The organism is Micromonospora sp. NBC_00362, from assembly GCF_026342155.1.
Classification (GTDB): domain Bacteria; phylum Actinomycetota; class Actinomycetes; order Mycobacteriales; family Micromonosporaceae; genus Micromonospora; species Micromonospora hortensis.
In genome coordinates this window covers 1-115343 of record NZ_JAPENH010000001.1, presented here as the reverse complement: position 1 = coordinate 115343, position 115343 = coordinate 1, and the positions used below count along the sequence as shown (strand labels likewise).

Sequence of the window (115343 nt, the reverse complement as noted above, 5' to 3'; positions counted from 1 at the left end):
ACAACGACTACGTCGACGCACACACGTTGGGTTTCGAGGAGCTGTGCCGGATCGTCGACGGCTACCCGCCGTCGCGGGTCGCCGACATCTGCGACGTGCCGGCCGCCGACGTGGAGCGCGCGGCCGAACTGCTCGGCACCTCGCAGCGGTTGCTGTCGACGGTGTTGCAGGGCTTCTACCAGTCGAACCAGGCCACCGCCGCCGCCTGCGCCGTCAACAACCTGCACCTGGTCCGCGGCATGATCGGCCGGCCGGGCGCCGGGATCTACCAGATGAACGGTCAGCCCACCGCCCAGAACAACCGGGAGACCGGCGCCGACGGCGACCTGCCCGGCCTGCGCAACTGGGACAACGAGCGGCACGTCGAGGAGCTGGCCCGGCTATGGAACGTGGACGTGGACACCATTCCGCACTGGGCGCCGCCGACGCACGCCATGCAGATCTTCCGGTACGCCGAGCAGGGCTCGATCAAACTGCTCTGGATCTCCGCCACCAACCCGGCCGTCTCGCTGCCGGAGCTGCACCGGATCCGGCAGATCCTGACCCGGCCGGAGCTGTTCGTGGTGGTCCAGGACCTCTTCCTCACCGAGACCGCCGAGCTGGCCGACGTCGTTCTGCCCGCCGCCACCTGGGGCGAGAAGACCGGCACGTTCACCAGCGTCGACCGGACCGTGCACATCTCCGACAAGGCCGTCGACCCGCCCGGGGAGGCCCGCTCGGACCTGGACATCTTCCTCGACTACGCCCGCCGGATGGACTTCCGCGACCGCGACGGCCAGCCGCTGATCGAATGGAGCGGGCCGGAGGAGGTGTTCGAGGCGTGGAAGGAGTGCTCCCGGGGTCGGCCGTGCGACTACACCGGCATCACCTACGAGAAGCTGCGCGGCGGCTCGGGCATCCAGTGGCCCTGCACCGACGAGCACCCCGACGGTACTGAGCGTCTCTACACCGACGGACGGTTCCACACCGACCCCGACTACTGCGAGACGTACGGTCACGACCTGGCCACCGGCGCGGAGTTCACCGAGGCGGAATACCAGGCCAAGGAGCCGGACGGGCGAGCGTTCCTGCACACCGTCGACTACCAACCCTCACCTGAGGTGCCCGACGACGAGCATCCGCTGCTCCTCACCACCGGCCGCACCGTCTACCAGTTCCACACCCGCACCAAGACCGGCCGCGCCCCGCAACTCAACCAGGCGGCACCGGACGTGTGGGTGGAACTCAACCCCGCCGACGCGGCCCGGTTCGGCATCGTCGAAGGCGACCTGGTCGGCGTCTCCTCGGCCCGCGGCGCCATCCAGGCCCGCGCCCGGCTCTGCGGCATCCGGCCCGGCGTGGTCTTCCTGCCGTTCCACTACGGCTACTTCGACCAGGACCCCGCCGACCGCACCCCGCGGGCGGCGAACGAGCTGACCATCACCGCCTGGGACCCGGTGTCCAAGCAGCCCCTCTTCAAGGTCGCCGCCGTCGCGGTGACGAAACTCGCCGACGGGCGGGGCGTACCCTCGCCGGCGCCGACCGTCGGCGGCAGCGCACCACCGGCGGACGCTGACGTGCCGCCCACAGTTGGTGGGCCGGCGGCCGAGGCCACCAGCGGGAAGGAGTGAGCCGTGCATCTCGCCCACTACCTCGGTCTCCTGCACCGCGCGCAGGTCAATCTCGCCGACGCGTTCCGGCAGGTCGCCGAGGCGCACGCCGAGGAACCCGACATCGAGCACCTCTGCCAGCAGCAGGCGAAGCGCTGCGACGCGCACGCCGAACAGCTGCACCCGTTCGTGGTCCGCTACTCCGAGGACGCCCCCGACGAACCCGACCGGTTGCACTCGCAACTGTTCACCGGCACCCGCACCGGCGGCATCGGCCTCCTGCGGGACCTCCAGGACCTCTACCTGATGGCCGCCGAGTGCGACATCACCTGGACCGTCGTCGGCCAGGCCGCCTACGGCGCCCGCGACAAGGACTTGCTCACGGTAGTGCAGCGCTGCGAGGGAGAAACGGCGATCCAGCTCAAGTGGCTGCGTACCCGGATGAAGGCCGCCGCGCCCCAGGCGCTCGTCGTCGCCGACTGACGGCACCCGGTTCCGACCCCCTCGTCGAGGCCACCGGGCTGCCGACGACCCGCGGGCGGGTCACCGTCGACGAGTACCTGACGGTGCCCGGCCACCCGGAGATCCTGGCCTGCGGCGACGCCGCCGCCGTACCCGACCCGGCCCGACCCGGCGAGATCACCCCGATGACCGCCCAACCGCGCCCGCACCGCCGCCGACTGGCTCTTCGCCGCGATCGGATCCCGGCCGAGCCTGCAACTCGGCCTGGTGCCCGACGCCGCCGTTCCCCTGGACACCGCGGCCCCGGAACTCGCGCGCCGCTGACCTGTCCCCGGTGGCCGGTGCGGGCCGGTTGACAGGTATGGAACGCGAGCCGCCCCGCCGCCGAGAGGCGGCGGGGCGGGCCAACTGGCGCCTCGTCGGGTCACTCGCCGCCGGCGGCTCTGTCACTGTCGGCCTCGGCGTCCGCCGCGCCGGTCGGGGTGCCGTCGCCGTCGCGGGTGGCGTGGGACAGGTCCACGTCGGCACCGGTCCGGGCGGCGTCCACCTTCGCGTCGTCCGCGCCGACGATCTCCCCGGCGGGACCGGCGCCCGCGCCCTCGTCGTCGATCAGCCGTCCGGCGTCGGCCAGTCCGACCGGTACGTACCTGGGATCGGTCATCTCGTCCTCCTCGGGGGTTTCTGCTCGCCCCCTACCGCTACCCCCAGGTGGTTTCCACACACCCCGGCCCGCTACTCCTCCGGGACGCGCGGGCCGACCTCTCCCCGCCTCAGGTGCTCCGCGTTGCGGTCGGCCTCGCTGTCGGCGTGTGCGGCCCCGGAGCCGGGATCCGTCGTCCGACGCCCCTCGGCGTCCTGATACACAGCGCCGGTCTCGAGGGCTCTCTCCTGCTGACTCTGCTCGGGCGTAGTCATGGATTCCCCCTACCCTCCGGGTTCACCAGCAAACGGTCCCGCCGGTGCTGCCGTCGCGCTGCTCTTGCGCACGGTGGGCCGACGTATCGGGTACCGCACCAACGGTCTGCTACCGCTGTGGGCGGCGTGCGTTCTCGACCATCGCCGAGGCGACGTCGCGGACCTTGCGGTTGCTGTCCTGCGACATTTTGCTCAGGATGGCGAAGGCCTGCTCGGGGGTGCAACGACGCTCGCCCATGATGATGCCCTTGGCCTGTTCGATGACGGCGCGGTTCTCCATCGCCTTCTGCATGTGCCCGGCCAGGGTGGCCTGGGTTTCGTACAGGTGGGCGTTGGCCAGGCCGACGGCGGCGAACCCGGCGAACGTCTGAGCGATAGCGATCGCGTCGTCGTCGAAGGCGTTCGACGTGGTGGCGTAGATGTTCAGCGCACCGGTCACCTGCTCGTGCACGGGCAGCCCGACCGACAGGGAGCTGTGCGCGCCGGCCTGGGCCCAGCCGGGCCACCGCTGCTCGCTGCCGGTGTCCGGCACCATCAGGCTGGAGGTGCTCTCAGCGGCCTGCAGGCACGGGCCGTAGCCACGTTCGTACTGCTTCTCGTCCAGGGCACGGGCGAGCTCGCCGGTGAACGCGGCGGTCTGCGGCTTGTTGCCGTGCAGCAGGGTGACACTGACCTCACTGGCCCCCGGGATCGTGCGCTTGGCCAGCTGCGCGATTCTGTCCAGCAGGGCGTCGAGGTCAACGTCCGCGAGTCGAATCCGGCCGAGCTCGGCGAACGCCTCGTGCGGGTCCATGGGTTCGACGTGCGTCATCAAAGCGTCCTTAACGAGGGCGCGTGTCACCACCAGCCGCCTGGGGTGGGGTGGAGTGCGCGGATCGCTGCAGGACTCCGCAGGCGGAGTCCGGGATCCGCGCCGCTTCTTGACGCTGGTCTCGACGACGCCCATCGAAGGCGCCGTGCCACAGGTCTCCAGCCTACCCGTACCGGAACGTCGGGCGGGCATCCACGTCCTGCGGTGGCGGCGTGCCGCCCCTCGCGACGATCGGCGGCGGTTCCCGAAGGCGCGTACGCTCGGGGTCTGTAGTCGACGCCTCCAACCGTCGACCGAACCATCGTCAAGCAGCGGCGTAGGTCTAGGACCCCTCCGGAGCGGGGGCTGCAGCGACCTACGCACGCCGGCCCCGCCGAGGGCGCCGGTGAGGTGCCCTTTCCACACCCCGGCGTGTACCGGCGGCCTCGCCCTGACCCTCGACGAGTCGCAGTACGCGCTGGGCGAAGGCCCGTGCCTGCAGGCCGCACGTGCCACCACGATCGAGTCCGTCAGCGACATGGCAACCGAGAGCCGGTGGCCGGGTTGGACCGTCGGCGCGCTGGGGGCAGGAGTCCGCAGCTCCCTGTCCATCGGGTTGCCGGCCCGCGCCACGGGCGGCGGGGCGCTCAACCTCTACGCCACCGACCCCCACGTCTTCGACGCCGCCACCGTGGCGGTGGCGCAGGTCTTCGCCAGCTACGCCACTCTCGCCATGGCCAACGACCATCTCAACGACGCCCAGGTGACCCTCTCGCAACACGTGAGCGCCGCCCTGGACAGTGAAGCCGTCATCGAACAGGCCAAGGGGATCATCATGGGCGAGCGGCGCTGCACCCCCGAGCAGGCCTTCGCCGGCCTGACCACGATGGCGCGCGACACCAACCGAACCGTCCGCGAGGTTGCCCACGCCATTGTGGAGCACACCGCCGAAACGGCCGGACAGTAGCCAACGGCGGCTCGCCCGCGCTTAATTGTCCCGGTTAGGGGAAAAATTGGCGACGATGCCACAGCCGCTGCAGCGGCGGGCATCCCGCGGCCGCCGGTCGAGAAGCCGGCCGGCGGCCACATGCGGGTGCGGCCCCGCTCCTGGCCTCACGCGACGCAGAACTCGTTTCCCTCGGGGTCGAGCATGACGACGTGCCCGAGGACGTCGCCGTACCGCTCCTCGCGGACCACAGTCGCGCCGGCGGCAACCAGTTCGGGCACCTTCTGCCGGATCAACCGGGCCCGCTCGGCCATGTCCCCGGAACCTGGGCCGGCCACCCGGATGTCGATGTGCACACGGTTCTTGGCGGATTTGCCCTCGGGGACCTTGAGGAAGCTGATGGCGGGACCCCTGCCGTCCGGGTCGACGATGGAGGCGTTGTCAGGCTCGTCGAACCCGGCCTCCTTCACATAGCCGAGGGCCAACGCCCAGAAGGCGGCGATCCGCTGGGGATCGTCGGCGTCGCATCCCAGGGTCCAGAGAGTGGCCACCGCGCCAACGTACGTCAGCTATGAGGCCCTGTCACCGACCCGGCTGACGCCCGGAGCGCTGGGGCCTTGGGTACGGCGGTGGTGGCTCAGTGGCCGCGGAACGCCTCCTCCAACCACCATGAACCGCGCGCGGCGCTGACCTTGGCGTCGATCACCAGCGGCCGGGTACGGGGACCAGCGAGCCACCGGCGTACCGGTTCGAGATCGTCGACGGTCCGGACGGTCAGCCCGTCGCAGCCGTAACCGCTGGCGATCGCGGCCAGGTCGGTCTCGGGGAAGGTGACGGTCTCCAACGGGTGCCCGTCCGGGCCGAAGTGGTGCACCTCGGCCCCGTAGGCCGCGTCGTCGTAGATCACCACGAGCAGGGGTAGCGCCAGCCGGACGGCGGTGACCAGTTCGGTAGCGGACATGACGAAGCCACCGTCGCCGACCGCGGCGACGGTGAGCCGGTCCGGGCGGGCGACCGCCGCGCCGAGCGCACTGGCCAGACCGAGCCCGACCGACTGGAACGCCTGGGTGAAGCAGAATCCGGCGACGTCCGGCACGTCGAGCCACATCGACGGGTAGCCCATGAAGTTGCCGGAGTCGACCACCACCGTCCGGTCGGCCGGCAGCAGGTCGTCCAGGGCGGTCGAGAGCGTCCTCGGGTCGATCGTCGCCGGGGCTCCGCCGCCCTCGTCCTGGTAGGGAACCGTCCGCCACCGGCAGTGGTCACGGATCCGTCGGGCCAGTTCCGGCGTACGCCATCCGCCGGTGGTGGCGTCCCCGGCCCCGGTGGAGCCGACGCTCAGCCGAGCGAGCAGCGCCTCGGCGACCGCCGTCACCTCGCCGGCAACCGTCAGGTCGACCGGACGGTGCACTCCGAACGCGGCCGGGTCGTGGTCCACCTGGACGACGACGGCGGAGGGCGGGATCAGTTCGCCGTGCCGGGTCGTCCACATGTTCAGCGTGCTGCCCCACGCGACGACCAGGTCCGCCGCGCCGATCAGCTCGGCGGTGAGCGGGGTGGCGAAGCCACCGGCCACGTCGAGGTTCCACGGGTTCCCGGCGAACAGTCCCCTCGCGGCGGCCGAGACCGCGAGCAGCGCGCCGCACGCGTCGGCGAGCCGGGTCAGCGGCTCCCGGGCCGACCGAGCGCCCCGACCGGCGATGAAGACCGGTCGGCGGGCGGCGTGAAGCGCGGCCAGCAACGGCTCGACCTGCGGGGCGGTGACCGGGGTCGGCGCGACCGTAGGGACCGGGCCGGACCACGGTTCGGTCACGGCTTGCTGCACCTCCAACGGGAGACCCAGCACCACTGTCGCGCCCCGGGCGGCGGCCCGGTACGCCCGGCCCGTGTCCTCGGCCGCGTGCGTTGCGCGTACCCGGTGGAAGTCAGCCCCGACCGCGGCGGCGAGCGCCGGTAGGTCGATGAAGAAGTTCGACAGCGGCGCTGTCGCCTCCGGGGCCAGGACCACCATCGGGGTACGGCTCTTCGCGGCCTCGGTGAGGCCGGTCAGCGCGTTGGTGACGCCTGGGCCCTGGTGCACCGAGAGCAGTCCGACCGTCCCGGCGGTGCGGGCGTACCCGTCGGCCATGCTGGCCGCGCCGCCCTCGTGGGCCGCCGCCACAAACCGGGCGCCGGCCGCGACGAGCGCGTTCGTGACATGGAAGTTGCCACTGCCGACCACCCCGAAGACGTGCCGTGCGCCGTGTGCGTACAGGACCCGCCCGACCACCTCGGCTACCCGCATCGGTGGCCCGGCCTACCGTTCGACGAGAGCGAGGACCCGACACGGGCTGCCGGAGCCGGAGACGATCGGCAGTGGCCCGGCGATCACCACCGCGCCGGTCGCCGGCAACTGCGCCAGGTTACGGAGCTGGGTCAGGCCGTACTTGTCCTGGCCGAGCAGGTACGAGTGGCACGGGAACGGCGGGTCGAACGAGTGCGCGGCCCCAGCGTCGGTCCCGACCGTCTCCACCCCGACGCCCTGGATCGGTGACTCCTCGGCCAGCCAGCGGGCGCACTCCACCGAGATGCCCGGGGTGCGCCCGGCGTTGGCGTACCGCTCCGGGTCGTCGCCGTACGCGTCCCAGCCGGTGCGGTAAAGCAGCCAGCCACCGGTGGGCAGGGCGCCGTGTTGCGCCTCCCAGGCCTTGACGTGGTGGACCTCCAGCAGGAAGTCCGGGTCGTCGGCGGCATCGGCGGCGTGGTCGATCACCACCGCCGGGGCGATCAGCTGACTCACCGGGACCTGCGACACGTCCGCGCCCTGTTGACCGGTGACCCAGTGCACCGGGGCGTCGAAGTGGGTGCCGGTGTGCTCGCCGGTGGAGAAGTTGTTCCAGTACCAGGCCGGGCCCCGGTCGTCGTACCGGCTGATCTCGCTGAGCTGAAACGGCCAGGTCTGGCCGAACTGCTCGGGCAGACCGAGGATCGGGGTCTGGTCCGAGAGCGGAGCGGTGAGGTCGACAACCTGGATCCGGCCGCTGGAGAGAGCGGCGACAAACTCCTGGAGCACCGTCATGCGGCGACGGTACACCCGCACATGCCTCCGAATTGGACCGTGGAATTGTCATCCGAGAGTGCTGCGGGTGCGTGCCGCGATGCGGATGGTGGTGCCTGCGGGTCCGCTGTCGACAAGGAGGTAGTCAGCCATGTTCCCGACCACCCAGAGGCCCATTCCTCCGGTGTCGGACAGCGGCGGTCGCTCGGCGCACGGGACGTAGCGAGCGGCGCGGAAGCCCCGTCCCTGGTCAGTGACTTCACAGGTGAGCTGACCGTTCAGGAGCAGGCGTAGGTCACCTTCGCCGCCCCCGTGCCGAATCACGTTGATCATCAGTTCGTTGACCGCGATGACCCAGTTCTCGATCTCGTCGTGGTCGAGGCCGCACCGGCGACTGACGGCCTCGACCTCGTGTCGGACGCGGTTGAGGTCGGCGAGGGTGAACGACGTCGAGAGCAGGGGCTTACCGACGGTGGGAGTGTGGTGGTCGAGCGGCGGGTTCGCCACTGCTTCCCCTCCCTGTCGGACGTGGAGCCGGTGACCTTACCGGTGGCACGAGGGAGGATAGCTCTCCGGAACGGGCTCACCAGTCGGGCACTGCGTCGATGTGACATCGGAAGGTACCCCGCATCGACGGCACGACACTGTTGATCTCGCTCCTGACGTGCCATCGGCGGCGTGCCGGCGTCTAGGCTGCCTGGGTGGCTGACGCCGAGGTGGTGACGAATGAGGAGCGGCTGCGACGCATCGAGGCGATCACCGATGCCGCCCTGTCGGGGCTGAACGTCGCCGACCTGCTCGACGAGCTCCTCGAACGGGTCCGGGATCTGCTCAAGGTCGATACCGCCACCATCCTCCTGCTGGACGACCACACCGGCGAGCTCGTCGCGACCGCGGCCAAGGGCCTGGAGGAGGAGGTACGCCGCGGGTTCCGCATCCGGGTCGGACGCGGCTTCGCCGGGCGGGTGGCGGCGACACGCGCGCCGGTCACGATCCATGACGTCACACCCGACGACGTGGTCAATCCGATCCTGCTCGCCACTGGCATACGTGCCCTGCTGGGTGTGCCCATGCTCGCCAACGGCAACCTCGTCGGCGTACTACACGTCGGCTCCCTGGCCCTGCGGCGCTTCGGCTCCGAAGACGTGAAACTGTTGCAGCTCGTCGCCGATCGTGCCAGCCTCGCAGGTCAGGCCCGAGCGCAGGTCCTCGACCGGCAGGCAGCGCTGGCCCTGCAACACAGCCTGCTACCGGGCCGGCTACCCGACATTCCCGGCCTGGACCTGGCCGCCCGGTACGTGCCCGGCCATGACCTGGGCATCGGCGGCGACTGGTACGACGTGTTCACGTTGCCCTCGGGCTGGCTGGGCGCCGTCATCGGAGATGTCTCCGGCCACGGGCTGCCATCCGCCGTTGTCATGGGACGCATCCGCAGCGCGCTACGCGCCTATGCCCTCGATTCCGACGATCCCGCCGTGGCGCTGACCTCTCTCGACCGCAAGATCCACCACTTCGAGGCGGGCACCCTCACCACCGCCGTCTACGCCCTGATCGCGCCCGACCGGGCAACGGTGCACCTCTCCTCCGCAGGCCATCTGCCACCGCTGCTGGCTGTACCCGGTCATCCCACCCAGCTCGTCAGCCTGACGGTGGACCGGCCACTCGGCGTGGGCCGACCATCCACCAGTCGCCGCACCACAGTTCTGGACCTACCGCCGGGAGCGACGCTCGTCTTCTACACCGACGGACTGGTGGAACGCCGCAGCGAACTGATCGACACCGGCATCGAGCGCCTCGCCGACGCCGTGCGGTCCGGGCCCGCCGAGGCGTTGTGCGACCACATCATGGTCACCACCGCGGAGGAGCACCCCAACGACGACATCGCCCTGCTCGTCATCCGCCGCCAACCATCATCGGACTAGATGTGCTGTCCAGGGAGGTTGGTTGAGGCCTCTCCGGGTGTCGGCGATCCGGCGTCGTGGACGGCGGAGCGACAAAGGTTATAGTTGCCGTCGAACAAGTTCTACCTTCAGCAGCGAGGGACCATGACTGCCGCTTCCGCGGGAGGTACCTCGTGCACCCTTTCTCACCCGGTCAATGTCCGACTGAGCAATGCCTCCTGCGGGTCGACGTACACATCGAGACCTCGACGCGGGCCCGAGTCACCGCCGTCGGTGAGCTGGACGGCTGCGTTACCGATCACTTCGAACAGGTTGTGCAGGGCATCCTTCGCGAGCACGACATTAGAGACATAGAGGTGGACTTCGCCGGCGTGAGGTTCATCGACTCTGCCGGCATCAGGTGCCTGCTCACCTGCCAAGAACACGCCTACGAGACAGGATGCCGGCTGCGTCTGAGCAACCTGACTCCGACCGTGCACAGGGTCTTGGCCATCACCGGGCTACTGGGTGTCCTCGGCGTGCCCGACCGCTTGTCCCCGCCGTCTCGATCCGAAGCATGAGGGACACAGAGGGGGCGTTCACCGGGGCGTGCGCTGGGCCAGTTGGCCCGTCGCCGTCAGGGAGCTTGCGACGTCGACGAGTTTCCGGTTGGTGTTCTGACTGGCCCGCGCCAGGACAGCGAATGCCTGATCGGCGGTCAGCTTGTGACGCTCCATCAGGATGCCCTTCGCCTGCCCGATGACGTCCCGCACCGAGATCGCCTGATTCAGCTGTTCGAGATGCTGCGCGCCGGACATCGCCACCGCGGCGTGCGCGGCGAACAGCAGCCCCACGTGCGCCGAGTCGTCATCGAAGGCGTGCGTGCGCGACGAGTACAGGTTCAGCGCGCCGAGGTTGTCCTCCTGCACGTACAGCTGGAACGACAACATGCTCGACACGCCCAGCTCGGCGGCGCGCCGGGTGAACCGGGGCCACCGCTCCTCGACCGTCATGTCCGGCACGTGCACGGTCTGCTGCTCGTACACCGCGCTCAGGCACGGGCCCTCACCGACTTCGTACTGCACCCGATCCACCGCGTACGCCAGGTCGGCGGTGCCGGCCCGAGTGTGGACCTCCCGGCGGTGTTCCACCACGGACAGGGCGGCGTAATCCGCGCCCGGCACCGTGCCCACCGCTGCGCCGGCACTCGCCTGCAGGGTCGCTTCCACGCTGTCCTCGTGCTGCAACGTCCGAGCCAGGTCACTCAGCTTCGCCGCGAGATCGTCCACCGCTACGGGCCGTGGCTCGTCGGTGCCCGCATCGCTGTCACTGCCAGCCATCCCGCTGCTCCCTCACCTAGGCGGGCGGCCCCGGACGGGATTTCCTTACCGGCCGGGCCTGACCGGGGCACTTGTCGCGAACCGCGCCCCAGCTTGCCCAGGCCATGACGTCAAGACCACCGTCACGGAGCCGGCAACGCCGCCAGCGATAATCCACGCTAGCTGGTCACCCGCACCTTGCTGCGCGGATTGCGGATTGCAGCGAAACCCGGCTCGTTAATGGTTGTCCCGACGCAGATGTCAGGAAACCCGTCCGGCGGCTCCTGCGGATCCCTCGGCTCAGCCGGCTACTCGGACGATGCGTAAGCCGCCCCCGTCGGGGCACTGGACCATCGACTGCCGAAGGAGATTTTCTATGAGGAAGCCGCCGTACTCACCGCCGGGATCCCGCCGGGAAGTAACTGGCTGGCTCGCGGACGCGCTGGTCAGCCTCGCCGAAACCCCGAGTGACGCCTCGTTGATCGATGATCTGTTGCAGCGGATCGTGCGGCTGACCGCTGACCTCGTGGCTCCGGTGAGCTATGCGTCGGTCACCCGGACGCGCGACGGCGCGCCGACGACGGTCGCCATAAGCAGCGAGATCGCGTTCGCTGTCGACCGCGCCCAGTACGCCGACCGGGCCGGGCCGTGCCTGGACGCGCTCGACGCCGGTGTGCCCGTCGCCGTGCCGGACATCGCGGCAACCATGACCTGGCCCGGGTTCCGCGAGGCGGCGCTGAACCTGGGCCTGCGGGCATCGCTGTCCATCCCCCTGTTCGCCGGTGCCGGTGTGACAGTCGCCGCGCTCAACCTCTACGGCCATGACGCCGACGCGATGGCCCCGCTGACCGACCGGGTCTGGACGGTGTACGACCCGGAGCGCACCCGCACCGGAGCCTCGGACCCACCGTCGGCGGACCCGGGCACCGAGGAACTCGTCAGCGGACTCATCGAGGCCTTCGCCGTGCGTGCCGTGATCCAGCAGGCCCTCGGCATGATCATGCACCAGCGGCGCAGCACGGCCGAGGAGGCCTACCTGATCCTGCGGGTGAAGGCGGCCGAAACCGGCAGATCACTCATCGAGACCGCAACCTCCACGAGACACCACGATGACAGGCCCATACCCGAAACCTAGGACGACGGGCCAGCTGCCGAGGTCACGCCCTCGCCGTTTCGGGACGGCGAGGGCGCCGTCGGCCCAGCGCGGCCGGATCCACCGACCGCCGCAGGGCACCGGCCCGCACCTCACGGGATGGCGGTGAGCTGCATCCTCAGCTTGGCCAGCGCGCGGGTCAGCAGCCGGGACACGTGCATCTGTGACACCCCGATCTGCTCGGCGATGCCCTGCTGGGTCAGGTTGCCGTGAAAGCGCAGTGCGACGACCCTCCGTTCCCGGTCGTCAAGGACCGCCAGCGCCGACGTGAGAGCCACCCTGAGCTCGGCGAGGGCAAGTTCGTTGTCGTCGCCGCCGAGAGTGTCGCCCAGTTCCCTGGACGTGGTGCCATCGCCGAACGGGGTGGACAGTGAGACCGCGTTGTAGGCGCGGGCGCCTTCCAGCCCTTCGAGGATCTCCTCCTCGGTGAGGTCGAGATGTCGGGCGATGTCGGCGACGGTCGGTGAGCGGCCCAGCAACTGGGTGAGGCTGTTGTTGGCCTCGCCGATGGCCATCCGCCGCTCCTGCAGCCGCCGGGGAACACGGACGTCCCAGGTGCGGTCGCGGAAGTGGCGCTTGATCTCCCCCACGATGGTGGGGACCGCGTAGCTGACGAATTCGATCCCACGAGAAGGGTCGAACCTGTCGATCGCGTTGATCAATCCCAGTGCTGCCGTCTGGCTCAGGTCCTCGTTCGGCTCGCCACGGCCGTTGTAGCGCCGGGCGAGGTGATGGGCCAACGGAAGCCAGGCCTCGATGGCCCGGGCGCGGGCGGCGGGCCTGGACGGATGGCCAGTCGGCAGCGCGACCATCACGGCGAGGAGGTGGCTGGCCGGCGACTCGGGCGTGGTGCTGCGGTCAGCCAGGCTGTTCGTCGGTGCGGGCCGGCCTGTCGACGTGATGGTCATGGGTTCCTCCGCTGTCCGGTGTGGGCGTCGTCGCGAACCCCGTGCGGGGAGGTCGCGTCGTGCTCAGACCGGGGCGGGTCGCCAGCCGTCGGCAAACCTGCGTCAATGGACATCAGGTGGGCCTTCACGGCCGCTGCGGTCGCTGGCTCGTCGGGTCACGTGCGGACCTCCCGAGACTCGGGATGGTGTCGGGCACGTGGCTTGACCCAGAGGAAAGCCTAGAACGGTGGGCGAACTTCTGCCACCGGTCAGCAGCTGCGATGGGTGTCGCTCCGGTACCGGCAGGGCTGACTCACCGCTCAACCCAGCTCCGGTTTGCCGGCAAGAGGCAGGGGTACCAATTTCGTGGCGCTTCGGCCGGGCGCTGGGCGGCAAGCGGGTCGACCGCGTACACCACCCTCTCGATCCGGTCCTCGTCGCCGCCCCTGGGCGCTGGCCGCGGGCTCGCCTAGCTGGCCCTCCGCCGAGTCGCCGGCCGCACAAGGATCTAGGTCGACCCCTGCGGTAGAGCCGCGTCGAGGTCGGGTGGGCGTCGACCAGTGTGATTCGGCGGTGGCGGAACCGTCCACTGTTGAACGTGCTCGGTCGTCGGCGGCCGACATGGCACGATGGCCGTGTCCTGCGCCGCCGGTGGCCGGGCACGACACTGATGGAGTCGGGATGTCAGAGCTGGCCGGCCCGCCGGTGCCAGGGTTGGCGAAACTGTGGACGCACGACCCGGTCACCGCCGGCCCCTATCGCCTGGTCGGGCGGTTGGGCGCGGGTGGGCAGGGGGTCGTCTATCTCGGCGAGGACGACGCCGGTGACCGGGTCGCGGTCAAGATGGTCAACGTCGATCTGAGTGATCCACGGGCGCGGTCGCAGTTCGTCAAGGAGATCGCCGCCGCCCGCCGGGTCGCTCCGTTCTGCACCGCACAGGTGCTCTTCGCGGAGGTGGACGGCGAGCGGCCGTACGTGGTCAGTGAGTTCATCGAGGGCCTGACCCTGCACCGGCACGTCCGCGAGCGTGGTCCGGTGACGGGTAACGCCCTGCACCGGCTCGCGGTCGGCACCGTCACGGCGCTCGCGGCGATCCACAGTGCCGGGGTGGTGCACTGCGATCTGAAGCCGGACAACGTGGTGCTGGGCGAGGACGGTCCTCGGGTGATCGACTTCGGTATCGCCCGGGCGTTGGGCAACACGGAGACGGCGTCGAGCCGGGTCATGGGGACCACCGCGTACATGGCGCCGGAGCGGTTCCGCAACGACCCGATCGGTCCACCCTGCGACGTCTTCGCCTGGGCGGCCACTGTCGCCTTCGCCGCCGGTGGTCGGCCGCCTTTCGGCAACGACTCGCTCTTCGCCGTGATGCACCGGGTGCTGAACGATCCGCCCGACCTACCGGCGATGCCTCCCGTTCTGGACGAGCTGATCCGGGAGTGCCTGGCCAAGGATCCGGCGGACCGGCCGGCCGCCGAGCGGGTGTTGGTGCGCCTACTTCGGCAGGACGGCAGGGTCACCGAGCCGCTACGTCGGGAGAGCCTGCTCGAGGTCGGCAACGAGACGGCGGGCGCGCCGACTCCCGACCAACCGCTCCCCCAGCTCACGCCGACGGCACCGCAACCGGGCGCGACGCAGCCGCAGGTGCCGGCCCGGCCGACGGTTCCGACCCAGGCCCGACGGGCTGAGCCGGCGCACCTGCCGGTGCAGACCCAGCCGGCACACCTGCCGGCGACGGAGCCGGCGACGGAGCCGGGCGTTGGTGCTGGAGGCGGCGGCGGGTTGCGGCGGTTGCGTCGTGAGGCCCTTGACGCCTGGGGCATCTCGACAGCGCTCTTCCTCGCTTCGGTTGGCGCCGCCGCCGGCTACGTGGCGTCGAGCGCTGTCGGCCCGGCCGCCGCTGTCGGTGCTGTCGCCTTCGTCGTGGTCTACCTGGTTCGACTGCTGGTCGCGACGGCCCTCGGGAGGCGGTCCGACCGCTGGTGACCGGCACGCCGGGGGCGGGGTCGCCGACTGGCGCCGCATCGATAGGTTGACTGCCACCAGCCGCCCGCCGAGGAGGACGTCCCGATGGCCCCATCCGCTACGCGTACGCGGCAGTGGTTGCCGTACACCGCCGCCGTCACCGCCGGGCTGGTGGTCATCGCCGGGGCGTTCGTGTTCGTTCGACAGCGCGAAGCGGGCAACGACTGCGCGACCATCCTCCAGGTCAATTCCTCGACGGAGAAGGCGGCTCTGCTGGTCGACCTGGCCGAGCGATACAACGTGAGCGAGCGGTCGATCAAGGACGGTGGCTGCGCCCAGGTGCACGTCAGCGCGTTGAACTCGGGCAAGGCCACCGAGGCGCTGGCCACCGACTGGGCAAACACCGGCCTGCCGCAACCACAGGTCTGGCTGCCGACGTCGAGCCTGTGGACCGGCCAGCTCCGGCTGCTCGACGAAGCCGCCGGGCGGGAGTTGCAGACTCCGGACGACTACCCGTCGATCGCCAACAGCCCGTTGGTGATCGCCATGCCACAGCCGAAGGCCGAGCTGGTAGGCAAGCGGGGGGCGCTGGGCTGGGGTGAGATCCTGGGCCTGTCCGGGCGGGACGGGTGGGCGGACTTCGGCAAGCCGGAGTGGGGTCGGTTCACCTTCGGCAAGGACAACCCGAACCTGTCCACCTCCGGGCTGGCGGCGACCATCGCCACCTACTACGCGGCAGTGCGACGGGCCAATGACCTGACCGAGTCCGACCTGGCCGACCCGGCGGTGACCCAGTTCGTCCGCCGGATCGAGGCCAACGTGTCGCACTACAGCGACGATTCGGTGGACCTGCTGCGCAGCCTCGCCGAGGCGGACCTGACCGGCGGCGCGGGCAGCACCGAGGACATGAGTGCCATCGTTCTGCAGGAGGAGTTGGTGGACCTCTACAACACGGGCGCGCTGAGCCCTCGGCAGGAAGGGCAGGAGCGGGGCCGCCGGCCGAACGTCCCGCTGGTCGCCGTCCATCCCAAGGAGGGCACGTTCAACCTCGACCACCCCTTCGTGGTGCTGCCCTCCGCCGACAATCGGCAGCGCGCGGCAGCGGCCGACTTCCGGACGTTCCTGACCGAGGACGCCCAGCAGGAGAGCTTCGCCCGCCTCGGTTTCCGGGACCACGAGCGTCGCGCCTCGGCGGAGCTGCTCGCCAGTGTCGGCGCCGAGCCCACCGGCGGGCTGAACTACTTCGAGCCACCAGAACCGCAGGTGGTCAGCGCGATGCTGGACGGCTGGCGCACGCTCCGCAAGAAGGCCAACATCCTGATCACCCTGGACACCTCGGGGTCCATGCTGGCGAAGGTCGGCACCCGTACCCGTTTCCAGGTGGCCGCGACGGCAGCGAGCAAGGGCCTCGCGCTACTCAACACCGAGGACCGGGTGGGTCTCTGGTCGTTCTCCTCGGAGACGCAGCAGCGGCCGAAGAGCCCCTACCGGGAGGAGGTTCCGCTCGGCGGGTTCGACCAGAAGCGGATCAACAGCAAGATCGCCGGCCTGCAGGTCGCTGGCGATACCGCGCTCTACGCGACGATCCGGGCCGCACACCGAGAACTGCTCGACCGGTACGACCCGCAGCGGATCAACGCGATCGTGGTGCTGACCGACGGCAAGAACGAGTACAGCAAGGACAACGACCTGGCCCGGTTGCTCGCCGAGGTCGCCCTGGACCCGCGGCGTCCGGTAAAGGTGTTCTGCATCGCCCTCGACCGGGAGTCGGACTTCGCCACCCTGGACCGGATCGCCAAGGCGTCGTCGGGCAAGGCCTACGACGCCACCGACCCCGCCAAGATCGACGAGGCGTTCGTGAAGCTGGTCAGCAGCTTCTGACACTTCCCGCTGGGACAACCAGACCGGTGGGGGCCAGGCGCTCGGCCCGCCCCCCACCGGCTCTGCCGTCAGACGAGTCGGCGGCGGACCCACCAGAGGGAGAACAGGGACAGCACGGCGGTCAACGCGATCAGCACGCCGAACTCCCGCCATTGCAGGCCCCAGAACTTCGAGGCGGGCACGTAGCTCACCTTCAGGCTGAGGTTCTGCTCGCCCAGCCACCTCTGGCACGCCTCGCGCCCGCCGAGCGCCCTCGGTCCGCACCGGGTCATGTCGGCCGGACCGGTGAACTCCGCTCCGGTCGAGGTGATCGTGGTGCTCGACACGACCCAGTCACCCCTACGGTCGGGCTCGACGTGGACAGTCATCTGCCCAGTGTCGGAGCTCATCGAGATCCCGAAGTCGCCGTCGAACGTCAGAGGGGTGACCGTGGTGATCGGCTGGGCCAGCCAGGGGCGCACCACGAACGGCGCGGCGATCTGGAGGCTGACCACCACCAGCAGGGTCACCGCCATCGCGCCCAGGGTCCGCCGCAGCAGCAGCCCGGTGGCGACACCCACCACGAAGGCCAGCGTCGCGTAGCCAACCGGGACGATCCCCCGGGCTGCGAACACCAGCGGGTTCATCCGGTCCGCCGAGGCCCCGTCGATCGGCTGCGCCCACTCGGTCAGCACCAGGCTGAGCAGGCCGGCACCGAGCGCGGCGGCACCGACGCCGATCGCCAGTTTGACCAGCAGCCAACGCCCGCGGCTGACGGATTGGCTGAAGACCATGCGGTACGTGCCGGACTCCAACTCCCGGGCCACCAGCGGCGCGCCCCAGAAGATGCCCACCAGGGCAGGCAGCAGGTAGAGGGCCCCGATGGCGGCGATGTGGAACTCACTCGCCCATCCCGGTTGCAGCGCCTGGAGGAACGCCTCGCCGGCGGCACGGCAGGCGTCGCCCTGGCAGCCGGTGTATCCGGTCTGCGTGGCCAGCTCGGTCACCTCCGACCAGGTCAGCGCCAGAGCGCCCAGGAGCGCCAGCAACAGGGTGCCGGTGGCCAGGGCCGGGGTGCGGAACTGCCGCCAGGTCATCCAGATCATCGCTGCCCCTCCAGAACCCGACCCGTACCGTCGTTGGTGGCGCCGCTCATGTACGCCAGCACGATGTCCTCCAGGTCCAGCCGGTCGACCTGCCAGGACGGGTCGACGATCGGCGCGGTGCTGCGCACCACCAGTGTCGACTGCACCTCGGTGTGACTCTGCTCGACCAGGGCTCGCCCGGCGCCCAACTCGGCGGTGTCGCGCCGCCGCCCGACCAGGCGGTGGTGGGTGGCGAGCAGGTCGTCCACGTCGCCGGCCACCCGCACCCGGGAGGCGACAAGCACGATCAGGTGGTCGCAGACCCGTTCCAGGTCGGCGACCAGGTGCGAGGACATCACGATGCTCATGCCCTGCTCGGCGGTCAGCTCCATCAGCCCCTGCAGGAAATTGCGCCGGGCGAGCGGGTCGAGGGCCGCCACCGGCTCGTCGAGCAGCAGGAGATTGGGCCGCTTCGCCGCGGCGACGGTCAGGGCCAGTTGGGCGCGCTGGCCGCCGGAGAGCTTGCCCGCCTTCTGTTTCGGGTCCAGGCCGACCTGGGCGATGCGCCGCTCGGCGAGCGCGGCGTCCCAGGACGGGTTGAGGTGCGCGCCCATCCGCAGGTGGTCGGCGACGGTCAGGCCGGCGTAGACCGGGGTGTCCTGCGCGACGAACCCGACCTGCGGCGACCCGCTGACCGGCCGCGCGCCGAGCACCTCGATCCGCCCCGCGGTCGGATCGAGCAGCCCACAGGCCAGTTGCAGCAGCGTGGACTTACCGGCGCCGTTCGGCCCGACCAGGCCCACGACGTGGCCGGCCGGGATGTCCAGAGTGCAGTCCTTCAGTGCGGAGCGCCGCCCGTACCGCTTGGTCAGGCCGTCCGCGATCAGGGCGCTAGTCATCCTCGGGCCTCCGAAAATGCCCGAAAGCTGCTGAGGAAGAGCGCCTCGATGCTCTCGTCGTCCAGGCCCGCCTCCCGTGCCTCGGTCAGCCAGCGGGCCAGGCCCTGCCGCAGCGGCTCGTGCTTGCTCAGCGAGTCGCCGACCAGCGTGCGGGTGACGAACGTGCCCAGCCCGGGCCGGGCCGTGACCAGGCCCTCGTACTCCAACTCGCGGTACGCCTTGGACACCGTGTTCGGGTTGATGGCGACCCGGGCCACCACCTCCTTGACGGTGGGCAGCTTGTCGCCCTCATTCAGGACCCCGAGCCGGAGCGCGTGCCGTACCTGTCGGATGAGCTGCATGTACGGCGCTACTCCGGACCGCGCGTCCAGGTGAAACTCGATCACCTCGCCACCCCATTCTACTAGTTGCCTAGTAGAATAGGGCCATGGAGGAGCTGTCCGCTACCTCGTTGCGATGGGTCCCACCAACGTGGCTACAGGCCCAGGCCCCGCAGGGTCGGTACGGTCTGACCCACCCAGGCGAGGTCGGTGTCCTCGCGAGCACCCTGGGTGCGTTGTGTGCCGGCCAGGAACCACAGGAAATAGGTGGTGTAGCCGGGTGCGCTGACCACTGTGTGGTACCCCTCGGGCATCATCTGCATCACATGGTCACGGATGGTGACGTTCTCCTCGTACCCGTCGTCGGTGTAGACCCGGCTGATGCCGAACCCGTTCGCCGGGCTGACGCGGTAGTAGTACATCTCCTCGTGTGCTGCCTCGGCGGGCAGGTCGTCGACCTTGTGCCGGTGCGGCGGGTAGGTGCTCCAGTTGCCCGAGGGTGTGTAGGTCTCGCCGACGATGAGCCGGCGGGCTGGCAGCTCCGGCTGGGAGATCTCGGTGAGGATCTGGTGGTAGGTACGGCCGAAGTTGGCCGCTCCCCAGCGGCCGCCCACGACCTGCTCCGGCGCGATGACATAGGGGTCTGTGGCCAGTTCGCTGGGTGCGCTGGGTAGGGCTATCTCCACGGCGGTGACCGCCTCGACGGTCACCGAGGCGCCGGCCGGGATGTAGACCGAGTGCGGCTTGCCGGAGAAGACGTCCGGACGCTTGCCGACCTGCGGGAAGTGGTGGCCGGCGACGGTGAAGCTGGCCGTGCCACCGAGGATGACGGCCAGGATCTCCCGGTCACCGGACTCGCCCGTCCAGGATTCGCCGGCCGACAGCCGCAGCAGTGTGAAGTCCAACAGCCGGCAGGGATTGAAGGGCAACGTGTTCCGGCCGTCGACGGCGGGAATGGAACAGTGGTAGCGGTAGTCCATGATCACCTTTCGGAATGCGGGGCGGAGCGGGTCGGTGCGCGGTGGTCACCAAGGGCTGGTCCAGCCGGGAATCGTGGCGCGGGTGAGGGCTTCCAGGTAGAAGTAGTCGCCCCACAGGGTTCCCTCGTCGACGCCGACGCTCTTGGGTTTGTCGTAGACGCCGTGCAGGATCAGCGCGTTCGAGGCCGGGTGGCCGCCGGTGGAGTAGTGGCCGATGAGCGAGCGCAGGATCTCGGCGGCGGCTTTCCGGTACCGGTCGGCGCTGGCCGTGTCGTCGGTGAGGCCGTCCGCCAGTTCGATCAGGCCGCAGACGGCGATGGCCGCGGCCGAGCTGTCCCGCTCCTGGCCGCTGCCGTCGCCGAACTCCAGATCCCAGTACGCGACGTGGTCGTCAGGCAGGTGAGCGAGGAAGCGGTCGGCGCAGGTCCTCGCGGCCGCGAGCAGCGCGGGGTCGCCGATGTGCCGGTGGTTGAGGCTGAACCCGTAGATGCCCCATGCCTGCCCACGTGCCCAGCAGGAGTGGTCGGAGTGGCCCTGCTCGGTCTCGCCGCGTAGCGGCGCGCCGCTGGCCGGGTCCCAGTAGAAGGTGTGGAAGGTGGTGCCGTCCGGACGCAGGATGTGCTGGCGCAGCTGAGCGGTGTGCCGGCGGGCCGCGGCGGCGTAGCGGTCGTCGCCGGTGCTCTGGCTGGCCCAGAAGAGCAGCGGCGTGTTCATGAGGCTGTCGATGATCGTGCGCCCGCGTTGCCGGGGGTCGTTCAGGTCGCCCCAGGCCTGGATGATTCCGGCCGGTTCGAGGACGCGCGTCATCAGGTGGTCGGCGGCGGCGAGGGCCGCGTCTCGGGCCTGTGGATCGCCGGTACGGCGGGCCGGGGTGACGCAGGCGAGGGTGTAGAGGAACCCGAGGTCGTGGGTGTCCAGGTCGATGCCGTGGGTCATCCGGGCCGCGAAGCTGTCCACGTGGGAGAGCGCCGCCCGCAGGTGGCGCTCGTCGCCGGTCAGGTCGTGTGCCAGCCAGAGCATGCCGGGCCAGAAGCTCGTGGTCCAGCCGACGTTGGCGCCCTCGGGCTGGCCTGCGCTCGGTGGCCGGAGCGGGTAGCGGTTGGCGTCGGTGGTGTCCGCGGGGTACCGGTCGCCGAAGGTGGCGATGTTCGAGTCGACGGTACGTATCGCGGCGGCCACCGCGGCCGCCGTGGCTGCTGCGTCGGAGTTGGGACGGACGTCGGTCGCCGTCATGGATGCTGGTCTCCCTCGTGGGTCCGGTCCGGTGCCGGGCAGGTGTGTCGTCGGTGGGTCGGCTCGGTGGCCGGAACCTGGTGCTCAGGTGGTCTGGGGTGCGGTCGTCGGTGGGTCGAGGGCGGCGCGCAGTGTGAAGCTGCTGTTGGCCCAGACGACGTAGAGCAGTGGCGCGGCGGCGAGGCCGAGCGCGATCGCGGGGCGGGCCGCCAGGATCTGGGCGAGCAGCACGAGGACGAGCAGTGACACTGCGGTGAGGTACCAGCGGCGCACCGCCAGGTACACGCAGGCGCGGGCCACCTCACGCAACCGCGCGGTGGGTCGGTCGGCGAGGGTCACCAGCCCGAGCAGCGTGGTCGCGACGGTGAGGACGATCAGGGTCGCGAGGACCGGCAGGGCGAGTGCCCCGACCCGGTGGCCCCACGCGGCGCGGGCGTCGACGGCGAGCACGACCAGGGCAGCCATGGCCGCCGCCGTCCAGAGCATCGCCGGCCGGGCGGTGGCTCGCCAGGCGCGGCAGTAGGTGCGCAGCACGCCGCCGGTGTCGCCGGCCGAGTAGGCGGACATGACAGCGAAGGCCGCACAGAGCCCTGGCGCGCAGAGCGGAGCGGTCAGCGCGTACAGAGGCCAGGACCGCGCCGCGTCGGTGGTGAACGCGAGCGTCACCAGTGGCAGGCAACCGAGCACCAGCAGCAGGTTGGTGGCGAGCGCGATGTAGAACCCGTCGAAGACGGCGGTGATGGTGTGGTGGCGCGAACGCATGGGCCTCAACCCTTCAGTCCGGTCGAGGCGACGCCCTCGATGAAGTAGCGCTGGCCGAGCAGGAAGATGACAGCGACGGGCAGCACTGACAGCACCGAGCCCGTCATGATCAGCGCGTACTCGGCGTTGTACTGGGAGATGAAGGTGTTCAGCCCCAACTGGATGGTGCGCAGCTCCGGACTGCGCAGGTAGACGAGCGGGCCGAGGTAGTCGTTCCAGGTGGTCGTGAACATCAGCAGGGCCAGACTGGCAAGCGCCGGCCGGGACAACGGCAGGATGATCCGTCGGTAGATGCCGTACTCGCTGAGCCCGTCGACCCGCGCCGCTTCGCTGAGCTCCTCGGGGATCGTCTCGTAGAACTGCTTCATCAGGAATACGCCGATCGCGCCGAACGCCTGTATCGCGACGATCGACCACAGCGTGTTCGACAGGTGCAGCTTCGACATGAGAATGAACTGCGGGATCATGTACGACTGCCAGGGCACCGCGATCGTCCCGACGTACGCCAGGAAGAGCAGGTTGCGGCCGGGGAAGCGGACGCGGGCGAAGCCGTAGGCCGCGAAGCTGCCGGTGAACACCTGCAGGAAGGTGACGATCACCGACAACAGCAGGGTGTTCCACAGCCACGTCGTCATGTCCGAGCGCTGCCAGATGTCGACGTAGTTCCGCCACACCACGGGATCGGGGAGCCACGTGATCGGGATGGTGAAGACGTCATTGTTGGTCTTCAACGACGCCACCACCATCCAGAAGAACGGCAGCAGCAGCCCGGCCGCCGCGAGCACGAGAGCGGCGTACCCGAGGAGCCGCCCGCCCAGGGAGCGGACCGGTCGGCGGGGCGCGCGGCGATTGCCGGGCGCGGCGACGGCCGGGGCGGGCAGGGAGAGGTCGGTAGCGGTCATCAGCTGTTCCTCCGCTTGTTGACCATGAACTGGATGACCGTGATGCCGAAGCAGATGGCGAACAGGACGACGGAGACCGCCGAGGCGTAGCCGAACTGGTTCTCCTCGAAGCCCTTCTGGTAGATGTACTGCGAGAGCACGAGTGTCGACTGGCCCGGTCCGCCGCCGGTCATCACGAGGATGAGGTCGAAGACCTTGAAGCTCTCGATGGTGAGCAGCACCGTGACGAAGAAGGTCGTGGTTCGTAACCCGGGGAGGGTCACGTGCACGAACCGCTGCCACGGTGAGGCGCCGTCGGTCTCGGCCGCCTCGTAGAGCTGGGCCGGGATGGTCTGCAGGCCGGCCAGGAACAGCAGCATGTAGTAGCCCATGTAGCGCCAGGTGCCGACGATGATGACCGCCGGCATCGACCAGGTCGCCGACGCGGTCCAGCCCGGCGGATCGTCCACGCCGACGGCACCGAGAAGAGCGTTGATCGGGCCGTACTCCGGGCTGAACAGCTGGTTCCAGACGACCGCGATCGCCACGATCGAGGTGATGTAGGGGAAGAAGGCGATGGTACGGAAGAACCGCACGCCGCGCAGTTTGCGGTTGAGCAGCAGCGCCAGCCCGAGTGCTGCCACGAGGGTCAGCGGGATGTGGAAGACGGCGTAGTAGACGGTGTTGCGCAGTGCGGTCCAGAAGCTCGAGTCGTCCCACATCCGCCGGAAGTTGGCGGTGCCGGTCCACTCGGCCACCCCGAAGACGTTCCAGTTCGTGAAGGCCACGTAGAACAGCACGACGACGGGTACCAGGGTGAGCGCGGCGAAGCCGATGAAGTTGGGAAGGATGAACGACCAGCCGGCGACCGTGTTGCGCGACACCAGCCGCCGGTTTCTGGGTCTCGTGCGCGGCAAGGTTGCCATAGGGAGTCTCCGGAAGCGTTCGGCCTGGGGGCGGGACCGGCGTGCGGCGCGGGCGCGCCGGGCCCGCCATCGGCTCACTGGTTGAGGACTTCGTTCTTGGCGCGGTCCCGCGCCTTGCTCAGCTCCGCGTCGACGCCCTTGCTGTCGGAGAGGATCGCCGAGTGCGTCTCGTTGAGGAGGTTCTGCAGGCCGGCGGTGTGCTTCGACACGGGGTTCTCCGGCTTGATGGTGTGCTTGGAGTAGGCGAACTTCGACAGGTCGTCCTGCGGTACGCCGTTCAGCCCGAACAGCGACGCGGCGACCGCGTCGGTGACCTGGGCCGGGGTGATGCCGATCCCGGCCAGCGCCTTGCCGGCCTCCGGGCCGGCCGCGTACTTCAGGAAGTCCTTGGCCGCGGCGGTCTTGGACTTGCTGATCTTCGGGTTGATCCCCAGGCCGGTCGGGTCACCGAAGGTGACAGGTGTGGCGGACGTGCCGGTGGTGGACTTGTCGAACTGCGGCGCCGGGGCGATCCCCCACTGGAACGTGTCGGCGTCACCGCTCTGTCGCTGGTTGAGCAGCGTGGCCACGTACCAGGTGCCCATCAGCAGCATCGCCGACTGCTGCTTGCCGAACTGCGCCTGGTAGGTGAGCTTGTTGGTCTTCGCGGTGCCGAAGCTCGGCTGCGCGCCGGCCGCCTGCAGGTCGAGTGACCGCTCGTAGTACGGCTTCAGATAGCCGAAGTCCCCGGAGAGCAGGTCCGCGTTGGGGGTCTGGGCGAGCGCGAATCCCTGCACTGTCGACTGGAAGGTGTGCTGGTACGCGCCGGTCGCGTTCGAACCGGCCCCCTTCAGCCCGGTGTGCAGTCGCTTCGTCGCGTCGGTGTAGTCGTCCCAGGTCCAGCTGCCGTCCGGCGGCGCCACCTTCGCCTTCGCGAACAGGTCCTTGTTGTAGAACAGCACCCACGAGTCCTGCCGGTACGGCACCGCGTACGCCTTGCCATCGACCTGGTACGACGCGAGCGCCGGGCTCGAGCCGAGACCGGAGGTGGCGTCGGAGACGTCAAGCAGCTGACCACCGCTCTGGTACGTGTAGAAGTTCTTGAGGTTCTTCATGACGTAGACGTCCGGGGCGGTGCCGGCGGCCAGGTCCGTGATCATCTGGGTGTCGTAGTCGTTGCCTGGGGCGTACTCCTTGAGCTCCACAGTCACGTTCGGGTGGGTCGCCTTGAAGCCGTCGGCGAGCGTCTTGAACTCCGGCGTGGACGACAGGCTCCAGCCGGCCAGGCTGATCGTCACCGGGGCGTTGGGGTCGACTGGCTCGTCTCCGCCGCCGCAACCGGCGAGAACAAGCGTCAGGGCCGTCGCAGCGCTGATGACGGCCGGTATCGCACGCTTCATCCCTTTCTCCTTCAGGTCAAGGGGCCCGGACGGGCCCGCACTGCTACCAGGACGCCTGGGTGGGCCTGGCATGCTCGGTGTCCAGACGTGTCGCCGTGCTGATCCCGTCGGGCCAGTCGACCGCCAGGTGAAGGCCGTCGGCGTCCTCGTCGACCGCGACCTGGCATGCCTGCTCGGCCGTGGCCACCGGCACCCTGGACAACTCGGTGAAGGTGGCGGCCCACGCGCCCGGCCGGACGGGGTGGTCCAGCCAGGGCACGACCAGCCCGCCGGCCAGGGGCCCGCCGTGCGCAACGGCGGTCACGCCGGCCGTTCCGCCGCCGTGCAGGCTTTCGAGCCGGCTGGTCAGGTCGGCCCCGGTCACGACCGCCACACCGCCGCCGGCGGTGGCCGTCGCATTCCCGGCGATGGCCCAACCGCCGATCCGTAGCCTGAGCGCAGCCGCCTCGACGCCGTCGGCGAGGCCGTCGACACGGGTCAGACGTAGTTCCCAGGGGCCGCGGACCAGCGAGTAGACAGTGAGGTGCCCGGCCGGTCGGGACCTGCCCACCCGGCCGCCGCCGTGATCGCGCTGACCGGGATCCGGGTCGACCCAGTGGGCGAGGGCACGTGACCCGGCCACGCCCACGCCGTCGCTGCCGACGCGAACGGTCAGCAGGCGCATGCCGGCGCGGTGGGTGACCCGGCCCGCGTCGTCGACGAGAGTGACGGACTGGTCGAGCGGACCGTCCCAGCCGCTGTCGTCGAGGACCGGGGTGGTGGCGGTGGAGTAGCCCAGTCGGGCGTAGAGCGGGGAATCTGAGACGGTGGCACCCTCGACGGCGTGGTCGGTGCCGTGGTTGACGACGCGGACGATGCCGTCGGCACGGGTGCCAGAGATCAGCCAGCCTGGCGCGTGTATCGCCCGCACCGCGTCCCGCTCCTCGACCGGCAACGGCTCCTCGGGAGCCGTCCAGATCGGATGGTCGGCGGGTAGCGCGATGCCAAGCAGGCCCTTGCTGGCCCAGTACGGCGAGCCCGGCCCGGAGTACGACTGCGCGAGTCGCGGCCACGGCCCGTGCCAGCCGAGGGTGAGCAGGCCTCGTTGATCCAGGGCGCCGTTGGCCACGAAGTGACGCACGATGCGGGTGGCCGCACCGCGCAACCGGCCGAGGCTGACCGATGGCACACCGGCGATGGCGCCAACCCAGAACGGCGCCGCCGCGGCGAAGCGGTAGGTCAGGCTCCGCCCCTGAATCAACGGTGATCCGTCCGCGCCCACGAGCGCGACCGCGTCGCCCAGAAAGCGGTCGAGGCCGGCCAGGTCCCGCTCGCGGCGCTGCTCGGCCAGGTCAGCGGCGCCGGCCATCCGCGCCCACAGCGTCGGGTAGAGGTGCAGGGCCCAGCCCACGTAGTGGTCGTAGGCGCGGTCCGGCCCGTCGGACATCCAGCCGTCCCGGCGGGCGAAGCCGTCGTGCGAGCGCAGGTCCTCGGCCATCTCGTCGAGCGAGTGCGGCCCGCCCACCGAACGCAGAAACGTCTGTACGACCAGCCGGAACCAGACCCAGTTGATCCGTGGGTACGTGTCGTCGCCAACTGCCGGGCGCAGGTAGTCCACCACCCGCTGGCGCACCACGGATGGCAGTCGATCCCAGATCCACGGGCGGGTCATGTCCAGGACCAGTGCGATGGACGCGGCCTCCACCTTGGCCTGGGGGTGCTCGTCCAAGCGCACCCAACGGTCCGCGGAGCTTGGGTCGGTGCCGGCGGTGATGCCTGCCGCGTACCGGTCCACGAGCTCGTCCACGCCCACCCCTCGGGCACCCGCGATGCGGAACCCGGCCAGCAGGAAGGTGCGGGCGAAACCCTCCAGTCCGTCGACGGCCCGCCCGTAGCCGCCCTCCGGCCCGGGGAAGGTGACGAGGGCGTGCCCGGGAGACGCGAACGGTCGGGCGGCGGCGAGGATCCGGTCGGCGAGGGCCAACCAGTCATCGCGGCTCCAGGTCGCGGCGGTAGCGACATCCGAGTCCGTCGCCGGTGCCACCCGGCCGGTCGTCCTGAACGTCATCCGTGGTCCTGTCGCATCGATCCGTCTCCGTCGACTGTGGCGAGCGGGGCGTTGCCCATGAATGTGACGTGCAGGCATCCGCAGGGTTTCCGAAGTAAAACGCTCACAAAGGAGCAAGTCAATGCCGTTCCCAAACCGATGTGAACACACTCGATCAAGAAGGGGCACAACACCGCCGTGACGCGCCAAGTGCTCTGATACGCTCACAATCGTTCATAGCCGCTCCACTGCCGAAGGAGTCATGACCGACCCGGCGGAGCACGACTCCTATGCTCATCGTCGGATGGGGGAGATCAGCCGATCCGGCTCGCGATCGACGCCACCGCGTTCGGCCGGGCCGGCGAGGTCGTCCGCACCCTGCAAGAGTTTCCGCCGCACGAAGCGTTCCTCGGAGGTCCCCCATGACCAAGGACAGCCCCGTCGTCGCCACGGCGGAGGCCCCCCGAGGGCCGCTTCAGGTCGCCCGCCGCCAGCAACTGTTGGCAGCCCTGCAACGCGACGGCTCGATGCGCATCTCTGACCTGTCCCATGTGCTGGGTGCCGCGCCGGTCACCATCCGGCGCGACATCGCGGAACTCGCCGCCGAAGGGTTGGTTCGCCGGGTCCACGGTGGGGTCGCCCTGATCCTGCCGGACGACGTCCCGGCAGCCGACGAGCCACCCGCCGCTGGTCGGGACCCGCTGGTCGGGCGGGCCCTCGGCATGCTCGTGCCCTCCTTGGACTACTACTGGCCGGACGTGGCGCGCGGCGTCGAGGGGGCCGCCCGCGAGCTGGACATGCGTGTGGTTCTGCGCGGCTCCTCCTACGACAGTGAGGACGACCAGCCGCAACTGGCCCGCATGGTGGGGCGGATGGGCGTCGACGCGCTGATCATCGCGCCGAGCATGGACACACCGACCGCCGAGCGCACCGTCGAGTGGCTCGACCAGGTCGGCGTTCCGGTCGTCCTGCTGGAACGCACCGCCACGGTAGGCAGCCACCACGCTGTCATGGAGTCGGTGGTCACCGACCACGCGCTCGGTGCGGCCATGGCGGTACGCCACCTCACCTCGCTCGGACACCGCAAGGTCGGCCTGGTGCTCGACGCCAACAGCCCCACCAGCCAGCACGTACGGCGCGGCTGGCTCGACGCCACCTCCGAGTGCGGCCTCGACTCGGACGCGACGGTCGTGGCTGTGGTGCCCGACGCGCGGTCGCCCGAGCGGGACAGCGTGCTCAACGGCATCCTTGACCAGTGCCAGGCGACCGGGACGACGGCGCTGCTGGTGCACGCCGACGCCGAGGCGATCGCGCTGGTGCAGCACTGCGAGGAACGGCACCTGTCCGTACCCGGCGACCTTTCCATAGTGGCGTACGACGACGAGGTCGCCGGGCTCTTCAGCCCGCCGCTGACAGCGGTCCGACCGCCGCGACGCTCGATCGGACGAGCCGCCGTGCGTCTCGTCGCCGACCGGCTCGCCGACCCCGACCGCCCCACCCACCGGGTCGTCATCAGCCCGTCGCTGCGGATCCGGGAGTCGACCGCGCCGCCACCCGCGTAGGCGGCCTTTCCCGTTCCGGGACGTTCGCCGATCAGGGACCAGCCGGGCGGCGGCCGCCGACCTCCAGGTCAGACGTAGTGCTGCCGCCATCCTGCCGGCGAGCGCGCATCCAGCGGATGCGGCTACGTGAGCGCGTCGCTACCATGGGTCAGCAACCCAGAGGGAAGGGGTCGTGCCCGCGTGCGAAGTCCCGTCAGCGGAACCGCGTCGGCGTCTGCGCCGGACCGGTCCGCGCCGCTTGCGGCCGGCCGGTTGCGCATGCTCGCCCGGCGGTTGGCGCTGATCGCGGCCGCCGTCGGGGCCGGTTTCGTCGTGGCCACCCTGTTTCAGGGGCCGGCCGCCGCCGACGGGATGCGTAGCGGGTCCGGCGACGAGCCCCATCGCAGGATCGGCGGTCTGGTCGGGTCGGTCGCGCGGCTGACTGTCGCCGAGCGCCCCAACCAGGACCGTCAACGGGCCCCGGCCGCCGACGACCGCCGCCAGGACAGGCCCCGTGCCCCGCTGGCAGTACCCACCGACTCGGTGGCCGCCCCCCGCGAGGATCCCCCCTCGACGGAGCCCCGACGGTCGGCGGGTGCGTCGAGGCTCGGCGCACCCGTCTCAGCCGGCACGCCGGAGCGCGAAAGACTCCGACCGGCCTCCGTGACCCGCGCCGCTCATCGTTCGGCTCACCGGGTGGACCTGTCGCGGCCGGCCGCCGATCCGCCGCGACGGCCGACCACCGCCACCCCCGATCCGTCGGCGGTGCGGACGGCGCCCGGTCCGCCCGTGGTCGGCTTGGTCACCGCTCCCCTGCCGTACGTCGTCGACATCGTGCGCACGGTGCCGATCAGGCCCGTCGTCATGGCGCTCCTCCGTGTCGTCGATGCCGTTCTACCGCCGGTTCCCGGCCCGGTGATCGTTCCGGCGGCGACACCCGCACTGCCCGTTCCCCCGGTGCTCGGGCCAGCCGCCCCGCCGGTGACCCAGCCGGCTCCCGTACTGACAGCTCCGACGTCACCGGTGGTTCCGGCAGTGGCATCCGTACGCGCCACGGCGCCGCCGACCCCGGCCGCGCCACCGCCGAATTCCGCCGACGGCCCCGCGCGTGCCGCGGCCCCGACGGGGCACCTCGCCGCACGCCCGGTACCGGTGGCCGCGAGGGGTGTGTTTCCTGGCCAGCCCGTCGCACCCACCGACCAGGACGCCGTTCGTGTCGACAATGGACCGACTCCCGGGTCAGGGCTGGTCCGACCGCTGGACCGGCAGTCGCACCTCGGCGCCGGGCCACGCTGCGATCTCGTGCCACCTCTGGTCGAGAGCCGAACCCCGTCCGCGATCGCCCGCCCAGGCTGAGGCGGGTCGACCGACCCCGGTGGCTGGCCCGAGCGGCCAGCCTGTTCACCCGCTGGTCGGTCGATCAGTGCCCGCGCCCGTCCGCCGCGACGGTGCCGCGGGCCGATGCCCACCCGTCTGTAGCGCACGATCGCCCTGACCAACCCGTGGATGTTCCGGGATCGGTGGCCGTCGTGACGCGTACCGGAGATCGGAGAAAACGTGGTGATCCACGTTGTCGTCGCCGAGGACATGGGTTTGCTGCGCGGGGCGCTCTGCGCCGCGCTGTCACGCGAGGAGGACATGGAGGTGGTCGCCGACGTCGAGGGTGTCGGTGAGCTGTTGACTGTGGTCCGGCGGTGCCGACCGCAGGTGGTGGTGCTGGCACTGACACCGGAGCTGCCCGACCCGGTGGCGGTGGTCGCCCGGATCGACGACGAGGCGCCGCACGCCGCCGTGCTGGCGATGAGCCCTCGGTGGAGCCCGGCACTGGTGGAGGCGGCGCTGGCAGCCGGCGCGCGCGGCCTTCTCGGGAAGGACAGCTCGCTGGCCGAGTTGGTGCGGGCGATCCGCGCGCTCGCGGCCGGGGAGCGGGCGATCGACCCGGCTGCGGCGATCGCGGTGCTGAGCCCTCCGGAGACGCCGTTGACGCCTCGGGAGATGGACGTGCTGCGGATGGCGGCCGAGGGCCTACCCCTGAAGGAGATCGCCGTACGCCTCTACCTGGCACACGGGACGGTGCGCAATCACCTGTCGGTGATTCTGCGCAAGACCGGGGCCCGCAACCGACTGGAGGCGGTGTCGCGCGCGCGGCGTAACGGCTGGCTGTGACAGTTCGGGGGCGGGTCCGGAGTTTCCGGGCCCGCCCCGTCGCCGTGCGGCCCCACCGGTTGCGTGTTTGAATGTTGACGTTGTGTGATCGCCATCGCAGTGCGGGAAGGTTCATCGTGATCCGTACCCTGCTCGCCTTGGACGGTGCCCTGGTCCTGGGCGCGCTGTCGTTGGTCCTCGCCGCCGAGGACGACATCCGTGTCGTGGCGGAGGTGGATTGCGGCGACGCGGTCTCCGCTGCCGTCCGCGCCCAACGCCCCGACGTGGTGGTGGCCGACCTCGACTTCGTCGAGGGAGTCGATCCCGACCGTCTCGACCGGTGTCCCGTCCTGGTGTTGGCCCACCCACGTCGGGCCCGGCGGCTGCGAGGCATGTTGTGCCCGACGAGGGCTGTCGGCATCCTGCGCAGTGACGCCGCGCCCCAACGGGTCATCGACGGGATCCGGCGGCTCGCCCGCCGGGAGCCCGTGCTCGACGCGGATCTCGTCGTCGCGGCGCTGCGCTCGGACGGCCCACTGACCAGCCGTGAGACGGAGGTGTTGCGGCTGACGGCCGCGGGCGCGCCGGTCGCGGAGGTGGCGGTGTCGCTCGGGCTCACCCGTGGGACCGTCCGCAACCATCTCGGTCGGATCGCCCGCAAGGTCGGCGCGCGTACCCGGGTGGAGGCAGTGCGGATGGCCGGCGAGGCGGGCTGGATCTGACCGGATGCGCGGGGTTCAGCCCTGCCGCGCCGGCGCCGCCGGGGACGGCACCGCCGAGTCGTCCCAGCAGCCGACGAGCACCCCGTAGGTGGCCGAGCGGGCCATCAACTGGTCGTGCGTCCCCACCACGGGCTCGTCGCCGTCGAGGACCAGCACCCGTCCGGCCCGCAGCGCGGAACTGATCCGGTGCGCGATCACCACGAGGGTGCCGGGCCGCCGGGCGAAGGCCGTCTCGACCGTCGCTTCCAACACCGGGTCCAGGTGGCAGGTCGCCTCGTCGAGGACCACCAGCGGAGCGGGCGCCAGCCAGGCCCGGACCGCCGCGATGAGCTGCCGCTCGCCGGCGGAGAGCAGGGCCGGTGCGACAGGCGCCCCCAGGCCACCCAGGCGGGTCGCCAGGGGACGCGCGCCGAGCGCGTCGAGGGCGCCCTCCAGCGTGTGATCGTCGGCGTCCGGCCGGAGGTAGCGGAGGTTGTCGGCGAGGCTGGCGGTGAAGACGTACGCCTCCTGGGGGACCAGCACTCGCATCCGGGCGAGAACGGCCGGCTCGATCTCGGCGACCCTCGTGCCGGCCAGGTGGACGGTGCCTGCCTGCGGGGGCACCACACCAGCCATCAGGGCGGCCAGTGTGGATTTGCCCGCACCGCTCGGGCCCACCACGGCGAGATGGTCCCGGTCGGCCAGTGTCAGCGAGAAGTTCCGCAGGACGGGCCGGGCGCGCGGGCCGTACCCGAAGGTCACTCCCCGGACCTCGAGGGCTGGCGGGCGACCGGCAGGACCGACGGGTGGTCCGGGGCGGGGCATCCGGGCGGCGAGGGCCGGTGGGCGCTGGTCGTCGGAGCCCGGATAGGCGCGCAGGATGTTCTCCAGGGTGACGGCGTAGCGGAGCCCGCCGCCGCCGAGGCCCTGCACCAGTGTGTGCAGGGCGGGTTGCAGCCCGGTGGAGACGTAGATCAGCGCGCCCAGCACCGCGCCGGCCGTGAGACCACGCTCGACCAACCACGGGGCGGTCACCATCAGCAGCAGCAGTGGCAGCCAGCCGCCGATACCGAGGCTGAGGCTGCGGATCGCCGCCATCCGGGCGAGCATACGTTCGGCGGCCGCCTGCGCCGACACCCAGCCGGCCACCTCCTCCGACACGCGGGTCTGGGCGCCGCAGGCCAGCACGTCGCGATGACCGGCCAGCGCTGTCGCCGCCGACTGGCCGAGCTGCTCACCGGCCCGGACGTAGGCGCGCTGGTGCGTGACCATCGCCGGCAGCGCGGCGAGGAACACGACCAGGCCGGCGACCAGCGGAGCGACCGCCAGCGCCGCCACCACCGGCGCGAGGGCGAGCAGGCCGAGCACTGCCGCGCCAGCGGAGAAGAGGAAACCGCGGGTCACCATCAGCAGACCGGCGAAGGTGTCGCGGACGATCTCCATCTGATGGGTCAACCGGGTAACGGCGGCGCTGTCCGGACGGCCACCCGCCCTGGTGGCGTCACGTAGCGCGCCCCGGATCACCTGGGCGGCCACCTCGTCGCGGAACGGCTCGACCACGGCGCCGAGGCTCCGGTACGTCCGACCGGTGGCCGCCGCGCCGACCAGTACGGCCACGGCGAGGACCCCCAACCAGGCCAGGCCGTTGAGCAGACGTCCGGCCAGGAAGCCCTCGTCGACGGCGCGGGCGACCAGGTAGCCGGCGAGCAGCGCGGGCAGCGACTCGACGAGCGACCAACCGCCGAGCCCGGCGAGTTCTCGCCGCCGGGCCCGCAGCGCCCGCCAGGTCACCCGGCGTACGCCGGGACCGTTCACGACCCACCGCCGGCCGGCTGGAAGACGGCACGGTAGTCCGGGTCGGCCCATAGTTGCCGGTGCGGTGCCAGGTCGCGCAGCCGACCGCCGTCCAGCCAGGCGACGAGGTCGGCCGCCGCGGCCGCCGCGGTCCGGTGGGTGACCACCAGTCGGGTACGCCCCCCGGCGCGCCCGAGAACCGCCTCGGTGATCCGGTGTTCGGTAGCGGTGTCGAGGCTGGACGTCGCGTCGTCCAGGATGAGCAGCCGTTCGGCGGCGAACGCGCGGGCCAGGCCGAGACGTTGGGTCTCGCCCCCGGACAGCGGTGTGTCCACCAGCGGGGTGCGGTAACCGCCGGGCAGACGCTCGATCACGTCGGCGACCGCCGCCATCCGGGCCGCCCGCAGAACCGCCGGTGTGGCTGGGCTCCGATCGGCCGGCGGCGCCGCCGAGTCGACCGGCAGCGCCAAGCCGATCGCGTCGTGGACTGTCGCGCCGATCAGCACCGGCCGGTCGAAGGCGTAGCCGACGGCCCGGCGCAGCGCCGTCGGGTCGAGGTCCCGCAGCGGCACCCCGTCCAGTCGCACCTCGCCGCCGTCGGGGTCGTACAGCCGTCCCGCCACGGCCGCCAGGGTCGACTTGCCGGCACCGGACGCTCCGACGACGGCCACTGTCGCGCCGGCCGGCACGTCCAGGTCGACGCCGTCCAGGATGGGCCGGCCGTCGTCGGCGTGCACGCACACCCCGCGCAGTCGCAGGGCGCCGCCGCCGGGTGGAAGGGACCGGTCGCCCGCCGACGTGGCGGGCTGCGTCAGCAGCTCGGCGACCCGGTGTGCTCCCGCGCGGCTGCGGACCAGGTGGTTCAGTGTGGCGAGCACCGCGCCGAGCCCGGCGCCGATGGCCGCGTACCGGACCGCGGCGACCAGTTCACCCGGCGTGAGCCAGCCTGCGGTCAGGGCGTACCCGCCGACCGCGACGACGCTCAGGTTCAGCAGCGGCGCCACGGCCGAGGTGCGCGCACTCGCCCGGGCCAGCAGTCCCCAGGTGCGCCGGCCGTGCCGGTCCAGCTCCGGTAGGGCCGCCAGCACCCGGGCCTCCTCGCGGCGGGTGGTGCCGGCGGCGGCGATGGTCCGGGCGCCGGTCAGCGACTCCAGCAATCGGCCGGCGATGGCGCCGAGCACCCGTTGGTACGCGGCGGTCGCTGTCGAGGCGTCGGCCACGAAGGCGCGCATGAGGACGGCGAGCAGGCCGAGACCGGCGAGCAGCGTAACCCCGAGGACCGGTTCCATGATGGTGAGCGCGACGACGCTGCCGAGCGGCGGAAGCACCGCCACGATGGCCAGGACCACGGCATTGCCGGCCTGTCCCGCGTCGGCGGCCTGGCCGACCAGCCGGCCGACGAGGTCACCGACCGGATGCCGGCGGGTGGCGCGGACGTCCAGGGCGAACAGGTGACGCAGTAGCCGCCGACGCAGCCCGGCGGTGGCACGCGCCGCGCCGAACCCACTGGCCAGGTCCGTCAGGGTGTCGACGCCGATGAGAACGACGACCAGGGTGCCGGCGGACACCGCCCACCAGCCGGAGCCGCCGGCGAGGGCGGCGTCGACGGCGCGGCCCAGGGCCGCGGGGAGCAACAGTTCGGCGGCCGCGCCGAGCAGCGCGACCGCCGCAAGTCCGGCGGTCCAGCCGCCGCCCGCCAGGACCGTCTGCCGCAGCAGCCTGTCCCCCACGGCGAACGTCGGCATCGGTCCTCCCGTTGGTACGCGGGTGCCCTGGGTGGGCACGTCTACCCACCCAGGGCCCCACGTGTGATGGATCAGTTGCAGGTCGTGACGGAGAGCGAGCTGTCGCCGCAGAGCAGCAGGCTCGCCCGGCTGCCGCCACCGGTGCGGTCGGCCGGAGCCATCTCCAGGCCCTGGAGGTCCAGAAGTGCCATGTCGTTCACCTCCCTTCCTTCCGTTCGCCGATCAGGTCGCCCCCGCTGTCGCGGGGGAGTCTGTTCGCGCCCGGCAGGGGCGCGAGGAAGGGCAGCGCCGGCGGCTGGTCGTGCTCCGCGCTGGCCAGCGCGTACAGCACGCCGGCGGTGCCGGTGCCGAAGTCCATGGAGAGCCGCAGCAACTGCTCACCGGGGAAGGCGGTCCCCTCCCGGTACGGCAGCGCGTGCCAGGCCAGCCGATCCACCTGCGCGCGGAGTTCACGACGGTCGGCGTCGTCGGTCGAGGCGGCGAGGTAGGCGATGATGCCGGCCCGGCCGGCGAAGAGCCCGGACTGTGCGTAGAACGGTGACCGGGCGGCACGGCGTACCCCCGCGCTCGCCTCGGCGAACCGGTCGTCGGCCCGGTGGCGCAGGTACTCATCGAGGACCAGCCCGATCCCGACACTGCCGTGCGCCAGGTAGGGCATGGTGCGCCAGCCCTCATTGACCTCCAGCGCACCGTCCGGGCGTAGCACACACCGGCGCAGATCCTGGCGCAGCGCCGTGGCGGCGTGCCCCAGCAGCTCGTCGTCGCCGCTGAGCTCGTAGAGCCGCACCAGCATCAGCGCCGGTCCGGTCCGGCCGCGCAACAGCCCTGCGTACGGGTTACGTCCGCCGCTGACGTCCGGGCCCGGGTCGTCGGCCAACTGGCCGATCACCCGCTCGGCGGCCCGCCACGCGGCGTCGCGCAACGACACCTCCCCGGTACGCGCGGCCATCTCGGCCAGGTTGAGCGCGATCCCGGACAGTCCGCTGGCCAGGCTGTGGTCGAGCCCGTCCAGAGGTTCCCGCAGGCAGATGTCGAGAACGTCCAGCGCGTCCTGCCGGCGTCCGAGGTGGACGAGCGCGTACGCGACGCCGTGCAGCCCGTCGTAGAAGCCGCAGCGAGTGCCGGACGGGGGCGCTGTCGCCCGCCGCACCAACCAGTCTTCGTGCTCGGGCCACCGTCCGGCACCGCTCCTGTCGAGCGCGTACAGCACTCCCGCCGCCCCGTGGGCGAGGTTGAGGCCGCCGCTGCGGAACTGCTCGATGTCACCGGGGAAGAGCCGGTCGTCGCGCTCGGGGGTGGCGCTGGCCACGATCGCCGTCGTCAGCCGGTCCCGCATGGTGCGCCAGTCGTCGGCGTCGAGATCCCCTCGCGGTTCGGCGGTGAGGCGCGGCTCACCGGTGATTTCCTCGACCGCCGGGTCGAGGAAGGACCTCGGCACCGGGAAGTTCGCGGCGATGATGTCGGCCAGGTGGGTCACCTTCGCCGGGGCGAGCCGGACCAGCTGGGTCAGTGGCAGGAACAGCGCCAACCGCAGGCACGCCAGGGCGTACCGGTCGACAGCCGGCCCGCTGCGGTCCCTCGGTGCCGCGAAGCCCTGGTTACGCAGCCCGGGTCGGCGGTGCCCGGCGATCGGGGCGGCCACCTCGAAGTCGACAAGGGCCACCCGGTCGTCCGGCCGGATCATGATGTTGAACAGGTGCAGGTCCCCGTAGACCAGGCCGCGCTCGTGGATCGCCGCTACGACGGCTTCGACCTGCTCGTAGGTCTGGCGGGCCCACCGGGTGTACGCCGCCCGATCGCCGTCGGTCGCGTCGGCGTCGATCAGCGGGTACCTGTCGACAAGCACCTTGTTCAGCGGTCGGCCCTCGATGAACTCCAGCGCGAGGAACCGGTGCTCGCCGAGGGCGAACTCGTCGTGCACCCGAGGCACCTGGGGCAGGTCGGCGAGTTGCCGCAGGGCCTGCGCCTCGCGGGCCAGCCGGGCGACGGCGTCGGTGCCGTCGGCGTCCAGGCCGGCGTGCGGTCGGGCCTCCTTCAGCACCACAGCGGTGTCGGTACGCAGGTCCCTGCCCACGTACAGGCCGCCGCCGTTCGAGAAGTGGATCACCCGCTCGATCCGGTACGGCACCTGGTCCGTGCTGGTGCCGCTGCGGGCGGCCAGGTGCGGGCCGAGGAAGTCGGGCACTGTGACCCAGGACGGTACGTGAAAGACGGGCTCCCGCCGGTCCGGCACCAACGTGCCGGAGTCGTCCTCGATCGCCGGCACCACCTGGCCGTCGGGCGAGTGGCAGTAGCGGGCGGCGAAACCGCCGTAGCGCACGTGCACCGGGCCGGCGCCGTAGCGGAGGTCACTGAGGATGTACGGCCCGGTCTCGCCGGTGAGCAGTTCGTCGAGTTCCTTGCAGGCCAGCTCCAGCTCCGCGTCGTCGCACGGATAGACGGTGATGAACTTGCCGCTGGCGGCCCGGGCGGCGTACTTGGAATTGCGCAGCAGCAGCGTGCGCGGCCCGCGCAGGAACTTGAAGGACAGGCCACGGGGGACGCAGTAGTTCCAGACCGCGTCCAGCACCCGTTCGGCGTTCGCCAGACCCGCCGACACATGAATCTTCCAGCCCTGCTGCGGCAGCGAGCCGCCGTCGGGCGCGTAGATCAGCCAGTCGTCGAGCGGCTCGCGGCGCCAGCCGTTCGGCGTCGGCCGTTCGGCGGCCGGGAAGACGGGCTGTGCGACGGCGCTGCCGAGCGAGTCGTAGAACAGCGGATCCGCGGCGCAGTAGCTGTCGTAGCGTTCGTCCACCGTCTCGCCGCCCCTCGAACTCGGCCGGCTGGTGTTCCGGCGTTGAATCGAGTCTCATCGACGGGACGAGTGGGCTCCAGTGCGCTTAGTCACGACGTTCGATGCGGGCTGCACAGGTACTCATGACATTAGTCAGGTCCGCGCGCCGTAGACGGCGGCGCCCATGGGCTTGTCGACGTCGAGGTCCGTTACCGCGGCGACCCGGGCGATCATCATGTACTGCCCGATCACCATCAGGAGTTCGACCACCTCGCGCGGGGAGAGCAGCCCGGTGAGTGCGGCGGTGGTGTCGTCGGGCGGGCGGACGTCGCGGACGACCTCGGTGGTGAAACGCAGGACGATCCGCTGGTCTGCGGTGAAACAGTCGTCCCCGATCTCGTTGCGCCCGAGCGCGTGGATCATCTCGTCCGTGGCGCCGGCGGAGCGGGCGATGGGCTCGTGCTGAGCCCACTCGTATGTGACGTCGCTCAACTGGGCGACTCGCAGGATCGCGATCTCGCGGAGCAGTGGGTCGAGGGCAAGGTCCTTGAGCAGCGTGCCGCCCCAGCGCATCCAGTCCGGAAACGCGGTCTCGGCGTGGGCCATGACGCGGAAGAAGCTCAGGGGACGCGCGGCCTGCAAAGCGTCGCGGACCGGTGGCGGGGCCTCGGCCGGGTTCACATATGGCAGGCGACTCATGGTTCCCCTTAGAAGCGGCAAATCGGGTGTCACGGACCATATCCGATCCTGGTTGCGCTCGCGGCGGATCCCGTTCGGGGAGACCGGCGGCGGTGTGCCGATGAGCATTCGTGCGCGACGAAGGCGCGGGTGACCTGGGCAAATCCACGCTGATGCTCGTCGATGTTGCCAGAGCCGGCCCAGACGTGTTGGAATGGCTGATATCGCCGCAGCGCGGGGGCAACCGCGCTGGGAACGGCCAGCACGGGAGCATCGCAGCGCCGGCAGCGCGCCGCCTTGGCGGGCGCTCGCCTGGCGGATCGCCGGGCCATCTCTACGACGGCGGGGCACCTTGCCGGGCAATCATCCTCGCCCGCCGTCGGTAACCCCCGGCACGTGTCCCCCAACGGCTGACGCGCTCGACGCCCGACCCGACGGGGAGCGTCCGATTCGGCCTGCCAGCACCAGCACCGGCGACGAGGTGAGAAGCAATCATGATTTCCCGAGAGAACTTCGCGGGTTGGTACCGAAACCGCTTCGTGTGGGTGGCGGTGATCCTGCTGGTGGTATCGGCCGGCGCGGTCGTACTGGTCAACCGGGCCGATTCGGAGGCGAAGCCGGCGGATCTGCAGTCGCAGATCATCGCCCGGATGCGTACCACGCTCGAACAGGCGGACCCGGGGCAGCACAACCACGCCGGACACGGCGCCCAGCAGGCGGCCACCACGGAGAAGCCGGCGGTGATCTGCGGGGTCCGCGTCTACGGCTACGAGCCGACCGAGGCCGCCGCGCTCGCCGACGTGCAGACGGTCTACGGCTTCCACCTCTGCGGGGTCGCCGAACAGAAGCGCCCCTGGGATGTGGCTGTCAAACTGGCCGGCCCCGTGATCATGGACATGTCCACCCAGCCTCCGGGCATCCAGGTGGTCGAGGCGACCGCCGAGGTCATGTTCACCGACCGGGTGCGGCAGATGCTCCCGCCCAAGTACGCGGATCTGGCGCTCAAGGAGGCGCTGTCCGAGTCGGAGATGGCCGACCAGCGCCGCCGATACGACGCCGCAGCCGGCCTGTGACCGCGCCAGGCGAACGGTGGCGCGGTCGTTACCCGCACCCGGATCCGAACCGGGCGGCTGCGGACACCCCGGTCAGCTCGATCCACATCCGACCATAGATAGATAACGGTTGATATTTAAGTCGTGAGATGCAACAGTTGGCTTGGGAGCGTTCCCATACCGATAAGTAGTCCCGAAGAGCGGAGGATGAACAGTGCGTTCACTCAAGTCCGATCGATCCGGCGGACGATCCCGGTCACCAGTCCGTCGGTCGCTGCGAGCATTCGTCATGGTGTTCGCCATCGTGGCCGGCATGCTGCCCTTCACCGGGGCAGCCCAGGCCCACGGCACGATCATCAACCCGATGAGTCGCGCCTACCAATGCTGGAAGGCGTGGGGCAACCAGCACATGAACCCCGCCATGCAGCAGCAGGACCCCATGTGTTGGCGGGCGTTCCAGGCCAACCCCGACACCATGTGGAACTGGATGAGCCAGCTGCGCGACGGCCTCGGCGGCCAGTACCAGGCCCGCACCCCGGACGGCCAACTGTGCAGCAACGCCCTGTCCAGGAACGACAGCGTGAACCAGCCCGGGGCGTGGAAGACGACCACCGTCAGCCGCAACCTGACGGTCCAGCTGTACGACCAGGCCAGCCACGGCGCTGACTACTTCCAGGTCTACGTCACCAAGCAGGGGTTCAACCCGTCCACCCAGAAGCTCGGATGGGGCAACCTCGACCTGATCACGACGACCGGGCGCTACGCGCCGGCGCAGAACATCTCGTTCAACGTCTCGCTCCCGTCGCGCAGCGGAAACCACATCCTGTTCGTGCTCTGGAGGGCGTCGCACCTCGACCAGACCTACATGTGGTGCAGCGACATCAACGTCACCTGATCGGCGGCACCAACAGCTACAGAACTATTCCGGCTCAGGGCGTCAACGCCCTGAGCCGGATTGGTTGTCTCAGGTGGAGGTCACGCGTCGGCTTCGAGAGCGAAGGTGTTGCCGTCCGGGTCCTGGAACCAGGCGATACGTCCGCCTCCGGCCCGCGCGGTAATCCCCTTGTCGTCGTGCTCGAACTGCTCGTAGCGAACGAACTCGACGCCGGACGAGGTGAGTTCGTCGACGATCTGGTCCATGTCGTCGACGTACCACGTCGCCACCGTCGCCGAGGTCTGCCCGGCAGTGACCGACTGGTACACGTTCAGCGCCGGCCCGCCACCGGAGCCATAGACGCGGCTACCGTCGGCGATGGTGGCGCTGGGGCCGGACCGCAACGCGCGCAGGCCCAGCGCGCCTTCGTAGAAGGCCACGGCCGTCTGAATGTCGGACACGGCGACAGAGGCTCTGAGGTGGTACGTACTCAAGGGCATGAACCACTCTGGCAGGTGCTCGACGAATCGGGGCGTCGAATCGGAGACCGTCAGGTCCGCGCCCTGCGGGCAACGCGGCAGAGCACCTGGGCAGTGGTTGTCAGCGACGACGGCTCTCGCCACCGCCCACCCGGGCGATGCCGACCGGGCCGTGCCACAGGCCGGGGATTCGCTGTTTCGGGGTGCGGTTGATCGCCGCACCCGACCACAGTGTGCAGAAGGTGCGAAAGTTGAAGGAAAGGCCGAATCCCGACAGATGCTTCGGATCGCCTCTACATAGGCTCTGAGCAGGGAATTCATCCCTGCACCGTCGCCAGAAACGGCGTCGGATTCCGCCGAGGAGTCCGTCGGTGCATCTGATCAAGGAAGTGCCTCTCATGCACCGTACGCTTCGCCGAGGGCTGCTCGTAGCCGCCACGATGATGGTCGCCAGCATCGGAATCACCGCGACGCCAGTAACCGCCGCCCCACCAAGCCACAGCACAGCAGCGAGCCTCCCGGCGCGCGGCCTGCCCTCGTTGGGCAATGGGACCTGCACCCTGCTGTGGGACCTGCTGAACGCCGGAGGCCGCAACGGGCTCATCGCCATCGGTCTCACCGCCAACCAGCAGCTGATCAAGTTCGCCGCCAACCGCCCCGCCCTCGCCTGCACCATCGGCACAGTCGACCTGCCCGGCAGCGAAGCGCTCATCGGCATCGACTTTCGCGTCCAGGACGGACGTCTCTACGGCGTCGGCAACAACGGCGGCGTCTACGCGCTGAACACGCGCACCGCGGCGGCCACGACGATCAGCCAACTGACCGTCGCGCTCAACGGCACGTCGTTCGGCGTCGATTTCAACCCCGCCGCCGACCGACTCCGCATCATCAGCGACACCGGCCAGAACCTGCGCCACAACATCAACCCCGGCGGCACGACACTTGTCGACGGCTCGCTCACCTACCCGCCCAGCACCGCCGCCGTCGGTGTCACCGCCGCGGCGTACACCAACAACGACCTCAACCCCGCCACCGCGACCACACTGTTCGACATCGACACCACACTCGACCAGGTTGCCCTGCAATCTCCCGCCAACTCCGGGCAACTGGTGGCCACCGGCGCACTCGGGGTCAACGCGACCCTCCAAGCTGGCTTCGACATCCACAGCCCGCTGAGTGGAGACCGCGCCGTGGGGAACAACGCCTGGGCCGTCCTCAACGGCATCGCCGGCTCCCGGCTGTACCGGGTCGACCTGCTCACCGGTGCGGCTCAGACGACCGGCGTGTTCAACGGGCACGTGGTTCTCGATCTCGCCCTGCTCCTGCGGCAGTGACCGGCCACCGCCGCGTCAGTCGAGGCGGATGCTTGCGAGGGCCAGTCGTTGGAAGGGCTCGGTCTCGTTCCACCGGCTGTCCCGTGTGATCCAGGACAGGCTGTAAGCGCGGGCCCTGCTGTCGTTGACCAGCAGCCGGCGGGCGTGCAGCCGCACCCCGCCGGCCTGGTCGCAGGTGTACTCCCACTCCGCCGCGCCACCGGGGCGGATGACCGGCCCGATGCTGATCTTCTGGTAGCCGGCCAGCGCCCCGGTGGTCAGCGCGTCGCGCTCGGCGGCCTCCCACCGCCTCGACGGTACGGAGGAAGCCGCGGCGGCGGGGTCGACGGCGATGACCCGCACCTCGGCGGGGTCGCGGAAGCACACCAGTGCGCCCTCGGTGTGCCGGGTCCATCTCTCGGGCACCGCCAGCAGAAACCCGGCGGGGTCCTGGTGCCACGCCCACCCGTTCGGCAGGGCGTACGGCAGCGGCGCGTCGGCCTCCCGCAGAGGCTCGGCCTCGCTGAAGGCGGCATCGTCAAGGCAGGGGTGGGCCGGCGGTGCCGTCGCGGTCGACTCCACCACGCCGGCGGCCGCACCGCCTGGTTCGGCCGCCGCAGTGCTGTCCTGGCCGCGCCAACCGCCGATCACGACGCCGGTTGCCGTGACGACGACGGCCACGACCCCCAGCAGGCCCACCACGGCGCCAGCGAACGCCCAGCCGGTCGTCCGATCGCGGGTAATGGGTGCCAGGACCGGAATAACCATAGTGGTGATCGCGTCCGCGGCGATCGGATGCGTCGGCGTGACGGCCCGGGGTCGACGGCGCGAGGTGGCGCGCACACGAGGCCAGCGGCGCGCTCGCGGCACCGGCACGGGCGTCGCAGCGGCCACCTGCTCCAGTTGGTCGCGGGCCTCCTGCGCGGAGAGACGTTGGCGGGGGTTGCGCAGCAGGAGACCGGTGATCGCGGGTTCGAGCGGCGCGACGGTCATCCGGTCCGGCGTCTCGGTGGCCAGGGCGGCGAGCATGGCCAGTGTCGACGGCCGGCTCCAGGGCGGGCGGCCCTCGGCGGCCAGGTAGAGCGTCGCGCCGAGGGCCCACAGGTCGGTGGCGGGCGTGGCCCTGCCGTCGCGGGCCCGCTCCGGCGCGGTGTAGTGGACCGTCGACAGGCTCGCCGTGGTGACGGTCGCCGGATCCCGGGTGTCGAAGATCGACAGACCGAATCCGCCGAGCACGACCCGCCCATCGTCGGCAAGCAGCACGTTGTGCGGCCGGACCTCCCGATGCGTCACGCCCCTCGCGTGGGCGGCACTCAGTGCGGCGATCAGGTGCAGGCCGACGCGCGCCACCTCGGCCGGTGCCAGCGGACCATCGGTGGCAACCACCTCGGACAGGGACCGGGAGGGCACGTGCTCCATGACGAGCCACAGATATCCGTCGGTGCTCAGCACGTCCCACACCCCGAGCACGCCTGGATGATCCAGACCGGCCAGGCCGCGCGCCTCTGCGAGCGTGCCGTTCCGCAGCCGGGACCGCTCGGCGTCGCTCACCCATCCCGGCAGGGCGATCTGCTGGAGCGCGACGTGCCGGTCGAGCACCTCGTCGCGTGCCAGCCAGACTCGTCCCGGGGTCGCCGCGTCCCCGATCAGCAGGAGCCTGCGGTACCGGCCGGCGAGCAACTCGTCATCCATGCGAGTGATTCGGAGCAGTCCGCCGCCCGGATGGGTGGGTTGACCAGATGCACCAGGGGTCGGGCAGCGGACCGGGCTGGGCCGGCCACCGGTGTGACGGCGTCCGGCCCAGCCCGGTCTCAGCTCAGCCCGACCGTACCCACGATCAGCGTGGGGGCGACCGAACCACCGACGGGCTCGTTGGACACCCCGAACGTGCCCGCCTCGCCGACCGGACCGATGACAGTGGTCGACGCCCTGTCCCCCTCGGCGAGCTGTCCCACCTTGCGGGGCTCGCTACCACGGATGAGCCAGAGCTCGTAGATCCGCCCCGCACCGGGCGCGGGCAGGTCGCGCAGCAGCACCACACCCCGGTCGCGGTCACGGGAGACCACCACCGTGGCGGCACCACCGGGCGGCAGCGACCGCTCGAACACCCGGGCGTCCGGGGCGTCCAGGACGGCGGCGATCTGCCGGGCCTGCTCGCTGCTGGCCTGCTCGTCGCTGATCCGATCGTTGCTGACGGTCCAGGTGACCGCGCTCGCCCCACCGGCGACGAGGACGGCTGCGGCGGCGGCCACTGTGAGCCGTCGCCACCTGCCCGCCTGCCGTCCGCCGCTGGCGCCCGCGCCCTCGACGCGCAGCTGCGGGGTCCGGGCCGCCTGGGCGAGGGTCCGCTCCCGCAGACCCGGCGGGGTCGCCTCGATGACGGTGTCGTCGGCGAGGCGTGCGACGGTTTCCCGCAACTCGGCCACCTCGACGCGGCACGGCTCGCACTCGGCCAGGTGCCGCTCGAACGCAGCCCGCTCGACATCGTCGACCGCGTCCAGGACGTACGCACCAGCGAGGGTGTGAACATCGGCGCTCATGCCCGTCCCTCCATCTCGATGCCCAGGCAGTCGCGCATCCGGATCAGTCCGTCGCGCATCCGCGTCTTCACCGTCGGCAGCGGCGTCTGCAACTTCTCGGCGACCTCTCGGTACGTGTGACCGCCGTAGTAGGCCAGCGTCACCGACTCCCGCTGCACCGGCGTCAACCGGCCGAGGCACCGGCGGACCTGTTCCCGCTCCAACCGGGCGGTGACATCCTCGACCACCTCGTCGTACGGGACGTGTGCCTCGGTGGCGGCGACCTGCTGGGTGCGGTTGATGTGGGCCTGTTCGGAGCGCACCCGGTCCACCGCGCGGCGGTGCGCCATGGTCAGGATCCACGCCGAGGCGGAGCCCCGCCCGGCGTCGAAGCGACCGGCGGTGCGCCACACCTCGACCATCACCTCCTGCGTCACCTCCTCCGCCTGCGCCGGATCGCGTACGACCCGCCGGGCCAGCCCGAGGACCCGGCCCGCCATGGCGTCGTACAGCGTGGCGAACGCCGCCTCGTCACCCCGCGCCACCCGTGGCAGCAGCTCGTCGGCGTTCGGCGGGGTCGCGGTGTCCGGCGGCACCGAACGCAACCGCCGCCCCTGTTCCGGGTCACCGCTCATTCTCGGCATGTCCTCTCCTGTGCTGTCGGCGGCTCCGGTGTGCCGCCGCACTCGTGTCTAGGCGGGATGAGCGTGGGCGAGGCGCGCGTAGACGATGACATTGTCGCGGTAGTGCTGGGTGGTGTCGTCGAACTCGCCGCCGCAGGTGATCAGGCGTAGCGCCGCGTGGTCGGTCGCCCCGTACACCTCAGCGGTGGGGAAGCGGTCCTTGGGATGCTGCTCGACCTTGGTGACGGTGAACATCGCGGTGCTGCCGTCCTGACGGTCGACGGTGATCCCGGCGCCGACGGGCAGCTTGCCCAGGTCGAAGAACGTCCCGCGCCGGCCCTTCCAGTCGACGTGCCCGGCCAGCACGGCCGGGCCGAGAGCGCCGGGCGTCGGCGCCTTGGTGAACCAGCCCACGTCGGTGGCGCTGTCGGGAACCTGCATCGCACCGTCCGCCCGCAGGCCAAGGGCGACGATGGCGGCGGTGGCCTTCAGCGACGGGATCGACACCCGCGTCGGCGGTGAGCCGGCCATCAGCGGTCCCGAGGTCAGCTCACCCGGCCCGCTCGCCTGGGCAGGCGACGCGTTCGCGGCTGGTGCCGCAGCGGACGCGTCGGGTCCGGGTGGGTCGCCGCCCCGGTCGGCGACTGCGACACCGATCGTCAGGGCCGCCGTCGCGGTGAGGATGCCGGCCGTCGCCAGGAGCGCGCGGCGCCCCCGGCGACGGCCGGCCGGCACTGGTGCGTCACCGGTGTCCATCACGATCGCCGCCGGCTCAGCTCTCGCCGGCTAGCCGGCGTCGCGCGACGACCGCACCGGCGGCCCCGAGCAACGCGAGGCCACCCACGGCGTAGATCATCATCGGCGATCCGCCGGAGGTGCTGCCGTCGCCGGTGGCGACACCCCCAGCGGGTACGGAGCCGGCGGCCGCGCCGCTGACCATGCCGCACGTCGCGGGGTCGGTGGCCTCTGCGGGGATGCCGTTGACGCCCACGGACTTGGCGAACATCGACTCCCCGAGCGCTTCCATGTCGTATTTGCCGTTCTTGTTGGCGTCGATGCCGTGCTGCACGAGGTGCAGGTCCTTCAGGTGCGCGATCGTGCCCTGGGGCAGGTCCGCGGCGGGGATGGTGCGCTCGTAGCTGAGGTTGCCCTTCGCGTCGGCGGTCGGCATCCGGTCCACCGCCAGGCCGCTGGCCTTTGTCGTGTCTCCGGTGGTGGTCAACGAGATGAAGATGTCCCCGTACATCTTGAGGCCCTCTTCGGTGCTGACGTAGCCGTTGCCGTTGGCGTCGGCGGACTTGTCCGGGCAGTGGAAGTCCATGCCGTTCGCCGCGCCGTGCACGTGCTGGGCGTGCGGCGAGTTCGGCGTCATGCCCTTCGAGCGGATCATGACCTTCAGGTCACCGCCGCTGGTGGCAGTCAACGTGGCGGTACCGGTCGCGCCGGTCTCGTTGAGGTCCTGCAACTGGACCTGCACGCTCTCGTCGGCGTGCGCGACGCCCGGAAACGCGAGGACCAGCGCGGCGGCGGGCACGGCGAGCAGGGCTCGGGACAATCTCACAACGAATCTCCGTCTCCGCCTGGGTACGGCGTCGATGCTCAGGTGCTGTCATGGGGGATTCGTCGCCTCCCGTCCACCGGATTGGTCCGGGCCCGGATTCTTTTCCGGCCCGACGGCGACCCGTCGGGCGCACCAGGTCAGGTGATGGTGACGGTGGTGCTGTGCCAGCCGGTCGCGCCGTCCGGGAAGGGCGCGGCCCGTTCGTCGGTCTGGGTGGCGCCGGTGGCATCGATGGCCCGTACGCGCAGTGTGTGACTGCCGGAGGTGGCGTCCCAGCGGTAGGTCCACTGCCGCCACAGGTCCGGCGATGGGCCGTCGGCGAGGCGGGCCTGCCGCCACGGCCCGTCGTCGATCTGCACCTCGACGGCGGTGATCCCGCGCCATTGCGCCCAGGCGACACCGGCGATCATGACCGGGCCGGCGCGCCGTTTGGCGAAGGGTTTCGGAGTGTCGATGCGGGATGCGGTCTTGACGGGCGCCTCGGCGGCCCACCCGCGCTGCACCCAGTAAGGATCGAACGCGTCGAAGGTGGTCACCCGCATGGAGGTGAGCCACTTGCAGGCACCGACGTAGCCATAGAGACCGGGGACGAGCATGCGGACGGGAAAGCCGTGCTCCAGGGGCAGGGGTTCGCCGTTCATGGCCACTGCCAACAGCGCGTCGCGGCCGTCGAGGATCGCCTCGAGCGGAGTGCCGATGGTCATGCCCTCCACGGAACGGCTGACGAGCTGGTTCTGCCCGGCGCGGATGCCCGCCTCGCGGAGCAACGGCGCCAGGGGGATCCCCGTCCAACGGGCGGTGCCGATGTAGGGTCCGCCGACCTCGTTGGAGACGCAGTTGAGGGTGATGTCGCGCTCCACCAGGCCACGGGCGAGCAGGTCATCGAAGGTCCAGGTACGGGGCCGGTCGACCGCTCCATCCACTGTCAGTCGCCAGGTTTCCACGTCGACCTGCGGGACGGTGAGGGCGGTGTCGACGCGGTAGAAGTCCTGGTTGGGGGTGAGGAACGCCGGGACCCCGTCCACGCCAACCGCGACGCCGCCGGGTAGCGGCGGCGCAGGTCGCGCCGGCGGCGGTATGCGAACGGCCGCTCGGGAACGGGCACCTGCGGCGCTGCGACGACCGACAGCCTGACCGATGGTTGCTGTGGTCCCGGCGGTGACCGCTGCCCCCGCCGCCGCGGCCAGGAACTGGCGGCGGTCGAGCAGCCGGGGCCGACCCGAGCCAGGAACCGGGACCGTCCCAGCGGCGCGCGCCATCACCAGCATCGCTGCCGTCCCGATGCCGGCGCCCGCCAGGACCGGCAGGACGTCCACGTATGTCGCCGTCGGGCGGGACAGGACGGCGGCGACACCGACGGCAGCGAACGCGGCAAGGCCCGCCAGACCGTACCGGCGTCGTCGTAACGTCGCCGCGCCGAGCAGGACCGCGCTCAGGGCCAGCAGGGTGTAGACACCAGCGAGCAGGGCGACCTTGTCGTTGGCGCCGAAGGTGCGGATGGCGAATGCCTTGACCGGTTGCGGTGCCAGGTCGACAGCGACACTGCCGACTGCCAGCACCGGGTCGGCGGCCGGATCGACCAGTGCCGCGACGAGGTGCGCCACGCCGAGGGTGACCCCGGCGCTCAGCACGCCGACGACGAGGCCGCGGGCGGCGGTCATGCTTCGGGACGGCCCCGACCGGCGAGTCGCCGGTCGGGGCTCGATGGTGGTGGACATCCTCAGCTCTTGGGCATCAGGACGCTGTCAACGATGTACACGGTGGCGTTGGCCGTCGAGACGTTCCCGCACACCACCATCGAGATGCCGTTGACGGTGAACGACGTGCCACTACCGGTCACCGTGACGTCGTCGCCCTGCAACGTCTTGTGGGTGCCGGCCAGGGTGTCCGGGGACAGCTGGGTCGTCACCACGTGGTAGGTGAGGATCTTCTTCAGCATGGCGTCGTCGGCCAGAACCTTGTCCAGGTCGGCCTTCGGGATCTTGGCGAACGCGTCGTTGGTCGGCGCGAACACCGTGACGCCCTGCGCGCCGTTGAGCGAGTCCACCAGGTTGGCCTTCTTCACCGCCGTCACCAGCGTCGACAACAGCGGATTGCCGGACGCGGCGGTGGCCACCGGCACCTTCGCCATCGCCTCGAAACTTCCCGGGTTGGACGCGTCGGTCGGCACCGCCGCGCACCCCGAGCCGAACTGACCAGACATCATCATCGACGGCGAGGCCGAGGCCATCGGTGCGCTGGCGGACGTGCTCGGCGCGCCGCTGGCGGTGTCCTCGCTGTCGGTACCGCCGCAGGCGGACAGGGCCAGCACGGCGATTACGCCGACCGTGGCAAACAGGCGCCGCTTCATTCGAACTCCTCAGATGCTTGTACTCGATTGCTGCTGTCATGAGGCATTCGAGGCCGCCCCGCAGACGGATGGGTACAAGATCGGGAATTGTTTGCCGCCACCGATGACGAGCGCCCCGTCGGGGCAGGTCGACGGACCCACGGTCGGCCCGAGCGGACGTGGGGCCTACCCCTGCGAGAGCCCGTCGCCCGCAGTGGCGGTACGCAGCTCCTTGAGCACGTACGTGGCGGCCTTCTCGACGACGCGGATGCCCTCTTTCTGGCTCACGTGATGATCGGAGAGCACGGCGATGAGCCAGTCGTGACGGGCCTCGACGATCCGTCCGATGCTGTTGACCAGCCAGCGGCCGCCGTCGACATCAGCGGTGTCCCAGCCGTTCTTGACGTACGCGGAACGGCTGCCCGGCTCCCGCGCGGCGGTGACTCCCCACCGCTGCTCGGGGATCACCTTCTTCATGAGGCCCATGACGAAGGTACGGTCCTGCGGGGTCAACGGTCCCGTCGGTGACGTCAGCGCGGTCAGCAGACGGAGTTGGTCGGCGACAGTTGTCGTGGTGAGTCCCCACTGCGAGTTGGGCTTCGTCTCACGCAGACCGAGCGCGCGGTTCGCGGCGGTGAGGCCGCGCGAGCCATCGATCCGCTGCCACAGGGCGACCGCCGCATCGTTGTCACTGGACACGATCATGGCCTCGGCCAACCGCCGGGTGTCAGAACTCAGGGCCTTTCCCGGCGGGCTCTGGCGCAGCAGAAGGGCCGCGAGGATGTTGACCTTGACGATGCTGGCGGTCTCGAACCGTTTGGCGCCGACCGTCACCGCAGCCGTTCCTTGTCGATCCAGTGCCGCGACCGCCAGGTGGCCGTCGTACCGCTGCACGTAGGCCTTGATGCGGGTTCTCGCCTGGTCGATCCGGTCGATGGCCGGCGTCGTGGGGATCGGGCTGGTAGGCGATGGGCCGTGCGATGGTCCGACTCCGTCGCCGTCGCCACCGCGCGTGGCACCGAAGGCGGCCGTCCCGACGCCGGCCAGCGACATGGCGACCGCGGAGACGACCCACCGTCGCGGCAGCTGCCGCCCTTTCCGCTCAACCAAGGCGGGCCACCGCCCTCGCCGCGATCTCGTCCACCGCGGCCTGGCTGCCCGGATCGGGCAGGCGGATCGTCGAGACCGTCTCGCCTCGTTTCAGCATCACGAAGTACGTGATGGTGTTCGGGATCTCCGCATGCGCGATGCGACCTCGAACGAGCATGCCGGTGCCCTCCAGATAGTGCGGATCGACGACGTCGAACGAGACCTGCGATCCGAGGACCGGGTAACTGGCGCACCGCAGGAGGACCCGACGGACGTCATCGACATTCCGCTCGGCCCACCCAGGTTCGTACGTCTCCACGACGTGGTGGGCCGGCGGCGAGCCGTCAGACGGCCGGTAGTAGCGCTGCACGGCAGCGCGCCGATGCGACTTGGCCGGGTAGTCGCTGCTCTTGTAGTTGGGGCAGCTGTCCTGCTCCCACGGCCAGGACGCCAGACCGGTTCGCGCCTCGTCCTCATGCCAGTCCGCTCCCAGATCGCCCGCCCCCAGCAGCGGGCTCCGGTCGCCCCGTTCCGCGTTTGCGGTGTGCAGCTCCTCGGGGGCGACACCGGGCTCCCCCCGATGGCACCCTGCGGCAATCAGCATCAACGCCGACAGGACCGCCGGCACGACCGCGACCGAACCTCGGCCTCTGCCGCGAATCCGGCCCCAGCTCGTCCTGCTACTCGATACGGACACCGAAAACCTCCCCCAGACGCAGGTACTTGGCCACCGCGGGTGGCGCCTCAGCCGACGACGCGCGGCGGCACGTTCGTCGCCGCCGCAGCACCGACCCGGCGGTTACCGGCCGACGGTCCGACCCCATCGGGAATCCGCCGCACCCCGGCCGCAGGCGGGACCGGTCAATGGCGCTCCTCGGCGAACAGCTCGGAACGGGTATCGCCGAGCAACTCACGCAGGCGGTTGAGAGAGCGCATGCTCTGGCTCTTGACGACGGCAGTGGAGACGCCCACAACCTCGGCGGTTGTCTCCACGCTCAGGTCGTCCCAGTAGCGCAGGACGATGATCGCCCGATCCCGCAACGGCAAGGTGGCGACCGCGTCCAGCAACGTCATGCGCAGCTCGGCCGGATGTTCCTCGCCCCGCTCCGGCGGCGCCGACATCGCCAACTCCCGGCTGGAGCGACGCCGTTGCTGGTCGATCATGCAGCGCAGCAGTATCTTGCGGGCGTACGCGTGGGGATCGTCGGCCCGCCGGACCCGCCTCCAGCTGGCGTACACCTTGGCCAGCGTCGTCTGGGTGAGGTCCTGGGCGAGATGCCAGTCGCGGCACATCAGGAACGCCGCGTCGCGCAGGCGGCCAACGGTCGCCTGCGCGAACTCCACGAAGTCTTCGTCAGCCATTCGACCGGGCCAGCTTCGGGAACCTCTTGGTCCCGTTGACGACGTACTCGGCCGGCAGCGTCGTCCCCCAGTTCGGGTTCGCGGCGACCTCGATCGCCTCCTTCACGGAGAGGACGGGCGGTGCCGGCGAAGTCCCCTTGGCGTCCCAGACCAGACAGGTGGAGATCATGAGATCGACCTGGAGGCCAGCGTGGTGGTGCACGGTGACCGTCTGGGTCTGCACGCAGTTGTCGGGTACTTCGGTCAGCTCCACCGTTCCCGGGGCGGGGTCGCCGCCGAGGCGGTCCCGGTAGATGGAGAGCCGCAGCATGCCCGGTCCATCGCCTCGGTCCAGGTAGAGCTGGACGTACGGCATGCCGGGGCCTGCTCCGCTGCTCTCCAGACTCGTGTAACCGCTGGTTTTCCCCTTGGGCAGCAGCCTGGTCAGCAGTTCCAGGGCACCCTGCGGTGTGGTGGTCAGCAGTTCACCCTCCGGTCCTGCCCCGATCCTCACAGTGTCGATCACCGTGGTCGAGGAAGTCGGCGGCGCTGGCCGAAAGGGGTCTCTCTCAGTGCCCGCTTCGAACCCGGCCGGAGCACCACCGGAGGATCCAGCCGGGGACGGCATGGTGGGGTCGACCGATCCGCCCGGCAAGCCCACGTTCGCCCCGCCGGGCTGACCGGCGTCATCCGCTCCGACGCCGATTGGCCCGGCGGCCAGGCCGATCACGAGCAGCACCGCCAACGCCGATCCGCCGGCGCCGAACTGGGCCCGGCGGCGCTGGCGGCGCAGTCGGCGGCCCTGCGCAACCGACTGCTGGACCAGGTCACCCAACGGCGGTGCAGGGTGTCGGGCCAGGTCGTCCCTGAAACGCCCACGCACGTCGCCCATGTCCCGTATTCCTCCTCGGCCGACCGCCCCGGTGGCGATCCGTCACTGACCTGACGGGTTGACCCGCCGATTTGGTTACCGAACATCGGCGCGAACTTTCCGCAAACGCGTCGGGGGAACGCGGTGTTTCAGTACGTGTGCGGCCACCTTCGTAGCGTCACGCTCCGCTTGTGTGAGCGGTGAGGCACAACCCGCAGACCGTCCTAGGAGGTTAGGTCGACGCTCTTCGGCGATCCGGGCGTGCGATTGACCGTCGTCGAACCGGTTCCATAAGATGACCATCGATGAGGATCGCGGGTTGGAGTCGCGCCACACCAGCCGAGGCGGCAGCGCTGGCAGCACTCTTCCAACGCGCCGAGGGGGTCGCCCCGATCGGCCTGGAGCAGCGCGCCGAGGACGTCCGAAATCGACTGGCCACTCTCGGGCCGGACAGCGCCGGACGTACCCGAGTCGGCCGCGATGACACCGGCGGCGTCGCCGCGTACGGCGAGGTCGCCGACATGGGAACAGCTGACGACGTGCTCCGGATTCGCCTGACCACCGTGTTTCATCCCGACCTTGCCGACGACGTTCGTGCAGAGCTGCACCACTGGCTCATCGACCAGGCGAAGCAGTTACGGGATGACCGGGGATCGGCACAGGCCGTCCTCGGTATCCGGTGTGCCGAGAACGACCGGGCCGGCCGCGAGCGGCTGATCCATGGCGGTTTCGCGCTGGTCCGACACGAACGGGACCTCGTCCTGGCGGTGCCTGATGAGCCGCCGGCTCCCGCGCTTCCGCCCGGCCTGGTGCTGACACCCGTCGACGAGCGCTACGACGAGCTGGCCCGGCTGGCCCACAATGAGGCCTACGCCGACAGTCCGGCAGCGGTTCGACCAGACCAACGCACCTGGCCCCAGCACGCGACCGGACATCCGCGGTTCCTGCCCGACCTCTCCTGCCTGGCGCTCGCCGAGGCCGACCGAAGCGACAACCCGGTGGCCGCCTTCCTCTTCGCGCTCGCCGACGGCAGCACCGACACACCGACGGCGATTCTGCACTGTCTGGGCACCCGAGCACCCTGGCGCCGCAGCGGCCTGGCCACTGCGATGATCTCGCGGGTCCTGCACCGCGCCAGCTCAGCCGGCGTCAGACAACTACGACTCAAGGTCACCGACAGCAATCAACCCGCTCTGACGCTCTACCGGAAACTGGGTTTCGCGGAGTCGGGGCAAGGGTTCGCGGTGCTGATGCGGCAGCTCACCCCCGAGGCCGACGAGCAGCCGTAAGCCAAACGGTTCGTCGGCTCGCGCTCTGCGCCGCGTACGCGGAATGTTCCGCCACTGGCCACAGCGCATGGAGCCCGCCGACGCGTACGTCCAGCTTGTCGCCTCCGAGCCGGTCCACCGCGCAACGCCCGGTCGACCAGCCACCGTGCGCGGGCCTCCAATCCCGCCGCCCAGATCCGTAACAGGCCCGAAACTACCGGTTGAAAACTCTGGAATTTTCTGCCAGCCTGAGAGGCATCGACAAGTGTGAACGTTAACAAGATCCGTTAGGACTGGAGGCGCTCCACGCGACCGTCGGGCCCACCCACCTGCCAGGTGACCACGTCCACCACCGAAAGAGCGCAACGCCCCCAACCACCCCCGACGGGCGACCGGGCCTACTTGCCACCGCTCCTTTATCCGCTGGCCAGGTAGCCCGATCCGACTCGCATCCGGTCTGATGCCTGACCTGGGCTCCGGCCCGCTCGGGCGGACTCACCATCGTGCCCGCCGCCATCCGGTGGGACCTCCCAACGAAACAGCGACAGGAATCCCTTACCCCACCACAGGAGGATCAGCATGGTTCCCCGAACCCGTCCCATCGGGCGCGCCCGACTGCGAACGCTCACATTTTCCGGAACGGCCGCGATAATTCTGGCCCTAGTCGTGGCACTGCTGCCCAACCTGGCCCAGGCCGCCGAGACGACCCTCGGTGCCGCCGCAGCGCAGTCCGGCCGGTACTTCGGTGCCGCCGTCGCCGCCAACAAACTCAACGACAGCGCCTACACGACGATCCTGAACCGCGAGTTCAACAGCATCACCCCCGAGAACGAAATGAAGATCGACGCGACCGAGCCGCAGCAGAACAACTTCACCTTCGGCAACGCGGACCGGATCGTGAACCACGCCATCTCCCGGGGTTGGAAGGTCCGCGGCCACACCCTGGCCTGGTACTCGCAGCAGCCGGGCTGGATGCAGAGCATGGAGGGCACCGCGCTGCGCAACGCGATGCTGAACCACGTCACCCGGGTGGCCAGCTACTACCGAGGCAAGATCGACTCGTGGGATGTGGTGAACGAGGCGTTCGAGGACGGCAACAGCGGCGCCCGCCGCAACTCGAACCTCCAGCGCACCGGCAACGACTGGATCGAGGCGGCGTTCCGCGCGGCCGACGCGGCGGACCCGAACGCGAAGCTCTGCTACAACGACTACAACACCGACAACTGGACCTGGGCGAAGACGCAGGCCGTGTACAATATGGTGCGCGACTTCAAGTCTCGTGGGGTGCCGATCGACTGCGTCGGCTTCCAGTCGCACTTCAACGCCAACTCGCCGTACAACAGCAACTACCGCACCACCCTGTCCAGCTTCGCCGCCCTCGGGGTGGACGTGCAGGTCACCGAGTTGGACATCGAGGGATCCGGCACGACGCAGGCCAACACCTACCGCAGTGTGGTCAACGACTGCCTTGCCGTGGCGCGCTGCAACGGGCTCACCGTCTGGGGGGTGCGCGACTGCGACTCGTGGCGCTCCGGCGGCACTCCGCTGCTCTTCGAGTGCAACGGCACCAAGAAGGCCGCCTACACCTCCACCCTGGAGGCGCTGAACAGCGCGGGCCCCACCAACCCGCCCACCGACCCGCCCACCGACCCGCCCACCAACCCGCCCACCAACCCGCCCGGCTCCGCCGGCGAGATCGTCGGCACGCAGTCGGGCCGGTGTGTCGATGTGCCCAACGCCTCGACCAGCAACGGCACCCGGGTGCAGCTCTACGACTGCAACAAGCAGACCAACCAGGCATGGACCTACACCTCGGGCAAACAGCTACAGGTGTACGGGAACATGTGCCTCGACGCCGCCGGGACCGGCAACGGTGCGGCGGTGCAGATCTACAGCTGTCACAGCCAGACCAACCAGCAGTGGAACGTCAACTCCAACGGCACCATCAGCAACGTCCAGTCCGGACGATGCCTGGACGCCTGGAGCACCGCCAACGGTGCCCAGATCCAGCTCTACGACTGCCACGGACAGACCAACCAGCAGTTCCGGCTCGCCGGCTCGGGTGGCGGCTCGACCCCGACGCCGACCCCGACGACGCCGCCGCCGACCGGCGGCACGTGTGACCTTCCGTCGTCGTACCGCTGGTCGTCGTCGGGTGCGCTGGCGCAGCCGAGGTCCGGGTGGGTGTCGCTGAAGGACTTCACCGTCGCGCCGTACAACGGCCAGCAGCTCGTCTACGCCACCACCCACGACACCGGCACCACGTGGGGCTCGATGAACTTTGGCCTCTTCAGCAACTACTCGCAGATGGGCTCGGCCAGCCAGAACGCGATGAACTCGGCGACCGTCGCACCGTCGCTGTTCTACTTCGCGCCGCGCAACATCTGGGTGCTGGCCTACCAGTGGGGCGGCCCGGCCTTCTCGTACCGGACCTCCAGCGACCCGACCAACCCGAACGGGTGGTCGTCGCCGCAGACGCTGTTCAGCGGCAGCATCTCCAACTCCAGCACCGGTCCGATCGACCAGGCGCTCATCGGTGACGACCAGAACATGTACCTGTTCTTCGCCGGGGACAACGGCCGGATCTACCGGGCCAGCATGCCCATCGGGAACTTCCCGGGCAGCTTCGGCTCCAACTACACGACCATCATGACCGACACGACTAACAACCTCTTCGAGGCCGTTCAGGTCTACAAGCTCCAGGGCCTGAACAAGTACCTGATGATCGTCGAGGCGATCGGTTCGCAGGGCCGGTACTTCCGTTCCTTCACGGCCACCAGCCTGGGTGGTACGTGGACGCCGCAGGCCACGTCGGAGAGCAACCCGTTCGCTGGCAAGGCGAACAGCGGCGCCACCTGGACCAACGACATCAGTCACGGCGAACTGATCCGCAGCAACGCCGATCAGACCATGACCGTTGACGCCTGCAACCTGCAACTGCTCTACCAGGGGCGCTCTCCCAGCTCCGGCGGCGACTACGGCCTGCTGCCGTACCGGCCGGGTCTGCTGACGCTGCAACGCTGACGACCGGACAACGCCGGGGCGGGCAGGCTCGGCACCACGCCGGGCCCGCCCGCCCCGCACCCATCCACCACCACCAGGAGGTAGCGATAGTGCGAGGACACGGGCACCACCCCCCGCCCGCGGGCAACACCCACACCGAGCGAATGTCCCCTCGTCTTCGGGGACGGCTGTTCAAGCTCGCCGCGGCCGGGATCGCCGCCGCGGTCGGGTTGCTCACCATCACCGTGGCGACCGGATCGGCGTCGGCCGCCGACAACCCGTACCAGCGGGGCCCGGACCCCACCCGGACCAGCGTCACCGCCGTGAACGGCCCCTTCGCCAACACGTCGGTCAGCGTCCCGACCGGGTACGGCTTCAACGGCGGCCGGATCTACTACCCGACCGACACCAGCCAGGGCACCTTCGGGGCCATCGCGATCTCGCCGGGCTACACCGCGTTGTTCTCCGCCGAACTGGCATGGATGGGACCGTGGCTGGCGTCGCACGGCTTCGTCGTGATCGGCATCGAGACCAACAGCCGCAACGACTTCGACACTGCCCGAGGCACCCAACTGCTCGCCGCACTGGACTACCTCACGCAGCAGAGTCCCGTACGTGACCGGGTCGACCCCAACCGGTTGGCGGTCGCCGGTCACTCGATGGGCGGCGGTGGCGCGCTGAGTGCGGCCACCCGACGCTCGTCCTTGAAGGCAGTGGTCGGCATCGCGCCGTACTCGCCGTCGTCGAACCTGGCCAACGACCGGGTGCCCACCATGATCTTCTCTGGGCAGGCGGACACGGTGGTCACCCCGTCCTACGCCACCGGCCTGTACAACAGCCTCCCGGCCACGACGGAGAGCGTCTACCTGGAGGTCGCCGGTGCGGATCATGGCTTCATGGTCGGACGGTCGAACCCGGTGATGGTCCGGACCATGCTGCCGTTCGTCAAGATGTTCATCGACAACGACACCCGGTACAGCCAGTTCCTCTGCCCCCTGCTCGACTCCAGTGGCGTGGTCACCTACCGCAGCACCTGCCCGTTGCTGCCCTCGACGCCGACCGATCCGCCGACCGATCCGCCAACCCCCACCGATCCGCCGACCGTTCCGCCCGGCTCCGCCAGCGAGATCGTCGGCACGCAGTCCGGCCGGTGCGTCGACGTACCCAACGCCTCACGGAACAACGGCACCAGGGTCCAGCTCTACGGCTGCAACAAACAGACCAACCAGGCATGGACCTACACGTCGACCAAACAACTGCAGGTGTACGGGACCATGTGCCTCGACGCCGCCGGGACCGGCAACGGCGCCGCAGTGCAGATCTACAGCTGCCACAACCAGACCAACCAACAGTGGAACGTCAACTCCAACGGCACCATCAGCAACGTCCAGTCCGGACGATGCCTCGACGCCTGGAGCACCGCCAACGGAGCCCAGATCCAGCTCTACGACTGCCACGGACAGACCAACCAACAGTTCCGGCTCGCGCCGCTCGCAGGCTGATCGCGGCCGAGTTCGCACAGCACCTGTTCGGGGGTCTGCGGATGGACCAGCGGCAGGCGAAATCCCGCACACCTGAAACGGGCGGACCCGGCGTCGCGCCGGGTCCGCCCGCATCATGTCGCCGAAGTGCGGCGACGCCTGGCGTCTCGCACCAGCGTCAGGGCGATGACGAGAAGGCCGAGCAGGGCGACGACGGCATTGGCGGTTGTGAGGGCCACCTTCTCGCCAGGGGTGGCGTGGTGCAGATGGGTCAGGTGGAAGAAGAAGTGGGGTATGGCGAAGGTGGAGAACGCCGCCGCGGCGGGGATGGTGAAAACGGCCCGAGGTGCGACGAGCGCTATGCCGAGGACGACGGCCAGGCCGAGGGTGGCTCCGCCGAAGTCTCGCGCGTAGTGCTCGCTGAACGGCGGGGTGAGGCTGACGGTCGGGAAGTTGTTGTAGAAGCTTTCGGGGAAAACCTGGTTCCAGAACCCGACAACGAGTTCGTCGAGGAAGAGGACGGCCAGGGCGATCCGGATCAACGCGGTCAGCGCGGTGTCGCGCCCGTCTGTTGACGTTGCCCGCGGTGCGGCGGGGGTGGGTGACCGGCCCTCGTTCACCGGGTCCGTCCAGCGTCGTTCCGCGCTGCCGGGCTCGCCAGCCACTGGTCGAAGGTTTGTCTGCCGCGCGGACCGGGGCCGGTGGGCAGCAGGCCGTTTCCGGCCATGGCTCGACCGGTCGCTCCCGGAAGTCGGACGGGCAGGACAAGGCGGTGACTCCCGCGGGTGCGGAGCAGGCGGCGGGCCATGGCAGACATGCGCAACTGTTGCGGGCCGGCGATGTCGGGCGCGCGGCCGGCCGGTTCTGCCAGGGCGAGGTCGACGAGACAGTTGGCGACGTCGTGGGCCGCGATCGGCTGCATGAGCATCTGGGGCACCACCGCGATCGGGCCGGGAATGGTGGCGAGCATCTGCGCGGCCAACTCGTAGAACTGCGTCGAGCGGAGCACCGTCGCGGGTACCGCACCGCCCAGGACGAGGCTCTCCTGGCGTCGTTTGCCCGCGTAGTAACCCCAATTGACCCGGTCGGCGCCGACGACCGACAGTGCGACGTGGTGCCGCACCCCGGCGCGCTGGCCTGCGGCGAGCAGGTTCGTCGTCGCCGCGCCGAAGAAGCTTTCCGACTTCTTCCGGTTGATCGTCGACACGTTGCTGACGTCGATCACGACCGGCACGCCGGTCAGCGCCTCGTCCAGCCCGGAACCGCGGATCAGGTCCACGCCCGTGGAGCGGGCGAGGATGACCGGCTCGTGGCCGGCGGACCGTACGGCGTGAACGACGAGACGTCCGACGCCGCCGGTCCCGCCGGCTACCGCGATACGCACTGAGCTACCTCCCGATCCGCGTTCGCCGTAACGCCGCGCTGGCGGGTGGCCCGGACCCGGGGCCGGGTGAGAGGGGGATGAGCCGCTGTGATGTCACCGTTCTACCTTTCCGAGACTTCTTGTTCACGACATAGACCGCGCAATAGCCCTAAAGGGTGGAACCTTCGCCTGGGTCGGTGCGCTTGCTGGCGGCGTAGACACCACGGGAGAGCGTCATGATCGCGAGGAGGAGAGCCAGTACCACTACACCCGAGGCGGCGTACAACGCGACGACGCCGCCGTGCGTGAGACGGGCCCGAAGCGGATTCGCCGCTGCGGCCGCCGCAGCCGCCGCTCCCACTGTGAACTCCGCGGTGCCGGCCACCGGGTGTCCGTCGGTGAAGGTCGCTCGCCAACTGATCTCGTACCAGCCGTCAGGCATATCCGCTCTCACCTGATGGCGCAGCGTCGCCCCCTGGACAACCGGCCGACCGCCTGTCCAGTCCGTCCCCGTGTGGTCCGTCACCGTGACACTGCTGTCGGACGTGATCTCGCCGGCGAACACCACCTCGACCCGCTGCGGGGCCTTCGCGAGCCTGGCACCGGCGGTCGGCGTGATCGAATGCGTCGCGCCGTGCGCGAACGCGGGCACGGGCGTGACCGCCAGCGGGAAACCGGCAGCGAGCGCGACCGTGACAATCAATCTGACGGTAGGACGAATGCGAGACGTCCGACCGGTGTCTGACGTGTCGGTCACGCGAGCCGCAGTGCTTCTCTTCATGGCGTGCTCCCCTCCGCCGCGAACGACCGCGGCGTCTGCGAACAGGACCGAGCGGCCCCCCGATTCGTGACAGCAGAGGTCGCGGCCGGGGCCCTGTGTCACGAATCGGAGACCTGCTCGGTCCGTACCTGGTGACACTCGCCCACCACCGGTACAGCGCAAGGAGCGACGATCATGACCGCCATCATCCGCATCGCACTGGCAATCGTGTTTCTCGACAATTTCGTGGTCGGGGCCTGGAACGCGATCTGGCCGGCCAGCTTCTACGCGAACTTCCCGACAGTGGATCTCACGCCGCCGTTCAGCGAGCACTACGCGCGGGACTTCGGTACGGCATCACTGGCGATCGCCCTGCTGCTGGGCATCGCGGCGGTCAAACCCAAGGCCCACTTCGTCATCCCCGCCGCGGCTGCCTATTCGGTCTTCGCGCTCCCCCATTTCTTCTATCACCTCACGAACATGCAGGGGGCGACAGTAGGTGAGGCGATCCTCCTCACCACCGCAAACGCGGCCGTGGCGCTCATCGGCCTGGTGATCATCTTGCTGACGGCGCTACGCGACCGTTCGGCCGCTCGGCGCGACCTCGCCTCGGCTCGGGCCGCCCACTGAACCTGCTGCGTCAACCACTGGGAGAGCCGATGGTTCCCGAACCCCTCCGGCCACTTCGGCCAAACGCGCTACCCAGCGCGTTCTGCGTCGTCGTCGCCGAACGACGCCTCCTCAAGAACCTCGCGTACCAGCTGCTGGGTTCAGTCGACGTCGCTGAACACGCGGTACAAGCGACGTACACCGTCTGGTACACGATGCCGGACGACGAACAGGATGGCATCGACAGTCCCTTTACCTGGCTCGTCGGCACGCTCGTGCAGGTCTGTATCGGTCTGCTCACATCGTCGCCGACCCAAGCCGCTGGCCATAACACCGCTCAAGTGCTGTAGTACGGCCCCGCAAGGGGTACCTGTGTGGCTGGCGCTCAACAGACAGCAGCGATATCGGCGGCAGTGCGAATTCAGGGATAGGGGCGACGAGGCGGCCATGGCAGGGCGAGGAAAAGGCGGGGCACTGGTCGACGCGTTGGCGGTGTTCGACGCGGTCCGTCCACGGCTCTTCGGCATCGCCTACCGGATGCTCGGTAGTGTCGCCGAGGCGGAGGACATCGTGCAGGAAGCCTGGCTCCGGTGGCAGCAGACCGAACGCAGCCAGGTACGGGACCCGATCGGGTTCATGGTCACGACGACTTCTCGGCTCGCCCTGAACGCCGCGACGTCGGCTCGCGCCCGCCGCGAGCTGTATCCCGGACCGTGGCTGCCCGAGCCCGTCGACACCTCCGCCGACCCGACACTCCAGGCCGAACGCAACGAGTCACTCGAACTCGCCGTGCTACTCCTGTTGGAACGGCTCACCCCGGCCGAGCGGGCGGTGTACGTGCTGCGGGAGGCGTTCGACTACCCATTCCGGCGGATCGGCGAGGTACTCGACGTCAGCGAGGCGTACGCACGACAGCTCGGCCACCGCGCCCGCACGCACCTGGCCCGGCAGCGGCGCGAACCGGTCGGCCACGCCGACCGCGACCGCCTGCTGTATGCCTTTCTCGCCGCGGCCCGCTCCGGTGAGCTTGCCCAGCTCGAGGAACTGCTCGCCGAAACAGCCATCTCCTACGCCGACGGCGGCGGCGCCGTCCGGGCCGCCCAGCTACCCGTCGTCGGACGTGACAACGTCGCGCGTTACATCCTGGGACTGATCCGGAAGTTCGGCCGCGACCTCTCACCGGAGATCGTCGAGTCCAACGGCCACGCCGCGATCCTCGTCTCGCGGCCCGGGGCAACTGTCGCTCTGGTCACCATCGACGCCTCACCAGCCGGGATCGAACGAGTGTTGATCGTCCTCAACCCGCAGAAACTAGCCCAGTTCCAGCGGTGACAGTCGGCACCGGCGCCTGGCGACGCGTGGTTCGTCGACGGCACGTACGTCGAGGTCGGTGGTCTGGCGCCTGAGTCGTCGCCGAACCTGCCGGTGCCGCTCGCGCGAATGGGATCGTTGCTGAGTGACGAAGTCGCTTGACCTGCATCTGGAGTTCGATCGGAGTGCGGGTTCCCCGGGTCGCTCGCTGGAGAGCGCGTTACGGGAGAGCATTCGGACCGGCCGGCTGCGGGCCGGGTCGCGCCTACCTGGCAGCCGGAGCCTGGCCGCCGACCTGGGCCTGGCCCGGGGCACCGTGGTGCAGGCGTACGCGCAGTTGGTGGCGGAAGGGTGGCTGCTGGCGGCACCCGGCTCGGGCACCCGGGTCGCTGACGTGCTCCATGATCCGCCCCGCACGCGCGGACAACCGCGGCCGTCGCCCCCGGCCGGGCCATTGATCGAGTTGCGGCCGGGGATTCCCGACCTCGCGTCTTTCCCCCGAACGGCCTGGGCGGACAGCGTCCGCCGGGCGCTGACGACGGCTCCACGCGGCACGCTGGACTACTCCGAACCGACCGGGCTACCCGCACTGCGGGCGGCGGTGGCCGGCTATCTCGCGCGCACCCGTGGGGTGCTCTGCGACCCGGAGGCGGTGGTGATCACGGCGGGCTTCACCCAGGGCCTCTCCCTGCTGGCGCGGACGCTGCACCGGCGCGGCGTCCGCGCCATCGCCACCGAGAACCCCGGTCTGGCCCATCACCGCACGGTGCTGCGTGCTGCGGGCCTGACCGTCACCCCGCTCACCGTCGGCCCCGGCGGGGCCGACCCGGATGACGCGGCGGGTCAGGCCGCGCTGCTCACCCCGGCGCACCAGCATCCGACCGGAGTGGTGCTCGCCCCACGGCAGCGCTACCGGCTCATCGCGTGGGCACGGAAGCACGACGCGTTCCTCATCGAGGACGACTACGACGGCGAGTTCCGCTACGACCAGCGGCCGGTGGGCGCCATGCAGGCGCTGGCACCAGAGCGGATCGTGTACGCGGGCAGCACGAGCAAGTCGCTGGCGCCGGGCCTCCGCCTGGGTTGGTTCGTCGTACCCGAGCCACTGCGTCGTGACCTGACGACGACGATCGCGGAGGCCGGCGCCGCAGTGTCCGCGATCGACCAGCTCACGATGGCCGACCTGCTCACGCACGGCGACTACGACAGGCACATCCGCCGCATGCGCCTGACCTACCGACGTCGCCGGACCGAGCTGGCCGCCCGCCTTGCCGAGGTGACCACCACTGCGCTGGAGGGCATCGCTGCCGGCGTGCACGCGCTGCTACCGCTGGCTTCCGTGGCGGAGGAGCGCTGGCTGATCCAGGCCGGACGCCGCGAGGGACTGCGCCTGATCGGCCTGCACGGCAACGGCTACTGGCACGATCCCGCGGATGAGCGGCAGCCGGCAGCCCTGGTCCTCGGATACGCGGCGCCGCCGGCTCACGCCTGGCAGGAGGCACTGTCCGGACTCTGCCAACTGGTCCATCAGACCGGTCACCAACTGGTCCATCCTGCTGGTCCGGTCGGGGATACGTTCGAGTCATGCAGACCATGAAGATCGGAAATAACGAGATCGTGCTGCTGGGCACGGCCATGCCACCGGAGTTGCCGGATGGCTCCCACGTGATGACAGCGACGATCGAACTGCCACCGGGCGACCCGGGCACGCCGCCACACCGGCACTCCGGCCCGGTCTTCGGCTACCTGCTCGAGGGCGAGATGATCTTCGAGCTGGAGGGCGAGCCCGAACGGGTGATCAAGGCCGGTGAGGCGTTCTGGGAGCCAGGCGGCGACGTCATCCACTACCGGTCCGCCAACAACCTGTCCGATCGGGTGACCAAGTTCCTGGTCGTGATGGTGTGCGCGCCCGGCCAGGAAATGCTGGTGCTGGTGAGCCCCGACGAGCTCGAACAGCGTAAGAACCGCCGCTCAATCCGGCCGAACTGACGGAAGAGGCACGTCATGCGTATCGTTCTCGCCGGTTCGACCGGCGTCATCGGCCGCCGGCTCGAGCCGATCCTGACCGCCCGGGGGCATGAGGTCATCGGGTTGGCCCGCAACGGCCCGGTCGCCGTCGACGTGCTCGACCGGGACGCGGTCGCGGCCGCCGTCCGCGACGCCCGGCCCGACGTGGTGATGCACCAGCTGACCAGCCTGAGCACCGGCGACTTCGCCGCCAATTCGCGGCTGCGCCGGACCGGGACCCGCAATCTGGTCGACGCGGCGCTCGCCGCCGGGGTACGCCGGATCGTGGCACAGAGCATCGCCTGGGCGTACGAGCCGGGCGCCGAGCCGGCGGCCGAGGAGACCCCGCTCGACCTCGACGCCCCAGAGCCACGCCAGACCAGTGTGGCCGGTGCCGCCGCGCTCGAATCCGCCGTCCAGGAGGCGCCCGAGTGGGTCCTGCTGAGGTACGGCACCCTCTACGGCCCGGGCACCTGGTACGCCCGCGACGGTCTGATGGCCCAGTTCGCCGCCGCCGGCAAGGTCCCCGCCGACGCGGACGTGAGTAGCCTGCTGCACGTCGACGACGCCGTCGCCGCCGCGGTCGCGGCTCTGGAGTGGCCCGTCGGCGTCGTCAACGTCTGCGACGACGAGCCAGCCGCCGCCTCGCAGTGGGTGCCCGCGTTCTGCGCGGCGGCCAATGTGCCAGCGCCAGCGGTGACCGAGGGCGAGCGGCATGGCTGGGCGCGAGGAGCGAGCAACCACCACGCCCGCACGCACCTTGGCTGGAACCCGACCTACCCGTCCTGGCGTCAGGGATTCGCCACCCTGTGAGGCGTCCGCACAATTTGATCTTGCAGAAGCAACGGAGACGAAGAGTCATGTTCGATCACCCCGAACTCGCCGCGCTCAGCGACGACTATGCCCGCTTCGGGCTGGAGCGCGATGCGGTACGCGAATGGGAGGACGGCGCCCGCACCGACAATCGCGCCGGGTCGTACGAGTGGTGGTACTTCGACGCCCACCTCGACGACGGCGCGAAGGTTGTCGTGGTGTTCATGAACAAGGACCTCGGCGCGGCGGGTAGCCCGCTGTCACCGCAGCTCCGGGTCAACCTGGAACTGCCTGACGGGACGACGTCCCACAACACGATCGCGATCCCCGCAGCGGACTGGTCGGCGGCGAGCGGGCGTACTGACGTCCGCATGGGGCCGGGCAACCGCTTCCACGGCGAGAGCCTGCGCGAGTACCGGATCCAGGCGACCGCCGGGGGGCTGAGGGTCGACTTCACACTGACGTCCGAGGTCCCGGCCTGGCGTCCGGCCACCGGGCACATGCTGTTCGGCCCGGAGGGCGACCTCGAGTTCAACTGGCTGCCCTCGGTGCCCCAGGGAGCCGTGCGGGGCTCGTACACGATCGACGGGGTGCGGCACGAGACGACCGGCGTCGGCTACCACGACCACAACTGGGGCAACGTCGGGCTGCCGAAAATCATCAATGACTGGTACTGGGGACGGGGGCAGGCCGGACCGTACACGGTCATCGCGTCGTTCATCACCGGCGCCGAAAAGTACGGCTTCGCCGAGATTCCCATCTTCATGCTGGCCCGCGACGGCCGGATCATCGGCGACGATCCAGCGAAGATGACGTTCGAGCGGGACGGGGTCTACACCGACGCGAAGACCGGCAAGCCGGTGGCGGGCATCGTCCGCTACACCTACGTGGACGAGGACGACACGTACGTGGTGACCTTCGACCGCGAGCGCGACCTGGTCCGCAATCCCCTCACCAAGGACCTGCCCTGGCTGAAGCGGGCAGCGGCCCGGTTGATCCGGTTCGACGGCGCCTACCTCCGCTTCGCCGGCCTGCTCACGATCGAGCACCACAAGGGCGGACAGGTGGTCGAGGCGTTCGCCGAGGACGCGATCTGGGAGCTCATGTACTTCGGGCACGCCCGCGCCACCGCCGCGGGTTCGTCAGTGCCCGGTCGGCGGGTCGCCCGGAAGCGGCACTGAGTTCATCGGCTGGCGAAGGCGCTCGATCAACTCGCGGGCGGCCTCGGCGTACCGCTGCTCCGATCCGCGGGGCCGGTGTCCCTGGATCGGAGGCGGGACGCTGTCGCCAGGTAGCGGCACCACGTCGGCGGGATCCCGTAGCCGGCGGTCCACCGTTGCCGCCGTCCCGCGGACGGTTACCGGCGTGGTTGTCCGGTGGGCGGTGAATATCCAGCCGCCGATCGAGTCGGTGTCACGCCACAGGTTCACCCACCGCCAGTCGACGCGAGAGCCGATCTCGTGCAGCACCTCGTCGTCGACGAAGGCGGGGAACAGTCGCGCGTAGAGTCGGCTCAGTGGCGACCCGTGGGTGAGCAGAGCGACTCGACTGCTGACCTGGGGCGGCAACTGGAGTACCGTCGCGGCGGCCAGGACCGCACCGTGGCTGTGTGCGGTGAGCAGCACGAGGTTGCCGCGTCCGACCAGATACGTAATTCGTCTGGTCAACTCCGGCACCGCTCGTTCGGCGTAGCAGGGTGGCGCGAACGGGTGGGCGGCCCGTGGCCAGAAGGTGCCCAGGTCCCACAGGACACCGACGTGGCGCCTGAATTCGGCCGTCCGGTAGGCGAAGATGCCGCCGATGGTCAGGCCGAGGATGATCGCGGCGATCCCCCAACTCCCGAACGCGATGGAGAAGGTGATCAGGTCGCCGGGTACCCGTGCGTACCGCTGCACAGACTCGCTCGGCAGCAACTCCAGCAGACCGAGGGTGGTGGTGGCCGTGCCGATTCCGGCCAGGCAGGCGTAGACCACCGCCAACGGAATCAGCCTTTCCGTGAAACGGGCCCTGGCTATCGCCTCCTGCACCTGCCGTAGTCGGGTCGCGGCTGCGGGCGGGCGGTCCGGAAAGTCGCAGGCCACGATCGCCGCCGCGGCACGACGTCGACGGCGTCGAGAGACGAGGACGACCGGAACCGCTACCACCAGCGTGAACAGCACTGTCCGGAGAAAGCCGAAGATCGCCCAGGTGAACGCCGGCGGCAGACCGGAGGCCAGGCCCTCTCCGGTCGGCGCGTCGCGATCCAGTAGATCCGCCACCCGGTAGACGAACTCGGCGGACACTGCTACCGCCAGACTGACCGCGCTGGCCGCCATCACCAGCGCGCCCAGCCCGAGCAGCGGGATGGCGTCCCGCCGCCGTACCCGGCACCAGAGCAGCACAGCGCCGAGGGCGGTCAGCAGGGTCGTCTGGGCAACGAACAGCGAGGTGAGGAGTGCGCCGTAGCCGGGTAGGCCGCCCCCCTCGTGCCACGGCGCCGGGCTGGCGAGGACGTGGACCGCCACCACGATGGTCAGGGCCACGGCTACCGTCCGCACCGTGCGGGTGATTCGGTCCAGTCGCTGATCCGACGAGGCCCGGTCGAGCAGCGCGGGCAGGCAGAGCAGAACCACGCAGCCGGCCAGCACCGCCCCGGTGGCCACGACCAACACGATCGTGCTGGCCGAGGCGCCGTTCGCGGCTCGGGCGGCGAGCAGGGCGACGTCCAGTGTCGCGAACGCCGCCGCGACGTGAATCGAGCGCAACCGACCCACCAGCGGCCCGGCGTCCCACTGACCGATCCCCCTGAGCCGGTGCTCGGAGACCTCGTCCGCCGGAACGCGGAACGCGTCGAACATCTTTCCCGGCCGGGTGCTGGCCCGCCAGAGCAGGCCGATGGCGACGGCCGGAACCACAGCGAGTACCGCGAGGCGCAGGCCCACGGGTTGCCCACCCAACCAGGACAACCAGGTACGCCCGGCCAGGCAACGTGACGAGCCCATGCATTTCCACGCGATCAGGTCCAGCGTGACGCCGACGAAGGCCAGCACGTACAGCGCGGTGAGGGTGAGCGCCAGCAACCGGCACAGGGATCTGACCGTCGCGTCGGAGCCAGGGCTCGCCGGTCGCATCCAGATCGCCAGGTTGGCCAGCATGAACGGCAGGAGGAACACCAGCGTCAGTGTTCGGACCACGCTTCCGGCGGGCAGGTCACCCCAGCGGTACGCCTCAGTCACCCGTTCGCCGCTGCCGCACGAACATGGGCGTCGGGGTCGGTAGAAGCCCCCACTGCGGTCGCCCGCGACCTGCTCGACCTGCGCCACGTTCAACACCTGGGCGGCGCTTGCGCTGGCGGCGCCGTGTACCCGCAGCTCCACCACGTCATCGGACGTCCCGGGCCCGCCTGACCGCGCTGATGCACCCGACATCGGCCCCTCCGAAGCACCTTCGGTGGCCAAACCGGGTGAACCCAGCCCCCGCGCCACTCGCGGCGGTGTACCCCGCCCGGCCGAGACCAACCGTGCGCCCGCCGCACGGCTGGCTCAGCGCTTACAGGTCCTCGGGCCGCACAAAATTCCGGTGTCGATCTGGTAGGCGGTGGCTAGCGTACGCGGATGAGCATCGTCCCAAGGACCGGCCTGCGGCTGCGGTTCCTCAGCGATCCGGGCGAGTTCCTGGCCGTTGCGGGTGACTACCTGCGCGCCGATCCGGTCGTCAGCACTGTCGTGACCACCATCGCGCACCGGCTGTTGTCGCAGCGGACCGAGGGGATCCCGCAGCCCGACCGCAACTGGTGGCTGGTGGTCAGCGACGACTCCGGTGCCGTGGTCGGCGCCGGGATGCGCTCGGCACCGTATGCCCCCTATCCCCCGTTCCTGCTGCCCATGCCCGACGAGGCGGCCGTTGCGCTGGCCCACGCCCTGCACGAGCGCGGGGAGGAGGTCCTCGCTGTCAACGGGGCCCTGCCTGCCGCCGAGCTGTGCGCCGCCGCGCTGGCCCGGCTCAGCGGGGGTGACGTTCAGGTCGCCCAGCACACACGACTGCACGAGCTCGGCGAGCTGACGTGGCCACCATTGGTGCCGGGCAGCCTGGTGACCGCGACCGAAGACGACGCGGGACTGGTCACGCAGTGGCTCGCCGCGTTCATTGGCGACGCCGACGAACAGGCGGGCCGCCCGCCCGGTACGAGTGCGCACGAAGCGCCCGACCACGCGGAGGTGCTGCGTCGGATCCGAGCCGGACGGCTGTGGTTCTGGGTCGACGAGACCGGGGAGCCGGTGCACCTCACCGGCGCGAACCCACAGTCGTTCGGGGTGGCCCGCCTGGGCCCGGTGTACACACCGCCAGCCCAGCGCGGACGCGGTTGGGCCAGCAACGCGGTAGCCGAGGTTTCCCGCCGAATCCAGGCCGAGGGCGCACAGGTCTGCCTGTTCACCGACCAGGCCAACCCGACGTCGAACAAGATCTACGCCGCCCTCGGCTACCGGCCGGTCGTCGACATGGCCAACCTGGTCATCGTCCGATGAGCAACTGGCGGAGCGGCTCCACCGCTCAGGTCGAGGTCTGCTCGCGCAGTGCGCGGGCCGTTCATCACTGGGCGAGCCCGTTCGGCCAGCCAGAGTTCACTGTGCTGCTGCTCTGTGACCGCGACGACGAGGCGACTCTGTTGCGGGAGGAGATCGCCCGCGCGGACGCCGGTACGCCTCACCGAGACGGGCCCGCTGATCGTCGGCCGTACGAGACGGTTGTCCCCACCAGCAACACCGCTCCTGCGAAGAAGTAGGTGTTGACTCCGATGCCGGTCCAGAACTCGCCCGTCGAGATGTCCGCCGCCCCCACGAAACCACCGCGACGGACACCGGTGACCATCAGAAGATTCTCGACCATTCCTGGAACACCCCGGATGACGAGCAGGGTGCTGCCGAACACCAGTGGCGTCAGCAGCAACCATTGGGGAAGACGTCGAGCCGGCGGGCGGACTGTGGCCAGAACGACGGCTGCTCCGATGGCCGACATGGAGATGAGCACCACGTTGAAGATCACGTAGGCCCTCATGCCCCACGGTCCATCACCGGTTGGATCGGGCCCAGGAAAGAACACCAGGAACACGTGGGACACCACAAAGAAGATCAACCAAGCCAAGGCGCCGTACGCCCAGCGACGGCCTCTGCGAGCGGACATACCAGCACTCTCGCCAAGGCGGCACCGTGACGCCTCCCGCCCTGGGTGGGTTTCGCTCCCCCAGCAGAGCGAGGTGCGGGAGTGTCGAATGCTGCTACCGGGGTGCCACTCTCGGCATGATCCTCCGTTCGCCGGTGGCGGCCATCGAGTGCATCGCGGCGCTGGCGAGCGGGATCAGCCGGGCCAGGCCCGGCTGTCCGTTGCGTCGGGCCAGGTCGGGCCCGAGGCGAGCCATCAGCAGGGTGAGCGCCGGCAAGGGCCGGACGTAGAGGGTGATGTGCTTGATCAGGCCGTCGGCACCCAGACGCAGGCGCTGGGCTTCGTAGAGACGCACCGCGCCGACCTGCGCCTCGTAGAAGAGCGCCACGGTACGGCCCTCGGCGACCTGGTCGGTGTAGGTGATGTCGTCGATCGCGGCCAGGGCCACTTCGAGCAAGGTGCGTACCTGCTGGCGGCCCCGGAAGGTGAACTGCTCAGTGATCGGCGAGACCACTGTGACATCGGGGCTGAGGGCGGCGACCGCGCCGGCGGCGTCACCGGCCTCGCCGGCGGTCCGCCAGGCGGCGACGGCGTCATACGACTGATTCACGGGTACTCCCCCATGTTTGCTGTGGACACCGGAGGCTCTGGTACTGCATGCCGCTGTCACGTCAGGGCCGCCTTGGGGAGACGGCTCTCCGCCGTCGGCACGTTCGTCCCGCAGCGCTCGTTCGGCATTCACGGCTGGGGTGCGTACGTCCAACGTAGTTGGTGAATGGCGTACACGACGTCCCGCGTTCGACAACCGGGCTCGCCGCTCGTGCAGCCAGACCAGCACCACCATGGCGACGTGGAAGGCAACCGGCGCCGCGATCGCCACTTCGGCCCGTCTACAGCCAGTCGTGTTCGCGGGCGTAGCGGGCCGCTTCGTGGCGGGTCCGGGTCTGGGTCTTGCGCATGGCGTTGGAGAGGTAGTTGCGGACGGTGCCCGGAGCGAGGTGCAGGCGTGCGGCGATGTCGGCGACCGAGTAGCCCTCGCCGGTGACCCGCAGGACGTCGGCTTCACGGTCGGTGAGGGGGGAGTCGTCGGTGACGGCGAGCGTTGACACGTCCGGGTCGATCCAGCGTTTGCCCGCGTGCAGGGTGGCGATGACCGAGGTGATGTGGGCCGGTTCGGCGGACTTGCTGACGAAGCCCTGGACGCCGAGCTTCAGGGCCTTGCGCAGCACGCCGGGGCGGGCGTGTCGGGTCAGCATGAGGATCACCTGCTCCGGTCGCTCGCGGCGGATCTCCGCGACCGCGCCCAGGCCGTCCACGTCCGGCATCTCCAGGTCGATGACCAGCACGTCGGGCCGGTGCCGCAGGGTGGCGGCGATCGCCGTGCGGCCGTCCTGCGCCTCGGCGAGAACGGTGATGTCGCCCTCCATCGGCAGCAGCGCGGCCAGGGCCGTGCGGAGCAGCGCCTCGTCGTCGGCGAGCACGATAGTGGTCATCGGCCGTCCTTCCCGGTAGCCGTCGGGGGCGCGTCGACCCGAGCGGGTGGGAAGGTCGCTGCGGTCAGGAACCGCCCGTCCTCCTGTTCCACAGTCAGCTCACCCCCGTCGCCCGCCACCCGTTGCCTCAGCGCCGCCAGGCCCCTGAGTTCCGGGGGCGTACTGGCGGTCGCGCCGTCGTTGACGATGGTGATGCCCGACGCGGAGAGCGTGATCTGCACCTGGGTGGCCTGGGCGTGGCGCAGGATGTTCGTGGTCGTCTCGCGCAGCACCTGCCCGAGCAGTTCGCTGGCGCGGGCGTCGACCTCGGCCTCCCGGGTCACCCGGACCCGGATTCCGGCGGCCTCGAACAGGTTCTTCGCGTTCTCGATCTCTGCGGTGAGGTTGAGCCGCCGTTGCGCGTAGGCGAGTTCCTTGGTCTGCGCGATGGTGTCGCTGACCAGCGTGTACGTCTCCCGCAGTTCCTTCTCCGCCCGAGCGGTGTCGCGGAGCAGCAGTCGCTGGGCCAGGGCTATCTTCAGCTTCACCACGTGCAGGGTGTGGCCCTGGATGTCGTGCAGGTCGCTGGCGAACCGCACGCGCTCCCGCACCACGGCCAGTTCCGCCTCGCGTTCCCGGGTCTGTTCGAGCTCCCGGATGAGGTCGTAGAACCGCTCGCCCACCACCGTGAAGACCGTCACGACGATGGTGAGGGCGGTCGGAATGAGAACGTAGGTGACCAGAACGTGACCGACGTCGTCCCGCTGCACCAGCAGCCGCGCCGCGCCCACGACAGCGACGTAGGTGAACAGCCCGGCCATCACCAGCTTCCGGCGTCGTCGCACCTCGCGCAGGGCAAGTGAACCTACGGCGCAGACACCCCAGTAGGCGTTGGGGCTGCCGGTCACCAGCACCCCCAGCGGCCACACCGCTGCCGCCACGACCAGACAGGGCAGCGCGACCCGGGCGAGGTCGTTTGCCGTCCACCGTTCGAACGCCACCACGGCCGCCACGGCCCCCGGGGCCAGAACGGCGAGGTGCCACCAGGCACGCGCATCGGTGTAGAGCAGGACCACGGCGGCGAACACCACCGGCGGCAGTGACGTGGCCAGGTTGAGCCGGCGCAGCCTCCCCTGCGTCGACTCGGTGAAGCGCGGCGATCTCCCGGTCACCACCTCAGTATCCGGCAGCCAGGAGCGCCGACCAGTGACACCACGTCACATGCGGTGATGACGTGGTGCCACTGACGGGTCGGCCGCGCCCGCGCTGTCATTGGTGCATGTCCACCACACCCGTCATCGACGTCGAACGGCTGAACCTCACCTACGGCGACTTCCACGCCGTCAAGGACCTCTCCTTCCAGGTACGACCCGGAGAGCTGTACGCGCTGCTGGGCACCAACGGCGCCGGAAAGACCTCGACCCTGGAAGTCATCGAGGGACACCGCAGGCCGGCCTCCGGCACGGTCCGCGTCTTCGGGCACAGCCCCGACGACCGGAAAGCGGTACGTCCCCGAATGGGCGTCATGCTCCAGGAGAGCGGATTCTCCCCAGACCTCACCGTCCGTGAGTCCGTCGGCCTGATCGGCCGGCTCAGCGGGCGTAGCGACGACGTCGACCGGGTCCTCGACCTCGTCGACCTCACCGCCCGAGCCGGCCGCAAGGTGTCGCAACTCTCCGGCGGAGAGAAGCGGCGGCTGGACTTCGCCACCGCCGTCTACGGCACCCCGGAGCTGATCTTCCTCGACGAGCCGACCACCGGCCTCGACATCCAGTCCCGCGACGCCGTCTGGGCGACCGTCGACCGCCTCCGCGAAAACGGAGCGACCATCGTGCTCACCACCCACTACCTGGAGGAGGCACAACAACGCGCCGACCGCATCGGACTGATGCACCAGGGCACCCTCCACCGCGAAGGCACCGTGGCCGAACTGACCCGCACCCTGCCCGCGGTCATCCGCTTCTCCCTTCCGGCACCGGCACCGACGCTGCCGGTGCGGGCCGCCGTCGACGCGGCCGGGAAGGTCGTGGTCGAGACCTTCGAGCTGCAGAAGGACCTGCACCTCCTGCTCGGCTGGGCGCAGGACCACGCCGTGGAGCTGCGGGACCTGGCGGCAGGGCCGACCCGCCTCGACGACGTCTTCCGCGCCATCAACAGTTGATTCGATCTTCCGCGAGGAGCCTCACCGTGTTGTCCATCGCGTCCAGCGAACTGATCCAGATCTTCCGCAACCGGCTCGTGCTGATCACCAGCCTCATCATCCCGGTCGCGGTCTGCGTGTTCTTCGTCCGTCAGCACGAGACGTACGCCGCCATCGGGAGCCTCGGCTACATCGCCGCGATCGTCACGTTCACGGTGGCCGCGTTCGGGCTGTACGCCACCGCCGTCACCACCCTGGCGTCCCGGCGACAGAATCTCTTCCTCAAGCGGCTGCGCTCCACCGCCGAAGGCGACGCCGGCATCCTCGCCGGCCTCCTGCTGCCAGTGGTCGTCCTCGCCGGGGTGCAGGTGACAGCGATCCTGACCGCCCTGGCCGTGGTCGCCGACGCACCGGCGAACGTCGCCCTGCTGGTGGTGGCGGTCCTCGCGACAGTGGCCATGATGATCGGCCTGGCGCTGGCCACGGCCGGATTGACGAACTCCCCCGAACACGCCCAGGTCACCACCCTGCCCGTTACCCTCGGGGTGATCGCCATGGCCAGTTGGGTGGGCATCACCGGCACCGAGAACCTGGCCTGGCTCAAGCGGCTGCTGCCCGGCGGCGCGGCCACCGAACTGACCGTGAACGCCTGGAACGGCGGCGTCGCCGTGACCGACTCCCTGTTCCTGCTCGCGCCCACGCTCGGCTGGGTCGTCGTCGCCGTCAACCTTGCCATCCGACTCTTCCGCTGGGAGCCGCGCCGATGACCATCGAAGCCCGATCCGACGCGCCGACAGTGGTGGAAGATCTCCTACTGCTCCTGTTCCAACCCAGGTCCGGGACCATCGCGGGAGAGAACACCCTCTTCTACGTCCTCGGCGGCGCCGTTCTCGCGGACCTCGCCCTCGGCGACCACCTGACCACTGCGGACCGGGGGCGGCTCAGGAGCGTGGCAGGTCACCCACCGACCGATGGCCTCCTGGGTCCCGCGTGGGACTACCTCGCCGAGAAACCGAGGGGGGTGCAGACGGCCCTGGCCGCGATCGGTCCAGCCCTGCGCCAGCCGGTGCTGGAACGGCTCATCGCGCGAGGCGACATCGACCAGGAGCCCCGTAAGGTGCTCGGCCTGTTCCGGACGACGGCCCTTCGGGAGGGCAGGACCGAACGACGGGCCCGCCTGCTCGCCGACGTTCGGCGGGTCCTCGTGGACGGCGCGGAGCCGCAAGCCCGTGTCGCCGCGCTCGCGGCGCTGCTCTCGGCGAGCGGGACGCTCCCGCAGTTCGACCGCGAGATCCCGTGGACGTCACCGGTGATCAGCCGGGCCAAGGAACTCGAGCGGGGCAATTGGGGTGCCGACGCCGCGGCGGCGGCCGTGACCCGCACCGTGACGGCCACCGTCGTCAACAGCGCCATCGCGGCCATCACAGTGCTTCCTCGAAGCTAGCTTCGAGGAGAGCGCGGAGGCGCTGGCGGCCGTGGAGACCGGTCACACGGCCGGCAAACTGGTGGTCACTGTCTCCGTCTGACGACCGGCGACCCGCTGCCAGGGTGCGGCAACACACCGCGCCCCGGCAGCGGCCTCCGCAGGACCGACGGACGTGTGCGGGTCGGTGGAAGCCTTCTACGCTCCCTCTCGGGTGTTGGACGGGTGCGGCCGTTCGGGTGGTTTCCCCTTGGCGTGGACGGCGTCGGAGGCGGCGATGCCGGCGAGGACGATGACGGCGGTGACGGCCACGGCCAGCGGCGGCAGAAGGATCATGAACGGTGAGGCGGCGGCGAGCGCCAGAGCGCCGACGATCCGGGAGCGGGACACCCGGGCGAATACGGCATGTTCCACCAGGGCTCGTCCAATCAGGAAGAGCATCGGCCCGCCGAGGACGACGAGAACCCACGCCGCGTTGGTGTGCCCGAACGGATGTTCGATCACGATTTCGTACCCCACGGCAACGGCGACGATCCCGGCCACCATGAGTACGTGCGCGAGGAAAGCCTCCCGGATGAGGTGCGCGGGCTCAGCGGCGACCCTGATGGCTTCGGGCAACAACTGGCCCGCCCTGAAGACGTAGACGCGAAACAGCAGCACGGTGGTGATGAATGACACCGCGAAGGCTGCCGCGGCTCCGCCGTGCCGAAACGAGGTGTCGCTGTAGGCCGAGCCGGTCGTCAAAATAAGTTCGCCGAGAGCGATGATGAAGAATTGTCGGTAGCGCTCAGACAGGTATTCGGCCAGGACGGGCCACTGCCGTTGCGTGGGACGGGACCACGGCGCGGGATAGAACAGCAGCAGTGCCGCGCCGTCGATGGCGATCGCGAGCGTCCACAACAGGCTGCGGGCCAGATCCGTCACGATCGCGCCGGCGATCCACGGCACTGCCGACAACGTGAACCAGAAGAACACCCCAGCCGCTCGGCGCTGAGCTTCGTGGCCACGCAGCAGCGGCACGATGACCAGCCCACGAATGATGTGGACGGCGACGTAGGCCCCAGCGAAGGCCAGACCTCTGTCCCCGAACGCGTGCGGCACCGCGACCGCCATCACCAGCGCGCCGAGCATGGCCGTGTAGACCAGCACCTGAAGCTGCGGCCGCTGCGGATCGTAGAGGTCGGTGACCCACGCCGTGACGAACCACAGCACGATGAAGGCCAGCAGCAACAGGAGCGTCTCGCCGACGTCGACGAGGACGACGCGCTGCTCGGTAAGCTCCGCGACCAGCCGCTGTGAGACCCGATTGAGGGCGAAGATGAAGACGAGGTCGAAGAAGAGTTCCAGAAGGCTCGGACGCTGCGGTTGCCCGGGTTTTCGAAGCAGCGCTGCTGCCCTTGTCGACATGGGCCGCCCATTCCTGCCGGCTTCGCCTATCCGGGTATTGGTACCACGCCGGAAGGGTCGTCGAGTCGATACCCGAAGAATGCCGGTGGGCCACAACCTCTTTGGTAGGCGTCGCGATCCCCATTCCTCCGACGGGTTGGTCCGCCACCGGTAATGGGCACGATTCGGCGCGCTACGAGCGCGGGGTTGTATCCCCCTTCGAGGGGTACGCCCGTTGCGCCACGCGGGCGCCGTCGGATCAGCCGAGCGGGTCGGTGTGAGCCGCGTACGCGCCGGAGGGCCGGTACCGGATGGATCAGCGAGACGCTGGCGGGCGCGCCAGGGCCGACGGCTTCGTGGAACTGCGGGTGCATGGGGTCTCCGCCACCGGACCGGACGACCTCCTGGATCGACAGCACGTGCAGCAGGTGGCGGGTGACCACAGGGGCGGCTTCTATCGACCCCGGCCGGGAAACCACGAGGGCGCCGAGACGGACGGGGTGACGCTGGAGGCCTACCGCTGGAACAACCTGCCCGCCGGCAACGCGGTGCGAACGCTGTCGATGGTGATCCTGTTGCCCTTCATGCTGATCAACCTCGCCATCTGGATGCGTCCGGCCACAGCCGGCTCCGACCCGGTGATCAAGGCCCTGTGCCGGTTGTTGGCGCTCACCCTGACCGGGATGTACGTGCTGAGCATGGTGGGCATCGCGCTGGATGTGATTGCGTGGAAGTGCATGTCCTCACCGGAGTGCCTGGCGGGACGCAGTTGGCTCTCCTGGCTCGGGGGGCGTCCTGCCGGACTGCGCCTGGCGGTACTCGCGCTGGTGCCGGCTGCGGCCATCAGCCTCGTGTGGGGGCTCAGCGCTCGCCCGGCACTCCCGTCTCACGTCTTCCGCTCGGCCGACCAGCCTCTTGCGTCGAATCGGCTCACCGCCGTCGGCCGGTGGGACAATGAGCCGCTGGTCGGTCGACTGCGCTCGATTCACGTCGCGGCGGCATTTGCCACGCTGGACCTCAGCCTGCTCGGTGCCCGGGCCGCACAGGGTTTGTCGATCGGCACCGTCGCGCTGGCGGCAACTTGCGGACTCCTGCTGATCATGAGTGCGGTTCTGCTCTGCATCCCACCCCTGACCAGGCCAACGGAGTGGCGGCTCGACCGGTTGGTCAGCGCGCTGCGCACGATCGCCCTCGGTCTGACCGTGCTGGTCTGGATCCACGTCCTGACCAGTTCAGCCTCCTGGCCGGAACGGAACGGGCTGCCCGGCTACAACCTGACCGTCGTCGGGCTGTTCATCGGTCAGGCGGTGCTGCTGGCCGCCCTGGGGGTGGTGCTGTTCTGGCATCGGCGTCGAGAGCCGGGTGTCGCGCCCGCGCTCGGGTTCGGCGCCCTGGCGACCTCCGTAGCCGCGATCAGCCTGGCGCTCACGTTCTCCGCCGAACTGGTCTATCGGGTGTCCGACGTCCTGAACAGGGGGGCGCCGACCGCGGAGGCGTTGATTACCAGCCCACCGCGTGCCTGCATCTGGGCGATCCTCGGCTTCTCGCTGGCGGTGCTGGTGACGCTTGCCGTCGCCGGTGTGGTGTCGGTGGCGTCACGACCGGGACGGATCCGGGCCGCGTCGGCAATCGTTGCTCGTGACTTCCCGGACGCGCCTGCCGATGCCACGCCGCGGCTGCGGCAGGTGCGCAAGAGCATGGCCCGCGCCCGGTTCACCGAGCGGCTGGTGCCGCTCGCGGTTCTCTACGCCTGCCTGGCCGGGATCGGCATAGCAGCGGTCGCGCTCGGCCTGCTGCCGACGCCTCCCAGCGAACTGGTCCAGCGCTACGTCGGGCTGCCGGCCGGCTTCGTCAACTTCGGCATCGGTGTCGGCAGTTATCTGATCGCCGCCCTCATCGTCGGCCTGGTCGTCGGCGGAATCTTCGCCTACCGCACACCCGGATTCCGCCGGTACGTCGGCGTGCTGTGGGACCTGGGCACCTTCTGGCCGAGAGCCGCGCACCCGTTCGCGCCACCGTGTTACGCCGAACGGGCCGTTCCCGAACTGACCTGCCGGATCACTCACCTCGTCGACTCCGGCAACGCTGTGGTGCTCACCGGGCACAGCCACGGCTCCGTCCTGCTCGCCGCGACAGTGCTCCAACTGCCGCGACGGGTCACCGACCGGGTCGCGCTGCTGACCCACGGTTCGCCGCTGCGTCGGTTGTACGCCCGTCTCTTTCCCGCATACGTCAGCGACGAGGTGATCCACGAGATCGCCGACCGGGTGGACTGGCGGTGGGTGAATCTGTGGCGGGACACCGACCCCATCGGCGGCCGCGTCTTTCCGCCGCATGGCCCCGACGAGACGCCCGCGGCGTGCGACCGAGAGGCGACCGTGGACCGACGGCTTCGCGACCCGTACGGCGTCACGCCTCCGTCCGGCGACATCTTCCCGCCACCGATCAAAGGGCACCGGCCCTGCGAATCCGAGGAGGCGTTCACCGAGGCGGTGCGTCACCTGGCCGACCACCTCCGCTGAGGGCACCGATCGCAGGGTGCCTGGGTCTCGGTGTGATGCGGTCAGCGACAGCAGACCCGAGACGTCCCCCGTGTGCTCGCACTGCGCAGAAGTGCGGTCACGAGTAGCGGACAGCCGACACCAGAGCACGATGTAGCCGACTGTGACCATCAGATCACTACGCGCACACTCCTCTTCGACATGTTCCCGTCGACTGGAGGAACAGATGCGTCTCCGATCGTTCGTCACCACGGCGGTGGCCGCCGTCCTGGCCGCCAGCGCACTCGCGCCGCCGGCACCGGCGGCGGCGGCCACCGCCGACCGCTGGGGCTTCGCGTACGTCAAGGACCCCACCGTGTCGGTCTGGACCGTGCTGGACACCAGCCGGCAGTGGGGTAGCTGGAAGACCGCGTTCCCGGCCGCCTGGGCCGACGGCATCAAGCTCGCACCCGGCCGGTTCCAGGTCCGTTTCCCGCAGATCGGCGCCGGTTCCCGGGGCGTGCCGCACGTGACCCCGGTGAACCGGACCGGTCACTACTGCGAGGTCGTTCGCTGGTTCCAGTCCGGCGCCGACGAGATCGTCGACGTGCAGTGCCACAAGCCGGGCGGCGCGCGCGATGACACTCCGTTCACAGTGCTCTGGACGACCAGCTCGGGCGTGCTTCCAGCCGGCACCGCCCACGCGTACGCGCAGTGGAGCAGCGGCCTGGTGGCGCAGTCGTACAACTCCACGGGTGCGGTGAACACTGTCGGGCCGCTCGGCGTCGGGCAGTATCTGGTGCGGCTGCCCGGGGTGGGACTGGCCGGAGTGCTCGCCGGCAACGTGCAGGTCACCGCCGTGCAGCCGAACGCCGGTCCGCGTCGCTGCAAGGTCTACTCCTGGAGCGCGGTCGGCACCGGAGTGCAGGTGTACGTTTTCTGCTACGACCAGGCCGGCGCGTTCGTCAACACCGACTTCGCGTTCTCGTACCACCGTCGGCGGCCGGTGATCGGCTCGCTCGGACCGCCGTCGTACTTCGGATATCTGGGCACCGCCGTCGGCGGGCCGACCAACGACAACTCAGTGCTCGGCGTCGGCGCGAACACTGTGGCACCGCTGGCGCCCGCCGGCCGTTACCTGGCGACCTTCCCGCAGGTCGGCCTCAAGGAGACGCACGCCCAGGTGGTGGCGCAGGGCACCGGTAACAACTACTGCCACCTCACCCAACCCTGGCCGTACACCACAAACGCCGACGTCGACGTCATCTGCTTCGACAACGCCGGCGTCGTCACCCCGCACCGCTTCCTGGCCACCTTCACCTCCCGGCTGTGATGTCGGGCCGCGCCGGCGGTGACGGTTTCCGTTGCCGCCGGCGCGGTCAAGGGCCAGCACTCGTGGTAAGTCCGCTGAGTCTTCGAGATCCGGCGGACCCGAGTGTCTAGAACCCGGTGCCGCGCGCAGCCCGCCTGGCCGTCCATCGAAGCGTCGCGGTGCTGGGGTCACGCTCCATTCGTGGCCGCCAGATCATCGTCCTGCCAACTCGAGACACCCACGACAATCCTCCCGCTCGGACCAGCTTCGTCGGTTCAGGTCGGCTGGCTCCAACCGGGCCTGGTCGAACTCTGAGCGCACCGCCATCCGGAACTGCCAGATCGCCTCGGCGAACTCGTGGTAGGCGCGGTGGTACTCCTCCGACGAGAGCGTCACGCCGGAGCGGATCGCGTTCCGCACCCCGATCAACCCCTGGTAGGCCATCTCCCCGGCCTTGACGATCTCTTTGGTACCGGCGACGAGTAGACGTTCTCGCGCGGTAAACACGTTCGCCTCGTGGACGACGCGGCTGGCGGAACGGAGACCATGTGACGCGCCCTCACCGCTTTGGGCGATCTCCCGGAGCGCGCTGTGGGCGGTGTCGAGCGCCACGGCAAAGTCCAGGTAATAGCCGATGCGCTCCCCCTCACGGCCGCGTCGACGCTCGGCACGGTTGCGCTGTACCTCGACGCTCACCGCACTGGCGAGGGCAATAGCGGCTCCGCAGATCGCACCGACGAATGGTATCCATTCCACGTCTTCAGTATCCGCCGACGATGTGTCCGGCCAACCATGTGTTCCTGTCTCCGGTATGACTGGGGTCAGGAAACACCGGCGGAGGGTGTTACCGGAATCGTGGCCGGATTACCGGCGCGTCCAGACGACACACAGAGACCCGCCTTACTGGCCTCTCTGCGCGTCGCCCAATGCCGTCACCACCGGGTCTACGCGGAGGGAAATCCCTGCTGCTCACAGTCGCGGCACCGTTCACGGTCCGACCAGTCTCGCCGGCCGATCGCATCCGGGGTCAACGGCGACTGCCCCAGGTCGGCCCGCAAAGCCATCCGGAAGGTCCACAGCGCCTCGGCAAACGGGTGGTAGACCTGATGGTAGGCCGCCTCCTCCAAACGCGCCCCGGTCCGGATCGCGTCCCGAACCGCGATGAGCCGCAGGAACGCCGCTTCGGCCGCGCTCACCAACGGCACGGTGCCGAGCACGAGGAGCCGCTCACGGAGCGCGTACACCCGTGCGTCATGGAGCACCTCATTGGCTGGGCCACGTCGGGCCGAGGGCGGCAGGTCGGCACGGGCGACGGCGCGCAGGGCGTTGTGCGCTTCGTCGAGAGCGAGCATGAACGCGACGGCTGTGGCCGACGAGACCGGCAGCTCAGCCTCGGCGAATGGCTCGTCGGTGCGGTGCCGAGATGTCGCGACGTCGCGGCGACGCTGGCGGGGCCACCCGAGCGGCGAGTCCGGCGCGGGATCGCGTGGCCCCGTCCGTTCGGGCGGGTGCGGGTCACGCAGCTGCGCCCGCGCGAGCTTGGCCAACGCGCCGCCGGTCCCCAGCGCCTCGTCGCAACGCTCCGCCAACTGGATGTTGCCCGGTGCGCGGCCTGTCTCCACCTTGCTGAGATAGCCGCGGCTGTAGTTGACTTTTCGAGCGAGCCCGGATAGCGACAGCCCGGCGGCCTTACGGCGTCGGCGGAGGCACTCTCCCAGCCGCTCCACGGTGTCGTTAGGCGGTTCGCACTCCTCGTCGCGGGCGGCCATCATGGCGCAGCGTCGCCTTGGCAGGACACATCGTAACTGTATCAAGGTCAACCTTCGCACGGCGGTGGTCCGGCGGCCGGAGGTGACCGCCGGACCACCGCCACGATCAGCACACGGGCGTCGACACCTGGGCCGCGACCAGCGAGGAGTGGATGAAGCCGCCCGTCGGGGCACTGACCCTGAACCAGCGGTTGGACGCGTAGTTGGAACTCGGCGGGTAGACCCACTGGGTGTCGGTCCAGCAGACCATCGTGACGGACGTGCCGTTGCCGTAGTACCCGTTGGACGAGCACCCGGTGTAGGCGCAGCTTCGGATGTTGGCGCCTCCGGAGTTCGAGCTGATGTATGGACCGGCGGCGGATGCCGGCACACTCGTCGCCGCCACGAGAGCCCCAGCCGCACCGACGATCGCGGTCATCCGCCCGAGACGGCGGTGGAAGGCAACCCTGGTTTCTGACATCGCGCACTCTCCCCTGCACTCTGGACTGGTAGGAGGACCAGCCGACTGCCATGAGCGTCAACCGTCCGAACCTCTTTCCGGAACGTGTTTCCTGTTGCATCCGACAGGAGGAGACGGCGCACGTTCATCTCCGCCGAAGCCTGGCCAGACGTCTCCCGTGTGCGGCCGCACGCGAGAACAGACGTCGGTCGTCCAGGTTCAGTCCAGGTCTGGCAGTTGTGCTCGGATCGCGGATCCGAGCGTCGCGACCGCCGCTGACCAGGAGAAGCGGAGGAGCAGCCGCTCGCGCAGGCGGTGGATCTCCGCGAAGGCGGTGGGCAGGTCGTCCAACACTCGCTGCACCGCGTTTGACCACGTCCGAATGTCACGGTCGCGGTCGTCGGTGATGTCGACAATCAAGCTGTCAGCGGAGGCCCCCAGCTGTTCCCGCAGCAACTCTGCCAGCCCGCTCTGCGCGCTGACGAGGATCGGGGTGCCCACCGCGAGCGCCTCCCACGCCGCCAGACCGAAGCCTTCAGCCCGGGAAGGCATCAGGCACAGCGCCGCACGCCGAAGGTCCCGGCGCACCGCCACGCCGTCCTCCGAGAACGGGCGTACGTCGACTCGACCTCGGGCCAGGTCGGTAAGGCCGACGAGCGTGGCGCGCACCTGCTCGCACTGCTCGGCTGGGGCGCCGCGAACGTACAGCAGCGGAGCCAGGCGGTCGGGCCTGTCTGGCAGGGCGGCGACAGCGCCAGCCGCGATGTCGAGGCCCTTGAGTTCTATGTCTCCGGTACGGCCGAGGACCATCACATTCGCGCGTACCGGAATCCGGCGTGCCCGGTCGAGGGGGTCCGGGTCCAGCCCTGGGTCGAGGCGGAGAACAGGGCGACCCCCGTAGCCGTCGTCGAGGAGGTGTGTGGCGTACCGGGCCAGACGGGGCCCCACGCCGACGACGACGTCAGCCTGCCCCGCTAGATCAACGGTGTATGCCTCGCGCGCCTCCACCCGGGCAGACGCCTCACCGCTACCCTTGTACGGTTCAATCTCAGCAGGGGCGGTGTGCACTATGTGGACCATCGCGGTGGCGCCGAACTTACGGGCATAGAGCCAGCCGATGTGCCCGGTCACGCGGTCATGCCCTACGACGACGTCGGGTTGCCGTGCGACGACCTCAGCAACTGGCAGGTGGAGGTCCGGACCCGCAGGCGTGCGGTCGGCGACGAACAGCCGGACGCCATGTCGGGCAGCGTCGGCGCGCTCGGCATCCGTGGCCTGCGCGACAAGGCACAGCACAGCGTCGCCGCACCCGGCGAACGCGACGGCCAGGGCTCGGTTGAGCACGGAGATGCCACCTTTTGCAGGCGACCACTCGTCGCAAACGAACAAGATGGTCAGCGGTGTCTCGGTCATGGCGGCAGCCGACCAGCACAAAAGAATGAATTCAACACCGATCGAATGAAGATCGTTTGGAGTCACTGATGTCGGATGAGGCAGCGTGGCGGACGATGGCCACCGGGCTGGTGACCGTCCGAGACGTCATTCGCAAGGTCGACCGCGGTTGCACCCGATCGGTCGAGCGCGCGGCGTTGGCCAAGGTCGCCGACAGCGCCGCGTTCGTGGGGCTCGGTCCGTCCTCACCGAACCGTGCGAGTTGGATCGTCGAGCGCATCCGAGGCTGCCTCCTCGACCTCGAACGCGCCGTCGCCGGGGCGGCCGCGGACCGGGCGATCCGCTGCTGGGCCCGATACATCGACGAGGGCCTGACCCCTGTTGAGCTGTACGGCGCGTATCCCCACCTCATCGTGAACGACATACCCACAGACAGGGCTACTGCCCAACGTCAACGCGTGCAGAGCCTCATGTGGGCTGGCGGCGCACGGGGGGACAAGGACTCCCTCCCGGGCGTCCTGAAACTCGCCGCCGAACTGCGCACCGCGCTCTCCACGGATCTACCCGACGGACCCCGAATGGACGCCACGACCTTCGAATACGAGTGGAAGCGCCTCGCCACCGCGGCACCGAATGGCCGTGACCTACTCCAGGTGCTGGCCCGGCTGGCTCCGGCCAACCCGTTCCCGAACTCGCTGCTGCGCGAGGCGGGTGACTGTCTACCCGGCCGCGCCGAGGTCGCATGCGCTTCCCCCACCGCGCTACGAGAGGCGTGCACAGCGCTGCGGACCCGGGGCCTGCTGGACATAGATGGCGGTCACGTATCAGTGCCGACGAATATCGCCGTCCATGTGAGAGAGCAGGTGACGCCTCAGCAGGATGCTCACTGGACCGCTGCCGTGCTGCGTTTCCTCACCCATGCGCTGCGGTCCGACACCCACCACAGCGACTCATGGACGGAGTGGGAGTTCGGGTACCCCCACGTGCTGGCCGTATGCCGGGCGGCGGAGCGGCACCAGGTGCAGTTGGGTGATGTTGCCTACCTACTCGACCGTGCATCGGTGTACGTGCGCGAGGGTGTCGAGGACCCGGACGCGGCGACCGTGCTCGCGGAGCGCGCCGTCGCGATCGCCCTGGCCGTGCAGGATCGCGAACTGACTGGCGACAGCTTGGGAAATCTGGCACTGGCACACCGGGCGGCCAACCGGACAGCAGATGCCATCCGTACCTCGACAGAGTCGCTGGACCACGTCGCCGCGGCGTACGGCACCGGCTGCGAGACGTACGCCGAAAGCCTCACGGTGCATGCCAACATCCTTGCCGCGGCAGGACGCGCTGCGGACGCCGGCGCGGCTCACGAGCAGGCGGTCGGAATCCTACGGACGTTGTACGGGACATGTTCGACGGACCACATTCGTGGGCTGCTGGTCGATGCCCTCAATGACCACGCGGCGCACCTGCTGTCCAGCGGTGCGCCTACCGCTGCCGCTCGGAAGCTGCTGGATGAGGCGAACAAGCTGGTGCGACACGGCGATTACGGCTGGACGCAGATCACGTTGAACCTCGCCCGGGCATGCCGTGCGGCCGGTGATCTGACTGAGGCGCGTGACTACCTTGAATCTCTGCGGGAACACTGCGTCAAGACCAGACTCAGTGTGTCGACCACCCATGTGTGCACAGTGGTGGACCTGGCCGAGGTCTACAGCGATCTGGGCGACCCCCGCGCCGACGCCACGTTGCGCGAGGCACACCGCCTCGACAACGCGCTGGCGAACGCCTTGAATCGGCCGCTGCGCCACGGCCGGAGCAGGTGAGACACGCCAGAGCGACCCGACGTCCGGCCACCAGGTGTCCCATGACCAACAGGCCGGTCCCCTGACCATCGCCGCCAGACCCGAGCAGCATCCCGGCGAAGGTCGTCCGGTGTCGTCAGTGACCTGCCGGTCCAGGCGACCTTCGGGTGCAGGCCGTTCAGGCAGCGGGGCGGCCCGGCGATCGAAGCCCTCCGTGAGGGATTGATCGCCGGGCCGCACCGGTGACGAGCCGCGCGCGGCGGCCCGCCGGTCAGCCGGTCAGAGTCCGGCGGCGTGCGCGGCGGCGGTGCCGCCGACCACGGGGAGGACGATGTTGCTGCTCTTCAGCGCGACCTGCAGGTTCGCGGCGGTGGTGTCCGCCTGGCTGGAGTACTGCGGGTAGCTGGCCACGATGATCACGCCGATCCGGTGGCCGGGCTTGAAGACGTAGTCCTCCGGCAGCAGCGGGAAGCTGAAGTTGTACGACTCCCCCTGCACCAGTGGCACGGCGACGCGGATCGACTGCCGGTTCTGGGCGTCCATGATGCCCTTGGTGACCAGCTCGTAGTCGGCAGTGGCCACCCGCTTCGTCGTCTGCTTGTAGCAGCCGTCGTCGGTCGGGCTGCTCTGGCCCCAGCAGTCCTCGGTGGTCAGGGTGATGATTCCCTCGCCGGAGGCCCGGTGCGCGACCCGCTCGTCGGTGCCGTAGTCGACAAGGATCGCCCCGAGGTTGGTGTCGGTCTGGTCGGCGGAGGCCCGCAGTTGCACTGTGGGTGTGCCGGAGATGTGCAGCGGCGCGGTGAGTGGCGCGGAGAGGAAGGCCAGCCGATTGGGCTGCACCACGTCCGGGTTGAGGATCATGGTGTTCTGGCTCTGCGTGCGGCTGTCCTGGAACGCGCCGGTCGCCGGCTTCGTGGTGGGCACCAGCCCGAGACCGCCCGCGCCGGTGGTGCCGGGCTGGAGGAACACCTCCGTGTCGGCCTTGCCGGGGATCGGCCAGTCGGCGTGGGTCTCCCACACGTCGGCGGAGCGCTCCAGGTCCACCCGCGGCTCATCCATGATGCCGTTGGCGACGTTCTGCAGCCAGAAGTCGAACCACCGGTGCAGCGTCGACACCCACACCGCGCGGCGAGAGTCGAACGGGTCGACGTGGCCCTCCTGCGACAGCCACAGCTTGCGCGGCACGTTGTTCTCCGCCAGGGCGTACCAGAACTTGCTGAAGTGGTCCGGCCGGACGTTGTCGTCGTTGAGGCCGTGGTAGAGCAGGACGCTGGCGGTGACGTTGGGGACCTTCTTGACGTAGCTGCGCTCGTTCCAGAAGGCCGTGTAGTCGCCGTGCTCGTCGCCGTCGGCGGCGCCTATCGCGTCGCGCACCGGCTTGCAGTAGTCCCGGCGCTCGGGGTTGGTGACCGTGTTGGCCAGCGAGGACACGTAGCTGTTGCCACGGGTGACCACGCCGTTGCTGCGCACGTAGTCGTAGTACTCGGTCGGTCCGCTGATGGGCACGACAGTGGTCAGGCCCTTCACGCCGGTCACCGCCGTGGCCATGGCCAGCGAGCCGTCGTACGACTTGCCGATCATCCCGGTCTTGCCGTTGTGCCAGTCCGCCTTGACGACCTCGCCGGCGGCGTTACGGGCGGTGGCCCGGCCGTTGAGCCAGTTGATGGCCTGCTTGGCGCTCAGGTTGTCCTGGTTGGCGTTTGTGGTCGGGCAGCCGGTGGAGTTGTTGGTGCCGACCATGTCCAGCAGGATGACCGCGTAGCCGCGCGGCACGAAGTAGTTGTCGTAGAACAGCGGCCACTTGTCGAGCAGCCCGTCGCCGTCGAGGTCCGCCTTGCACTCGGACTCGTTGCCTCGGCAGACCGTCGAGTAGTAGGGGCTGGCGTCCATCACCACGGGGGCCTTGAGCCCCTGCGCGGTGGCCGCCGGCCGCATCAGGTCGAACGCGATGATGTCGCGCAGACCATCGTTGTCGCTGTCGAAGGTGGAGTCGATGAACAGGCGTTCCCGAATGGCGTCGGCGTAGCCGAACACCGGCTGGGTGACGCCGTCCTGGACGACGATCGACGGCGGGCCGTCCGCCGCCTGCGCCTGCGGCGCCGCGCCGAGGGCGGCGAGCACAGTCGCGGACAGTACGGCCACGCCTGTGCGCCAGCGCGTTCCCACTCTAGGCATGCAGTCTCCTTGATGTGTCCGAGGCTGCGTACGCTACGAGCCGGTGGCCTGCGCCACCACCTGCACCTGTAGGAACTTCGCCGGGTGTGCTTCGACGCGGGCCGTACCCGGGCGACGGGACTTACGGCGTGTCGGCCAGCACCAGTTCCCGCAGCCGCCGGTCGAGTGTCGGGGCGTCCAGACCGCCCGGCCAGCCGCGGAGCAGGGCGCCACCCTTGGCCACCAGCACAACGGTCGGCGGCTCCCGCACCGCGTACGAGCGCCAGATCGTCTGCTGGTCGTCCAGGACGACCGGGTACTCCACCCGGTGAGCGCGGAGGTAGTCCTGGACCTCGTCGGCCTGGTCCGCGCCGGCCACGCCGACGAAAACCACCCGGTCCCGATAGCTGCGGGCCAGCTCACCGAGGGCGGCCTGGCTGCTGGCGCAGGTGGTGCACCAGGAGTTGAAGAAGATGAGCACCACGGGTCGCTGCGCCCACAGCTCGGCGGCGACGAACGGTGTGCCGTCGGTCAGCGCGCCGGTGAACGCCGGGGCGGCCGGGGCGGTGCCGGGCGCCGGGCGCAACGCCAGGTCGGCGGGGACCGGCCCGGGCAGCGTCGCCGCTCCTCCGGCGGGCGTCGGCGCGGGCGCGGGCTCGGGCGTGCTGCATCCGCCCAGCAGCGCCGCCGCCAGCACCAGCGGCAGGAACACCCGCCTCATGATGGCACCACCGCCACCAGCGCCGGGCCCTCGCTGCTGTCCGGCGTCAGGTCGAGCGCCGGGCGACCGTCCACCTCCAGCCGGTAGGAGGTTCGCTGCGGCACGCGCACTCCGACGGCGAACTCGCAGTAGGTGGGCAGGCGCTCGACCCCCAGATCCTCGGCGAAGGCGGCCACCGCGGTCCCCGCCGGCAGCTGCCCGCTGGCCAGCGCCACCCCGTCCGGGTCGAGCACGCGGAACGGCGCCCGGTTGTGGAAGTGCTGGTAGGGGCCGGTGCCGGCGCAGTCCACGCCCGCGGCCCGGATGTTGATGTCACGAACCAGGACCCGGACGGTCGTCGGATCGCCGGCCTCCTGGGCGGCGCCGACGGTGCCGCAGCCGGTCGCGCCGGCCAGCAGCAGGGAGAGCAGAGTCACGATGCTTCGCCGCACGTCATCCTCCTTCCGTCCGCCTGCCGGGTCCGTGGCGGCCTACCGCCGCGGACCCGGCAGGAACGGGGTCAACCTCGGACGCCGGTCAGGACTTCTCGACCCGGCACTGCTTGGTCACCGTCTTCGTCGGGTCGCTCTCCGAGGTCGCGGTGAGCTTCACGAAACCGGTGTTCGCGGCGGCGGCGGTGGCACCCACCGACACCTTGACCGTGGTGGCCTTGCCGAACTGCGCGGTGGCGAGCTGGTTGGGCAACCAGGTTCGCCAGCCCTTGCCGGCCACCTCCGCCGACAGGCGATAGACGTCCGACTTCAGGTACGCGCTGACGTCCTCCGGGTGCTGCTGCCCGCCGGCCGAGTAGGAACCGGTGTTGGTCAGCTCGAACGAGCAGGTCACCCCGCGGTTGGTCGGCTTGCCGCCGCCGGTCACCTCGCCCTTGCCCAGCAGGACGTCGTGGCTGCTCGGCCCGCCGGTGCCGTCCAGCGAACGGACCGCCACCGTGTAGGAGAGCGAGCCGGCCGAGTCCCGCTTGAGGTCGATGATGTATAAGTGCAGTCGGTTGGCCTCGTCGACGTACTCGTACTGGCTGCCGGTGTCCGCGCCGGCGTGGAACAGCGCGTCGGAGAGCTGCCGGTAGTCACCCATGGTGATCTTCTGCGGGGTGCCGTCGGGCCGATAGAAGTCGATCATGTCGATGTCCTGCGGGTTGGAGTCCACCACCCACTGGAACGGCGCGCTGTCGGCGTTCTTCGTCTTGCTGACCAGCACGCCGCTGTCCGGGGTGAAGGAGTCCGCACCCATCCGGTCGACGACCTCGACCGTGTAGTTGTTGAAGTTGCCACCGTCGCACAACGGGTCGGTGGTGACACCGCATGTCGGCGACAGGTCCTTGTTCAGCGCGATGTTCACGCCGCTCAGACCCTTCGGGCCGGCGTCGACCGCCCGGGCCGTGACCTGCGCGACCACCAGGCCCGAGGAGGCCAGCGACTCCCGCGAGAGCCGCAGCACGTGTTCCTCACCGAGTAGGCCGATCTTGAGCTTGTCCCGCACCGTGTGCAGCGAGCCCATCGAACCGCCGTTGGTCGGCGGGATCTGCCAGCGGGTGTGCGGACCGCCCGGGCCGTTGAACGACCCACGCGACATCATGCTCCAGATCCCGGTGTACGCCCTGCGCAGCGGCTCGCCGTACGGGTTGTTGTAGTTGTCGCCGATGCCCAGCAGGTGGGTCAGCTCGTGAGCGTAGACGCCCATGCCGGAACTCTCCCCCTGCGTCGAGGAGCCGCCGCCGGCGTTCGGCCACAGTGTCGCCGCCGCCTTCCACGAGGTCCAGTCCACGTAGCGGGTCTTCGCCCAGTTCGGCAGGTTGGGGTCCGGCGGGCCCCAGGCGTCCGGCACGTCCTCCTTGTTCTGGAAGATCATCTGCCCGAACTCCTGCCAGGTCGACGACTCGTCCTGGCCGGCGCTGAGGATGAACACCAGCTCGTACTGGTTGGCGACCTCCTCGCCGACGGCAGCCCGCCAGGCGCCCAGGCCGTCGGTGCGGATGTTCTTGCCGCACACGTCCCCGCTCGGGCAGGCGCCCGGGTTGAACCCGTTGTCCAGCCCGTACTGGTAGGACTTGGCCGGCATCTGGTACGGCCCGAACCCGGTGAGGTCGACGCCGTAGCGACCGTTGGAGTCCTGCATCCAGTACTCGTGCAGCGTGTGGCCCTTGTTGAGGGTGTTCGGGGTGTTCAGGAAGTCCTGGTAGAACGTCGGCACGTCCGCCCGGGGAATGTTTGTCGCGACGGACTGAGGGTTGCCGAAGACCGTCGAGCGGGCCCGCTGGGACACCGCGAACGTCTCGTCCGGATAGTCGAGCGCCACCAGGGCGATCTTGAAGTTGCGGACCGAGCCGGACACGCTCGGGTCGGCCCAGTTCTTGCCGGGCACGGCCTTGTAGTCGTTCCAGGTCATCGTGTCCGGGTTCTGCCAGGCCTGCGGATCGAGGACCTGGAACGGCGCGGTGCCGCCGGCCGGGTTGGCCGGGGCCGCGGCGGCCTGCGCCGCGCCGGTCGCCACGAGCGTGGTCACCACGGCTGCGGCCAGCACGGCCCGCCTCAGCCGGGTGCGGTGGGGGGTAGCACGGTGCACGGAACCACCTCTCGTCGGAGGAAACGCGGCGCCGGCGTTCCGGTGGGGGTGGAGGGGAACACCTGTCAGCAGGCCGCGCAGCGAATCTAGGAGTACGGGCCGGTGCCGGTCACTGTGCAGATGTCGGCAGGTGGGCCGGCGACTTCCGACACCTGAATGACCGGCGCCCACCGGAGGATCAGCCAGGGCCCGTCCCGGAAGCCGGATCGGCAGTTGCCGCGAGGGCCCGCAGCACGTCGCGGCGCACCCGGTCGGCGGCAGTCCCGGACAGCGGTCCGCGCGGTGGGCGGCACCGCCCACCGAACCGTCCGGCGCACTCCATGGCGAGCTTGACGGCCTGCACGGCTTCCGGCCGGGAGGCCCAGCCGAGGATCGGGTGCAGCTCGGCGTAGAGCGGCAGCGCCCGGCCCAGGTCGCGGGCGGCGCACAGCTCGTACAGGCGCACGGCCTGGCGGGGCAGCGCGTTGGGCAGGGTGGCGACCCATCCGGTGGCGCCACACAGCACCAGTTCGAGCACCACGTCGTCCGCGCCGACCAGCACGTCCACGTGCGGGCAGAGGTCCCGCAGGCGGTGCAACCTGCGTACGTCGCCGGTGACCTCCTTGACGGCGACGATCCCGTCGATCTCGGCGACGGTCGCCAGCAGGTCCGGTGTGAGGTCCAACCGGGAGTCGTACGGGTCGTTGTGGGCGACGACCGGCAGGCCGATCGCCGCCACCTCCCGGTAGTGGGCGACCACGTCGGCGGCACGAGCGGCGGGTCCGTCGGGCGGCCGCGCGAGCACGCCGTGGGCGCCGGCCTCGGCGGCCTGCTCCGCCCAACGGCGGGCCTGCCTGCTGCCGTAGCCACCGACGCCCGGCACCACAGCGCAGCCGGACGGCGCGGCCTGCACCGTCGCCCGCACCACTGCGGCCCGCTCATCGTCGGAGAGGGCCCGGTACTCCCCCATCGACACGCACGGCGCGAATCCGTCACACCCCTCGGAGGCGAGCCAACTGACGTGTTCCTGGAGCTTGTCGAAGTCGACCGACAGGTCGGCGCGAAACGGCGTGGCGATGGCGACCAGCACGCCCCGCCAGGGCCTACCAGCTCCCACTCGGCGATCCCCCGCCCGTCATCCCACCCGCACCGTGCGCGGCGGCGCTGGTGCGGTCCGTACCGGAACCCTAGGAACGCCCGTCGCCCCCGGTCTTCGGACAGATGCCGGAACAGTCGCGGCGACGTCCGTCTTTTTGTCGTGACTTCGACAGTGGACCTTGCGCGATGACCCACCGGCACCGGAGGGTAAGGACTGGCGGTCGCGCGATCCCTGTCACGCAGCGCAACCTGGGGAGTTACATGCACGGTGAGCTCCAGCGAATCGTCGACGCCGTCGCCGCCCGGGTGGGGCGACCCGCCCTCATCGAGGACCGGCGGCAGCGGGTGGTCGCCTACAGCGAGCACGACGGCCCGATGGACGACGTCCGCCGGACGTCGATCCTGCGCCGGCAGACGACGCCGGAGGTGATCGCCTGGTTCCGGGACAAGGGCGTGCTCACGGCGCACGCGCCGGTCCGCACCCCCGCGTGCGCCGAGCTGGACCTGCTGGCGAGGGTGTGCGTGCCGATCCGGCACGACGACCTGCTGCTCGGGTTCGTCTGGTTCATCGACGCGGACGGTTCGATGACCGACGCCGACATCGCCACCGCGACCGGCCCCTTCACCGACCTGTCGTTGGCCCTGTACCGGGAGAACCTGCTCGGTGAGCTCGCCTCACAGCGCGAGACCGAGGCCACCCGCACCCTGCTGGTGGAGAGCCGGCAGGCGCGCGAGCACGCGGCGCGGGCGCTGGTGGAGGAGGGGGTGGTCATCGCCGACGGGTCGACAGTCGCGCTCGTCGCCCAGCTCGTGCCGGCTCCCGGGCGGCAGCCCGACGAGGTGGCCCGGATCGCATTGGAACAGGCCCTGGTCGCCACCCGCCGATGGATCGGCGTGCGGGAGACGCTGCACCTGGTCTGGCACGACCACGGGGTGCTGCTGGTCTGCGGCGACCGGGTCGCCGGCCGCCCCTCGGCGGAAGCCTCCGCCGGGCACCTCAACGACGCGTTGGGCACCGCGACCCGGGGCCTGGCCTCGGTGGGCCGGACGGTCACCGGGATCGGCCAACCTCGCGCAGGGCTGTCCAGCGCTGTGGAGTCCTACCAGGAGGCTGCGCAGGCCGCCCGGGTCGGTGTGCAACTGCCCGCGTTGGGCGGGGTGGTCTCCTGGGCCGGCCTGGGCATCTACCGGGTGTTGTCTCAACTGGACAGCCAGCAGCTCGACGTCGCGGGTGTTCATCCCGGGTTGGAGCGGCTGCTGCGCGACGATGCCCACCAGGTGCTGCTGGAGACCCTGGAGGCCTACCTTGACCTGGCGGGCAACGCGCACGCGACCGCCGAGAAGCTCCGACTGCACCGGACGACCCTCTACTACCGGCTGCAACGGGTGGAGCAGCTCGCCGGGACCGATCTCAAGGACGGCAACGAACGGCTGTGCCTGCACCTGGCCATGAAGCTCGGTCGGCTCACCGGTCACTACCGCACGCCGTAAGGCGGCCGCCCGCCCGTGGTGCCACCGCGGACAGCCGGTCCCGGGCGTTCCTCGTCAGACGAGGCGGGTCATCCAGCCGTACGGGTCGGCGGCCCGGCCGTACTGGATGTCGAGCAGATGGCGGCGCAGCCGCATGGTCACCGAGTCCTCGGCGCCGGCCTTCGGGGCCGTCACCTCGCCGCCGTCCCAGACCAGGCGCCCGACCGGCGTGACCACCGCGCCGGTGCCACACGCGAAGACCTCGGTGATCGCGCCGGAGGCCACCCCCTCCTTCCATTCCCTGATCTCCACCGGGCGCTCCTCGACCTCCAGGCCCAGGTCCTTGGCCAGGATGAGGATCGATCCCCGGGTGACGCCCTCGAGGATCGTGCCGAGTTCCGGGGTGATGATCCGGCCGTCGGCCGTGATGAAGTAGACGTTCATGCCGCCGAGCTCCTCCACGTAGCGGCCCTCGGCGGCGTCCAGGAAACAGACCTGCTCACAGCCGTGCTCGGCGGCCTCGACCATCGGCGCCAGGCTGGAGGCGTAGTTGCCGCCGCACTTCGCCTCGCCCGTGCCGCCCCGCGCCGCCCGGGTGTACTCGGTGGAGAGCCAGATGGAGACCGGCTTGACGCCACCGGAGAAGTACGCGCCGACCGGGCACGCGATCACCATGTAGGTGATCTCCTTCGCCGGGCGAACCCCCAGGAACGGCTCGGAGGCGAACATGAACGGCCGCAGATAGACGCTGTATTCGTCCTCGTCCGGCACCCACACCTGATCGGCACGGACCAGGCCCTCGACCGAGGCCATGAAGTCCGGCACCGGCAGTTCGGGCAGTGCCAGCCGCCGGGCGGACCGGGCGAAGCGCTCGCCGTTGGCCTGCGGCCGGAACGACCAGATCGAGCCGTCACGGTGCCGGTACGCCTTCATCCCCTCGAAGATCTCCTGGGCGTAGTGCAGTACGGCAGCCGCCGGGTGCATGAGGATCGGACCGAAGGGGACGATCTCGGAGTCCTGCCAGCCGCCGTCCGGCCTCCACACCGCCCGTGCCATGTGGTCGGTGAAGTGCCTGCCGAACCCCGGATTCGCCATGATCTCGGCTCGCCGCTGCGCGCTCGCCGGGCTCGGATTCTGGTGCAACGGGAACGGCAGGCTCATCGCCGGGTCCTCTCAATGGCCGCATCCCTGGGCGCTCAGGTCACCGAGAACGAACACGCAGGGGGGAAGGTTGTCGGATGACAGGTGCAGAATACCGACCGTATTGTCGCCGGCCGTAGACCGCCGAGCCGCCGCCCCACTTCGTCGAGATCGCGCATCGCACCGGCGTCCAACTCGACCACGAGGCCGCCGCCGAGGTCACGAAATTCTGCGCCGCGGTCGTCGCACGGCGAATGGTTGGACGCGGGCGTCCTTGCCCGACTGCTTGACCGAGGACACCCGCCGGATCACCCTGGCAACGGCCCGAGCGGCGATCTACCTGCTGCATATCCGCGGCCGGGGCCCTAGTCCCTTCGTCGGTTCGGTCTACACGGGTGACCTACCCGGTGCCGGCCGACGAAACCGTGCGAGCTCGACCCGCGCGCCCTTTCAGGCGGTGAGGGAAGCCGTACGACGGGAGGATGGCGTTCTTGCCGTGGGCGGCCACTCTCGACCCTGTGATGGACGGCCAACCTGGCGTCGAGGCAGTGTCGCGGGAGCCAGCATGGGCGGCATGGGTTTTCGGGAGGAGGCGGACGCGATCTGCTGGATCGCTATCCGCTGGCGGGTAGGTGGATGACGAGGATGACGGTGTCGTCGTGAACGTGACCGGCGGTGAAGGTGGTGACGGCGTTGTCGATCGCGTCGACGAGCCGACCGGCGGAGGTGGCGCCGTTGCCAGCGAGGACGTGGTGTAGTCGCTCGATGCCGAACAGTTCACTGCTGTCGGCGCGGCGGCCTTCGGTGACCCCGTCGGTGTAGAGGATGAGGCTGTCGCCGGGGCGTAACACGGTGCGCTTGTCCCGTAGGACGGGGTGGTCGATGAGGCCGATGGCCACGCCGTGATGGCCGAAGGACTCCACCCGGCCGTCAGCGCGGCGGATCAGGGCGGGCTCGTGTCCGGCGCAGCTGATCTGGGCGCTGACGCCCTTGGGGTGCAGGCCCAGGGCGGCATAGGCGGCGGTGAGGAAACGAGGATCGTTGGTCTGCCAGGCACGCAGTGTGGTGTTGAGGGTGGCGAGGTTGCGGCTCGGGGTGATGAAGCGGCCCGCTGTCGCGCGCAGGGTGTAGCGGGCCAGTGCGGTGGTCTTGGCCGCTTGCGGACCCTTGCCGCACACGTCGCCCACGACGACGGCCCAGGTGTCGCGCGCCGATGGGAAGACGTCGTAGAAGTCGCCGAGGACTTCGGCGGTGCCGCCGGCGCCGCGCCGGTAGCGGACGGCGATCTCGACGCCGGGCACCTGTGGCAGGTGTGGGGGCAGCAGGCTTTCCTGCAGCGTGTCGGCCAGTTGTTGCGCCTGGTCGGCGGCGGCGCGTGCGTCAGCGGTCGCCTCGTTGGCCCGGGTCGTCGCGGCCTGAGCGTGGATGGTCGCCGTCTCGGCGTCCTCGACGGCTTCTCGCAGTGCGATCTCGCCGGCTGCCGCCAGCGCGAGAGTCTTGAGGACTTCGATGTCGTGGGGGGTCCAGTGCCGTGTCGAGGTGTCGACGGCGCAGAAGGTGCCCAGCACGTGACCGTCCGGGGAGCGCACCGGGAAGCCCGCCCACGCGGCGACTCCCATCAGCTCGATGGAAGGGTTGTCAGCGGTCCGCGGATCCACGCGGGCGTCGTCGACGATGAGTTCGGCGTCGGCCTCGATGACGTATCGGCAGAACGACTGCTGCACGCTGTTCTGCCGGTCGGCGAGGTGGGTGCTGCTGACGCCGATGCAGCTCTTCCAGAATGATCGGGTCTCGTCGACCAATGTCACGAACGCGAATGGGGTGCCCAGCAGGGTCGCCGCCAGACCTGTCAGCCGGTCGAACGCCACTTCCGGCCCGGTGTCCAGCAGCCGGGTGCGGTACACCGCGGAGATGCGGGCCGGGTCGAGGACACGGGGGTGGTCCTGCGTCGACCGGGTCACCGGCCCGCCTGATTCACCACTGCGAGCTGCGTGACCAACGGTGCGGGCAGCGGGCGGTCGCGGCGCTGCCGGTGTCAGCATGATCAGCTTCCGGCATGGGGTCATTGTGACCACACCGCCGCCACTGGTGGTAGCGGCCGATCGGCTCTGCCGCTGAGCGATCTGTCACCGGTGTCGCCGGAAGTTGCCTGACCCGTACCGGCGGCTCAGGCCGTGGGCCGTGTCAGGCACTGTTCGGTGTTCTCGGAACGAATCGTGTGGTGGTGGACACGAAGCCGATGCTTCGCCGTCAAATTCGGCCGGTGCGACGTAGCGTTGAGGGCTGCCCGGGGCGGGTCCGCCTGCCGCACGCCTGGTTGACGCTGATCCGCGAGCTGAAGATGGTGAACGCCCGGTGCCCGTAACGAGTGATCCACAGGTGGTCGCGCTACCGCCGACAGCTGCCGCACCGGTGATCCCGGCGGTGTTCCGATCCTCCACGGCCCCGCCCCGCCGCACGCTGGTCGACATTCTCGACGACTCCGTGCGCGCGCATCCTGAGGCTCTTGCTCTCGACAACGGTGCTACGGCGCTGACGTACCGCGACCTGGCCGATGAGGTCGAGGCCTTACGGAGGTCGCTCGCCGGGTACGGAATCGGTGTCGGCGATCGGGTTGGCGTCCGGATCTCCTCCGGTACGGCAGAGCTGTACCTGGCTATCCTCGGCGTTCTCGCGGCGGGCGCGGCCTACGTGCCGGTCGACGCGGACGATCCCGAGGAACGCGCCGAGCTCGTGTTCGCCGAGGCGGGGGTCGTGGCGGTCCTCGGTGACGGGCTGGCGGTGTCGCTGCGCCGTACCCCCGCGGGTCGATGCGGCCGGCCCGGCCCGGACCACGACGCCTGGATCATCTTCACCTCCGGTTCGACGGGCACCCCGAAGGGTGTGGCGGTCAGCCACGGCGCGGCGGCGGCTTTCGTGGACGCCGAGGCGCAGTTGTTCCTCACCGACGAGGCCAGTGAGCCGATCGGCCCACAGGATCGGGTCCTGGCCGGGCTGTCGGTGGCATTCGACGCGTCCTGCGAGGAGATGTGGCTGGCGTGGCGGCACGGCGGGTGTCTGGTGCCGGCCGCGCGGTCACTCGTCCGTAGTGGCGTTGACCTCGGTCCGTGGTTGGCCGAGCAGCGCATCTCGGTGGTGTCCACGGTGCCGACGCTCGCTGCGCTGTGGCCGGTCGACGCGCTGGAGGAGGTCCGGCTGCTGATCTTCGGTGGGGAGGCCTGCCCACCGGAGCTGGCGCAGCGCCTGGCCGTCGAGGGTCGCGAGGTCTGGAACACCTATGGACCGACCGAGGCGACGGTGGTCGCCTGCGCCGCGCGGTTGACCGGCGAGGAACCGGTACGCATCGGGCTGCCACTGGCCGGCTGGGAGCTCGCCGTGGTCGACGGCTTCGGTGTTCCGGTCGAGATGGGTGAGACCGGTGAGCTGGTCATCGGTGGGGTGGGACTCGCCCGCTACCTGGACGAGGCCAAGGACGCCGAGAAGTTCGCGACGCTGCCCGCGCTCGGCTGGCAGCGGGCGTACCGCAGTGGGGACATCGTCCGGGCGGAGCCAGAAGGGCTCCTGTTCGTCGGTCGCGGTGACGAGCAGGTGAAACTCGGCGGACGTCGGATCGAGTTGGGTGAGATAGACGCCGCACTGCAGGCGCTGCCCACCGTCGCCGGTGCGGCTGCGGCGGTGCAGCGCACCGCCGCGGGCAATCAACTGCTGGTGGGGTACGTGGTTCCGCACGACGGCGCCGCATTCGATGCCGCGGCGGCGGCGCTGCGGATCCGTGAGCAACTGCCGGCCGCGCTCGTGCCGCTGCTGGCCGTGGTGGATGCGCTGCCGACCCGGACATCAGGCAAGGTTGATCGGGCCGCGCTGCCGTGGCCGCTGGCCACCGCGGGCGCCACGGTGGCTGAGCTGACCGCGACGCAGGAATGGCTCGCCGGCGGTTGGGCGGAGATCCTGGGCGTACGCCCCACCGAGGCGGACGCGGACTTCTTCACCTGTGGCGGCGGCAGCCTGAACGCGGCGCAACTGGTGGCGTGGATCCGGCACCGGCACCCGCGCGTCTCGGTGGCCGACATCTACCTCCACCCGAAATTGTCGCGGCTCGCGGCCGTGCTCGACGCGCTCGACAGTTCGGCGGTGACGCGCCGTGAGGTCCGGCCGGTGCCGAGGCGCGCCGGGCTGATCCAGGCCGCGATGATGGTGCCGATGCTCGCGCTGGTCGGGCTTCGCTGGTTGACCGTTCTGGCCGCCCTCGGCAACGTCCTCGCCCTGTTCGCTCCGGCACCTTGGGCACCGGTCGTTTCCTGGTGGTGGGTGGCCCTGGGCTGGCTTGTGCTGTTCAGTCCGCCGGGTCGGATAACCCTGGCCGCCGCGGGAGCGCGACTGCTACTTCGTGGGGTCCGCCCCGGCAGCTACCCGCGCGGCGGCGGTGTGCACCTGCGGCTGTGGGCCGCCGAACGCCTCGCCGAGCTGAGCGGCGCCACCAGCGTCGCCGGAGCATCCTGGATGATCACTTACGCCCGGGCCCTTGGCGCGCAGATCGGGGCCGACGTCGACCTGCACTCCGCGCCGCCGGTGACCGGCCTGCTGAAGCTCGGCCGAGGCGCGGCGATCGAGCCGGAGGTCGATCTGTCCGGCCACTGGGTCGACGGCGATGTCGTCCGCATCGGCAGGGTTCGCGTCGGGGCCGACGCCCGGGTCGGGTCCCGCAGCACCCTGATGCCGGGCGCTCGGGTCGGCAAGGGTGCCCGGGTCGCTGCGGGCTCGACGGTGGCCGGCGCCGTACCGCCGAACCACCATTGGGCCGGCTCACCGGCCGCCGCCGCTGGCAAGAAGGATTCGAACGGGTGGCCCGGCCGGCGTCCCCCTCGATCGCGGATGGGCGCACGCCTCTGGCCGCTCGCGTATGGGATGACCGCCCAGGTGCTGGGGCTGGTTCCGGTCGTGGCGGCCCTGCCGGCGCTCGCCCTGCTCGGCTGGACGCTCGCCGTCCGACCGACGGTCGGCGCCATGCTGGGTGCCGTCGCGGTGGCGACCGTCGCCTACGTGGTGGGCTACGCGCTGCTGGTGCTCGGAGCGGTCCGGGCGCTCAGCGTCGGTCTGCGCGCCGGCTATCACCGGGTGCAGGGGCGGGTGGCGTGGCAGGTCTGGACGACCGAGCGGCTGATGGGGATGGCCCGGGTCGGACTGTTTCCGCTCTACGCCAGCCTCTTCACACCGGTGTGGTTGCGGCTGCTGGGCGCGAAGGTGGGACGCGGAGTGGAGGCATCCACAGTGCTCGCGCTGCCGGCGATGACCACTGTGGCTGACGGGGCCTTCCTGGCCGACGACACAATGGTCGCGACCTACGAGCTGAGCCACGGGTGGCTGCGGGTTGCCCCGGCCCGCATCGGTAAGCAGGCGTTCCTCGGCAATTCAGGAATGGCGGCGCCAGGGCGTTCGGTGCCCAAGCGTGGACTTGTCGGCGTGTTGTCGTCGGCGCCGTTCAAGGCGAAGAAGGGCTCGTCGTGGCTCGGCGCACCGCCGATGCCGCTGCGCCGGACCGTGGAGGCAGCCGACACCAGCCGCACCGTCGACCCGCCGGTCCGGTTGAAGCTTGCCCGGGCGGCGATCGAGTTGTGCCGGATCGTTCCGGTGATGTGCGCCGGTGCCCTGGCGGTCGGCGTCCTGGCCGTACTCGCGCTCGTGTGGCGCGCTGTCGGGTGGTGGGCGGCCGCGCTCGGGGCCGGGCCGGTGCTGCTGGGTGCGGCGCTCGTCGCCGCCGCCATCGCAACGGCCGCGAAGTGGCTGCTGGTCGGGCGTTTCCGGGTGGCCGAGCGCGCGCTGTGGACCTCCTTCGTGTGGCGCAACGAGCTTGCCGACACGTTCGTCGAGGTCCTCGCCGCGCCGTGGTTGGTGCGCTTCGCGACCGGCACGCCACTGCTCGCGGCGTGGCTGCGCACGCTCGGCGCGAAGATCGGCCGGGGTGTGTGGCTGGAGACCTACTGGCTGCCCGAGTACGACCTGGTGCGCCTCGGCGACGGCGCGACGGTGAACCGCGGTTGTGTGGTGCAGACCCACCTGTTCCATGATCGTGTGATGAGCATGGACGAGGTGACGCTGGGCGCGGGAGCCGCGCTGGGCCCACACGGCATCGTTCTGCCGGGCGCGAGCATCGGCGCGCGGACCACCGTCGGGCCCGGTTCGCTGGTGACCCGCGGTGACGCCGTGCCGTGCGACAGCCGGTGGTTGGGGAATCCGATCACCACCTGGCCGGCGCCAGCGGCACGGTCGGCATGAGTCCGAAGGCGTCGGCGTCGAGCGGCGCAACGTCCGGCGCCAGCCACTCCGGCGACTCCTACCTGCCCGAGCACGGCAACGGCGGCTACCGGGTGCTGCACTACGACCTCGACCTCGACTACCGGGTCGTGTCGAACCGCCTCGGCGGGCGGGCGGACATCACCGCGGTGGCCGTGCAGTCGTTGTCGCGGTTCACTTTCGATCTCGGTCGGCTCCGCGTCCAGGACGTCCGGGTGGACGGGCGACCGGCGAAGTACCTGCACCGGCCGGACAAACTGCAGATCAAACCCGAGCGGCCGATCGGTGCCGGGGACACTTTCCGGGTGGAGGTCCGGTACGCGGGAAAGCCGGTGCCCATCTCCGGCCGTTGGGGCGAACTCGGGTGGGAGGAACTCACCGACGGGGCGCTCGTGGCCAGCCAGCCGAACGGATCGCCGTCCTGGTTTCCGTGTGACGACCAGCCGGGCGCCAAGGCCACCTTCCGGGTGGCGGTCACGACCTCCTCCCCGTACACAGTGCTGGTGACTGGCGATCCGGTGCTCCAGCGCCGGGGCGCGGGCAGCACGACCTGGCTGTACGAGCGACGCGAGCCCACCTCGCCGTACCTGATGAGCGTGCAGATCGGACGCTACGAGGTGGTGGACCTGACCGTCGGTGCGGTGGTGCAACGCGCCGCGATCCCGCCCGCGCTGCGCAGGAACGTCGCCCACGACTTCGGTCGGCACGGCGAGATCATGTCGGCGCTGCAGCGGCTCTTCGGACCGTACCCGTTCCGCGAGTACGTGGTCGTGGTCGCCGACGACGACCTCGACGATCCCGTCGAAGCGCAGGGCATGGCCGTCTTCGGCCGGAACCACGTCGACGGGCGGCGCACACACGAACGGCTTGTCGTCCATGAACTGGCCCACCAGTGGTTCGGCAACAGCCTGACGGTGGCGGACTGGCGGCACATCTGGCTCAACGAGGGCTTCGCCACGTACGCCGAGTGGTTGTGGTCGGGCGTCTGCGGCGGCCTGCCCACTGACGCCCTTGCCGCACAGTGGTACGCGTGGGTCGCGGATCGTCCGCGCGAGGTCGTCGTCGCGGATCCCGGCGTCGACCGGATGTTCGACCCGCTGGTCTACAAGCGTGGCGCGCTCGCGGTGCACGCCCTGCGGAAGAGGGTCGGTGACGACTCGTTCTTCGCGTTGCTGCGAGCCTGGGTCGCCGAGCACCAGCACGCGACGGTGACGACCGAGCAGTTCCGGCTGCACGCCCAGCGCTTTGCCCGCGAGCCACTGGATGATTTGTTCGCTGCCTGGCTCGACAGCCCGACGCTGCCCCCGCCACCCCGCTGACCGGGGCCGAGACGCGGCCGCCTCGCGAAACCGGATGCCGGTCCCGCAACGACCGACGCAGCCGCCCGCGGCTGGCCGGCTGGGCCGGGACCGGCACCTCGACGGTCACTGCCGGAGCCACCAGGGGCTGGTGTAGGCCACGCCGAAGTCGTTACACGGGTGGCCGGCTGGGCCGGGGGTGCCGTTGGGCACTGACGGGTCGGAGATCCGGAGCACCACCCAGTCGCCGTCGGCGACGTTGAGCGGCACTGTGAAGTCGGTGACCTGGCCGTTGACGGTGTCGATGACGTCGACGACGGTCGGCGCCGAGGTGCCGGGGCGGAGGACCTGGATCCGCAGGGGCTTGCCGTCCCAGGCCGAGCCGCGGTCCAGGTCCAGCAGGAACCGGACGTCGCCGGAGGTCACGTTCAGCACCCCGCCCATGCGTACGCCGTTGGCGGTGGCGTCCACCCGTAGCCCCGAGACGCGGGTGGCGAAGGAACGGCGGGAGGCCATCGCCTCGAACACCGCCGCGCGGGTGTTCTCGGCGACCCACAGGCCGCTGCGGCCCTTGCCCTCGTGGAAGCCCCACGTGGTGCCGTGCTCGTCGGTGACACCGGTCAGAGCGGGCCGCCAACCGGCGTTCAGGCAGGCCACCAGCGGCGACGCCACGCCCGACGACCAGCCCTCGAACAGGAAGTCGTCGGTCCGGTTGAACATCTCCAGCCCCACGAGCTGATCGCGGACCGAGGCGTTGAGGGAGAAGTTGTTGAACCGGCCCGCCTCCCGACCGGGGTGGTTGAAGCTCGCCAGACCCCCGGGCCGGCCGGCGAGCCAGTTGTACAGGCTGCCGGGGCTGCCGGCCCGCAACAGGTCGGCGAAGTCGGAGGTGTTCCAGACGTTGATGTGGCCCTGCAACGGATGCGACCACTCGAATCCGCGGATCGCTGTGAACTGACCGGGGTCGTTGGCCGCGTTGGCCAGGTCACCGGTGGTCCGCCACTCGGACGAGCTGAGCCCGTCGATGGCGAAGAGGGTGGCGTGATCGGTCAGCGCGGCGACGTCCAGGCCGGCCTCGCGCATCGAGGCGAACGCGGCCTCGGCGCTGCCGTCGCCGTCCGACATGACCGTGTGGTTGTGCATGTCGGCGTGGACCAGCGTGGTGCCCTGGGTGATCAGGGACGACCGGCCGGCGCCGACCGCAGCGGTCGGGGCGCCGGCCATCGTCGTGTTGGTCGCCCTGGCGGCGGTCGGCAGCGCGGCCAGCATCAACGTTCCGCCGGCACCGGCCAGGAGCGCCCGTCGGCCGAGGCCCGCGGGAATCTCCACCTGGCCGTACGGCACGTCGTCGTCGGATCCGTTGTCGTGGTGGCAGTGGTGTGGGTGATGTGCGGTCATGGCTATATGGATGTAGATGGATCTGGCCGAGACGTCAAGCCGAGTCGTCGGTCAGGCGAACACTGCGGTACGCGTCGTGTTGCTGGGTGAGGGTTGGTCGCCGGACCAGGTCGGACGCGGCTCGTGCGTCCCGTCTCGCCAGCTCTCTGCGCGAGGTGATGCCGAGCTTGCGGAAGATCTTGCGTAGGTGATAGTCCACAGTGCTCGGGCTGAGGAACAGTTGTGCCGCCACCTCGCGGTTGGAGGCGCCGTTCGAGACCCGCCGCGCGATGTCCCGCTCCTGGTCGGTCAGGCAGCAGCTCTGGGCAAAGTGGTTGGTCGTGTCGTGGCCGGCCAGCCTGCCGCGCAGTTCGCGGCGCGACGCGACGCCCAGCCGGTGGAACACTCCGCGCAGGTGATGTTTGACGGTGTGGGTGCTGATGACCAGGTTCGTCGCGACCTCGACGTTTGTGGAGCCGGCCGCCACCAGCAGGGCGATCTGTTCCTGCCGTGGGGTCAACACCGCACGGGGAAGGGCTCGGGCAGGCTCGGCTACGACGCAGCGCATGGTGCTCCTCGGGCGAGGGTTCGGGGTCTCGACGACCATCCGATCGCACCGCGGTGCACGACGAGTGCAGACTGAGTGCTCGCCCTATCCGCTCACGACGCGCCCCTCATCAAGCTCAAGCGGGCCCGGACATACGCGACCATTGTCCGGTATGTCTCGGCCTGCTCCAGGCCGGAGAACTCGATCAGTTCCCGGAAGCCGTTGTCGGCGATCAGGTTCTCGAACTGCTGGCACCCCCGTTCCGCGCGCACCAGGTCGCCCAGATCGAAGGCGGCCCGCGCGAGGATCGCCGCGACGGCACAGCGGGGACCGTCCGACTCACAGACGCCTTCGGTCAATCCCCACTCGGACACCTTCACCGCTCGTTCGAGCCGGCCAAGTTTCCAGGAGGACTCGGCGATGAGCTGTGCGTAGTAGATTTTCAGGTGGTCGAGGTGCTGCGCCACGGCAATGGCCAGGCCTTCGTCCGCGAGCCGTGTGCCGGTCTCGAACCGATCGGACCCCAGGAGCGCTCTGGTGAGAGTCAGCAGCGATACGGCGAGCAGTTCCTGGTGCCCCGACTGCCGGGCAAGACCCACCGAACGTTCGCCGTACGCGTTGGCGGCATCGTGGTCGCCACGCGACAACGACAACACGGCGAGGTTTCGCAGGACGTCGGCCTGTCCGGCCAGCTCTCCAGCGCCTTCGAAGATGGACAGGGCTCGACGGAGATGTTCGTCGGCCTGCGGCAGCGGGGCGAAGGCCTCACCGACGGTACGGAGAAGTTCGGCCTCCATCAGCGGCTCACCGAGCACGCTGACCAGATCGAGGATCGCGAGTACGGTCTGCGTCCGGCCCGGGGGTATGGAGTTGCTGCCCGGCGCCGAGGCGGCGAGGACCATGGCCGCCGCGTCCCGCCCCAGGCCGTGGGCGAGGGCCAGGTCGATTGTCGCCCACAGCGCGGCCCGTTCCCGTGCGTACCAGGCGGCAGCCCGTGGCACGCTGTCGAACGATTCAGGCGTCACCTCTGACGGCGGTTCGCCGACGGCGCCGACTGGCTGCCGGTGGTGCCTCGCGTACGCGGCACGGGCCGAGTGCAGGTAATGCGTGATGAGACGCCGCTCGTACTCCGGTCGTTCCTGATCCTCGTCGAGAAGCTCACCCGCGTAGGCACGCAACAGGTCGTGCAACACATACCGCCCGGCCTGCGACTCATCGAGCAGACTCGCTGTTACCAGTTCCATGAGCAGCGCGCGCGCCTGTGCGTGGCCGACCCCGGCGACACTGGCAGCCGACTCCAGCGAGATCAGTGGGCCTGGGTGGACGGCGAGGGTACGAAACGCCTGCGCCGTTGCTGGGTCGAGGGCCTGGTACGACCACGAGAACACCGATCGGACATCGTCGGTCGAGTCCGTGCTGGACAGGGCGTCGAGTCTCGCGGACGGCGCCGAGACGTCGCTGACGGCCGCGCTCAACGGCAGGGCCGGATTGAGGGCCACCCGGGCCGCGACGATCGCCAGTGCGAGCGGCAGCCCGGCGCAGAGCGTGATGACCTTCTCCAACGCCTCCGGGTTCGCTGTGGCGCGACGGGCCCCGAGGCGGTTGATCAGAAGCTGGCGGGACTCGGCCCCGGTCAGCCGGTCGACCTGCAGGTAGCGTGCACCCTCCCGGGTGACCAGGCTCGTCATCCGGTTGCGGCTCGTCACGATAACCAGACAGCCCCGGGAGGCTGGCAGCAGCGGGCGGACCTGATCGGAGTCGCGCGCGTTGTCCAGGAGGATCAGCAGCCGACGACCGAAGAGGCGACTGCGGTAACGAGCTGCCTGCGCGTCGACGGTCTCCTGCGGTGACGACACCGCCGCCTCGCCCAGTGACGCGAGCAACGTGGCGAGCGCCTCCTCCGGTGACATGACGCGTCCGTCCGGATCGAGGCCCCTCAGGTTCAGGAACAACTGGCCATCGGGGAACTCGCTGGCGATCTGGTGGGCCCAGTGCACGGCGAGCGCGGTCTTGCCGATGCCACCCATGCCGCCGAGCACGGTGATCACGATGGTCGCATCGCTGAAGGCGTCAGACAGGTGGTCGTCGAGCACGGTGGCAACGTCGTTTCGGCGGACGAAGCCCGCGACCTGTGGCGGCAGCTGTGCGGGCCGGGGAGCCTCCGGCGGGCGCAGTTCCTCCTGCAGGGTCCAGCCGCTGGCGAGCAGTTCCCGGTACGCCTCCCGCAGCTCCGGCCCCGGGTCCACCCCCAGTTCCTCGGCGAGATGTTGACGGGTCCGCTCGAAGACCCGCACCCCTTCCGCCCGGTGACCGGTGGCCACGTACGCGCGCATCAGGCACGCCTGTAACGCCTCGTCCAGCGGCACCGCGGCGGCCACGCTCAGCAGCGGGGTCAACACGGCGTCGGGCATGCCGTGGGCGATCGCCGCCTCGCTGGCCGCGAGCGCCACCGCGACGCGCTCCCGTTCGATGGCGACGAACTCCGGCGACCTCAACGCGCTGGCCGGAAGGTCGGTGAACGCGGGGCTGCGGCCAAGCTCCAGAGCGGTCAGGTACGCCCGGACGCCGGGCATGACGTCCTCGCTGGCGAGCGCCTCGCGGGCCCGCCGGACCAACTCGCGGTACATGGCCAGGTCGGAGGCCTCGGTCGCGAGGGTCAGCCGGTAGCCCGTACCGGCCGGTAGGAGGTACCGACCGGTTTCGCGGACGTCCAGGTCCGGTTCGAGGATCCGCCGGAGGTTCCCGACGTGCCGGTGGATCTGGTTGGCGGCGCTGGGCGGCGGTTGTTCGTCCCACAGGCTGTCGATGATGGTGTCGAGGCTGACCGCGTCACCCCCGGCGGCGAGGAGCTTGGCCAGGATGATCCGCTGGCGGACCGGGCCAAGATCGACGTCTGAGCCGTCTCGCCGGCAGCCGAGACCGCCGAAGACCTTGAACTCGCAGTGGGACGGCGGCCCGTCCGGCAGCCTGCGGTCGGGCGTCGTCACGATTGACATCCTAGGGATGGAAGGACAGCGGCTTCGCTTTTCGGCCCAGCCTGCGGTTTGCCCCGGGTCCCCCGCATCGCCCACTTCTCGTTGTCTGTCGAGTCGGTCGCCAATAACGGGGACTACGTGGTTCGGGTGATTCGCGAAAGGGTGTCATCTCCGTACCTTCGGCATGGTTCCAACGCGGAACGCAAGCCCAAGGAGTGCGCATGCCCCATGTCACAGTTGGCTCAGAGGGAGCCGACCCGATCGAGATCTATTACGAGGATCACGGCGCCGGTACGCCTGTGGTGCTCAGCCACGGCTACCCGCTGAGCGGGCAGGCCTGGGAAAAGCAGGTCTCCGCACTGCTCGCAGCCGGTTACCGGGTCATCACGTATGACCGGCGTGGTTGGGGCAATTCCAGCCAGCCCGACGGTGGGTACGACGTCGACACGTTCGCCGACGACGTGAACGTGCTGCTCACGAAGCTGGATGTCCGCGACGCCATTCTCGTGGGTCACTCGATGGGAACCGGCGACGTTGCCCGGTACCTGGGTCGTTACGGCACCGAGCGGGTCGCGAAGGCCGTGCTGATGTCGCCGATCCCGCCTTTTCTCCTGCGGACGGACGACAACCCCGACGGCGCACCGCAGTCGTTGTTCGATGGGTTCATTCAGGCCGCGCGGGCGGACCGCAACGGGTGGCTCGAGCAGTTCCTAAAGAACTTCTACAACTTCGACGTCTACGGCGGCTCGCTGGTCAGCGACGACGAGTTCCAGGCAAGTGTGAACGTGGCAGTGGCCGGATCTCCTGTCGCCGCGGTGGCCTGTATCCCGACCTGGCTCACCGACTTCCGTGCCGACCTGTCCAAGATTGACGTGCCGGTACTCGTGATTCAGGGCGACCAGGACCGGGTCCTGCCCATCGGGGTTACCGGCCAGCGGGTGTCCGCCTTCGTCGGTGATTCGCGGTTGCTCGTCATCGAGGGCGGGCCGCACGCCATTGCCTGGACCCACAGCGATCAGGTCAACGCCGCCCTGCTCGACTTCTTTGCGAAGTGACGTGAAAGGAAACACTGTGACATTGTCCTTCCGGCGGCGCCTCATTTCCGTAGGCGTGGCCATCGGTGCCCTCACCCTGGTAGGTGCCGGTATCGGCACCGCGCAGGCCTCGACGAGTAACGCTTTGCATTCGCGCCCCGCAGCGGTCAAGCCGACAGTCGTGCTCGTGCACGGGGCGTGGGCGGACGGGTCGAGCTGGGACAAGGTGGCGGCCAAGCTTCAGCACGACGGCTACCGGGTAGTCACGCCGCCGAACCTCCTGACGGGCGTGCAGAACGACGCCGCGAATCTGCGCGCGTACCTGGACACCATCACCGGACCGATCGTCCTCGTCGGGCACTCGTACGGCGGCATGGTCATCACGAACGCCGCTCTGGGCGACAAGCAGGTCAAGGCCCTGGTGTACGTCGACGCGTACATCCCGGAGCAGCACGACACGGTGCTGTCGCTGACGTCGGCCGTGCCGGGCTCGGTCTTCGCGGCCGAAGCGTCCACCGTCTTCGACCAGGTGGCGATCCCCGGTGACGACCCGCACAACGTCAACCTCTACGTGAAGCCGTCGATCTTCGGCAAGGCGTTCGCCGACAAGAGCATTCCCGCCAAGGACGTGGCGGTGCTGGCCGCCCGGCAGCGTCCACTGGCCTTCAACGCCCTGGTCGAGGAGTCCGGCGAGCCGGCCTGGCACACCATTCCCTCGTGGTCGGTGATCGGCAAGCAGGACGCCGTGATCCCCGCCGCTCAGCAGATCGCCATGTCCAAGAGGGCCAAGGCGCACGCCATCGAGATCAACGCCCCCCACCTGTCCATGGTCACCGACGCGGGAGCGGTCACCAACCAGATCGAGGCGGCCGCCAAGGCGACCGACTGACACGACAGCCGGCCGTGGCATCGCTCACCGCGATGCCACGGCCGGCTTCTTCGCCGTTGCCGCCGAGGGTCAGGAGACCGTCAGGCGGTCGTCCGGGCCGCCTCCAGGATGACCTCGGTGACCTCACCGGGATGCGAGATCAGGCCGAGGTGACCGGCGTCGATCCGGGTGATGTCGGCCCCCGCCCGCTTCATCATCTCCTCCTGACGGGCCGGCGGGATGACCCGGTCCTCGGTGCCGATCACCGCCCATACGGGGATCGTCTTCCACGCCGGCTCCGTGGCCGGCTCACCCAGGGCGTTCGTGGCCAGGGCGCTCTGGGACACGGCGAGCACCTCCGCCTGCCGCCGGGGCAGGCCGTTGGCGAAGCCGGTGATGAATATCTTCGGCAGGACGTACGCGTCGACAGCGCCTTCCGGGGCGCCAGGGAACGGCACGAGCTTGAAGACGCTCGTGGGGTCGGTCAAGGCCGGCTCGAGCACCGAGCCGGAGCCGGCGGTGAGTTCCTCCACGGTCTCACCCTTGTCAGGGGCGAAGGCGTCGACGAACACGAGTGCCTTGACGTTCTTGTTGCCGGTCGCGGCGTCGCTCGCCACGAAACCGCCGTACGAGTGGGCCGCGACCACGATGGGACCTTCGATGGTGGACAGGAAGTCCTTCAGGTAGCCGCTGTCGATCGACGGCCCCCGGTTGGGTTGTGGCGCGACCTGGACATCGAAGCCGCGTGCCTGGAGTCTGCTGACCTCCCCACTCCAGCTCGAGCCGTCGGCCCAGGCGCCGTGCACCAGGACGATTGTCGGTTTGGTGCGACGCCCCTCGTCCGGCGTTGGTCGCCCACCGCCGTCCGCGGACACGCCTGGGGCGGCTGAGCCGAGCACCGTCACCAGGGTTGCGGCGGCGAGCGTTGCGGCGATGCTCTTCGGCCGACGTAGCGAGATACCGAGCACGTTCTTCCCCCTCGTTGGTCAGTCGTTTGGGAACGCGGGCAGATGTGCACGGTTGCCAACGCGACCCGGTCCAAGCCGCAACCGGCCGGCCGCGCCGCTGAGCAGCGCGTGTACCGATGGCGGCAGGCTCCGCTGCCGCGATGACGTGCCTGATCGCCCGACCTCACCGTATTCGCGCCGAGGGCGAATCTCGGACAGAAGAGGAAAATAACTCAAGTTTCACCTTGCAGTAGGACACGCCGTCAAACGGGCCTGCTCAACGGACCAGCGGACGCGACGACCGGCCCCCGCGAAGAGTCGCCGCACGCAGGTTCGTGGCCACGAGGGTCGGCCACTCCCCCGACTTCCCGGTATCTGTAAACAACCCTTGATATTAAGTCTCATGAACGTCAATATGTGGAGGTCGCGGGTCATCGAAGCCTGGGGAGTGAGCCATGAGAAGCCGTCGAATATTCGCAGTGGTAGCCGGGGCGGCGATGACCGTCACGGCCGCCGTCGCCTTCGTCCCCAGCAGCATGGCGGCCATGCCCTCGGCCAACGCCGTCCCGATGGTCGCCTGCACCGCCCCCACCTGGGCCGAAGGCCCCACCTACCAGGCGGGCACCCAGGTCACCTACGGCGGCCGGCTCTACCAGGCGCTGGTCACCCACACCGCACACCCCGGCGCCGGCTGGAACCCCGCCTCGACCCCATCGCTGTGGCGTGACCTCGGCGCGTGCTCGGGAACCACGCCACCGCCCACCACGCCACCACCGACGACCCCGCCGCCCACCACCCCACCACCAACCACACCTCCCCCCACCACACCGCCGCCGACCGGTGGGACCTGTGCGGTGAAGTCGCGGCCCACCGGCAAGGTGTTGCAGGGCTACTGGGAGAACTGGGACGGAGCCTCCAACGGCGTACACCCCGGCCTCGGCTGGATCCCGATCACCGACAGCCGGCTCAACCAGCACGGCTACAACGTGATCAACGCGGCGTTCCCGGTGATCCGCTCGGACGGCACCGTCCTCTGGGAGAACGGCATGGACGTCGGCGTGAAGGTGGCCACCCCGGCCGAGATGTGCCAGGCCAAAGCGGCCGGCGCCACCATCCTGATGTCGATCGGCGGAGCCGCAGCGGGCATCGACCTGAGCTCCGCCGCCGTCGCCGACCGGTTCATCGCGACGATCGTGCCGATCCTGACGGCCTACCACTTCGACGGCATCGACATCGACATCGAGACCGGCCTGACCGGCAGCGGCAACATCAACACCCTGTCCACGTCGCAGGCCAACCTGATCCGGATCATCGACGGCGTGCTGGCCCGGATGCCGTCGAACTTCGGCCTGACCATGGCACCGGAGACGGCCTACGTCACCGGCGGCAGCGTGGTCTACGGCTCGATCTGGGGCTCGTACCTGCCGATCATCAAGAAGTACGTGGACAACGGCCGGCTCTGGTGGCTGAACATGCAGTACTACAACGGCAGCATGTACGGCTGCGCCGGCGACTCGTACCCGGCGGGCACCGTGCAGGGCTTCACCGTGCAGACGCAGTGCCTGAACAACGGGCTCACCATCCAGGGCACCACCATCCGGGTGCCGTACGACAAGCAGGTCCCGGGTCTGCCGGCGCAGATTGGGGCGGGCGGCGGCTACCTGCCGACGTCGCTTGTCACGCAGGCCTGGAACTCCGTGCCCGGCCTCAAGGGCCTGATGACCTGGTCGGCGAACTGGGACGGGTCGAAGGGCTGGACCTTCGGCGACAACGTGAAGCGCCTGCAGGGCCGCTGACGGGTGACGGCGCCGGGCCTACCGCCAGCCGGTCTTTCCGGCGGGCGGTAGGCCCGGCGCTTCGAATGGTCGGCACACCGGAATCGCACTCGGTCGTGCGGCGCGCCGACCAGGAACGAGAAGTCGTGCCACCATTGCGAACCAAAGTTCGGTGCCGCTGCGATAGGTAGGCATGACCGTCCAGGACGACGTCGGCCTCCTGGCCCTGATCGCAGGCGGCGACCGGAACGCGTTCGAGGCGTTCTACCGCCGGCACGCGCCGTGGCTGCGTCTGCGCCTGTGCTACCGCTGCGCCGACGACGCCCTCATCGACGATGTCGTGCAGGAGACGTTCCTCGCCGTGTGGACCGGCGCCGCGGCTTCCTTCCGCCCTCGCGACACCGACGCCGCTGCCTGGCTGTGGCGAATCGGGTCGCGCCGGCTCATCGACGCGCTGCGTCGCCGCACGTCCCGCGACCGGCTCGGCCGGCTTCTGGCCCGCCTGCGCGGCCGCGACGAGTCGTCCGCCGAGGAGCAGGTCCTCATCGGTCTCGAGCACGGCGACCTCGGCGGCGCCCTCGCCCGTCTCTCCCCGGAGCTACGCGCCGTCATCCGCGCCACCGTCCTCGACGGCCTCTCCACCGCCGAGGCCGCCGTCCTGCTCGGCATCCCCGCCGGCACCGTCAAGACCCGGGCGATGCGCGCCCGCCGGCAGCTGCGAGAGGAGTTGACATGACCTGGCATCTACTCGACGAGGACCTACGGGCCTACGCCACCCGTACCCTCGCCGCCCCTGGTCTGTGGTCCACGGAAGCGCACCTGGTCGCGTGCGGTGAGTGCCGCGAACGCCTCGCCGCCGCCGCGACAGTCGACCTCCGGTGGGCGGTCGACGGCGGCTGGGCCCGCCTCGACGCCACCCTGGACGCGCCGCGACCGGGGCCTGTCGAACGCTTGATGACCACGGTGGGCGTGCCTGACCACACCGCGCGGCTGCTCGCGGCGACGCCGGCGCTGCGACTGTCGTGGCTGCTGGCGATCGCGGTCACTGCCGCGTTGACGGCGACGGTCGCCGTGTTCACCGACCCGGTCGTCTTTCTCGCCGTAGCCCCGCTGTTGCCGCTGGTCGCTGTCGCGATGTCCTTCGCGCCCGGCATCGACCCCACCGACGAGATCACTGTGGTCGCTCCGATCCGCTCGTTCCGGTTACTGCTGTTGCGGTGCCTCGCTGTCCTGTCCGCGACCACCGCGCTGTCCGCCGTGGCCAGCCTCTTCATCTACGAGTACGGGCTGCGCGCGACCGGCTGGTTCCTGCCCTCGCTCGCCCTGACAGTGCTGTCGGTGCTGCTCTCGCCTCGGCTCGGCGCGGTGCCGGCCGCGGTCGTCGTCGGCGTCGGCTGGGCGGCGGTGGTCGCCGTCACCGTCGGCGACCGGCTCATCTTCACAGTGGCCGGGCAGGTCGGCGTCGTGATCGTTGGCGGGATCGCCGCGGTGGCGCTGTCCCGTCAGCGCGGCACCTACGACCGCTACCACGTCCCCAACTTCATGAGGAGGGTTTCATGACTGCCGTTCAGGCAACCGGTCTGGCGCTGCGGTACGGGCGCACCACAGCGCTGGAGGACGTGTCGTTCACGTTGCGCACCGGGGTGACCGGGTTGCTCGGCCCGAACGGCGCGGGCAAGACGACGCTGCTGCGGATCGTGGCGACCGCCCTGCCGGCCGACGGCGGATCGCTGCGGGTCTTCGGCCACGACCCGAGCACACCACCAGGGCGGCTCGCGGTCCGGCGGCTGCTGGGCTACCTGCCGCAGGACCCGGGCTTCCACCCGTCGTTCACCGCGTTCGAGTTCGTCGACTACGTCGCGATCCTCAAGGAGCTCACCCACCGGGCTACGCGGCACACCGAGGTCGCCCGGGTGCTCTCCGCCGTCGGCCTCGACGACCGACGGCGATCCCGGATCCGGACCCTGTCCGGCGGCATGAGGCAACGGCTCGCGCTGGCGGCCGCCCTGGTCGGCGACCCGGACCTGGTCATCCTCGACGAGCCGACGGTCGGCCTCGACCCGGAGCAGCGGCTGCGGTTCCGGGAGCTGATCGCGGACCTCGGCGAGCGCAAGACGGTGCTGCTGTCCACCCATCAGACCGAGGACGTCATGTCGCTGTGCCAGGAGGTGATCGTCCTCGACCGGGGCCGAGTGCGGTTCGAGGGCACCCCGGTGGAGCTGGCCGGGCTGGCCGCCGGTCGGGTGTGGACGAGCGCGGCGCGCCAGGCAGGGGCGTTGGCGTCGTGGCGGACGGGCACGGGGCTGCACCGCCACGTCGGCGACCCACCACCCGGGGCCGCGCTGGTGCAGCCGTCGATCGAGGACGGCTACCTGACGCTTGTCGGCGTCGTCACCGAGGCATCGGCGGTCGCGGGCGGCACGCGATGACCGCGACCCTGACGGTGGCCGCGTCGGCCCGTCCGACGCCGTCGTCCACGCACGGGCGTCGGCGAGCGATGCTCGCCCTCACCCGGTTCGAGTCGGTCCGGATGTTGCGACACCCGCTCACCATCGCGGCCGCGCTGCTGTTCCTCGGCCCGTGGCTGTGGGGCTCGTTGTCCGGCTCGGCCAACCGATATCCGGTGCTCCCCGACGAGCTGATCACCATCCAGCTGCTCGCGTTGCCGGTCCTCGGCGGGTCGGCGCTGATCGTGGCGAACCTCGTCACGCTACGGGCGCACCGACACCACGTCGACGCGTCCTACGACGTGCTGGTCCTGCCGCCGGCCTGGCGGGTCGGCGGGTTCCTGCTGGCACTGCTGCCGCTGGCCGGCCTCAGCCTCGTGCTCGTCGGCGTCCGGGTCGGGGTCTCCGCGGCGCTCCCGGGCGCTGCCGGGTCGGTCGACGTCGCCACGTTGCTGACCCCGTCGGCGCTGACGCTGCTCCTCGGCGCCGTCGGGGTGCTCGCCGGGGTGCTGATCCGCTCCGTGCTGGTCGCCCCCCTGCTCGCCCTGCTCGTCCTCGTGCTGGAGTACGCGGCGATC

General features: G+C 70.1%; 101 protein-coding genes (1 of these 101 running past the window's edge). 41 read left to right on the top strand and 60 right to left on the bottom strand.

The genetic code is table 11. The features are described from left to right. Both OG992_RS00505 and OG992_RS00500 read left to right on the top strand, forming a co-directional pair. On the top strand, window positions 1–1610 hold the 3' portion of the coding sequence (locus OG992_RS00505) for a molybdopterin oxidoreductase family protein (RefSeq protein ID WP_266301932.1). It extends 826 nt beyond the left edge of the window; the window shows 1610 of its 2436 coding nt (coding positions 827–2436); its start codon lies off the left edge, out of view; the stop codon is at window positions 1608–1610. Window positions 1611–1613: 3 nt separating this feature from the next. Then, a complete protein-coding gene (locus OG992_RS00500) occupies window positions 1614–2072 on the top strand; it encodes a hypothetical protein (protein ID WP_266301931.1) in 459 nt (152 codons plus the stop codon). A 403-nt stretch (window positions 2073–2475) separates the two neighbouring features. Here the strand turns inward: OG992_RS00500 and OG992_RS00495 are convergent, their stop codons facing one another. Together OG992_RS00495 and OG992_RS00490 are read right to left on the bottom strand one after the other, a co-directional pair. Then, entirely contained in the window at window positions 2476–2712 is a 237-nt protein-coding gene (locus OG992_RS00495; RefSeq protein ID WP_266301930.1) for a hypothetical protein, read from the bottom strand. A 363-nt stretch (window positions 2713–3075) separates the two neighbouring features. Further along, entirely contained in the window at window positions 3076–3777 is a 702-nt protein-coding gene (locus OG992_RS00490; RefSeq protein WP_266301929.1) for a GAF and ANTAR domain-containing protein, read from the bottom strand. Here OG992_RS00490 and OG992_RS00485 point away from each other — a divergent pair. Continuing rightward, complete coding sequence (locus tag OG992_RS00485) at window positions 3758–4723, top strand: GAF and ANTAR domain-containing protein (protein WP_266301928.1); 966 nt, start codon at window positions 3758–3760, stop codon at window positions 4721–4723. The genes OG992_RS00490 and OG992_RS00485 overlap by 20 nt on opposite strands. A 146-nt stretch (window positions 4724–4869) precedes the next feature. Here OG992_RS00485 and OG992_RS00480 read toward each other — a convergent pair whose 3' ends face one another. From OG992_RS00480 to OG992_RS00465, 4 genes are all read right to left on the bottom strand, one after another. Next, the gene (locus OG992_RS00480) at window positions 4870–5253 is read right to left on the bottom strand and encodes a VOC family protein (protein ID WP_238684121.1); all 384 of its coding nucleotides are present in this window, start codon (window positions 5251–5253) and stop codon (window positions 4870–4872) included. A gap of 86 nt (window positions 5254–5339) precedes the next feature. Beyond that, window positions 5340–6986: a thiamine pyrophosphate-binding protein gene (locus OG992_RS00475; protein ID WP_266301927.1), complete on the bottom strand. Its 1647-nt coding sequence runs from the start codon at window positions 6984–6986 to the stop codon at window positions 5340–5342. Between the two features lie 12 nt (window positions 6987–6998). Continuing rightward, window positions 6999–7760, bottom strand: a complete 762-nt coding sequence (locus tag OG992_RS00470) for a cyclase family protein (RefSeq protein ID WP_266301926.1) — start codon at window positions 7758–7760, stop codon at window positions 6999–7001. Window positions 7761–7808: 48 nt separating this feature from the next. Beyond that, entirely contained in the window at window positions 7809–8246 is a 438-nt protein-coding gene (locus OG992_RS00465) for an ATP-binding protein (protein ID WP_238684124.1), read from the bottom strand. A gap of 194 nt (window positions 8247–8440) precedes the next feature. On the opposite strand from OG992_RS00465, the gene OG992_RS00460 reads away from it, so the two are divergent. After that, the gene (locus OG992_RS00460; protein ID WP_238684125.1) at window positions 8441–9661 is read left to right on the top strand and encodes a PP2C family protein-serine/threonine phosphatase; all 1221 of its coding nucleotides are present in this window, start codon (window positions 8441–8443) and stop codon (window positions 9659–9661) included. A 56-nt stretch (window positions 9662–9717) separates the two neighbouring features. Next, on the top strand, window positions 9718–10200 hold the full coding sequence (locus tag OG992_RS33890; protein WP_353962150.1) for an STAS domain-containing protein: 483 nt from the start codon (window positions 9718–9720) through the stop codon (window positions 10198–10200). Between the two features lie 18 nt (window positions 10201–10218). Here OG992_RS33890 and OG992_RS00450 read toward each other — a convergent pair whose 3' ends face one another. Next, window positions 10219–10959, bottom strand: coding sequence for a GAF and ANTAR domain-containing protein (locus OG992_RS00450; protein ID WP_238684127.1), 741 nt, complete (start codon window positions 10957–10959; stop codon window positions 10219–10221). A gap of 355 nt (window positions 10960–11314) precedes the next feature. Between OG992_RS00450 and OG992_RS00445 the strand changes: the two genes are divergently transcribed. Continuing rightward, a complete protein-coding gene (locus OG992_RS00445; RefSeq protein ID WP_238684128.1) occupies window positions 11315–12073 on the top strand; it encodes a GAF and ANTAR domain-containing protein in 759 nt (252 codons plus the stop codon). A gap of 110 nt (window positions 12074–12183) precedes the next feature. Here the strand turns inward: OG992_RS00445 and OG992_RS00440 are convergent, their stop codons facing one another. Continuing rightward, window positions 12184–12999, bottom strand: a complete 816-nt coding sequence (locus OG992_RS00440) for a SigB/SigF/SigG family RNA polymerase sigma factor (RefSeq protein ID WP_238684129.1) — start codon at window positions 12997–12999, stop codon at window positions 12184–12186. Between the two features lie 660 nt (window positions 13000–13659). Here OG992_RS00440 and OG992_RS00435 point away from each other — a divergent pair. Further along, window positions 13660–14964, top strand: a complete 1305-nt coding sequence (locus tag OG992_RS00435; protein WP_266301925.1) for a serine/threonine-protein kinase — start codon at window positions 13660–13662, stop codon at window positions 14962–14964. An 84-nt stretch (window positions 14965–15048) separates the two neighbouring features. After that, window positions 15049–16824 (top strand): extracellular solute-binding protein, encoded by a 1776-nt coding sequence (locus OG992_RS00430; protein WP_238684131.1) that lies wholly within the window; start codon window positions 15049–15051, stop codon window positions 16822–16824. A gap of 68 nt (window positions 16825–16892) precedes the next feature. On the opposite strand, the gene OG992_RS00425 is transcribed toward OG992_RS00430, so the two are convergent. From OG992_RS00425 to OG992_RS00380, 10 genes are all read right to left on the bottom strand, one after another. Continuing rightward, window positions 16893–17909 (bottom strand): ABC transporter permease subunit, encoded by a 1017-nt coding sequence (locus OG992_RS00425; RefSeq protein ID WP_266301924.1) that lies wholly within the window; start codon window positions 17907–17909, stop codon window positions 16893–16895. Continuing rightward, window positions 17906–18787 (bottom strand): ABC transporter ATP-binding protein, encoded by an 882-nt coding sequence (locus OG992_RS00420; RefSeq protein WP_238684133.1) that lies wholly within the window; start codon window positions 18785–18787, stop codon window positions 17906–17908. The genes OG992_RS00425 and OG992_RS00420 overlap by 4 nt, the downstream gene beginning before the upstream one ends. Further along, window positions 18784–19173, bottom strand: coding sequence for a GntR family transcriptional regulator (locus OG992_RS00415; protein ID WP_112583335.1), 390 nt, complete (start codon window positions 19171–19173; stop codon window positions 18784–18786). The genes OG992_RS00420 and OG992_RS00415 overlap by 4 nt, the downstream gene beginning before the upstream one ends. An 89-nt stretch (window positions 19174–19262) precedes the next feature. Then, window positions 19263–20087, bottom strand: a complete 825-nt coding sequence (gene iolB / locus OG992_RS00410) for a 5-deoxy-glucuronate isomerase (RefSeq protein WP_266301923.1) — start codon at window positions 20085–20087, stop codon at window positions 19263–19265. A 45-nt stretch (window positions 20088–20132) separates the two neighbouring features. Next, window positions 20133–21320, bottom strand: coding sequence for a glycoside hydrolase family 88 protein (locus OG992_RS00405; protein WP_266301922.1), 1188 nt, complete (start codon window positions 21318–21320; stop codon window positions 20133–20135). Window positions 21321–21404: 84 nt separating this feature from the next. Continuing rightward, on the bottom strand, window positions 21405–22082 hold the full coding sequence (locus tag OG992_RS00400) for a hypothetical protein (protein WP_266301921.1): 678 nt from the start codon (window positions 22080–22082) through the stop codon (window positions 21405–21407). A gap of 5 nt (window positions 22083–22087) precedes the next feature. Further along, complete coding sequence (locus OG992_RS00395) at window positions 22088–22984, bottom strand: carbohydrate ABC transporter permease (RefSeq protein WP_238684138.1); 897 nt, start codon at window positions 22982–22984, stop codon at window positions 22088–22090. Further along, entirely contained in the window at window positions 22984–23847 is an 864-nt protein-coding gene (locus OG992_RS00390) for a carbohydrate ABC transporter permease (RefSeq protein ID WP_238684139.1), read from the bottom strand. Before OG992_RS00390 ends, OG992_RS00395 begins: the two co-directional genes overlap by 1 nt. Window positions 23848–23963: 116 nt before the next feature. After that, window positions 23964–25268 carry an ABC transporter substrate-binding protein gene (locus OG992_RS00385; protein WP_266301920.1) on the bottom strand — a complete coding sequence of 435 codons (1305 nt, stop codon included), beginning with the start codon at window positions 25266–25268 and terminating at the stop codon, window positions 23964–23966. Between the two features lie 43 nt (window positions 25269–25311). Continuing rightward, complete coding sequence (locus OG992_RS00380) at window positions 25312–27315, bottom strand: DUF2264 domain-containing protein (protein WP_266301919.1); 2004 nt, start codon at window positions 27313–27315, stop codon at window positions 25312–25314. 401 nt (window positions 27316–27716) lie between these two features. On the opposite strand from OG992_RS00380, the gene OG992_RS00375 reads away from it, so the two are divergent. Then, a complete protein-coding gene (locus tag OG992_RS00375) occupies window positions 27717–28856 on the top strand; it encodes a substrate-binding domain-containing protein (protein ID WP_266301918.1) in 1140 nt (379 codons plus the stop codon). 668 nt (window positions 28857–29524) lie between these two features. Here OG992_RS00375 and OG992_RS00370 read toward each other — a convergent pair. Continuing rightward, complete coding sequence (locus OG992_RS00370; RefSeq protein ID WP_238684143.1) at window positions 29525–29701, bottom strand: hypothetical protein; 177 nt, start codon at window positions 29699–29701, stop codon at window positions 29525–29527. 691 nt (window positions 29702–30392) lie between these two features. Here OG992_RS00370 and OG992_RS00365 point away from each other — a divergent pair. Both OG992_RS00365 and OG992_RS00360 read left to right on the top strand, forming a co-directional pair. Continuing rightward, window positions 30393–31001 carry a response regulator transcription factor gene (locus OG992_RS00365; protein ID WP_266301917.1) on the top strand — a complete coding sequence of 203 codons (609 nt, stop codon included), beginning with the start codon at window positions 30393–30395 and terminating at the stop codon, window positions 30999–31001. Between the two features lie 116 nt (window positions 31002–31117). Further along, window positions 31118–31702, top strand: coding sequence for a response regulator transcription factor (locus OG992_RS00360; protein ID WP_266301916.1), 585 nt, complete (start codon window positions 31118–31120; stop codon window positions 31700–31702). A 15-nt stretch (window positions 31703–31717) separates the two neighbouring features. On the opposite strand, the gene OG992_RS00355 is transcribed toward OG992_RS00360, so the two are convergent. The 5 genes from OG992_RS00355 to OG992_RS00335 form a co-directional block, all read right to left on the bottom strand. Further along, window positions 31718–33496 carry an ATP-binding cassette domain-containing protein gene (locus OG992_RS00355; protein WP_266301915.1) on the bottom strand — a complete coding sequence of 593 codons (1779 nt, stop codon included), beginning with the start codon at window positions 33494–33496 and terminating at the stop codon, window positions 31718–31720. Next, complete coding sequence (locus OG992_RS00350; RefSeq protein ID WP_266301914.1) at window positions 33493–35220, bottom strand: ABC transporter ATP-binding protein; 1728 nt, start codon at window positions 35218–35220, stop codon at window positions 33493–33495. The genes OG992_RS00355 and OG992_RS00350 overlap by 4 nt, the downstream gene beginning before the upstream one ends. 71 nt (window positions 35221–35291) lie before the next feature. Beyond that, window positions 35292–35411, bottom strand: coding sequence for a SapB/AmfS family lanthipeptide (locus OG992_RS00345; RefSeq protein WP_013734295.1), 120 nt, complete (start codon window positions 35409–35411; stop codon window positions 35292–35294). Window positions 35412–35416: 5 nt separating this feature from the next. Continuing rightward, entirely contained in the window at window positions 35417–38014 is a 2598-nt protein-coding gene (lanKC, locus tag OG992_RS00340; protein WP_238684148.1) for a class III lanthionine synthetase LanKC, read from the bottom strand. 132 nt (window positions 38015–38146) lie between these two features. Continuing rightward, window positions 38147–38692, bottom strand: coding sequence for a carboxymuconolactone decarboxylase family protein (locus OG992_RS00335; protein ID WP_238684149.1), 546 nt, complete (start codon window positions 38690–38692; stop codon window positions 38147–38149). 473 nt (window positions 38693–39165) lie between these two features. Between OG992_RS00335 and OG992_RS00330 the strand changes: the two genes are divergently transcribed. After that, window positions 39166–39744 carry a hypothetical protein gene (locus OG992_RS00330; RefSeq protein ID WP_238684150.1) on the top strand — a complete coding sequence of 193 codons (579 nt, stop codon included), beginning with the start codon at window positions 39166–39168 and terminating at the stop codon, window positions 39742–39744. A gap of 268 nt (window positions 39745–40012) precedes the next feature. Then, on the top strand, window positions 40013–40618 hold the full coding sequence (locus tag OG992_RS00325; RefSeq protein WP_238680842.1) for a lytic polysaccharide monooxygenase: 606 nt from the start codon (window positions 40013–40015) through the stop codon (window positions 40616–40618). Between the two features lie 80 nt (window positions 40619–40698). Here the strand turns inward: OG992_RS00325 and OG992_RS00320 are convergent, their stop codons facing one another. Then, window positions 40699–41058: a VOC family protein gene (locus OG992_RS00320; protein ID WP_266301913.1), complete on the bottom strand. Its 360-nt coding sequence runs from the start codon at window positions 41056–41058 to the stop codon at window positions 40699–40701. 416 nt (window positions 41059–41474) lie between these two features. On the opposite strand from OG992_RS00320, the gene OG992_RS00315 reads away from it, so the two are divergent. Beyond that, complete coding sequence (locus OG992_RS00315; RefSeq protein WP_238684152.1) at window positions 41475–42410, top strand: DUF4394 domain-containing protein; 936 nt, start codon at window positions 41475–41477, stop codon at window positions 42408–42410. A 15-nt stretch (window positions 42411–42425) separates the two neighbouring features. On the opposite strand, the gene OG992_RS00310 is transcribed toward OG992_RS00315, so the two are convergent. From OG992_RS00310 to OG992_RS00260, 11 genes are all read right to left on the bottom strand, one after another. After that, on the bottom strand, window positions 42426–44081 hold the full coding sequence (locus OG992_RS00310; protein ID WP_238684153.1) for a serine/threonine-protein kinase: 1656 nt from the start codon (window positions 44079–44081) through the stop codon (window positions 42426–42428). A gap of 119 nt (window positions 44082–44200) precedes the next feature. Beyond that, window positions 44201–44929 carry an anti-sigma factor gene (locus tag OG992_RS00305; protein ID WP_238684154.1) on the bottom strand — a complete coding sequence of 243 codons (729 nt, stop codon included), beginning with the start codon at window positions 44927–44929 and terminating at the stop codon, window positions 44201–44203. Further along, on the bottom strand, window positions 44926–45552 hold the full coding sequence (locus OG992_RS00300; RefSeq protein ID WP_238684155.1) for a sigma-70 family RNA polymerase sigma factor: 627 nt from the start codon (window positions 45550–45552) through the stop codon (window positions 44926–44928). Before OG992_RS00300 ends, OG992_RS00305 begins: the two co-directional genes overlap by 4 nt. Window positions 45553–45600: 48 nt before the next feature. Continuing rightward, complete coding sequence (locus OG992_RS00295; protein ID WP_238684156.1) at window positions 45601–46287, bottom strand: class F sortase; 687 nt, start codon at window positions 46285–46287, stop codon at window positions 45601–45603. 16 nt (window positions 46288–46303) lie between these two features. Continuing rightward, entirely contained in the window at window positions 46304–47092 is a 789-nt protein-coding gene (locus OG992_RS00290) for a hypothetical protein (RefSeq protein ID WP_238684157.1), read from the bottom strand. Window positions 47093–47229: 137 nt separating this feature from the next. Further along, window positions 47230–48753 carry a molybdopterin-dependent oxidoreductase gene (locus OG992_RS00285; RefSeq protein WP_266305119.1) on the bottom strand — a complete coding sequence of 508 codons (1524 nt, stop codon included), beginning with the start codon at window positions 48751–48753 and terminating at the stop codon, window positions 47230–47232. A 59-nt stretch (window positions 48754–48812) separates the two neighbouring features. Next, window positions 48813–49442 (bottom strand): fasciclin domain-containing protein, encoded by a 630-nt coding sequence (locus OG992_RS00280; protein ID WP_266301912.1) that lies wholly within the window; start codon window positions 49440–49442, stop codon window positions 48813–48815. 165 nt (window positions 49443–49607) lie between these two features. Beyond that, complete coding sequence (locus OG992_RS00275; protein ID WP_266301911.1) at window positions 49608–50531, bottom strand: serine hydrolase; 924 nt, start codon at window positions 50529–50531, stop codon at window positions 49608–49610. Beyond that, window positions 50524–51138: a hypothetical protein gene (locus OG992_RS00270; RefSeq protein WP_266301910.1), complete on the bottom strand. Its 615-nt coding sequence runs from the start codon at window positions 51136–51138 to the stop codon at window positions 50524–50526. The genes OG992_RS00275 and OG992_RS00270 overlap by 8 nt, the downstream gene beginning before the upstream one ends. A 233-nt stretch (window positions 51139–51371) precedes the next feature. Next, complete coding sequence (locus OG992_RS00265; protein WP_266301909.1) at window positions 51372–51872, bottom strand: SigE family RNA polymerase sigma factor; 501 nt, start codon at window positions 51870–51872, stop codon at window positions 51372–51374. Then, complete coding sequence (locus OG992_RS00260; protein WP_266301908.1) at window positions 51865–52743, bottom strand: hypothetical protein; 879 nt, start codon at window positions 52741–52743, stop codon at window positions 51865–51867. Before OG992_RS00260 ends, OG992_RS00265 begins: the two co-directional genes overlap by 8 nt. Before the next feature lie 284 nt (window positions 52744–53027). Here OG992_RS00260 and OG992_RS00255 point away from each other — a divergent pair, with 284 nt between their 5' ends. The 3 genes from OG992_RS00255 to OG992_RS00245 all read left to right on the top strand — a co-directional run bounded on the left by OG992_RS00255 (window position 53028) and on the right by OG992_RS00245 (window position 58495). Further along, entirely contained in the window at window positions 53028–54011 is a 984-nt protein-coding gene (locus tag OG992_RS00255) for an N-acetyltransferase (protein WP_266301907.1), read from the top strand. Window positions 54012–54662: 651 nt separating this feature from the next. Further along, window positions 54663–57014 (top strand): non-reducing end alpha-L-arabinofuranosidase family hydrolase, encoded by a 2352-nt coding sequence (locus OG992_RS00250; protein WP_266305118.1) that lies wholly within the window; start codon window positions 54663–54665, stop codon window positions 57012–57014. Window positions 57015–57157: 143 nt separating this feature from the next. Next, window positions 57158–58495 (top strand): ricin-type beta-trefoil lectin domain protein, encoded by a 1338-nt coding sequence (locus OG992_RS00245; protein ID WP_266301906.1) that lies wholly within the window; start codon window positions 57158–57160, stop codon window positions 58493–58495. A gap of 113 nt (window positions 58496–58608) precedes the next feature. Here the strand turns inward: OG992_RS00245 and OG992_RS00240 are convergent, their stop codons facing one another. The 3 genes from OG992_RS00240 to OG992_RS00230 all read right to left on the bottom strand — a co-directional run bounded on the left by OG992_RS00240 (window position 58609) and on the right by OG992_RS00230 (window position 60618). Continuing rightward, window positions 58609–59139: a hypothetical protein gene (locus OG992_RS00240; RefSeq protein ID WP_266301905.1), complete on the bottom strand. Its 531-nt coding sequence runs from the start codon at window positions 59137–59139 to the stop codon at window positions 58609–58611. Next, window positions 59091–59858 carry an SDR family oxidoreductase gene (locus OG992_RS00235; protein WP_238684165.1) on the bottom strand — a complete coding sequence of 256 codons (768 nt, stop codon included), beginning with the start codon at window positions 59856–59858 and terminating at the stop codon, window positions 59091–59093. The genes OG992_RS00240 and OG992_RS00235 overlap by 49 nt, the downstream gene beginning before the upstream one ends. 148 nt (window positions 59859–60006) lie before the next feature. After that, window positions 60007–60618 (bottom strand): copper resistance CopC family protein, encoded by a 612-nt coding sequence (locus OG992_RS00230; protein WP_266301904.1) that lies wholly within the window; start codon window positions 60616–60618, stop codon window positions 60007–60009. A gap of 174 nt (window positions 60619–60792) precedes the next feature. On the opposite strand from OG992_RS00230, the gene OG992_RS00225 reads away from it, so the two are divergent. The 7 genes from OG992_RS00225 (at window position 60793) to OG992_RS00195 (ending at window position 66518) form a co-directional block, all read left to right on the top strand. Continuing rightward, window positions 60793–61227 (top strand): hypothetical protein, encoded by a 435-nt coding sequence (locus OG992_RS00225; RefSeq protein ID WP_238684167.1) that lies wholly within the window; start codon window positions 60793–60795, stop codon window positions 61225–61227. A gap of 29 nt (window positions 61228–61256) precedes the next feature. Continuing rightward, complete coding sequence (locus tag OG992_RS00220; protein WP_266301903.1) at window positions 61257–61556, top strand: sigma factor; 300 nt, start codon at window positions 61257–61259, stop codon at window positions 61554–61556. Window positions 61557–61653: 97 nt separating this feature from the next. Beyond that, a complete protein-coding gene (gene sigJ, locus OG992_RS00215) occupies window positions 61654–62538 on the top strand; it encodes an RNA polymerase sigma factor SigJ (RefSeq protein ID WP_266301902.1) in 885 nt (294 codons plus the stop codon). Between the two features lie 124 nt (window positions 62539–62662). After that, a complete protein-coding gene (locus tag OG992_RS00210) occupies window positions 62663–64114 on the top strand; it encodes a PLP-dependent aminotransferase family protein (protein WP_266301901.1) in 1452 nt (483 codons plus the stop codon). Further along, window positions 64102–64506, top strand: a complete 405-nt coding sequence (locus OG992_RS00205; RefSeq protein WP_238684171.1) for a cupin domain-containing protein — start codon at window positions 64102–64104, stop codon at window positions 64504–64506. Before OG992_RS00210 ends, OG992_RS00205 begins: the two co-directional genes overlap by 13 nt. Window positions 64507–64521: 15 nt before the next feature. After that, window positions 64522–65337: an NAD(P)-dependent oxidoreductase gene (locus tag OG992_RS00200; protein ID WP_266301900.1), complete on the top strand. Its 816-nt coding sequence runs from the start codon at window positions 64522–64524 to the stop codon at window positions 65335–65337. Between the two features lie 47 nt (window positions 65338–65384). Then, window positions 65385–66518 (top strand): lipocalin-like domain-containing protein, encoded by a 1134-nt coding sequence (locus OG992_RS00195; protein WP_266301899.1) that lies wholly within the window; start codon window positions 65385–65387, stop codon window positions 66516–66518. Here the strand turns inward: OG992_RS00195 and OG992_RS00190 are convergent. Further along, window positions 66480–68693, bottom strand: a complete 2214-nt coding sequence (locus tag OG992_RS00190; protein WP_266301898.1) for a hypothetical protein — start codon at window positions 68691–68693, stop codon at window positions 66480–66482. The two genes, OG992_RS00195 and OG992_RS00190, sit on opposite strands and share 39 nt — an antisense overlap. Before the next feature lie 237 nt (window positions 68694–68930). Here OG992_RS00190 and OG992_RS00185 point away from each other — a divergent pair, with 237 nt between their 5' ends. After that, the gene (locus tag OG992_RS00185) at window positions 68931–69842 is read left to right on the top strand and encodes a GNAT family N-acetyltransferase (protein ID WP_266301897.1); all 912 of its coding nucleotides are present in this window, start codon (window positions 68931–68933) and stop codon (window positions 69840–69842) included. 178 nt (window positions 69843–70020) lie between these two features. On the opposite strand, the gene OG992_RS00180 is transcribed toward OG992_RS00185, so the two are convergent. The 4 genes from OG992_RS00180 to OG992_RS00165 form a co-directional block, all read right to left on the bottom strand. Next, window positions 70021–70371: a hypothetical protein gene (locus OG992_RS00180; protein ID WP_266301896.1), complete on the bottom strand. Its 351-nt coding sequence runs from the start codon at window positions 70369–70371 to the stop codon at window positions 70021–70023. A 220-nt stretch (window positions 70372–70591) separates the two neighbouring features. Next, window positions 70592–71086: a nuclear transport factor 2 family protein gene (locus tag OG992_RS00175; RefSeq protein WP_266301895.1), complete on the bottom strand. Its 495-nt coding sequence runs from the start codon at window positions 71084–71086 to the stop codon at window positions 70592–70594. A 280-nt stretch (window positions 71087–71366) separates the two neighbouring features. Next, window positions 71367–71969: a response regulator transcription factor gene (locus OG992_RS00170; protein WP_266301894.1), complete on the bottom strand. Its 603-nt coding sequence runs from the start codon at window positions 71967–71969 to the stop codon at window positions 71367–71369. Beyond that, entirely contained in the window at window positions 71966–73120 is a 1155-nt protein-coding gene (locus OG992_RS00165; RefSeq protein WP_266301893.1) for a sensor histidine kinase, read from the bottom strand. Before OG992_RS00165 ends, OG992_RS00170 begins: the two co-directional genes overlap by 4 nt. Window positions 73121–73227: 107 nt before the next feature. Here OG992_RS00165 and OG992_RS00160 point away from each other — a divergent pair, with 107 nt between their 5' ends. The 3 genes from OG992_RS00160 to OG992_RS00150 are packed head-to-tail and all read left to right on the top strand — an operon-like array spanning window position 73228 to window position 75532. Continuing rightward, window positions 73228–74109 (top strand): ABC transporter ATP-binding protein, encoded by an 882-nt coding sequence (locus OG992_RS00160; RefSeq protein ID WP_266301892.1) that lies wholly within the window; start codon window positions 73228–73230, stop codon window positions 74107–74109. A gap of 26 nt (window positions 74110–74135) precedes the next feature. Beyond that, the gene (locus tag OG992_RS00155; protein WP_266301891.1) at window positions 74136–74855 is read left to right on the top strand and encodes a hypothetical protein; all 720 of its coding nucleotides are present in this window, start codon (window positions 74136–74138) and stop codon (window positions 74853–74855) included. Beyond that, the gene (locus tag OG992_RS00150) at window positions 74852–75532 is read left to right on the top strand and encodes a GPP34 family phosphoprotein (RefSeq protein WP_266301890.1); all 681 of its coding nucleotides are present in this window, start codon (window positions 74852–74854) and stop codon (window positions 75530–75532) included. The genes OG992_RS00155 and OG992_RS00150 overlap by 4 nt, the downstream gene beginning before the upstream one ends. Before the next feature lie 177 nt (window positions 75533–75709). Here OG992_RS00150 and OG992_RS00145 read toward each other — a convergent pair whose 3' ends face one another. Next, window positions 75710–76918 (bottom strand): low temperature requirement protein A, encoded by a 1209-nt coding sequence (locus tag OG992_RS00145; RefSeq protein ID WP_266301889.1) that lies wholly within the window; start codon window positions 76916–76918, stop codon window positions 75710–75712. A 290-nt stretch (window positions 76919–77208) separates the two neighbouring features. Here OG992_RS00145 and OG992_RS00140 point away from each other — a divergent pair, with 290 nt between their 5' ends. Beyond that, window positions 77209–79419: a hypothetical protein gene (locus OG992_RS00140; RefSeq protein ID WP_266301888.1), complete on the top strand. Its 2211-nt coding sequence runs from the start codon at window positions 77209–77211 to the stop codon at window positions 79417–79419. Between the two features lie 205 nt (window positions 79420–79624). Beyond that, window positions 79625–80710, top strand: a complete 1086-nt coding sequence (locus tag OG992_RS00135; protein WP_266301887.1) for a hypothetical protein — start codon at window positions 79625–79627, stop codon at window positions 80708–80710. A gap of 192 nt (window positions 80711–80902) precedes the next feature. Here the strand turns inward: OG992_RS00135 and OG992_RS00130 are convergent, their stop codons facing one another. The 4 genes from OG992_RS00130 to OG992_RS00115 form a co-directional block, all read right to left on the bottom strand. Beyond that, complete coding sequence (locus OG992_RS00130; RefSeq protein WP_238684186.1) at window positions 80903–81445, bottom strand: hypothetical protein; 543 nt, start codon at window positions 81443–81445, stop codon at window positions 80903–80905. Between the two features lie 188 nt (window positions 81446–81633). After that, window positions 81634–82461: a helix-turn-helix transcriptional regulator gene (locus OG992_RS00125; RefSeq protein WP_238684187.1), complete on the bottom strand. Its 828-nt coding sequence runs from the start codon at window positions 82459–82461 to the stop codon at window positions 81634–81636. A 103-nt stretch (window positions 82462–82564) separates the two neighbouring features. Further along, the gene (locus tag OG992_RS00120) at window positions 82565–82918 is read right to left on the bottom strand and encodes a hypothetical protein (protein WP_238684188.1); all 354 of its coding nucleotides are present in this window, start codon (window positions 82916–82918) and stop codon (window positions 82565–82567) included. A gap of 198 nt (window positions 82919–83116) precedes the next feature. After that, on the bottom strand, window positions 83117–84310 hold the full coding sequence (locus OG992_RS00115) for a glycosyltransferase (RefSeq protein ID WP_266301886.1): 1194 nt from the start codon (window positions 84308–84310) through the stop codon (window positions 83117–83119). Between the two features lie 95 nt (window positions 84311–84405). Here OG992_RS00115 and OG992_RS00110 point away from each other — a divergent pair, with 95 nt between their 5' ends. After that, a complete protein-coding gene (locus OG992_RS00110) occupies window positions 84406–86103 on the top strand; it encodes a hypothetical protein (protein WP_266301885.1) in 1698 nt (565 codons plus the stop codon). Between the two features lie 258 nt (window positions 86104–86361). Here the strand turns inward: OG992_RS00110 and OG992_RS00105 are convergent, their stop codons facing one another. From OG992_RS00105 to OG992_RS00085, 5 genes are all read right to left on the bottom strand, one after another. Further along, window positions 86362–88257 (bottom strand): CocE/NonD family hydrolase, encoded by a 1896-nt coding sequence (locus OG992_RS00105; RefSeq protein ID WP_266301884.1) that lies wholly within the window; start codon window positions 88255–88257, stop codon window positions 86362–86364. 121 nt (window positions 88258–88378) lie between these two features. Continuing rightward, a complete protein-coding gene (locus OG992_RS00100) occupies window positions 88379–88957 on the bottom strand; it encodes a redoxin domain-containing protein (protein ID WP_266301883.1) in 579 nt (192 codons plus the stop codon). Beyond that, window positions 88954–89388, bottom strand: a complete 435-nt coding sequence (locus tag OG992_RS00095; RefSeq protein WP_238684193.1) for a hypothetical protein — start codon at window positions 89386–89388, stop codon at window positions 88954–88956. Before OG992_RS00095 ends, OG992_RS00100 begins: the two co-directional genes overlap by 4 nt. An 85-nt stretch (window positions 89389–89473) precedes the next feature. Then, a complete protein-coding gene (locus OG992_RS00090) occupies window positions 89474–91519 on the bottom strand; it encodes a M6 family metalloprotease domain-containing protein (protein ID WP_266301882.1) in 2046 nt (681 codons plus the stop codon). Window positions 91520–91697: 178 nt separating this feature from the next. After that, the gene (locus OG992_RS00085; RefSeq protein WP_266301881.1) at window positions 91698–92615 is read right to left on the bottom strand and encodes a dihydrodipicolinate synthase family protein; all 918 of its coding nucleotides are present in this window, start codon (window positions 92613–92615) and stop codon (window positions 91698–91700) included. Window positions 92616–92857: 242 nt separating this feature from the next. Between OG992_RS00085 and OG992_RS00080 the strand changes: the two genes are divergently transcribed. Continuing rightward, window positions 92858–94087, top strand: a complete 1230-nt coding sequence (locus OG992_RS00080) for a CdaR family transcriptional regulator (protein ID WP_238684196.1) — start codon at window positions 92858–92860, stop codon at window positions 94085–94087. 54 nt (window positions 94088–94141) lie between these two features. Here the strand turns inward: OG992_RS00080 and OG992_RS00075 are convergent, their stop codons facing one another. Both OG992_RS00075 and OG992_RS00070 read right to left on the bottom strand, forming a co-directional pair. After that, window positions 94142–95227, bottom strand: coding sequence for a branched-chain amino acid aminotransferase (locus OG992_RS00075; RefSeq protein WP_266301880.1), 1086 nt, complete (start codon window positions 95225–95227; stop codon window positions 94142–94144). A 593-nt stretch (window positions 95228–95820) separates the two neighbouring features. Next, window positions 95821–97167: a PP2C family protein-serine/threonine phosphatase gene (locus OG992_RS00070; protein WP_266301879.1), complete on the bottom strand. Its 1347-nt coding sequence runs from the start codon at window positions 97165–97167 to the stop codon at window positions 95821–95823. A 394-nt stretch (window positions 97168–97561) separates the two neighbouring features. Between OG992_RS00070 and OG992_RS00065 the strand changes: the two genes are divergently transcribed. Together OG992_RS00065 and OG992_RS00060 are read left to right on the top strand one after the other, a co-directional pair. After that, window positions 97562–101479 (top strand): Pls/PosA family non-ribosomal peptide synthetase, encoded by a 3918-nt coding sequence (locus OG992_RS00065; protein WP_266301878.1) that lies wholly within the window; start codon window positions 97562–97564, stop codon window positions 101477–101479. Further along, on the top strand, window positions 101476–102816 hold the full coding sequence (locus OG992_RS00060) for a M1 family metallopeptidase (protein WP_238684200.1): 1341 nt from the start codon (window positions 101476–101478) through the stop codon (window positions 102814–102816). The genes OG992_RS00065 and OG992_RS00060 overlap by 4 nt, the downstream gene beginning before the upstream one ends. Window positions 102817–102921: 105 nt before the next feature. On the opposite strand, the gene OG992_RS00055 is transcribed toward OG992_RS00060, so the two are convergent. From OG992_RS00055 to OG992_RS00045, 3 genes are all read right to left on the bottom strand, one after another. Beyond that, the gene (locus OG992_RS00055; protein WP_266301877.1) at window positions 102922–104193 is read right to left on the bottom strand and encodes a CehA/McbA family metallohydrolase; all 1272 of its coding nucleotides are present in this window, start codon (window positions 104191–104193) and stop codon (window positions 102922–102924) included. 34 nt (window positions 104194–104227) lie between these two features. Next, the gene (locus OG992_RS00050) at window positions 104228–104740 is read right to left on the bottom strand and encodes a LuxR family transcriptional regulator (protein WP_266301876.1); all 513 of its coding nucleotides are present in this window, start codon (window positions 104738–104740) and stop codon (window positions 104228–104230) included. Window positions 104741–104832: 92 nt separating this feature from the next. Further along, on the bottom strand, window positions 104833–107790 hold the full coding sequence (locus OG992_RS00045) for a BTAD domain-containing putative transcriptional regulator (protein ID WP_266301875.1): 2958 nt from the start codon (window positions 107788–107790) through the stop codon (window positions 104833–104835). A 125-nt stretch (window positions 107791–107915) separates the two neighbouring features. Here OG992_RS00045 and OG992_RS00040 point away from each other — a divergent pair, with 125 nt between their 5' ends. Both OG992_RS00040 and OG992_RS00035 read left to right on the top strand, forming a co-directional pair. Next, window positions 107916–108749 carry an alpha/beta fold hydrolase gene (locus tag OG992_RS00040; RefSeq protein ID WP_266301874.1) on the top strand — a complete coding sequence of 278 codons (834 nt, stop codon included), beginning with the start codon at window positions 107916–107918 and terminating at the stop codon, window positions 108747–108749. A gap of 166 nt (window positions 108750–108915) precedes the next feature. Then, the gene (locus OG992_RS00035) at window positions 108916–109617 is read left to right on the top strand and encodes an alpha/beta fold hydrolase (protein ID WP_266301873.1); all 702 of its coding nucleotides are present in this window, start codon (window positions 108916–108918) and stop codon (window positions 109615–109617) included. An 80-nt stretch (window positions 109618–109697) separates the two neighbouring features. Here the strand turns inward: OG992_RS00035 and OG992_RS00030 are convergent, their stop codons facing one another. Next, on the bottom strand, window positions 109698–110564 hold the full coding sequence (locus OG992_RS00030) for an alpha/beta fold hydrolase (protein WP_266301872.1): 867 nt from the start codon (window positions 110562–110564) through the stop codon (window positions 109698–109700). 434 nt (window positions 110565–110998) lie between these two features. Here OG992_RS00030 and OG992_RS00025 point away from each other — a divergent pair, with 434 nt between their 5' ends. The 5 genes from OG992_RS00025 to OG992_RS00005 form a co-directional block, all read left to right on the top strand. Next, window positions 110999–112339: a glycosyl hydrolase family 18 protein gene (locus OG992_RS00025; RefSeq protein WP_266301871.1), complete on the top strand. Its 1341-nt coding sequence runs from the start codon at window positions 110999–111001 to the stop codon at window positions 112337–112339. Between the two features lie 172 nt (window positions 112340–112511). Continuing rightward, entirely contained in the window at window positions 112512–113054 is a 543-nt protein-coding gene (locus OG992_RS00020; RefSeq protein WP_238680895.1) for an RNA polymerase sigma factor, read from the top strand. Next, window positions 113051–113878 (top strand): hypothetical protein, encoded by an 828-nt coding sequence (locus OG992_RS00015; RefSeq protein WP_238684203.1) that lies wholly within the window; start codon window positions 113051–113053, stop codon window positions 113876–113878. Before OG992_RS00020 ends, OG992_RS00015 begins: the two co-directional genes overlap by 4 nt. After that, the gene (locus OG992_RS00010) at window positions 113875–114747 is read left to right on the top strand and encodes an ATP-binding cassette domain-containing protein (protein WP_238684204.1); all 873 of its coding nucleotides are present in this window, start codon (window positions 113875–113877) and stop codon (window positions 114745–114747) included. Before OG992_RS00015 ends, OG992_RS00010 begins: the two co-directional genes overlap by 4 nt. Further along, a partial coding sequence (locus OG992_RS00005) for a hypothetical protein (protein ID WP_266301870.1) occupies window positions 114744–115343 on the top strand: 600 nt, incomplete at its 3' end. The genes OG992_RS00010 and OG992_RS00005, both read left to right, overlap by 4 nt.

Excerpts from the sequence above, each read along its gene's own strand:
- OG992_RS00295 (WP_238684156.1), bottom strand. The coding sequence starts at position 46,287 with ATGGACACCGGTGACGCACCAGTGCCGGCCGGCCGTCGCCGGGGGCGC.
- OG992_RS00375 (WP_266301918.1), top strand. The coding sequence starts at position 27,717 with ATGACCAAGGACAGCCCCGTCGTCGCCACGGCGGAGGCCCCCCGAGGG.
- OG992_RS00450 (WP_238684127.1), bottom strand. The coding sequence starts at position 10,959 with ATGGCTGGCAGTGACAGCGATGCGGGCACCGACGAGCCACGGCCCGTA.
- OG992_RS00245 (WP_266301906.1), top strand. The coding sequence starts at position 57,158 with ATGTCCCCTCGTCTTCGGGGACGGCTGTTCAAGCTCGCCGCGGCCGGG.
- OG992_RS00115 (WP_266301886.1), bottom strand. The coding sequence starts at position 84,310 with ATGACCGAGACACCGCTGACCATCTTGTTCGTTTGCGACGAGTGGTCG.
- OG992_RS00080 (WP_238684196.1), top strand. The coding sequence starts at position 92,858 with ATGCACGGTGAGCTCCAGCGAATCGTCGACGCCGTCGCCGCCCGGGTG.
- OG992_RS00010 (WP_238684204.1), top strand. The coding sequence starts at position 113,875 with ATGACTGCCGTTCAGGCAACCGGTCTGGCGCTGCGGTACGGGCGCACC.
- OG992_RS00495 (WP_266301930.1), bottom strand. The coding sequence starts at position 2,712 with ATGACCGATCCCAGGTACGTACCGGTCGGACTGGCCGACGCCGGACGG.
- OG992_RS00425 (WP_266301924.1), bottom strand. The coding sequence starts at position 17,909 with ATGATCTGGATGACCTGGCGGCAGTTCCGCACCCCGGCCCTGGCCACC.
- OG992_RS00405 (WP_266301922.1), bottom strand. The coding sequence starts at position 21,320 with ATGACGGCGACCGACGTCCGTCCCAACTCCGACGCAGCAGCCACGGCG.
- OG992_RS00200 (WP_266301900.1), top strand. The coding sequence starts at position 64,522 with ATGCGTATCGTTCTCGCCGGTTCGACCGGCGTCATCGGCCGCCGGCTC.
- OG992_RS00280 (WP_266301912.1), bottom strand. The coding sequence starts at position 49,442 with ATGAAGCGGCGCCTGTTTGCCACGGTCGGCGTAATCGCCGTGCTGGCC.
- OG992_RS00265 (WP_266301909.1), bottom strand. The coding sequence starts at position 51,872 with ATGGCTGACGAAGACTTCGTGGAGTTCGCGCAGGCGACCGTTGGCCGC.
- OG992_RS00260 (WP_266301908.1), bottom strand. The coding sequence starts at position 52,743 with ATGGGCGACGTGCGTGGGCGTTTCAGGGACGACCTGGCCCGACACCCT.
- OG992_RS00185 (WP_266301897.1), top strand. The coding sequence starts at position 68,931 with ATGAGCATCGTCCCAAGGACCGGCCTGCGGCTGCGGTTCCTCAGCGAT.
- OG992_RS00395 (WP_238684138.1), bottom strand. The coding sequence starts at position 22,984 with ATGACCGCTACCGACCTCTCCCTGCCCGCCCCGGCCGTCGCCGCGCCC.
- OG992_RS00015 (WP_238684203.1), top strand. The coding sequence starts at position 113,051 with ATGACCTGGCATCTACTCGACGAGGACCTACGGGCCTACGCCACCCGT.
- OG992_RS00160 (WP_266301892.1), top strand. The coding sequence starts at position 73,228 with ATGTCCACCACACCCGTCATCGACGTCGAACGGCTGAACCTCACCTAC.
- OG992_RS00485 (WP_266301928.1), top strand. The coding sequence starts at position 3,758 with ATGGGTTCGACGTGCGTCATCAAAGCGTCCTTAACGAGGGCGCGTGTC.
- OG992_RS00195 (WP_266301899.1), top strand. The coding sequence starts at position 65,385 with ATGTTCGATCACCCCGAACTCGCCGCGCTCAGCGACGACTATGCCCGC.
- OG992_RS00490 (WP_266301929.1), bottom strand. The coding sequence starts at position 3,777 with ATGACGCACGTCGAACCCATGGACCCGCACGAGGCGTTCGCCGAGCTC.
- OG992_RS00140 (WP_266301888.1), top strand. The coding sequence starts at position 77,209 with ATGGATCAGCGAGACGCTGGCGGGCGCGCCAGGGCCGACGGCTTCGTG.
- OG992_RS00285 (WP_266305119.1), bottom strand. The coding sequence starts at position 48,753 with ATGACCGCCGCCCGCGGCCTCGTCGTCGGCGTGCTGAGCGCCGGGGTC.
- OG992_RS00430 (WP_238684131.1), top strand. The coding sequence starts at position 15,049 with ATGGCCCCATCCGCTACGCGTACGCGGCAGTGGTTGCCGTACACCGCC.
- OG992_RS00330 (WP_238684150.1), top strand. The coding sequence starts at position 39,166 with ATGATTTCCCGAGAGAACTTCGCGGGTTGGTACCGAAACCGCTTCGTG.
- OG992_RS00385 (WP_266301920.1), bottom strand. The coding sequence starts at position 25,268 with ATGAAGCGTGCGATACCGGCCGTCATCAGCGCTGCGACGGCCCTGACG.
- OG992_RS00475 (WP_266301927.1), bottom strand. The coding sequence starts at position 6,986 with ATGCGGGTAGCCGAGGTGGTCGGGCGGGTCCTGTACGCACACGGCGCA.
- OG992_RS00370 (WP_238684143.1), bottom strand. The coding sequence starts at position 29,701 with ATGACGACGGGCCTGATCGGCACCGTGCGCACGATGTCGACGACGTAC.
- OG992_RS00180 (WP_266301896.1), bottom strand. The coding sequence starts at position 70,371 with ATGAGGGCCTACGTGATCTTCAACGTGGTGCTCATCTCCATGTCGGCC.
- OG992_RS00470 (WP_266301926.1), bottom strand. The coding sequence starts at position 7,760 with ATGACGGTGCTCCAGGAGTTTGTCGCCGCTCTCTCCAGCGGCCGGATC.
- OG992_RS00040 (WP_266301874.1), top strand. The coding sequence starts at position 107,916 with ATGCCCCATGTCACAGTTGGCTCAGAGGGAGCCGACCCGATCGAGATC.
- OG992_RS00400 (WP_266301921.1), bottom strand. The coding sequence starts at position 22,082 with ATGCGTTCGCGCCACCACACCATCACCGCCGTCTTCGACGGGTTCTAC.
- OG992_RS00345 (WP_013734295.1), bottom strand. The coding sequence starts at position 35,411 with ATGGCACTTCTGGACCTCCAGGGCCTGGAGATGGCTCCGGCCGACCGC.
- OG992_RS00145 (WP_266301889.1), bottom strand. The coding sequence starts at position 76,918 with ATGTCGACAAGGGCAGCAGCGCTGCTTCGAAAACCCGGGCAACCGCAG.
- OG992_RS00230 (WP_266301904.1), bottom strand. The coding sequence starts at position 60,618 with ATGAAGAGAAGCACTGCGGCTCGCGTGACCGACACGTCAGACACCGGT.
- OG992_RS00170 (WP_266301894.1), bottom strand. The coding sequence starts at position 71,969 with ATGACCACTATCGTGCTCGCCGACGACGAGGCGCTGCTCCGCACGGCC.
- OG992_RS00335 (WP_238684149.1), bottom strand. The coding sequence starts at position 38,692 with ATGAGTCGCCTGCCATATGTGAACCCGGCCGAGGCCCCGCCACCGGTC.
- OG992_RS00150 (WP_266301890.1), top strand. The coding sequence starts at position 74,852 with ATGACCATCGAAGCCCGATCCGACGCGCCGACAGTGGTGGAAGATCTC.
- OG992_RS00305 (WP_238684154.1), bottom strand. The coding sequence starts at position 44,929 with ATGAGCGCCGATGTTCACACCCTCGCTGGTGCGTACGTCCTGGACGCG.
- OG992_RS00435 (WP_266301925.1), top strand. The coding sequence starts at position 13,660 with ATGTCAGAGCTGGCCGGCCCGCCGGTGCCAGGGTTGGCGAAACTGTGG.
- OG992_RS00440 (WP_238684129.1), bottom strand. The coding sequence starts at position 12,999 with ATGACCATCACGTCGACAGGCCGGCCCGCACCGACGAACAGCCTGGCT.
- OG992_RS00025 (WP_266301871.1), top strand. The coding sequence starts at position 110,999 with ATGAGAAGCCGTCGAATATTCGCAGTGGTAGCCGGGGCGGCGATGACC.
- OG992_RS00420 (WP_238684133.1), bottom strand. The coding sequence starts at position 18,787 with ATGACTAGCGCCCTGATCGCGGACGGCCTGACCAAGCGGTACGGGCGG.
- OG992_RS00380 (WP_266301919.1), bottom strand. The coding sequence starts at position 27,315 with ATGACGTTCAGGACGACCGGCCGGGTGGCACCGGCGACGGACTCGGAT.
- OG992_RS00220 (WP_266301903.1), top strand. The coding sequence starts at position 61,257 with ATGGTTCCCGAACCCCTCCGGCCACTTCGGCCAAACGCGCTACCCAGC.
- OG992_RS00020 (WP_238680895.1), top strand. The coding sequence starts at position 112,512 with ATGACCGTCCAGGACGACGTCGGCCTCCTGGCCCTGATCGCAGGCGGC.
- OG992_RS00120 (WP_238684188.1), bottom strand. The coding sequence starts at position 82,918 with ATGTCAGAAACCAGGGTTGCCTTCCACCGCCGTCTCGGGCGGATGACC.
- OG992_RS00050 (WP_266301876.1), bottom strand. The coding sequence starts at position 104,740 with ATGCGCTGCGTCGTAGCCGAGCCTGCCCGAGCCCTTCCCCGTGCGGTG.
- OG992_RS00135 (WP_266301887.1), top strand. The coding sequence starts at position 79,625 with ATGCGTCTCCGATCGTTCGTCACCACGGCGGTGGCCGCCGTCCTGGCC.
- OG992_RS00110 (WP_266301885.1), top strand. The coding sequence starts at position 84,406 with ATGGCCACCGGGCTGGTGACCGTCCGAGACGTCATTCGCAAGGTCGAC.
- OG992_RS00105 (WP_266301884.1), bottom strand. The coding sequence starts at position 88,257 with ATGCCTAGAGTGGGAACGCGCTGGCGCACAGGCGTGGCCGTACTGTCC.
- OG992_RS00325 (WP_238680842.1), top strand. The coding sequence starts at position 40,013 with ATGGTGTTCGCCATCGTGGCCGGCATGCTGCCCTTCACCGGGGCAGCC.
- OG992_RS00255 (WP_266301907.1), top strand. The coding sequence starts at position 53,028 with ATGAGGATCGCGGGTTGGAGTCGCGCCACACCAGCCGAGGCGGCAGCG.
- OG992_RS00350 (WP_266301914.1), bottom strand. The coding sequence starts at position 35,220 with ATGCCGACGTTCGCCGTGGGGGACAGGCTGCTGCGGCAGACGGTCCTG.
- OG992_RS00125 (WP_238684187.1), bottom strand. The coding sequence starts at position 82,461 with ATGATGGCCGCCCGCGACGAGGAGTGCGAACCGCCTAACGACACCGTG.
- sigJ (WP_266301902.1), top strand. The coding sequence starts at position 61,654 with ATGGCAGGGCGAGGAAAAGGCGGGGCACTGGTCGACGCGTTGGCGGTG.
- OG992_RS00075 (WP_266301880.1), bottom strand. The coding sequence starts at position 95,227 with ATGAGCCTGCCGTTCCCGTTGCACCAGAATCCGAGCCCGGCGAGCGCG.
- OG992_RS00100 (WP_266301883.1), bottom strand. The coding sequence starts at position 88,957 with ATGAGGCGGGTGTTCCTGCCGCTGGTGCTGGCGGCGGCGCTGCTGGGC.
- OG992_RS00205 (WP_238684171.1), top strand. The coding sequence starts at position 64,102 with ATGCAGACCATGAAGATCGGAAATAACGAGATCGTGCTGCTGGGCACG.
- OG992_RS00225 (WP_238684167.1), top strand. The coding sequence starts at position 60,793 with ATGACCGCCATCATCCGCATCGCACTGGCAATCGTGTTTCTCGACAAT.
- OG992_RS00445 (WP_238684128.1), top strand. The coding sequence starts at position 11,315 with ATGAGGAAGCCGCCGTACTCACCGCCGGGATCCCGCCGGGAAGTAACT.
- OG992_RS00055 (WP_266301877.1), bottom strand. The coding sequence starts at position 104,193 with ATGACCGCACATCACCCACACCACTGCCACCACGACAACGGATCCGAC.
- OG992_RS00300 (WP_238684155.1), bottom strand. The coding sequence starts at position 45,552 with ATGCCGAGAATGAGCGGTGACCCGGAACAGGGGCGGCGGTTGCGTTCG.
- OG992_RS00060 (WP_238684200.1), top strand. The coding sequence starts at position 101,476 with ATGAGTCCGAAGGCGTCGGCGTCGAGCGGCGCAACGTCCGGCGCCAGC.
- iolB (WP_266301923.1), bottom strand. The coding sequence starts at position 20,087 with ATGGACTACCGCTACCACTGTTCCATTCCCGCCGTCGACGGCCGGAAC.
- OG992_RS00315 (WP_238684152.1), top strand. The coding sequence starts at position 41,475 with ATGCACCGTACGCTTCGCCGAGGGCTGCTCGTAGCCGCCACGATGATG.
- OG992_RS00310 (WP_238684153.1), bottom strand. The coding sequence starts at position 44,081 with ATGGATGACGAGTTGCTCGCCGGCCGGTACCGCAGGCTCCTGCTGATC.